The sequence below is a fragment of the Alistipes provencensis genome (genome assembly GCF_900083545.1).
GTDB lineage: Bacteria > Bacteroidota > Bacteroidia > Bacteroidales > Rikenellaceae > Alistipes > Alistipes provencensis.
Genome location: NZ_LT559262.1, coordinates 2,421,802 through 2,537,144 on the forward strand (window position 1 = coordinate 2,421,802; position 115,343 = coordinate 2,537,144).

General features: G+C 58.1%; 74 protein-coding genes and 1 tRNA gene (1 of these 75 running past the window's edge). 34 read left to right on the plus strand and 41 right to left on the minus strand.

Going from position 1 to position 115,343, the window contains the following annotated elements; translation table 11 throughout:
* Positions 1–1,288 carry the 5' portion of a glycoside hydrolase family 2 protein gene (locus BN5935_RS09440; protein WP_064975891.1) on the minus strand. It extends 1,121 nt beyond the left edge of the window, so 1,288 of the gene's 2,409 nt are visible here — the first part of the coding sequence; it begins with the start codon at positions 1,286–1,288; its stop codon lies off the left edge, out of view.
* A 900-nt stretch (positions 1,289–2,188) separates the two neighbouring features.
* Here BN5935_RS09440 and BN5935_RS15155 point away from each other — a divergent pair.
* The 8 genes from BN5935_RS15155 to BN5935_RS09475 all read left to right on the plus strand — a co-directional run bounded on the left by BN5935_RS15155 (position 2,189) and on the right by BN5935_RS09475 (position 16,434).
* Positions 2,189–2,506 carry a carboxypeptidase-like regulatory domain-containing protein gene (locus tag BN5935_RS15155; RefSeq protein WP_147625800.1) on the plus strand — a complete coding sequence of 106 codons (318 nt, stop codon included), beginning with the start codon at positions 2,189–2,191 and terminating at the stop codon, positions 2,504–2,506.
* Positions 2,457–5,465, plus strand: a complete 3,009-nt coding sequence (locus BN5935_RS09445; RefSeq protein WP_064975892.1) for a SusC/RagA family TonB-linked outer membrane protein — start codon at positions 2,457–2,459, stop codon at positions 5,463–5,465. Before BN5935_RS15155 ends, BN5935_RS09445 begins: the two co-directional genes overlap by 50 nt.
* Positions 5,466–5,487: 22 nt before the next feature.
* Positions 5,488–7,347, plus strand: a complete 1,860-nt coding sequence (locus BN5935_RS09450; protein WP_064975893.1) for a RagB/SusD family nutrient uptake outer membrane protein — start codon at positions 5,488–5,490, stop codon at positions 7,345–7,347.
* A 25-nt stretch (positions 7,348–7,372) separates the two neighbouring features.
* Positions 7,373–10,432: a SusC/RagA family TonB-linked outer membrane protein gene (locus tag BN5935_RS09455; protein WP_064975894.1), complete on the plus strand. Its 3,060-nt coding sequence runs from the start codon at positions 7,373–7,375 to the stop codon at positions 10,430–10,432.
* Positions 10,433–10,452: 20 nt separating this feature from the next.
* On the plus strand, positions 10,453–12,414 hold the full coding sequence (locus BN5935_RS09460; RefSeq protein ID WP_235821064.1) for a RagB/SusD family nutrient uptake outer membrane protein: 1,962 nt from the start codon (positions 10,453–10,455) through the stop codon (positions 12,412–12,414).
* Between the two features lie 43 nt (positions 12,415–12,457).
* Positions 12,458–13,696: a hypothetical protein gene (locus BN5935_RS09465; protein WP_235821065.1), complete on the plus strand. Its 1,239-nt coding sequence runs from the start codon at positions 12,458–12,460 to the stop codon at positions 13,694–13,696.
* A 39-nt stretch (positions 13,697–13,735) separates the two neighbouring features.
* On the plus strand, positions 13,736–15,067 hold the full coding sequence (locus BN5935_RS09470; protein ID WP_235821066.1) for a hypothetical protein: 1,332 nt from the start codon (positions 13,736–13,738) through the stop codon (positions 15,065–15,067).
* Between the two features lie 101 nt (positions 15,068–15,168).
* Positions 15,169–16,434: a hypothetical protein gene (locus tag BN5935_RS09475; protein ID WP_235821067.1), complete on the plus strand. Its 1,266-nt coding sequence runs from the start codon at positions 15,169–15,171 to the stop codon at positions 16,432–16,434.
* A 180-nt stretch (positions 16,435–16,614) separates the two neighbouring features.
* Here BN5935_RS09475 and BN5935_RS09480 read toward each other — a convergent pair whose 3' ends face one another.
* Positions 16,615–17,781 (minus strand): MFS transporter, encoded by a 1,167-nt coding sequence (locus BN5935_RS09480; RefSeq protein ID WP_064975897.1) that lies wholly within the window; start codon positions 17,779–17,781, stop codon positions 16,615–16,617.
* Between the two features lie 74 nt (positions 17,782–17,855).
* On the minus strand, positions 17,856–18,881 hold the full coding sequence (locus tag BN5935_RS09485) for a LacI family DNA-binding transcriptional regulator (protein WP_064975898.1): 1,026 nt from the start codon (positions 18,879–18,881) through the stop codon (positions 17,856–17,858).
* 411 nt (positions 18,882–19,292) lie between these two features.
* Between BN5935_RS09485 and BN5935_RS09490 the strand changes: the two genes are divergently transcribed.
* Genes BN5935_RS09490 through BN5935_RS09500 form a run of 3 tightly spaced genes read left to right on the plus strand, consistent with a single transcriptional unit; the run spans position 19,293 to position 25,466 of the window.
* Positions 19,293–21,068 carry an alpha-L-rhamnosidase-related protein gene (locus tag BN5935_RS09490; protein WP_064975899.1) on the plus strand — a complete coding sequence of 592 codons (1,776 nt, stop codon included), beginning with the start codon at positions 19,293–19,295 and terminating at the stop codon, positions 21,066–21,068.
* 21 nt (positions 21,069–21,089) lie between these two features.
* Positions 21,090–22,244 (plus strand): lactaldehyde reductase, encoded by a 1,155-nt coding sequence (gene fucO, locus BN5935_RS09495; RefSeq protein ID WP_064975900.1) that lies wholly within the window; start codon positions 21,090–21,092, stop codon positions 22,242–22,244.
* 12 nt (positions 22,245–22,256) lie between these two features.
* Positions 22,257–25,466 carry a glycosyl hydrolase gene (locus tag BN5935_RS09500; RefSeq protein WP_064975901.1) on the plus strand — a complete coding sequence of 1,070 codons (3,210 nt, stop codon included), beginning with the start codon at positions 22,257–22,259 and terminating at the stop codon, positions 25,464–25,466.
* A 68-nt stretch (positions 25,467–25,534) separates the two neighbouring features.
* Here BN5935_RS09500 and nagB read toward each other — a convergent pair whose 3' ends face one another.
* The 10 genes from nagB to ilvD form a co-directional block, all read right to left on the minus strand.
* Positions 25,535–26,335, minus strand: a complete 801-nt coding sequence (gene nagB, locus BN5935_RS09505; protein WP_064975902.1) for a glucosamine-6-phosphate deaminase — start codon at positions 26,333–26,335, stop codon at positions 25,535–25,537.
* A 19-nt stretch (positions 26,336–26,354) separates the two neighbouring features.
* Positions 26,355–28,304, minus strand: coding sequence for a 6-phosphogluconolactonase (locus BN5935_RS09510; protein ID WP_064975903.1), 1,950 nt, complete (start codon positions 28,302–28,304; stop codon positions 26,355–26,357).
* Positions 28,305–28,477: 173 nt separating this feature from the next.
* The gene (locus BN5935_RS09515) at positions 28,478–29,125 is read right to left on the minus strand and encodes a carbohydrate-binding family 9-like protein (protein WP_064975904.1); all 648 of its coding nucleotides are present in this window, start codon (positions 29,123–29,125) and stop codon (positions 28,478–28,480) included.
* Positions 29,126–29,127: 2 nt separating this feature from the next.
* A complete protein-coding gene (locus BN5935_RS09520; protein WP_064975905.1) occupies positions 29,128–30,225 on the minus strand; it encodes a phosphotransferase enzyme family protein in 1,098 nt (365 codons plus the stop codon).
* 145 nt (positions 30,226–30,370) lie between these two features.
* Complete coding sequence (locus BN5935_RS09525) at positions 30,371–31,336, minus strand: type I phosphomannose isomerase catalytic subunit (RefSeq protein ID WP_064975906.1); 966 nt, start codon at positions 31,334–31,336, stop codon at positions 30,371–30,373.
* A gap of 7 nt (positions 31,337–31,343) precedes the next feature.
* Complete coding sequence (locus BN5935_RS09530) at positions 31,344–32,450, minus strand: ROK family protein (RefSeq protein WP_064975907.1); 1,107 nt, start codon at positions 32,448–32,450, stop codon at positions 31,344–31,346.
* Positions 32,451–32,655: 205 nt separating this feature from the next.
* Entirely contained in the window at positions 32,656–33,702 is a 1,047-nt protein-coding gene (gene ilvC / locus BN5935_RS09535; RefSeq protein WP_064975908.1) for a ketol-acid reductoisomerase, read from the minus strand.
* Between the two features lie 37 nt (positions 33,703–33,739).
* A complete protein-coding gene (gene ilvN / locus BN5935_RS09540) occupies positions 33,740–34,264 on the minus strand; it encodes an acetolactate synthase small subunit (protein ID WP_064975909.1) in 525 nt (174 codons plus the stop codon).
* 13 nt (positions 34,265–34,277) lie between these two features.
* Positions 34,278–36,014 carry a biosynthetic-type acetolactate synthase large subunit gene (gene ilvB, locus BN5935_RS09545; protein ID WP_064975910.1) on the minus strand — a complete coding sequence of 579 codons (1,737 nt, stop codon included), beginning with the start codon at positions 36,012–36,014 and terminating at the stop codon, positions 34,278–34,280.
* Positions 36,015–36,028: 14 nt separating this feature from the next.
* Entirely contained in the window at positions 36,029–37,855 is a 1,827-nt protein-coding gene (gene ilvD, locus BN5935_RS09550; RefSeq protein ID WP_064975911.1) for a dihydroxy-acid dehydratase, read from the minus strand.
* Between the two features lie 788 nt (positions 37,856–38,643).
* On the opposite strand from ilvD, the gene BN5935_RS09555 reads away from it, so the two are divergent.
* The 3 genes from BN5935_RS09555 (at position 38,644) to BN5935_RS09565 (ending at position 42,153) form a co-directional block, all read left to right on the plus strand.
* A complete protein-coding gene (locus tag BN5935_RS09555) occupies positions 38,644–39,573 on the plus strand; it encodes a homoserine kinase (RefSeq protein WP_064975912.1) in 930 nt (309 codons plus the stop codon).
* A gap of 12 nt (positions 39,574–39,585) precedes the next feature.
* Positions 39,586–40,878, plus strand: a complete 1,293-nt coding sequence (gene thrC, locus BN5935_RS09560; protein WP_064975913.1) for a threonine synthase — start codon at positions 39,586–39,588, stop codon at positions 40,876–40,878.
* Between the two features lie 105 nt (positions 40,879–40,983).
* Positions 40,984–42,153, plus strand: a complete 1,170-nt coding sequence (locus BN5935_RS09565; RefSeq protein WP_064975914.1) for a hypothetical protein — start codon at positions 40,984–40,986, stop codon at positions 42,151–42,153.
* A gap of 77 nt (positions 42,154–42,230) precedes the next feature.
* Here BN5935_RS09565 and BN5935_RS09570 read toward each other — a convergent pair whose 3' ends face one another.
* The 17 genes from BN5935_RS09570 to BN5935_RS09650 all read right to left on the minus strand — a co-directional run bounded on the left by BN5935_RS09570 (position 42,231) and on the right by BN5935_RS09650 (position 74,348).
* A complete protein-coding gene (locus BN5935_RS09570) occupies positions 42,231–44,387 on the minus strand; it encodes a hypothetical protein (protein ID WP_064975915.1) in 2,157 nt (718 codons plus the stop codon).
* A gap of 25 nt (positions 44,388–44,412) precedes the next feature.
* Entirely contained in the window at positions 44,413–47,829 is a 3,417-nt protein-coding gene (locus BN5935_RS09575; RefSeq protein ID WP_064975916.1) for a tetratricopeptide repeat protein, read from the minus strand.
* Positions 47,826–48,119 carry a RyR domain-containing protein gene (locus BN5935_RS09580; RefSeq protein WP_064975917.1) on the minus strand — a complete coding sequence of 98 codons (294 nt, stop codon included), beginning with the start codon at positions 48,117–48,119 and terminating at the stop codon, positions 47,826–47,828. Before BN5935_RS09580 ends, BN5935_RS09575 begins: the two co-directional genes overlap by 4 nt.
* Before the next feature lie 189 nt (positions 48,120–48,308).
* On the minus strand, positions 48,309–50,690 hold the full coding sequence (locus BN5935_RS09585; RefSeq protein WP_064975918.1) for a beta-L-arabinofuranosidase domain-containing protein: 2,382 nt from the start codon (positions 50,688–50,690) through the stop codon (positions 48,309–48,311).
* 9 nt (positions 50,691–50,699) lie between these two features.
* Entirely contained in the window at positions 50,700–52,022 is a 1,323-nt protein-coding gene (locus tag BN5935_RS09590; protein WP_064975919.1) for a glycoside hydrolase family 99-like domain-containing protein, read from the minus strand.
* Between the two features lie 12 nt (positions 52,023–52,034).
* Positions 52,035–54,974 carry a glycosyl hydrolase 115 family protein gene (locus BN5935_RS09595; RefSeq protein WP_235821068.1) on the minus strand — a complete coding sequence of 980 codons (2,940 nt, stop codon included), beginning with the start codon at positions 54,972–54,974 and terminating at the stop codon, positions 52,035–52,037.
* Positions 54,975–55,004: 30 nt separating this feature from the next.
* Complete coding sequence (locus BN5935_RS09600) at positions 55,005–55,988, minus strand: family 43 glycosylhydrolase (protein WP_064975921.1); 984 nt, start codon at positions 55,986–55,988, stop codon at positions 55,005–55,007.
* 22 nt (positions 55,989–56,010) lie between these two features.
* Positions 56,011–58,962: a glycosyl hydrolase 115 family protein gene (locus BN5935_RS09605; protein ID WP_064975922.1), complete on the minus strand. Its 2,952-nt coding sequence runs from the start codon at positions 58,960–58,962 to the stop codon at positions 56,011–56,013.
* Between the two features lie 19 nt (positions 58,963–58,981).
* Entirely contained in the window at positions 58,982–59,785 is an 804-nt protein-coding gene (locus BN5935_RS09610) for an SDR family oxidoreductase (RefSeq protein WP_064975923.1), read from the minus strand.
* Between the two features lie 30 nt (positions 59,786–59,815).
* Positions 59,816–61,240, minus strand: a complete 1,425-nt coding sequence (locus BN5935_RS09615; protein ID WP_064975924.1) for a family 43 glycosylhydrolase — start codon at positions 61,238–61,240, stop codon at positions 59,816–59,818.
* Between the two features lie 10 nt (positions 61,241–61,250).
* On the minus strand, positions 61,251–63,089 hold the full coding sequence (locus tag BN5935_RS09620; RefSeq protein ID WP_064975925.1) for an SUMF1/EgtB/PvdO family nonheme iron enzyme: 1,839 nt from the start codon (positions 63,087–63,089) through the stop codon (positions 61,251–61,253).
* Positions 63,090–63,101: 12 nt separating this feature from the next.
* Entirely contained in the window at positions 63,102–64,928 is a 1,827-nt protein-coding gene (locus BN5935_RS09625) for a RagB/SusD family nutrient uptake outer membrane protein (RefSeq protein WP_064975926.1), read from the minus strand.
* Positions 64,929–64,948: 20 nt separating this feature from the next.
* A complete protein-coding gene (locus BN5935_RS09630; RefSeq protein WP_064975927.1) occupies positions 64,949–67,963 on the minus strand; it encodes a SusC/RagA family TonB-linked outer membrane protein in 3,015 nt (1,004 codons plus the stop codon).
* A gap of 35 nt (positions 67,964–67,998) precedes the next feature.
* Entirely contained in the window at positions 67,999–69,678 is a 1,680-nt protein-coding gene (locus tag BN5935_RS09635) for a RagB/SusD family nutrient uptake outer membrane protein (RefSeq protein WP_064975928.1), read from the minus strand.
* 4 nt (positions 69,679–69,682) lie between these two features.
* Positions 69,683–72,760, minus strand: a complete 3,078-nt coding sequence (locus tag BN5935_RS09640) for a SusC/RagA family TonB-linked outer membrane protein (protein WP_082944095.1) — start codon at positions 72,758–72,760, stop codon at positions 69,683–69,685.
* Positions 72,761–72,772: 12 nt separating this feature from the next.
* Positions 72,773–73,273 carry a DUF1735 domain-containing protein gene (locus tag BN5935_RS09645; RefSeq protein ID WP_235821069.1) on the minus strand — a complete coding sequence of 167 codons (501 nt, stop codon included), beginning with the start codon at positions 73,271–73,273 and terminating at the stop codon, positions 72,773–72,775.
* A 169-nt stretch (positions 73,274–73,442) separates the two neighbouring features.
* On the minus strand, positions 73,443–74,348 hold the full coding sequence (locus BN5935_RS09650; protein ID WP_147625801.1) for an AraC family transcriptional regulator: 906 nt from the start codon (positions 74,346–74,348) through the stop codon (positions 73,443–73,445).
* 113 nt (positions 74,349–74,461) lie between these two features.
* On the opposite strand from BN5935_RS09650, the gene uxuA reads away from it, so the two are divergent.
* The 3 genes from uxuA to BN5935_RS09665 are packed head-to-tail and all read left to right on the plus strand — an operon-like array spanning position 74,462 to position 78,802.
* Entirely contained in the window at positions 74,462–75,661 is a 1,200-nt protein-coding gene (gene uxuA, locus BN5935_RS09655; protein ID WP_204244904.1) for a mannonate dehydratase, read from the plus strand.
* Between the two features lie 19 nt (positions 75,662–75,680).
* On the plus strand, positions 75,681–76,880 hold the full coding sequence (locus BN5935_RS09660; RefSeq protein WP_064975930.1) for a glycosyltransferase WbsX family protein: 1,200 nt from the start codon (positions 75,681–75,683) through the stop codon (positions 76,878–76,880).
* A complete protein-coding gene (locus BN5935_RS09665; RefSeq protein WP_235821070.1) occupies positions 76,877–78,802 on the plus strand; it encodes a glycoside hydrolase family 127 protein in 1,926 nt (641 codons plus the stop codon). Before BN5935_RS09660 ends, BN5935_RS09665 begins: the two co-directional genes overlap by 4 nt.
* A gap of 65 nt (positions 78,803–78,867) precedes the next feature.
* Here BN5935_RS09665 and BN5935_RS09670 read toward each other — a convergent pair whose 3' ends face one another.
* On the minus strand, positions 78,868–80,895 hold the full coding sequence (locus BN5935_RS09670) for a hypothetical protein (RefSeq protein ID WP_147625802.1): 2,028 nt from the start codon (positions 80,893–80,895) through the stop codon (positions 78,868–78,870).
* Entirely contained in the window at positions 80,892–81,821 is a 930-nt protein-coding gene (locus BN5935_RS09675; RefSeq protein WP_064975932.1) for an AraC family transcriptional regulator, read from the minus strand. The genes BN5935_RS09670 and BN5935_RS09675 overlap by 4 nt, the downstream gene beginning before the upstream one ends.
* A 180-nt stretch (positions 81,822–82,001) precedes the next feature.
* Between BN5935_RS09675 and BN5935_RS09680 the strand changes: the two genes are divergently transcribed.
* From BN5935_RS09680 to BN5935_RS09725, 11 genes are all read left to right on the plus strand, one after another.
* The gene (locus BN5935_RS09680) at positions 82,002–83,429 is read left to right on the plus strand and encodes an L-fucose/L-arabinose isomerase family protein (protein WP_064975933.1); all 1,428 of its coding nucleotides are present in this window, start codon (positions 82,002–82,004) and stop codon (positions 83,427–83,429) included.
* 27 nt (positions 83,430–83,456) lie between these two features.
* Entirely contained in the window at positions 83,457–84,767 is a 1,311-nt protein-coding gene (locus BN5935_RS09685; protein WP_064975934.1) for a glycoside hydrolase family 99-like domain-containing protein, read from the plus strand.
* A 53-nt stretch (positions 84,768–84,820) separates the two neighbouring features.
* Positions 84,821–86,131: a glycoside hydrolase family 99-like domain-containing protein gene (locus BN5935_RS09690; protein ID WP_064975935.1), complete on the plus strand. Its 1,311-nt coding sequence runs from the start codon at positions 84,821–84,823 to the stop codon at positions 86,129–86,131.
* A gap of 33 nt (positions 86,132–86,164) precedes the next feature.
* A complete protein-coding gene (locus BN5935_RS15655) occupies positions 86,165–88,123 on the plus strand; it encodes a SusC/RagA family TonB-linked outer membrane protein (protein WP_262481025.1) in 1,959 nt (652 codons plus the stop codon).
* A complete protein-coding gene (locus tag BN5935_RS15660; protein WP_262481026.1) occupies positions 88,108–89,355 on the plus strand; it encodes a SusC/RagA family TonB-linked outer membrane protein in 1,248 nt (415 codons plus the stop codon). The genes BN5935_RS15655 and BN5935_RS15660 overlap by 16 nt, the downstream gene beginning before the upstream one ends.
* Before the next feature lie 12 nt (positions 89,356–89,367).
* A complete protein-coding gene (locus BN5935_RS09700; RefSeq protein ID WP_064975936.1) occupies positions 89,368–91,299 on the plus strand; it encodes a RagB/SusD family nutrient uptake outer membrane protein in 1,932 nt (643 codons plus the stop codon).
* Positions 91,300–91,302: 3 nt separating this feature from the next.
* Positions 91,303–92,517, plus strand: a complete 1,215-nt coding sequence (locus BN5935_RS09705; protein WP_064975937.1) for a DUF5000 domain-containing lipoprotein — start codon at positions 91,303–91,305, stop codon at positions 92,515–92,517.
* A 12-nt stretch (positions 92,518–92,529) separates the two neighbouring features.
* Positions 92,530–93,759, plus strand: coding sequence for a DUF4998 domain-containing protein (locus tag BN5935_RS09710; protein ID WP_064975938.1), 1,230 nt, complete (start codon positions 92,530–92,532; stop codon positions 93,757–93,759).
* A gap of 70 nt (positions 93,760–93,829) precedes the next feature.
* The gene (locus tag BN5935_RS09715) at positions 93,830–94,828 is read left to right on the plus strand and encodes a family 43 glycosylhydrolase (protein ID WP_082944097.1); all 999 of its coding nucleotides are present in this window, start codon (positions 93,830–93,832) and stop codon (positions 94,826–94,828) included.
* A gap of 95 nt (positions 94,829–94,923) precedes the next feature.
* The gene (locus tag BN5935_RS09720) at positions 94,924–95,955 is read left to right on the plus strand and encodes a glycoside hydrolase family protein (protein ID WP_147625803.1); all 1,032 of its coding nucleotides are present in this window, start codon (positions 94,924–94,926) and stop codon (positions 95,953–95,955) included.
* 5 nt (positions 95,956–95,960) lie between these two features.
* Positions 95,961–98,486 carry a GH116 family glycosyl hydrolase gene (locus BN5935_RS09725; protein WP_064975939.1) on the plus strand — a complete coding sequence of 842 codons (2,526 nt, stop codon included), beginning with the start codon at positions 95,961–95,963 and terminating at the stop codon, positions 98,484–98,486.
* 532 nt (positions 98,487–99,018) lie between these two features.
* Here BN5935_RS09725 and BN5935_RS09730 read toward each other — a convergent pair.
* The 3 genes from BN5935_RS09730 to BN5935_RS09740 all read right to left on the minus strand — a co-directional run bounded on the left by BN5935_RS09730 (position 99,019) and on the right by BN5935_RS09740 (position 101,411).
* Positions 99,019–99,765 (minus strand): phage integrase SAM-like domain and Arm DNA-binding domain-containing protein, encoded by a 747-nt coding sequence (locus tag BN5935_RS09730; RefSeq protein WP_235821071.1) that lies wholly within the window; start codon positions 99,763–99,765, stop codon positions 99,019–99,021.
* A gap of 168 nt (positions 99,766–99,933) precedes the next feature.
* Positions 99,934–100,006: transfer RNA gene (locus tag BN5935_RS09735), tRNA-Lys, on the minus strand.
* A 106-nt stretch (positions 100,007–100,112) separates the two neighbouring features.
* On the minus strand, positions 100,113–101,411 hold the full coding sequence (locus BN5935_RS09740; protein WP_064975940.1) for a glycoside hydrolase family 2 TIM barrel-domain containing protein: 1,299 nt from the start codon (positions 101,409–101,411) through the stop codon (positions 100,113–100,115).
* 51 nt (positions 101,412–101,462) lie between these two features.
* Between BN5935_RS09740 and BN5935_RS09745 the strand changes: the two genes are divergently transcribed.
* Positions 101,463–101,927 carry a type I restriction enzyme HsdR N-terminal domain-containing protein gene (locus BN5935_RS09745; protein ID WP_064975941.1) on the plus strand — a complete coding sequence of 155 codons (465 nt, stop codon included), beginning with the start codon at positions 101,463–101,465 and terminating at the stop codon, positions 101,925–101,927.
* 12 nt (positions 101,928–101,939) lie between these two features.
* Here BN5935_RS09745 and BN5935_RS09750 read toward each other — a convergent pair whose 3' ends face one another.
* From BN5935_RS09750 to plsY, 4 genes are all read right to left on the minus strand, one after another.
* Positions 101,940–102,680 (minus strand): LytR/AlgR family response regulator transcription factor, encoded by a 741-nt coding sequence (locus BN5935_RS09750; RefSeq protein WP_064975942.1) that lies wholly within the window; start codon positions 102,678–102,680, stop codon positions 101,940–101,942.
* On the minus strand, positions 102,673–103,740 hold the full coding sequence (locus BN5935_RS09755; RefSeq protein ID WP_064975943.1) for a sensor histidine kinase: 1,068 nt from the start codon (positions 103,738–103,740) through the stop codon (positions 102,673–102,675). The genes BN5935_RS09750 and BN5935_RS09755 overlap by 8 nt, the downstream gene beginning before the upstream one ends.
* 242 nt (positions 103,741–103,982) lie before the next feature.
* Entirely contained in the window at positions 103,983–105,683 is a 1,701-nt protein-coding gene (locus tag BN5935_RS09760) for an AMP-binding protein (RefSeq protein WP_064975944.1), read from the minus strand.
* 118 nt (positions 105,684–105,801) lie between these two features.
* Complete coding sequence (gene plsY, locus BN5935_RS09765; protein ID WP_064975945.1) at positions 105,802–106,500, minus strand: glycerol-3-phosphate 1-O-acyltransferase PlsY; 699 nt, start codon at positions 106,498–106,500, stop codon at positions 105,802–105,804.
* A 206-nt stretch (positions 106,501–106,706) separates the two neighbouring features.
* Here plsY and BN5935_RS09770 point away from each other — a divergent pair, with 206 nt between their 5' ends.
* From BN5935_RS09770 to BN5935_RS09780, 3 genes are read left to right on the plus strand one after another with little or no spacing between them, the layout of a single operon-like run.
* Positions 106,707–107,696: a YitT family protein gene (locus BN5935_RS09770; RefSeq protein WP_064975946.1), complete on the plus strand. Its 990-nt coding sequence runs from the start codon at positions 106,707–106,709 to the stop codon at positions 107,694–107,696.
* On the plus strand, positions 107,697–109,049 hold the full coding sequence (gene miaB, locus BN5935_RS09775) for a tRNA (N6-isopentenyl adenosine(37)-C2)-methylthiotransferase MiaB (protein WP_064975947.1): 1,353 nt from the start codon (positions 107,697–107,699) through the stop codon (positions 109,047–109,049).
* A 23-nt stretch (positions 109,050–109,072) separates the two neighbouring features.
* The gene (locus tag BN5935_RS09780; RefSeq protein WP_394330948.1) at positions 109,073–110,599 is read left to right on the plus strand and encodes a DEAD/DEAH box helicase; all 1,527 of its coding nucleotides are present in this window, start codon (positions 109,073–109,075) and stop codon (positions 110,597–110,599) included.
* On the opposite strand, the gene BN5935_RS09785 is transcribed toward BN5935_RS09780, so the two are convergent.
* On the minus strand, positions 110,482–111,984 hold the full coding sequence (locus BN5935_RS09785) for a catalase (protein WP_064975948.1): 1,503 nt from the start codon (positions 111,982–111,984) through the stop codon (positions 110,482–110,484). The two genes, BN5935_RS09780 and BN5935_RS09785, sit on opposite strands and share 118 nt — an antisense overlap.
* Before the next feature lie 194 nt (positions 111,985–112,178).
* Between BN5935_RS09785 and BN5935_RS09790 the strand changes: the two genes are divergently transcribed.
* Both BN5935_RS09790 and BN5935_RS09795 read left to right on the plus strand, forming a co-directional pair.
* Positions 112,179–113,012, plus strand: a complete 834-nt coding sequence (locus BN5935_RS09790; RefSeq protein ID WP_064975949.1) for a helix-turn-helix domain-containing protein — start codon at positions 112,179–112,181, stop codon at positions 113,010–113,012.
* 88 nt (positions 113,013–113,100) lie between these two features.
* On the plus strand, positions 113,101–113,694 hold the full coding sequence (locus tag BN5935_RS09795; protein ID WP_064975950.1) for a DUF417 family protein: 594 nt from the start codon (positions 113,101–113,103) through the stop codon (positions 113,692–113,694).
* Between the two features lie 341 nt (positions 113,695–114,035).
* Here BN5935_RS09795 and der read toward each other — a convergent pair whose 3' ends face one another.
* Positions 114,036–115,340, minus strand: coding sequence for a ribosome biogenesis GTPase Der (gene der / locus BN5935_RS09800; protein ID WP_064975951.1), 1,305 nt, complete (start codon positions 115,338–115,340; stop codon positions 114,036–114,038).
* Positions 115,341–115,343: the final 3 nt, after the last annotated feature.

Below are 115,343 nucleotides of genomic sequence, written 5' to 3' on the forward strand. Positions count from 1 at the left end.
TGCATCCCATGCCGAAATCCTGCCATACCATCACGCCGTTCTCGTCGCAGAGTTCGTAGAACCGGCTGTCCTCGTAGACGTTGCCGCCCCAGCAGCGGATCATGTTGCAGTTCAGGTCGGTAACCAAATCGAACGTGCGTTCCAGCCATTGCGTGTCGCGGCTGTGGAGGGCATCCATCGGAGTCCAGTTGCTGCCGCGGGCGAAAATCTTCTCGCCGTTGACGATGAAGCAGAAGCGACCCGGATTTTCGGGCGTGTGGGTAGGCGTGAGGTCGAGTTTCACGGTGCGGATACCGATGCGGCGGCGGTCGATGTCGAGCGTGTTGCCCGCCTCGTCCATCAGTTTCACCTCGGCATCGTAGAGCGCCGGTTCACCGTAACCGCGGGGCCACCAGAAATCGACGTCCTGCAGCCCGAGCAGGTGGCGTGCCGCATGCGACGTCACCTTGGCGCGGTACATGGCCACCTGCTTGCCGTTGCGGCTCAGCGAAAATTCCGTCGTGATCTTACCGTCCTGCAGGGCCGTGGGCAGTGTGATCGTATAGTCTAAAAAGACCATGGCCTGCTTGTTGGGAACGTCTACGGAGGTCGTAAACCAATGTACGTCACGCAGATGTACGGGTTTCAGCACCTCCAGTTCCACGCCGCGCCACAATCCGGCGCTCACCAGCCGCGGCATGATGTCCCAGCCGTAGGTGTGGGGTGCACGGCGCGAGTAGACCGACTCGACCTGTGCGAAATTGAAGCTGATCGTGGGTGGGATGTACTTGCGGCCTTCGATTACCGACGAACGGATGTAAACCTCCAGCGTGTTCTCTTCGCCGACGGGTTTCAGCGCCTTGGTAATGTCGAAACGATGCTCGATGAGCATGTTGTCGGCCGATCCGACCTGCCGGCCGTTGACCCAGACGTCGGCATAACAGTCGATGCCGTTGAAATTGAGTTGGATATGGTCGCCGTCGGCATGTTCGGGCGTGGTGAACGTGCGGCTGTAACGCCACTGGTAACCCTCCCACGGGCGCAGGTCGTAGACGTTGCTGCCGATCTCGGGCTGTTCGATCAGCCCCGCGGCCAGCAGGTCCAGCTCCACGTTTCCCGGAACGGTGGCGTCGATGGTTTTCATCTCGACCTGCCGGGCATCGGCAGGCGATACGATCGGGGTGTCTCCCTGAGGCCAGTAGTCGAGTCTCCATTTGCCGTCGAGCGAACTTTTCTCGCCGGCCGTCAGACTTCCTGCGGCGAAAAGCAGCGCAAGGGCGGCGGTCAGTTTGGTAAATGTCGTGTTCATATCGGATTGTCCTTTTCTTGGTTAGTATTTTCTTTACTCGATTAAGGTTTGTTATTGTGCGCTGAAAGCCGTTTTTCCGCTTTCAGGACGGCCCCGGACCACGAAAAGGTCCCTCCCGGGGTCTTTTCGTGGCCGTATAAATGCCGTTACAACAACCTAAACATCTACTTAACCGTTAAAATTCGAATGTAAAATTACCTCTTTTTTTTGAATATCAAAATTTATTACTCTGTTTTTATAGAAAATCCGCACATTTTTTTTCGCAGCTCTCCGGTTCATGGCCAATGGCCTATCTTACGGTGGTTGTGGCTCTTTAGTGTCGGGAATATTTGAAAATATTTTATTAATTAACCGGTTAGTTTATTAATGCTGATAATATATATAGGTATAATTAAAAGTCGATTTTTTTCTGTTTTTTTCTTGCAAAATCGGTAGGTGTTTCGAATTTTTACTTATATTTGTGTTGGAGAAACGGTTTTTTGACTGTCGATTGCTTGATCAATTAAGTTGAAAACCGTTGCCGCGTGAGGCGTGAGTGAGATGTGTCGGAGTGAAACGAACGCGGTATGGTGCAGACGGGGGTAACAGTTTCAGAGTTTGTAATTGGCTGTTATATTGTGTGTTGTTTTATTGAAGCACAAGAGCTGAACCAGTTTCGACGCAGTGTTTCGGATGTTCGGCTGGAGATGAATCCCCATGGCAGACCGTAAATTTGCCGGTTCATCTTTTTTAAGCCCTGTTTACTTAATCGTTTAAGTAAATTGAAGATTGCATAATGCTCCGGGACTGGAAAACGAGCGCAGGAAGCCCGATGCGGGCGTAAGATTCGGAAATACCCAAACGGAACCGCCTCCGGGCGGTCCTGAATAAACTGATACAAGAAACTACAAATTAACGCCTATGAATCATTTTAAACTACCGTGTCAGCAATTCTGTGCCGGAGTGGTCAGGTGGCTCGCGGTCGGCGCGTGGATGATCGCGCTGTGTGTGCCGGGCAGTCTGTTTGCCCAATCGCATGAGATTACCGGCAAGGTGCTCGACGAAAACGACATGCCTGTCGTGGGAGCCAACGTCATCGTCGACGGCACCACTATCGGAACCAACTCCGGGTTGGACGGCTCATTCAAGCTCACCGTTTCCCCCCCCCCTCCACAAAACGGTGTCCGTCATGTATTTGGGGTACAAAACCGTCAAGCTCGACTTAGGTTCCCGCACTAATTTCACCGTAAAACTCGAACCCGACCGCAAGGTGATCGACGAAGTGGTCGTGGTCGCCTACGGTACCCAGAAAAAGGTCTCCGTGACCGGTTCGGTCGCTTCGGTCGGCAATACCGATCTGAAACGCGCTCCCGTTTCCAACTTTTCCACGGCGCTGGCCGGCCGCCTGCCGGGTCTGACCGTGACGCAGACGTCGGGACAGCCCGGAGCCGAGAAGGTCAATATGAAACTGCGCGGCGTCAGCACCACCGGCGACTCTTCGCCGCTGATCCTGATCGACGGCGTGCCCCGTGACGACCTCAGTTCGCTCGATGCCAACGAGGTCGAGAACGTGACCATCCTCAAGGATGCGGCCGCTACGGGCGTGTTCGGTGTACGCGGCGCCAACGGTGTGATCTACGTCACTACGCGCCGGGGCAGCGTCGGTAAGGCCGCCGTAACCATTACGGCCGACTACGGTTTCCAGCAGATTCTCTGGCGCGGCGCCATGAAAATGGATTCGTGGGATTATGCCGCCCTGCTGAACGAGCGAGCCGCCAACGACGGCAAGTCTCCCGTGTACAACGAGTGGCAGATCCAGCAGTTCAAGAGCGGGGCTGATCCCACGTTCTTCCCCAACCGCGACCCCTATGACGAATATACGCAGATGGGTTCGCAGTGGAAGATCAACGCCAACGTTTCGGGCGGTACGGACCGTCTTCAGTACTTCATGAATGCCTCCTATATCGATCAGGGCAGTGTTTTCAAGTTCCTGCCCGAGTCGACGCGCGGTTATGACCCGAGTTTCTGGCTCAAGCGCGTGAGCGTGCGTGCGAACGTGGATTACAAGATCACGGACGACCTGAAATTCAGCCTCAATATCGCTTCTTATCTCAACAAGGTCAACCGAATCGTCTGGGGCGACGGTCTCGATACCTCGAACGATCTTAATTTCGATGCCGCCGGTACCACCTATATTCTGGGCGGTCTGAACCGTGTGCCGCCGACGGCTCCCGGTCCGTCGCTTCCCGCAGGCGCCGTCGACAAGAACGGCGATCCGCTGCCCGAGGGCGGCTGGGTGCAGGACGGCTCGGGCTATCAGCTCTATCCGCGTATGAACAAGGGCGGTTACATCCGACAGATGAAGACCACGGTCAATACCAGCGCCTCGCTCGACTGGGATATGAAGAAACTGGTGAAGGGTCTGAAGTTCCGCGCGATGTTCTCCTACGACCTCTATGCCTCGGGCTTTACCAAGGCGACGCAGGCGTATAACCGCTATGGCTTCTATCAGGGCAAGAGTGCCGACGATCCGTCCTATTGGACGTGGGACCATACCGACGTTGCGTTCGACGGCATTCATGCCGATACCGAGGGGTTGAATTTCTTGGATGGTGGCCGCGGACAGAGCTCCTACTACAAATTCAACACACAGCTTTCGCTCAATTACGATCAGTTGTTCAATGAAAAGCACGATGTGCATTTCATGCTGCTCGGTCAGTTGGACAACTCGGTCAGCAACTCGCCGGCTTCGCTTTACCTGCCCTATAACATGCTCTACATGTCGGCCCGTGCGACCTATACCTATGACAATCGCTATACGGCCGAGGTCAACGTAGGTATCAATGGTTCGGAACAGTTCGCCAAGGAGAACCGGTGGGGTGTTTTCCCCGCAGTCTCCGTGGGCTGGACGCTGAGCGAAGAGAAGTTCTTCAAGGACAATATCGACCGCAAGTGGATCGATTTCCTCAAGATTCGCGCGTCATACGGTATCGTGGGTAACGACCGTCTGGGTGAGAGCCGCTTCCTCTATCTGGACGACGTGCGTGTGGCTTACAATCAGAATTATGTGAACAACGGTACCGTTATTTCATCGCTGGGCCGCGGCAACTACGTCGCCACCTCGATGCTGGGTAATCTCAACCTGAAATGGGAGAAGGCGCGGCAGCAGAACTACGGTCTCGATATCAACTTCCTGAATGGGTTCTCGTTCAACTTCGACTATTTCAGGGAGATGCGTGACGACATTCTCGTCGCCCGGGAGACGGTGCCTCAGGTTCAGGGCCTTCCCTCCTCCGTGCTGCCCCGCGTGAACATGGGCAAGGTCGAGAATCACGGCTATGAGATGGTGCTCGGGTGGCAGAAGGCCCTCGGCAAGGATTGGTTCATTACCGTGTCGGGTAACTACAACTTCGCCCGCAATAAGGTCCTCGAAGCCGATGAGGTGCGTTTGCAGACGGGCCGCGGCGGTTATCTCTACCCTTATCGTCAGACCGGTTTCCCGATCGGGCAGACTTGGGTGCTGCAGGTCGACTACGAGGACGGGGCCGGCAACGGCTATATCAATACCGATGAGGACATGGCGAAATACGAGGCTATGTACAAGCAGGGCGGTTTTGTCAACGCTTTCCTCGGTCAGTGGAAATTCGTCGACCAGAACGGGGACGGACAGATCGACAACAAGGACCAGATCCCTTACGGATATCCCTCCGGAACTCCCGAAATTACCTATGGCGCATCGATGTCGCTGTCGTGGAAGAACCTCGATTTCAGCATGCAGTGGCAGGGTGTGGGGCATAAGCAGGGCGTATATGTTCTGGGTATGTTCGGCAACGGTCACCTGACCGGCGAGTGGGAAACCCACGCATGGACCAAGGAGCGTTTCGAGCGCGGCGAGAAAATTACCTATCAGGCGCTCCGGTCCGGCTATACGCTGGCCGGCAACGGTGTGAACGACCGCAACGACTATGTGGTCAGCGATATGTCCTACGTCCGCCTGAAGAATCTGGAGATCGGCTATTCGCTTCCGCAGAAGTGGATGAAGCGGATGGGCATCGGCGGAATCCGCCTTGCCATCTCGGGACAGAATCTTTGGAGCACCAACAACATGAAGGCGCAGAGCATAGACCCCGAGCAGGACAACGAGAACCAGTATCCGCTGACGCGCAATATCAGTTTCTCCGTACAGCTCAAACTCTAAAACCTCAAAAATTTCAGCAATTATGAAAATCATACGATATGTCGGTGCTGTACTGCTGGCGGCTTTTGCAGGTCAGAGTTGTTCGCTCCTCGACACTACGCCGGACGGCCGCGAAACGCTCGACCAGATTTTTGCCGACCACGACAAAACGGCCGCTTACCTGAACACCTGCTACATCTACCTTCCGACGAAGGGTACCTCTTATTATTGGGTTTGCAACGCCCCGACGGCGCTGTCGGACGAAGGGTATCTGGTTTCGGGAACGATCAACGACGCCATTCCCGCCAAGATGTACACGAGCGGCGGTACGGCCTCCTCGCACCCGATACGCGATTATAATGGCCCTACGGAGAATTATTATAGCATCTACATGATGCAGCTTCGGTATTGCACGACCTTTTTGCAGTATATCGATAAGGCGGGTGTCAATTCCGAAAGCGAGCGCGCCCGCTGGCGGGCCGAAGCGCATACGCTGCGCGCCTACTACATGCTGGAGATGCTCAAATGGTTCGGGGCTTTCGCATACGAGCCTAACGGTTATCCCGACGGTTACGACTATTCGACGCTGAAAAAGCGTTCCGTCTGGGAGCTGGCCGAACTGATCGACGCCGAGTGTACGGCCGCCATCAATACGAACGAACTGCCGTGGCGGATCGACAATCCGTCCGACGGCAAGCGTATGACCAAGGCGTTGGCTTGGTGCATCAAGTCGAAGGCTTATCTGTTCGCAGCCAGCCCGGTACACAGCGAGGATTATTCCGCCGACCAGAAGTTGTCGCACTGGAAGACCGCTTTCGAAGTGAACCAACAGGCCGTGACGGCGCTCGAGTCGAACGGATACGCCCTGAAAACTTCGGTTTCCAACCCTCGACTTTATACGGGGAAGGCTGCCGCCTACAAGGAGCTGTTCACTTCGATCTCGCTGACCTCGGCCGATGACCGGGAGACGATCTATCAGGGCGTCAGTCGGCAGAATTATGTCGACCACAACTATATCGGCGCCCTGAACTGGCCCAATAATACGACCCGTGCCGGTGTCGTGCCGACACAGGAGATGGTCGATGCCTATGAGGTGCTCAGCGCCGACGGAACCGTGGCCGAGCCGCTGCTCGATCTTTCCGATCCCTATACATCCGCCAAAGCGCCCAACTACAACCAGAAGGCGCTGGATTTGGGGTATAAGGCGGACGATCCCTATGCGGCTCCCCGTGATCCGCGTATGGAGGCCTGCATCATCCGCAACGGAGACCAGATTCTGTGGGGCGGGGTGCTCCGTACCGTGGAGACTTTCGTAGGCGGTGAAAACGGCATCAGCGACGATACCAGCGAAAACCGCTTCACGCGTACCGGGTACTATTACCGGAAATACATTGCTCCGGATGTCGATGCGACCGATAACAAGGCCGATGCGGCTCCTTGGAAATTCTTCCGGCTGGCGGAGATCAAGCTCAATCTGGCCGAAGCCGCTGCCGAGGCCGGGGAGTTGGATGTTGCCAAGGCGCAGGTGGATGCCATCCGCAACCGTGTGGGCATGCCGGCTCTGCCGGACAACCTGACGCAGGCGGAGATGATTCTGCGCGTAAGGCATGAGCGCATGGTGGAACTCTGTTACGAGGAGTGCCGCTATTTCGACGTCCGCCGCTGGGCCGAAGCTTTCAATGGTTCGCAACTGTATCAGAAATACTTCAAGATACCGTGCGAGAGCCTTACTGCCATGTGGATCACGAAAAATCCTGACGATACTTACACTTATGAGCGCCGGGTGGGTGACCTGAAAAACGCCAGTACGCAGGCGCGCGACGTTCTGCTTCCGATTCCCGAGAACGAGGCGAATAACCTCTATTCGCTGACGAATACACGCTGGCAGAATTCCGGGTGGTAATCTTTAACAGGAAACGATTATGAGAATGAAAATCAAATATACAGCTATATTGCTCGCACTCCTCGTCGCCTTTCCGTGCGGCTTCCTGAAGGCGCAGGATGCCGGGGCCTTGTCGCAGCAGGTTGTCAAGGGCATCGTCACGGATGCTGCCGGAGAGCCGGTCTATCAGGCCGTAATTACCGATGCCGCCGGGAAAATGCTCGGTACGACGGATTTGTACGGCCGTTTCGAACTGAAGACGGATGTTCCGAACCTTTGTTTCCGCACGGTGGGTTACGGCACCGTTTCGGCTCCCGCGTCGCCCGATATGAAGGTGACGATGCGCACGGACGAATCACACAAGGATGACCTGCTGGATTACGGCTACGGCGTGATCCGCCGCCGCGGAACGCTCAGCGAGGCAATTTCGGCCATTCAGGGCCGGCAGCTCGAGGACGTACCCAATGCGAGCCTCAGCCAGATGCTCGAAGGTCAGATACTGGGGTTGGGAACGCTCGAATACTCTTCCGACCCGGGAAATGCCGGCGTGTATAAATATGTCCGGGGCATCTCTTCGAATCAGGGGACGCAGCCGCTGTTCGTCGTGGACGGCATCGTTATGCAGGATTACAACTACGAATTCCTGACGGCTGCCGAGATCGAGAACATCGTGGTGCTGAAAGATGCTGCCGCCACGGCCATCTATGGACTGAAGGGCGCCAACGGCGTGGTCGTCATCAATACCAAGTCGGGACTTCCCGGAGCGTTCGACGTGCGGGTCACGGCCGATTTCTCCCTGCAGCAGATCGCCCGCAAGCCCGAGACGACCTCTTCCTACGAATATGCGACGCTGCGCAATCAGGCGTGGGCGAACGACGGCTCGCTGGGAGCAGCTCCCTTCTCCGACGATCAGGTCGCCCGGATCAGGTCGGGCAACGATCCGCTCTATCCCGACAATAACTATTACGACGACTTCGTGCGCAATTTCGGTACGATGGAACGGGTAGGTATCAGTCTCAGCGGCGGCAGCGAGCGGACGCGCGTCTGGTCGAACATCAACTTCATGAACCAGACTTCGCTCCTGAAACAGGAGACCGACGAATATGTGGCCGCACCCCGCCGCTTCTGGGTGAACTTCCGCGCGAAGATCGACGTGGACATCTCCAAACACGTCCGCGCTTTCGCCGGTGTGGCGGGTAACGTGCGCAACGACCGGCTTGCGGGGAACAATTATACCAACAGCGGAATTTACGAAACGATCTTCTCGCTGCCGCCGACGATGGTCGGACCCACGACCGAAGACGGCCGCGTGACGACGATGGAGACGGTCTCCACGCCGACCTACGGTATCCTGAACCGCTCGGGTTACACCAAATATACGGGCATGTACGCTTCGACGTACGCAGGCGTTACGGTCGATCTGGATTTCGTGACGCGCGGCCTGAGCGTGACGGGCAAATTGGCTTTCCAGTCGAGCAACGACCGTCACAACTACATGACGCAGGATTTCAGCCGCTATTACTACGACTATACGCAGGGCGATTTCGTGCAGTTGGGCTCCAATCTGGACACCAATCTGGCAGGCGGTGCGAGCGGCGTGTTCCAGTACGCCATCAGCTATATCGCCCAGTTGGACTACAAACGCTCTTTCGGCAGGCACAATGCGGAGGCTCATCTCTATACATATTATACCAATGAGCAGTTGGATGATGTGAATGCGGATTTTCCCGCCGTGGGGCTTCCGCACGATGACCACAATACGGGTCTGAACCTCTCGTACAACTACGACGACCGTTATGTGGTCGGTGCGACGTTCGGCCTGACGGCTTCCGATATATTCGCCCGCAGCAACCGCTACACGTTTGTTCCCGCTTTCTCGGCGGCGTGGGTCGCTTCGAACGAGTCGTTCCTGCGCGATGTGAAGTGGCTGAGCCTGCTGAAGGTTCGTGCTTCTTACGGAGAGGTCGCCCTCGATGACTTCGAGGTGGGCTACTACCGCTACATGTACATGGACTATATCAAGAAGAACGGCGATGTCCGCCTGCTGGGTAATCCTGACCTCAAGCCGGAGATCCATAAGACCCAGAACTACGGTCTTGATCTGGGACTCTGGAACAAACTGAACCTGACGTTCGACTATTTCAGCCGTCGTACCGACAACATGCTGATCGAGGAGGGCAGCCGGATTCCCGCTTATCAGGGCATCTATGTGAGCAACTACCGCAAGGTCAACGAGGGCAGGATGAAGAACAGCGGCATCGAGCTGGGCGTCTCCTATGCGACGGAGCTCGGCCGGGGATGGGGCATCCACGCCGGCGTGAATTACTCGCATGCGAAGAACGAGGTCATCTACACCGGGGAGATGCCTTATCCCGGCGATGGCAACGGCTACAAGGGCTATGCCTATTCCCACCGGGTGGACGGCTATCCGTTGGGCCAGCAGTTCGGCTATCTGGTCGACCGCAGCAACGGCAGCGGCTACATTTCGACCGACGAGGAGTTGGCGAAGTATACGGCGATGTATTCCGAGATCAGAACGCCGCGTAAGGGCGACCTCATCTTCCGGGATGTGAACGGTGACGGCCTTGTCAACGAGAAGGACCTGTCGCCCATCGGCAAAGGTAGCCTTCCGACCGATTTCACGACCATCCGTGCGGGTTTCAGTTGGAAAGGGCTCGAACTGGACCTGATGTTTCAGGGTGTGACGGGCTATTACGGCGGGGTCAGCTACCAGACGGAGCGCGATGCCAACGGTATTTTCAACGACCTGCACAAGGCGGCGTGGACGCCCGAGCGCTATGCTTCCGGTGCGGAGATCAAACATCCGGCCCTGAGCTACAACAGCGCGTCGATCAGTAATAACAACAGTGATTTCAATATTGTCAACCGTTCGTTCTGGCGGCTGAAGAACGCTTCGCTTTCCTACACGCTTCCGGCGCGTCTGATGCGCAACGCGGGCATCAAGCGGCTGAAGATCGTACTCAGCGGACAGAACCTGTTCACGTCGTCAGCTCTCGATTCGAAGGTGATCGACCCCGAAACGGGCAGCATGACCCAACTGCCGCCGATGCGCGTGATCAATCTGGGCGTGAAACTCGATTTTTAATCCGATAACAGCGAATCGTTATGAAAAGAATGAAATATATCCTTTTACTGACTCTCTCTGCGGCGGCCCTGCTCTTGGGTAACGCCGGCTGCCAGAAAGAAATGGACAGCGAGCTCGACGACCGTGCCGGAGATATGCGCAGCATTTACGAACTGCTGGCGCGTGCCTATGAGCACCTGAAGTCGTCGTTCTATGTGCCTGTCGAGACGGGTCCTGCGGCGGGATTCACCGCCAGCGGCTACATGATGGCCGCCTATTGCGACGAGGCGCAGGAGGTTACCCAGTCGTCGGCTGTTTATGACTGGTACCGGGGGAGTGTTTCCGCTGCGAGCATGCCGTTGTGGTGGAACAATGAAAATTCGGGCACGGAGCGTTGGTCGGGGCTGTTCAACTGCATTTTCAGTTGCAACGAGGCCCTGAAATACTTGGAAGACCCCACGCTCGAAACCGACTATGAGGACACCCAGCGGAATCAGATGATCGCGCAGGCCTATGCCCTGCGGGCCTACTGTTATCTTCAGCTTATCAAGCGCTGGGGCGGGGTTCCGATCATTCGCGAGGCGCTTGAGCGGGACCACGACTACTCGAAGGACAAGCGGGCCAGCTTCGCCCAGTGCGTCGATTTCATCATCGAATCGTGCGACAAGGCGCTTGCCGCTGATGACGCATTGCAGTGGTCGCAGCGATTGCTGAGCTACTCGAATCCCGAGTTGAGCCGTGCAGCCATCTGGGCTGTCAAGTCGCAGGCTGTGCTTTATGCGGCCAGTCCGCTGTGGGCCGATGACTATGCCGGGACCGAGAAATATACTTGGGCGCGTGCCGCCGAGATCACCAAGCAGGCGCTCGATCTCAGCACCGGCCACGGTTTGGCGCTTGTCGGCGACGCTACGGCATTCCCCGACGAGTCCAGCACGGGTCTGGCCGCCTATGACAAGTATTTTCTCGCCCCGTATCCCGGTTCCGGCGGCTGGGACACGGAAACGCTCTACCAGCCTACCAATTACGGCAGTCAGAAGCAGAGCCTCGTGTGGCAGTATGCGGGCATGCCGATCGACGACGGTCAGGTGTCGGCCGGAGCCTGCCCCACGCAGGAGATGGTGGACGCCTACGAGGTCCTGAACGCCGACGGCTCCGAATCGACTCCGCTGCTCGATCTGGCGAATCCCTACAATGCCGACGGTACGCCGAATATTTCGCAGAAAGCCCGGGATTTCGGGTATGTGGACTGCTCGGACAAGATGTACCTGAACCGCGATCCGCGCTTCTATTCGACCATCTATTACGACGGCGTGAAGGTGAAACTCGAAAACGGCGAATACGGGGTCGAAACCTATGTCGGCGGCAACTGCGGGCTGTCGCTGTCGCCTTCCAGCCGGCGTAACACCTGCACGGGTTACTACCTGCGCAAGTTCAGCAATGCGCAGTCGAGCACCAGCGGCGGCAACAAGGACGGTTATATCCGCATGTATCGTCTGGCGGAACTCTACCTCAATTTCGCCGAGGCGGCCTACCGGGCCTACGGCAATGCCGACCAGCAGGCTCCGGCTACCGACGTGGAGGAGACCGTGACGGACGACGAGGACAACGAAACGACCTCTACCGTGACCTACGGCGTGGCAATGAGCGCCCGTGATGCGGTCAATGCCGTGCGCGCCCGCGTCGGAATGCCGGGTGTGACAGACAACGGCGATGCTTTCTGGCTGCGCTTGTGTAACGAGCGCCGCGTGGAGCTGGCTTTCGAGGAGCACCGCTTTTTCGACGTGCGCCGCTGGACGAAGCCCGACGGCGATCTTTCGAAGACCGACAAACGGGTGACGGGCATGCGTATCGAGCTGTCGGACGGCCAAAAGGTCTACTCCCGCTTCTCGTTTGACCGTCAGAGTTATACCTCCAAGTACCTCAAGTATCCGATCAGTCTGGATGAGGTGCGCAAGATGCTCAGTCTGACCGGCGAGAACTGGCAGAACGACGGATGGAACTAAAGTGACAGGAACTGAAATAACCTCAACCAAAAAAGCAATGATTATGAAAAAAACACTGAAACTTCTTGCGATGGCACTGATGGCCGGCGCAATGTTCACCGCCTGCGGTGATGATGACAAGGGGGACGAACCGAAGCCGGGTCCCGGACCGACAATTGATGGTGTAACCGTCGACAACATGCTGAGCGGATCGGTGAAGGCCGGTTTCGCCGATGCGATCGAGATCATGGGCTCGGGCTTCGATCCGGCTCAGGACTGGGTTTACATCGGTTATGAGAAGGATGGCAAGACCGAATATGTGCGTATCACGGACGATGTGCTGACGATCAAGTCGAGCCGTATCTCGTTCGGCGTGAGCATCGATGCCGCATTCCTCGACAAGACTTTCAAGGTGTACCTCGACCGTGAGACGACGAAGATGGCGCTTACGAACGACCTGACTTTCACGATGCCTACCGTTGCCGAGGGGTACATTCCCGATCCTTATTTCCGGGCTACGCTGCGGTCGACGCACGATCAGCAGGGAAATAAGGAGATCGCTGCCATGTTCACCGCATACGGTCTGCTCGATGTCGCCAAGGCGGCCACAGTTAAGACGGTAAATATCTATGCCAGCTCGGCTACTTCGCTCGAAGGCATCGAACTGTTTACGGGGGCAACCCGATTGACCGGAAACGATGTTCCGTCCTTGAAAGTGGCCGATTTCTCGAAGTGGAAGAGTTCGGGTCCGATCTTTATCAATATGGAGCGTGCCACTGCTCTGGAAGAGGTGATCGGAGGTCCTTCGATCGGTCGTCTGGATTGCTATGACTGCGAGAAACTGACCAAAGTCGACATGCACCTCTCCCGTTGGCAGTACAATTTCCAGTTGTTCAGTTCCGCTAACGGCGAATCGAATGTGAACTATCTCGATATCCGTAAACTGCGTACCGGTACTGAAAAGGGCGGCCCCGAGGAGGGGGAAGGTAAAGAAGGCTGGAAAGGCTATTGCCATGCTGAGACCGAATGGTGCCCGCTGCTGGCCGGTGCATGGTTCCGGATCGCCAACAACAGCCATGTATTGGTAGACTATCAGTTCCTGCTCGACAAGTGGGGCGGAACGGGTGTTGACGGTTCGGGCTACAACTGCATCTACAGTGCTTGGACGCGCGGTGCGACGATCGATGTCTATTCGTCGAAGGATATCACCAAGAAGCTGGGTACCGTTCCGATGTATAAGGACGATAACGGTGCGCTGACGCTGACGGGAGCCAACGGATGGACTCCTTCAGAGACCGAATAGCATTTTAATTTAGGGGTGTCACTCCAATTTTTAGAAACGATGAAACGAATTTTTGATTATTTCGCAATGGCGCTGTTGGTCGGTACGATGTCCACAGCCTGCGGCGGTGACGACGAAGGGTCGACCATCGTCGAGCCACCCCCCCCCGGGATTGATGTAACCGTCGAGAACAAATTGAGCGGGTCCGTGAAAGCCGGCTTTGCCGATGCGATCGAGATCGTCGGCACGGGTTTCGATCCGGCTCAGGACTGGGTTTATATCGGTTATGAGAAGGACGGCAAGACCGAATATGTACGCATCACGGACGATGTGCTGACGATCAAGTCGGGGCGCATTTCGTTCGGAGTGCCCATCACCGCCGGGTATCTCGGCGAGACCTTCAAAGTTTATCTCGACCGGGCAGCGACAAAAATGGAGCTCACGAACGATCTGACCTTCACGATGCCGACCGTTGCCGAGGGATACATTCCCGATCCCGAGTTCCGTGCGACGCTTACCAATCCCGGGAAGGACGAGGGAAATCCCGAGATTGCGAAACTTTTCAATTCCTACGGCCTGCTCGATGTGGCTGCTGCCGCGCAGTTGAAAACGGGTTGCGTCGCAGGCGGCTACGCCCTGAACCTCTATAATTGCAAGGCCAAGTCGCTGGAGGGCATTGAGCTTTTCAAAAGCCTTCAGGGGACGATCGCCGCGTGGCTGATGCCGGAGATCGAGGTGATGGACCTTTCGAAATGGGAGGCTGCTCCGTCGGTCGGTTACTTTGCGTTCTTTGCGAACGATGCCGGAGGCGGTCTGCCGAAGTTGAAGAAGTTTATCGGAGGTCCCGGTCTCTATGCGCTGCACCTTACCGGAGCCCCCGAGCTGGAGTACTGCGATCTGTCCCGCTCGAAGTGGCTGTACAATGCTCAGGTGTATGCGAATAAGGAAGCGGATTATATCTACGATAACCTGACTTACCTCGATATCCGCAAGGACCGTTCGGCTAAGGAGATGGGCGGTCCCGTCGAGAATGCGCCGGATCTGGGCTGGAAAGGCTATCCCAACTCGAAGGACGACAATCCGTCCGCGGAAAGCGCTTGGGTTCCTTTTGTCGGAAAAAGCTGGTTCGGAGTGGCGGACAACGCCCGGATTCTGGTCGATTATCAGTTCCTGCTCGACAAGTATTCGTATAATTCGGACGGCGGCTACGACGGCAAGACCTATGGCTACATGACGATCTACGATGCATGGAAACGCGGTGCGACGATCGAGGTCTACTCGTCGAAGGACAACTCCAAAAAACTGGGTACGGTCCCGATGTATAAGGACGCCGCCGATGCCCTCGGAGCCTGCGGAGTGGACAATGCATGGACGCCTGACGTGACCGAGTGATTTCTCTTTTCAAACCGGTGCGGTGACTTCCTTTCGGGGAAGCACCGTACCGGCTTTGGATAAACAACCGGATAGTAAAACCTGTAAAACAATTACCTGAAATGAAATCTGCATTTAAATTTTTCGCCCTTTCCCTGCTGGCCGGGACGATGTTTGCCGCCTGCGGCGACGATAAAGAAGACACGGAAACTCCGCCACCCCCCCCCAACCCCATTGAAATTACCAACGAAGTAAAGGGTGTTATAAAAGCCGGTATCGCCGATGCGATCGTAATCACGGGCTCGGGATTCGATGATGTTCAGGATTATGTCTATATCGCTTACGACAAGGATGGCACAACCGTCTATGATCGGGTCCCGAAAGATGTGCTGACGATAAAAGCCACCCGTATTTCATTCGGCGTGAACGTCGGTGCCGCTTATCTCGACAAGACGGTGAAGGTCTATCTCGACCGCCCGGGTTATGACAAAATCGCGATTTCGGGCGATATCACCTTCACGCTTCCGAGCGTTGAAGAGGGGTACATTCCCGATGTCGCCCTGCGCAGCGTGCTGGCCAATGCCGACCGGAATCCGAAAGTGAAATTTTCATCGCTGGGGCTGCTCGATGTCAATGCTGCCGCTGCGATGACTAATGCAGGCGGCTCTTTTGCGCTCGATCTGGCCGATTGTGCCGCTGTTTCGCTGGAAGGTATCGAACTCTTCAAGAGTCTGACGGGCGGCGTAGCCTGCTGGGGGATGCCCAACATCAAGGAGGTCGATCTTTCGAAGTGGGAGGCCAAGGGAATCGAGCTCTATTTCGAGCGCGCCGCCAGTCTTGAGAAGTTTGTCGGTCCTCCTTATGCCTACCGTATTCGCTGCTACGACAGCCCCAAACTGACCCATGTGGACGTGCACAACTGCGACTGGCTCAGGTGGCTGGAGATCAGCAATTATGAGACCGGAGGCGGAATTGACGCACCTAATTCGGCTGTGACGTATCTCGATATCCGCCGCAACCAGTCCGGAATCTATGCAGGCACACCGACGAAGGTCGGAGAGATGGCGATGGTCTGGAACAATGCCAATCAGGGTTTCAATGTGGCCGACAACGCCACGATCCTGATCGACTCGCATTTCCTGATCGAGCATACGCTGGAGGGTGCTTGGACGCCGATCTACAACGCGTGGAAAGACCGCGGTGCGACGATCAAGGTCTATTCGACGATCGATCCCCACCGGGATGAGCTGCTGGGTACCGTTCCTTCCGTCAAGGAGATGCCCGATGCGCTGGCCAATGCAAACAAGAACGGGGATGGCTCTCCCGCGAACAAATGGCAGGTGGACGATCCTTATACGGAAAAGGACGAAGCTCCGGGTAATAAATAATTCTGACCTGCGGTCTGAATGTGCTCCCGTACCGAAAGGTGCGGGAGTTTTTATGGTCTATTGGCTTTCCGCCGCATTTCGCCGGGGGAGCAGGTTGGTGCCGCCGCTGCCGTCCCTCGCAAAAGAAGGGGCGCATCCGTCGGATGCGCCCCTTGGTAGTAACCGGGAGATTTCCGGCGGTCAGGCTCTCTTCGAATGGGCGTTGATCGCGCCGATGAGGAATACCATGTAAAACCATACGATGCTCAGGGCGATGATGGCGGCGCCCTGCGACCCGAACGAGTCGGTGATGACGCCCAGTATCGGCGGAATGACGGCGCCGCCCGCCACGCCGACGATCAGCAGGGCCGAGACCTCGTTCGCCCGTTCGGGAACGCGCTGCATCGAGATCGAGAAGATGATCGAGAACAGATTGGCGTAACCGACTCCGAATACGGCGACGCAGGCCAGCACGGCCCAGAGCCCGTGGAAGAAGATCATGCCTACGAGACCTGCCAGTGCGACGAATACGCTGGCCGTGAAGAATTTGCGTTCGGGGAGCTTCATCAGCAGGATGCCGCCGAGGAATGCGCCCACCGTGCGTGCGAAGAAGTAGACGCTGTTGCCCATGCCGGCGTCCGTAAGCGGCAGGTTGCAGCGCTCCATCAGCAGCTTGGGGAAGGTGATGCCCATGCCCACGTCGACACCCACCAGTACGAGGATGCCGATGAAAAAGGCCACGATGTATTTGTCCTTGAGCAGCGAGAAGGTGTGTCCGATCGAGACGGCGGCGCCTTCGACCTTCTGTTCGGCGATCGGGGTCATCCAGAGCCAGACGAGGGCCAGCAGCGAGATGGCGGCATAGATCGGGAAGATCATCTTCCAGCCGAGGAAACTGCCCGTCACGGCGGCTGCGATGATCGGGCCGAGGAACGAGCTGACGGCCTTCACGAACTGTCCGAGGGTCAGCGTTCCGGTGAGTTTGTCCCCGGCGATGACGTTGGTCACCAGCGGGTTGAGCGACACCTGCAGCAGCGTGTTGCCGATGCCGATCAGGGCGAAGGCGATCAGCACGGCGGTGAAGTCGTAGGCGACGAGCGGGACGATCATCGCGGCCACATGCAGGGCGAAGCTCAGCAGGACGGTCTTTTTGCGGCCGATGCGGTTCATCAGCATGCCCGTGGGGATCGAGAGCAGGAAGAACCAGAGGAAGCAGGAGAGCGAGATGAGGTTGACCATCGTGTCGTTCATGCCCGCAAAGTCGTTCTTGACGTAGCTCGTCGAGACCCCGACGATGTCCACGAATCCCATGATGAAGAATCCGAACATCACGGGGAGGATCTTGCGCAGTGAAATTTCCTTGTTCATTTGTCTGTTTTTTGGGTTACATGTATTTCGGTGATTTACTTAATCGTTTAAGTTGGACGGGCAAAAAAAGGGGCTCACTGGTCCCTGAACTCCATCCGGCAGGGGAGCACCTTCGATTCGGGCACATATTCCCCCGCTGCGGGGTCGTTGGACTGGCGGATCTGGTTCAGGAGTATCCGCACGGCGTTGCTGCCGATCTCCTCGATCGGGAAATGGGCGATGTTCATCTTGGGCGCCAGTACGCGGAAGAGCGAGTCCTCGTGCATGCTGGCCAGACCCCAGTTGCCGTCGTTGATGTCGATGCCGCGGTCGTAGAAATAGCGCAGGGCCTCGATGGCGAGGATGTGCGTGGTGAAGAAGAACGCATCCACGTCGGGCACGGCGCTGAAAATGCGGTCCAGCGTACTGTAAATGTTATCTTGGTAGTTGACGTAGGTCACCTCCCCGTAGAGGTCGGGATTGATGCGGATATGGGCGTCGGAGAGGGCGTTGGCATATCCCTCGCGGCGCATGTCCATCGTCAGCAGGTGGGGGTTGGTTGTGATGATGGCGATTTTGCGGAAACCCTTGTCGATCAGGTGCCGCACCAGTTTGTAGCTGCTCTCCTCGTTGTTGATGATGACGTAGTTGACGCGCATCTCGGGGAAATATCGGTCGAACAGCAGCACGGGGTAGTGGCTGTCCACCAGACGGCTGATCTCGCGTTTCGATATTTTGGTGGGGGCGATGATCATGCCGTCGACCTTTTTCGAACGGAACAGGCGGATCATGGCGTTCTCGCGCTCGATCTCGGAGTTCGAGCTGGCGATCATCAGCGAATATCCCTCCTTTTCGGCCTCCGACTCGATCTGGTGGGCGATGTGGGCGTAAAAACTGTCCGATATGGAGGGGAGGATCAGGCCGATGGTCTTCGAAATTCCGGTGTTGAGGCTCCGGGCCAGCAGGTTGGGCTCGTAGGAGAGTTCCCGGGCGCAGGCGAACACCCGGTTCTGGGTCTCCGCGCTGATTCCTTTTTTATTGCCTTGTCCGGACAGCACCCACGAAACGGTCGTTTTCGAGAGGTTCAGTTTCCCGGCTATGTCTTTGAGCGATACTCCCACGATATTACTTAAATAAGTGTAACCAGATGTGTTGACATTTCTTACAAAGATAAAATATATTCTGCATTTAACAAATAAAAAATAGTGAAAAAAATGCCTTTCTTTTTCCCTTTCGGATACATTGTCCCGGGTGTGTCCGATCAATTTTTGTGCCTTGCTGTTTCGGCTCTTTCCGACTTCGGCCCGCGGGGGAGGGCTGAGGGGCTTTCCGAGTGTCAAAAATAAAACTTTTAAGGTCATTAATCGAAAGCAGGGGGCCCGATAAATTGCTATTTTTGTATAAATACCCGAGGTCGGAAATATGTTTGCTTTTCCGTTTCAGAACAGCGAAATGCGGATAAGATCCGCGGTGTGTCCGACGGAACTCCGGCCGAGGGACCCTAAAACCGGCAAAAAACAATGACTGATCCGATGATCCGGCTGCAAAGGCTTGCTGTCCTGACCTTTTTCGTTGGCTTTTCCCTCTCCGTTTCGGCCGCCCGGCCCCAACTGCCCCCGGCGTGGGAGGGAGCGCCCGCCCGCTTCGACTCCCGTACCTATGCATATATGCCTCCCGTGCGCATCGTCGCGCAGGACGAGGCGGACCTGATCTCGGGCGGCGACCTGCTGCTCGAACCCGGCAACGGGCAGTCCGATTTGCAGAATGCCCGTATCTGTGTGCTTAGCAGCCGTGACGGCCGCCGTCCGGGGCTGCTGCTGGATTTCGGCCGCGAACTGCAGGGCGGACTGCGCATCGTGACCGGCATGCCCGCGGACAACAGGCCCGTGAGGGTCCGCATCCGCTTCGGCGAATCGGTCAGCGAGGCGATGTGTGACATCGACGGTGTGAACGGCGCTTCGAACGACCACGCCGTGCGCGATTTCACGCTCACGCTGCCGTGGCTCGGCACCGTGGAGTGCGGCGATTCGGGTTTCCGCTTTGCGCGCATCGACCTGCTGGACGACGACCGCGAACTCCACCTCAAGCAGGTCGAGGCCGTGTTCCAGTACCGCGATATACCTTATCTCGGATCGTTCCGTTCGAGCGACGAACGCCTCGACCGCATCTGGGCGACCGGCGCCTATACCGTCCACCTCTGCATGCAGGAGTTCCTGTGGGACGGCGTGAAGCGCGACCGGCTGGTCTGGGTCGGGGACCTGCATCCCGAGATCATGACCGTCAATTCGGTCTTCGGCTACAACGAGGTCGTGCCGCGCAGTCTCGATTTGGCCCGCGACACCACGCCGCTGCCGGGATGGATGAACGGCATCAGCTCCTATTCGCTGTGGTGGATCATCATCCACAGCGACTGGTATCGCTACCACGGCGACCGTGAATACCTCGCCGAACAGCGGCCCTACTTGGTGGCTCTCTTGAAACAGGTCTTCGAAAAAATAGGTCCCGACGGGCGCGAACGGCTGGACGGCACGCGCTTTCTGGACTGGCCTTCGAGCGACGATGCCGCAAGTACGGCGGCGGGTCTCCAGTCGCTGACGATCCTTGCGCTCGATGCCGGGGCCGGACTGTGCGAGGCGCTGGGCGACACGGCGCTGGCCGCCGAATGCCGGACCCGGGCCGCGCTGATGAGGTCGTGTCCGGTCGGGGACAGCGGCGAGGCCAAGCAGGGGCGTTCGCTGATGGTGCTGGCCGGGCTTGCCGATCCGGAGGCGACCGACCGCGACTACATTTCGAAAGGCGGGTCGAACGGTTTTTCGACCTTCTATGGTTACTATATGCTTCGCGCGATGGCTGCGGCGGGCAACTATGAAGGAGCGCTGGAGCGTATCCGGGAGTATTGGGGCGCGATGCTCGACCTCGGGGCCACGACATTCTGGGAGGATTTCGATATGACATGGCTGCCGGCGGGCCGCATCGACGAACCGGTTCCGGCCGGGATGCGCGACCTGCACCGCGAATGCGGGGCCTATTGTTACAAGGGATTCCGCCACAGCCTGTGCCACGGCTGGGCTTCGGGACCGACGGCGTGGCTCACGGAATATGTGCTGGGCGTCGGGGTCGTGGAACCCGGCTGCCGCCGCCTGCGCATCGATCCCCATCTGGGCGATCTGGAGTGGGTCGAGGGTACTTTCCCGACGCCTTACGGCGTGGTGAAAATCCGTCACGAGAAGGCCGCCGACGGCACCGTCAGAAGCCGCGTCGAAGCTCCCCGCGGTGTGAAAACAGAACTTGTAAAACACAACGAATAACCAACTTAATCAGTTACAACTATGCAACGTATCGTATTGAATGAAATCTCCTATTTCGGCGCCGGATGCCGCTCGATGATTGCCGACGAGGCACGCCGCCGCGGTTACAAGAAAGCCTTTTTCGTGACGGATGCCGACCTCGTCCGCTTCGGTGTGGCCTCCAAGATCGAGGAGGTGTTCCGCGGAGCCGGTATTCCCTATGAAATTTTCAGCGACGTGAAGGCCAATCCGACCATCGCCAACGTGCAGAACGGCGTGGCCGCTTTCAAGGCTTCGGGAGCCGACTTCATCGTGGCGCTGGGCGGCGGCTCGGTCATCGACACGGCTAAGGGAGTCGGCATCGTGACTAACAATCCCGAATTCGCCGATGTGAAGTCGCTCGAGGGACCTGCCGACACGCACCACCGCGCCGTGCCGACCTTCGCGCTGCCGACCACCGCCGGAACCGCTGCCGAGGTGACGATCAATTATGTCATCATCGACGAGGAGGCCCGCAAGAAGATGGTCTGCGTCGATCCCAACGACATCCCGTCGGTGGCGATCGTCGATCCCGAACTGATGTATTCGATGCCCAAGGGGCTGACCGCCGCGACGGGCATGGACGCCCTGACCCACGCCATCGAGGGCTATATTACCAAAGGTGCATGGACGATGTCCGACATGTTCGAGCTGAAAGCCATCGAGCTGATCGCCCGGCACCTCAAGGCCGCCGTCGACGACGGCAAGGACGCCGCGGCGCGCGAAGGCATGTCCGTGGCGCAGTATATCGCCGGCATGGGCTTCTCGAACGTGGGACTCGGCATCGTGCACTCGATGGCACACCCGCTGGGCGCTTTCTACGATACGCCCCACGGCGTTGCCAACGCCCTGCTGCTGCCCTATGTGATGGAGTACAACGCCGCGTCGGACGCCGCCCCGAAATACCGCGACATCGCCCGCGCCATGGGTGTCGATACCGACGGAATGAGCGTCGAGGAGGGTGTCGCCGCTGCCGTGAAGGCCGTGCGCGACCTCTCGCTGAGCATCGGCATTCCCCAGCAGTTGCACGAGATCGGCGTGAAGGAGGCCGACATTCCGGCGCTCTCCGTGGCGGCTTTCAACGATGTCTGCACGGGCGGCAATCCGCGCGACACGTCGGTGGCCGAGATCGAGGCGCTTTACCGCAAGGCCTTTTAACCGGGCGTGGTTATGAAGAACATACGCCTGTGCGCCCTTGCGGCGTGCTCGATGCTTCTGGCGGCTTGTGACAAGACGCAAGGTTTGGAGGAGGGATTTCGCGATCCCTCCTCGACCGATGTTCAGACGTCGGTCTACTGGTACTGGATTTCGGGCAATGTCTCGAAGGAGGGTGTTGCCGCCGACCTCGAGTCGATGAAGCGCATCGGCATCGACCGCGCCTTCATTGGCAACATCGGCCTTCCCGAGGCGGAGGGGACTCCCCGGGGCCCCGTGAACCTCTTGACCGAAGAGTGGTATGAGATCATGCACACGGCCCTGAAGAGGGCCACCGACCTCGGGATCGACATCGGTGTGTTCAACAGCCCGGGCTGGAGTCAGGCGGGAGGCCCGTGGATCGACCCCGAAGAGGCGATGCGCTATCTGGCGCCCGTCCCCGCCGAAGTCGAAGGCGGCAGGGTGGTCGAGGTCACGCTTCCGGCCCCGTCGCCCGATTTCACCGACGTGCGGACCATTGCCGTGCCGCTGCCCGAAGGCGTGCTGACACTCGACGCTTCGTCGGCCCGCGTGAGCGGTTCGGCGGGTGCCGTAAAGGTGCTCGACGGCAATCCGGCAACGGTGCTGGAGTGCGTGCCGGGACGTGATGCGGTGGTTGAGGTGAAGCCGTATAAAGGCTTCACGCTCCGGTCGGTACGAATCTATCCGGCGCATATGCCTTTTGCCGCTGCCGCGGAGCTGCAGGCCGTGAAGGACGGCCGGACGACCGTACTGCGCCGCTTCGACATCAACCGCACGAATCCCTCCCCGGAGGTGGGATTCGATCCCTACGCTCCCGTTACGATCGCCTGCGAGCCGACCGAGGCCGACGCTTTCCGGCTGGTGGTGAGCGGCGCTTCGGCGAACGGCGGTCTGGCTGAGGTGGAGTTCTCGGCCCTGCCGCTCGTGGAGCGTTATTCCGAAAAATCGCTGGCCAAGATGCACCAGACGCCGCTGCCGTATTGGGGCGACTATATGTGGGGCCGTCAGCCCGCCGAAACGGACACCGCAGCCGCCATTGCTCCCGAGTCGGTCGTCGACATCAGCGGCTGTCTCGAGGGCGACCGGGTGCGCTGGGAGGCTCCCGCCGGACGCTGGATGATTCTGCGCACGGGCATGGTGCCGACCGGAGTGATGAATGGCCCGTCGCTCGAGGACGGGATGGGGCTGGAGGTCGACAAATGGAGCCCCGCACATCTGGCGAAGCATTACGACGCCTTTGTCGGCGAGCTGTGCCGCCGCATTCCCGCCGCCGACCGCAAGTCGTGGAAAGTCATCGTGGCCGACAGTTACGAGAAGGGCGGCCAGAACTTCGGCGACGATTTCTTCGAGGCGTTCGAAGCCCGTTACGGCTACGACGCGCATCCCTACCTGCCGGTGTTCAGCGGCCTGACGGTCGGCGACCGCGACCGTTCGGACCGCTTCCTGTGGGACCTGCGGCGGATGATGGCCGACCGGCTGTCGTACGACCACATCGGCGCCCTGCGTGAACTGGCCCACCGCGACGGCTTCACCACATGGTTGGAGAATTACGGACACTGGGGCTTCCCGGGCGAATTCCTGCAGTACGGCGGCCAGTCGGACGAGGTGGCCGGGGAGTACTGGAGCGAGGGCGAACTGGGCGACATCGAGAACCGCGCCGCATCCTCCTGCGCCCATATCTACGGCAAGAACAAGGTCTCGGCCGAGTCGTTCACGGCGGCTTTTTCGCCCTATGCCCGCCATCCCTACCGGATGAAACAGCGCGGCGACCGCTTCTTCTCGGAGGGTATCAACAACACGCTGCTGCACGTCTACATCTCGCAGGCGGCCGACGGTCCGAAGCCGGGTATGAACGCTTTCTTCGGCAACGAGTTCAACCGCAACAATACATGGTTCGGCCAGTTGGACCTCTTCATCACCTACCTCAAACGTTGTAATTTCATGCTCCAGCAGGGGTTGAATGTGGCCGACGCGGCCTATTTCATTGGCGAGGACGTGCCGAAGATGACCGGCGTGTGCGACCCGGCGCTGCCGGCGGGCCACCAGTTCGACTACATCAATGCCGAGGTGCTGTGCCGCGACGCTACGGTGCGCGACGGCCTGCTGACGCTTCCCCACGGTACGCAATACCGCGTGCTGGTGCTGCCGCGGCAGGAGACGATGCGTCCCGAGGTGTTGGAACGGGTGATGCAGCTCGTGCGCGAAGGCGCCGTGGTGCTGGGACCCGCCCCGACGCGCTCCCCGAGCCTTGCGGGTTATCCGGAGGCCGACGGCCGCGTGCAGGCGATGGCCGCCGAGCTGTGGGGCCCCGAAAAGGGGAAGCATGTCAACCGGTACGGCAAGGGCATGATCTTCGACGGCTATTCGATGGAGGAGGTCTTCGACGCGATCGGTCTCGTGCCCGATTTTGGGTATGACGCATCGCTGCCGCTGCTGTTCGGACACCGGACGACGGACGGCGCCGAGATCTATTTCGTCTCGAACCAGTCGGAGGAGCCGGTCGAATTCACCGCCTCGTTCCGCGTTGCGGACCGCCGTCCCGAGTGGTGGCAGCCCGTGACGGGCTCGATGCGCGAACTCCCGGCCTACCGTGCCGAAGGGGCTGCGACGGAGATTCCGATGCGCCTCGAACCGTTGGAAAGCGGCTTCGTGGTCTTCCGCAAGTCGGCCGCGAAGTCGGCCGCGGAGTTCACGGCCGATGCGAATTTTCCGCGTCCGGAGACGGTCGCCGCGGTGGACGGCATCTGGCAGGTGAATTTCAAGGCGCCCGACGGAGTGGGGGATTTCACCCTCGAAACCGATACGCTCGGCGACTGGTCGCAGAGCACCGACGAGCGCCTGCGCGGATTCTCGGGTACGGCTACCTATTCGACGACGTTCGAAAAGCCCGCAGTTGACGGCGGCCGCATCCTGCTCGACTTGAACCGTGTCGGAGTGATGGCCAAGGTTCGCGTGAACGGCGCTTATGCCGGAGGCGTTTGGACGCCCCCGTACCGGGTGGACGTTACGGACCTGCTCCGCGAGGGTGAGAACGAACTCGGAATCGAGGTCGTCAATACATGGGTCAACCGTCTGATCGGCGACAGCCGCCTGCCCGCGGCGGAGCGTCGCACATGGACGCCCTACAATCCCTATACGCCGGAGTCTCCGCTGCAGGAGTCGGGGTTGATCGGTCCCGTGACGCTGCAACGGGTCGCGCTGTAAAACCCGTCAGCAAACAAAAATCCCGCACTCATCACAGAGTGCGGGATTTTTCGTATCCGGGACTTTCCCTATTTCGAGATCAGGTTGTCCCGCTCGATGTCCTTGAAATAACGGTAGGTGGCTACGCGCAGCTCCTCGGATGCCGGGTCGTCGCAGACCAAAATGCCGTTGGGATGCACCTGCAGGGCCGAGATGGTCCATTGGTGGTTGTAGGAACCCTCGACGCCGTGGCGCACCGCGCGGGCTTTCTTGTGCCCCGTGGCGAGGATCAGCACCTTCTTGGCCGAGAGCACCGTGCCCACGCCGACCGTCAGTGCGGTCTTCGGAACGAGGCTCACGTCGCCGCCGAAGAAGCGGGCGTTGACCTGAATCGTGTCCTGCGTCAGGGTCTTGATGCGCGTGCGCGAGTTGAGCGACGAGAAAGGCTCGTTGAAGGCGATGTGACCGTCCTCGCCGACGCCGCCCATGAAGAGGTCGATGCCGCCGGCCTCGACGATGCGGGCCTCGTAGTCGGCGCACTCCTTCGCCAGATCCTCGGCATTGCCGTCGAGGATGTTGACGTTCTCGGGCTTGATGTCGACGTGCTTGAAGAAGTTGTTCCACATGAACGAGTGGTAGCTCTCGGGGTGCTCCTCGGGAAGCCCTACATACTCATCCATATTGAACGTGATGACGTTTTTGAACGACACCTCGCCGGTCTTGTGGCGGCGGATCAGCTCCTTGTAGGTTTCCAGCGGGGTCGAACCCGTCGGGAGACCCAGCACGAACGGCGACTTGGTCACCTGCTCCTTGGCCTTGATCTGCTGGATGATGTAGTTGGCGGCCCACTGGGCGACCTGCTGCGGTGTATTTTCGATGATTAAACGCATGGTTGTAAACAGTTAGGGATTAGAACATTTTTACGAAGACCTCGATGGCCTGATATTCGGCCATGCCGAGGCGGTCGTAGAGCCGCGCGGTGTTCTGCGTGCGCTCCTCGGCCCGCTGCCAGAATTCGCGGGGGTCGCTGCCCGGGAAAGGCATGATATCCTTCTGCGAGAGGTGGCGGTAGATGGCGTGGCGCTTCATGATCAGCTCGTCGGGCGACAGGGGCACGGCCATGTCCACCATGCCGAGGTCCCACTCCATCCATGCGCCGCGGTAGAGCCACAGGTGGCACTCCTTGAGCCACTCGTCGTCCTTCACGACCTCGAGAGCTCCCAAGATGGCCTCCATGGCCGTGCGGTGCGTGCCGTGGGGGTCGGCCAAATCGCCGGCGGCGTAGATCTGGTGGGGCTTGATTTCGCGCAGCAGCTTGACGATGATTTCGATGTCTTTCTCCGTGAGCAGACCCTTCTTGATGCCTCCTGTTTCATAGAACGGCAGGTTGAGGAAGTGGGCGTTGGTGTCGGGGTTCAGCCCGAACGAACGCACGGCGGCGCGCGCCTCGGCGCGGCGGATGGCGCCTTTCAGGTCGAGCAGCGCACGCGGCTCGGGCTGGCCCTTCTTCTTGCCGGCAATGATCTTCTCGACCTCGGCGTAGTGGTTGCCGTAGCCCAGTTCGCGGGCCGTGTCGATGTTTTGCAGCACGACGTCGTCATGCACGGCCACGTTACCCGAGGTCTCGTAGGCGACGTGTACGTCGTGGCCCTGCTGGACGAGGCGGATGAACGTGCCACCCATCGAAATCACGTCGTCGTCGGGGTGGGGCGAGAAAATCACGATCCGCTTGGGGAACGGCGACGAGGGGACGGGGCGCGTCGTGTCGTCGGCATTGGGCTTGCCGCCCGGCCATCCCGAGATGGTGTGCTGGAGGTCGTTGAAGACGTCGATGTTGATCTGGTCGAAGGGACGGCCCTGCTCGAGCAGTTCGCCCAGCGAATTTTCGATGTAGTCCTTGTAGGTGAGTTTCAGGATCGGCTTCTGGACCACGCCGCAGAGCCATACCACGGCCTTGCGGACGAATTTCGGCGTCCAGTCGCAGGGACCCACCAGCCACGGCGTCTGCTCGCGGGTCAAAAGCTGCGCGGAGTTCTCGTCGATCACCACCTCGATGTTCGGGTGCGCCTGCAGGTACGAGGCGGGAACCTGTCCCGTGATCTCGCCCTCGACGACCTTCTGCACGATGTGGGCCTTCTCCTCGCCCCACGCCATCAGGATGATGCGGTCGGCGCGCATGATCGTGTCGATACCCATCGTGATCGCCATCTTGGGGGTGTTCTCCAGCCCGAAGAAAGCCCCCGACTGGATTTTGCGGGTGTTGTAGGTGAGCTGCACCAGCCGTGTGCGCGACCGCGAGTAGGAACCCGGTTCGTTGAAACCGATCTGGCCGTCCTCGCCCACGCCGATAATCATCAGGTCGATGCGGCGCACCGAGTGGTCATACGACGCGCAGTACTCCGAAACCTTGTCCTCGGGCATCGTGCCGTCGGGGATGTGCACGTTCTCGGGCAGAATGTCGATGTGGTTGAGGAACTCCTCGTGGATGCGGTAGTTGCGGCTCTGCTGCTCGGTCGATCGGATCGGGTAGAACTCGTCGAGGCTGTAGACGGCGACGTTGCGGAAGCTGATCAGCCCCTCCCGGTGGCGTTTCACCAGCTCGCGGTAGAGACCCAGCGGGGTGCGTCCCGTCGTGAGGCCCAGCACGAACGGCTGCGACTCTTCGTAGACCTCGTTCGAGCAGTGGAGTTCGTTGTAGGTGCGGATCGCCTTGACGATGTTGTCGGCGACGTACTGCACACCCTCGTATTCGTTTTCATAGACCCGCGTGAGGATTTTTTCGTAGCGGTGGATGATGTCGCGGGGAACCGATTCGGCAATCAGTCCGCCGTCTTTGGGCAGGGAATACTTGTTGTTCATACGTTTATGTAATTTGTTAGCCTTTCTATCTGTCGGCCTGCTGCCGATCGGTGTTGTCGCCGCCGTTGGCGTCGTTTACAAGTCTGACCCCACCCCAAACCCCTCCCTCGGGAGGGGCTTGTCGCGACGCGACCGAATTGTCTCTCAGTTTTCAGCGTTTCGCTTTTAGCTTTTTATTTTTCAAACGTCACTGCCTCGAAAAACTCGGGACGGTGGAAATCGGGATTTTCCGTCCGTATGGGTCTCCACGACAGGAAGTGGGGGTGCGAGAGCTTGTCGCCGCACTTGTAGAGGTTCATGCGGGCTTCGAAGCCGCTCCAGTTGGTCAGCGCATGGCGGAAAAGCGCCTGCGGGGGAATGGCCAGCGTCAGCGACCAGCGGTTGTCGCCCTCGCGCTCGGCGAACGGTTCGCCGAAGGGGTACGTCGTGAAGCGTTTCACGCCTGCCAGCACCTCCGCTGGGGCGTATTGCAGGTCTTCGTTCCGCGCCTTGCGTCCGGCGAGGAGCATCCGCCCGATGCAGGTGGTCTCGAAGTTGTAATACAACCCCTCGTCGGGGGCGATGAAGAACTCCACGCACGAGTCGGTCCACACCTGACCGTTGTCCTCAGTGACCAGTGCCGCCGTGTAGTTCTCCGCAACGTCGAAGCGCAGCAGCAGCCAGTCGCCCGTGTGGAACATGCGGAACGACACCTCCGGCGCATAGGGGAATTCCCCGGGCCAGTTGCAGCATGCGATGTGGCGGGGGATGATCTCCGCGAAAGCCTGCTCCACGGCCGCCCGGTCGTCGGGCGAGATGCCTGCGATTTTGCGAACTTCCATAGCTATTTGTATTTGGCCACCGTCTCCCGTACGATGTCACACATCGTGCCGTACTGCTCCTCCATGCTGCGGAGCAACTTATACTGGGCGTGCGTGCGCACGAGGTTGTGTTCGGGGTATTTGATTCTATAATAGGTATCTCCGTCGATGTAGTCCATCAAAAAGCGCAGGACCTGCTCGAAGGTGATGTAGCGCGCCGAGAAGGCCAGATTGTCGATCTCCGAGGCGGTCAACTGCTTCGCCCGCTGCGAGAGGTAGCCCTCGGTATAGGCCCGGAACATCTCGGGCGACAGGCCCACGAGCGAGAGGTCGCGCTCATCCTCCTCGCTCGTATTGGCGTAGGAACGGATGGCGTCGCCGAAGTCGTTCAGCGACGTGGAGTTCATCACCGTGTCGAGGTCGATGGCGCACAGCACCCCGCCCTTTTTGTCGAAGAGGATGTTGCTGATCTTCGTGTCGTTGTGCGTCACCCGCGTGGGGATGGTGCCGTCCTCGACCTTCGACCAGAACGCGAGCATCTCGCCGCGGCGCGACTCGATCCAGCCGATCTCCTCCTTCAAATCCTTCACGCGCCCCGCGGCGTCGCGCCCGAGGGCCTCGTCCCACTGCACGAAACGGTGGCGGATGTTGTGGAAGCCCTTGATCGTTTCGGCCAGCGGTTCGGTGAAGTCCGCCAGTTGAGCTTGGAACTTGCCGATGCCCTCGCCGCCCTTGCGGGCCAGCTCCGGGGAGTCTGCCTTGGTATAGGAAATCGTGTCGCCGATGAAGACCGATACGGCCCAGTAGTCGCCCTGCGAATCCACGAACCAGTATTTGCCGTCGTGGGTCGGGACGATCGTCATCACCTCGCGCCGGGGATCGCCTCCCTCGGCCACGACGCCGCGGCGGATGTGATCCGTGACCTTGCGGATGTTCTCCATCATGGCCGGAACGTCGGGGAAGATGTTCTTATTCTTCCGTTGGAGGATGTAGTCGGGGGCATCGCCTTCGGTGCGGACGATGAAGGTGTCGTTGATAAAACCCTCGCCCAGCGAGTCGATTGCCGTGATAGCGCTTTCCAGCGCGAACTGGGACGCGATTTTCTGTAATTCTGCCTGCATAAGGTAGTTTGGATGTTAGGTTCTGGTTGCAACCCCAAAGTTACTGAAAAGAACGCAGACTTGCAACCCGCAGCCACGAAAAAGCCTGCGCTTTCCGAAGAAAGGCAGGCTTGCGGGGTTGTGTTATTTGATCGTGCGGTCCGGATTATCCGATCCAGCTCGTCAGCAGCTTCATCGCACCGTCGGGCGTGAACGCGAGCGACCGGGCCGAAGCGGGGATCAGCACCGTTTCGCCCTGATGCACGGGAACCGTCTCACCGCTGTCGTCGGCGATCGTGCCGCGGCCCTCGATGCAGATCGCCACGACGAACGAATCGAGGTCGGCGAGGTCGAGCGTCTCGGGAACGGTCAGGTCCAGCAGCGATGTGGTGAAATAGGGGCACGAGACCAGCTCCACGCGGCTGTTCTGCACGGCTTCGTAGTGTGTTCGGTAGTCGGGCAGCACGGTGTAGTCGATGGCGTCCTTGGCCAGTTCGGTGTGCAGTTCGCGGGTGTTGCCGTTGGCGTCGCGGCGGTTGAAATCGTAGATGCGGTAGGTGAGGTCCGAGGTCTGCTGGATCTCGGCGATGAACGACCCGGCGCCGATCGAGTGCACGCGGCCCGCAGGCAGGAAAAAGACGTCGCCCGGGTGTATTTCGTAGTCGGCGAGGATGTCGGTGATGGTGTTGTCGGCCACGCTGGCGGCGTATTCGGCGGGCGTCACCTGCTTCGAGAATCCCGAACGGAGGTGCGCTCCTTTGTCGGCGGCCACGACGTACCACATTTCGGTCTTGCCTTTGGACTGGTGGCGCTCCCAAGCCAGTTCGTCGTTGGGATGGACTTGGATCGAGAGGTCCTGCCGGGCGTCGATGAACTTGATGAGCAGCGGGAACTCCTCGCCGAAGCGTTCGAAGTTCTTCGCGCCCAGCAGTTGCGCCCCGTGGCGGGCGATCAGTTCGGGCAGCGTGGTCCCGGCTTCGGGGCCCTCGGCGACGACGGATTCGTTGCCTTTCACGCCCGAGAGCTCCCAGCTCTCGCCGACCTGCTGCTGCGAGGTCTCGATCTGTTTGTAAGGGGCTATCTTGTCGCCGCCCCAGAGCATCGATTTGAGAATCGGTTGAAACTTGTACATAGCTGTTTTATGCGTTTTGTGCGTCCAACTGGCTCAGCGCGAAAGCATAGGCTCCGACCGAGATGGCCTGACTGGCGCCGAGTTTCGAAATCATAACGCCGATGCGTTTCTGCGGGTCGTAAGCCACATAGCGGTCCGTGCCGTAAACCTTCAGCGGCTGCATGCTGCCTTTGGCGAACTCTTGGAACTCTGCGTCGTCGTCCAGATCGTAGACCTTCATCTGCACGCGGTTCAGCTCCTCGCCCGAAAGGGTGTGCATCTTCGAGCGGAGCTCTTTCAGCAGGCTCGGCATGATCCATTTGCGGGCTGCCGTGATGCCGCCGCCGATGACGATCAGTCCGTCCACCAGCGTCACGGCCGTGGCCATGGCATCGCCGGCGATCTCGCCCATCTCGGCGAAAGCCCGACGGGCCGCTTCGACGTTGCCCGGGCGCTTGCCGTCGGCGATGTCGCAAATGTCCTTGGGCTCCAGCCCGTGGTCGGGATCGTTGGCCAGCTCGCCGTAGACGCGCTTCACGGCACGCACGGCCACGCCCTCCTCGACGATGATCTCCGGCATCTTCTTGTGCCGCAGGCAGAAGGTCTCGACGCACGAGTTGTCGCCGCGGTTGAGGCGGTTGTCGACCACGATGCCCACGCCGAAGCCCGTGCCGAAGGTGTAACCCACGAGGTTCTTATAGCGTTTGGGGCTGTTCAGCGCCTCGAGTCGGGCGTTGACCTGCGGCAGAGCCCCGCCCAGCGCTTCGCCGTAGGCGAACAGGTCGCCGTCGTTGTTGATGAAGACCGGGATGCCGAACGTCGCCTCGAGGAACGGACCCAGCGCCACGCCGTCGCGGAACGACGGGAAGTTGGGGAGGTAGCCCCCGATGATGCCGTTGGGGTAGTCGGCCGGGCCGGGGAATGCGAACGAGATGGCCACGGGTTTCTCCGAAAGGCGGCTGATGACGGCCCGGAACCCTTCGACCATCGCCGCGAGGCACTTGTCGAGGTCCTCGGCGTGCGACGGGAGCGTGATCGGCTCCACGATGAATCTATTGGCCTGCATGGCTCCGAACACGAGGTTCGTGCCGCCGGCGTCGAGGGTGATCACCACCCGGTTGTCATGGCTGTACATATAGCGTAGTTTGGTTTGGATTGTCGATATTCCGGTTGGCAAAGATACGAATAAGCGAGAGCAATGTCAAATTTATTTGAACATTGCCGAGCGGGAGTATCTAAGGCGAAGCCAAATATAGGAAAAGTTGAGCGCAATGCCAACTGTTTGTGCAACGAAAAGGCCGGCGGTTGATTCCGTCGGCCTTTTCGGTTGTTCTCCTGTATTAATTGTTCTCGGGGCGGAGCTTGCGCACGACGGCGCCGGTCTGCCACATCTCGCTTTCGCGCAGTTCGCGCAGTTCGTCGTTGAGCTTCTCGCGGTAGTCGGGCTTGCTGTTCAGATCGATCGAACGCTGGGCCTCGTTGCCGGCGGCCACCTCCTTGTAAAGCTCCTCGAAGACGGGTTTCGTGGCGTCGCGGAACTTCTTCCACCAGTCCAGCGCACCGCGCTGGGCCGTGGTCGAGCAGTTGGCGTACATCCAGTCCATGCCGTTCTCGGCCACGAGCGGCATGAGCGATTGCGTGAGCTCCTCGACGGTCTCGTTGAAGGCCTCCGAAGGGGTGTGGCCGTTGGCGCGCAGCGTGTCGTACTGGGCGGCGAAGATGCCCTGAATGGCGCCCATCAGCGTGCCGCGCTCACCCGTGAGGTCGGAGTAGACCTCGCGCTTGAAGTCGGTCTCGAAGAGGTAGCCCGAGCCGACGCCGATGCCCAGCGCCACGACGCGCTCGAAGGCACGGCCCGTAGCGTCTTGGAACACCGCATAGCTCGAGTTGAGGCCGCGGCCTTGGAGGAACATCCGGCGCAGCGACGTGCCCGAACCTTTCGGGGCGATCAGGATCACATCGACGTCGGCCGGGGGCACGATGCCCGTGCGCTCCTTGTAGGTGATGCCGAAGCCGTGGGAGAAATAGAGCGCCTTGCCGGGGGTGAGGTGCTTTTTGATGGTGGGCCATACGGCGATCTGTCCGGCGTCGGACAGCAGGTACTGGATGATCGTGGCGCGCTCGGCGGCCTCTTCGATGCCGAAGAGCGTCTTGCCCGGCACCCAGCCGTCGGCGACGGCCTTGTCCCAGCTCTTGGAGCCTTCGCGCTGGCCGACGATGACGTTGAAGCCGTTGTCGCGGAGGTTCAGCGACTGGCCGGGGCCCTGCACGCCGTAGCCGATGATGGCGATGGTCTCGTCTTTGAGTACTTCGAGGGCTTTTTTCAGGGGGAACTCCTCGCGGGTTACGACGCTCTCTTCGACGCCGCCGAAATTGATCTGTGCCATGTTTTTCGTGATTTAAAGTTGTTGTATGTTCTGAAAATTATTCTGCGTTTCTCATGCGGTCCAGCTCTTCGAGGTACTCGTTCAGCAGCTCGCGCCGCGACTTGATGATGGCCACCGTGCCGCTGCGCACGAACTGCTGGACGCCGTAGGGCTGCAACAGGCGGAACAACGCCTGCGTGTCGGCCTTGTGCCCGGTCTTCTCGACGACGATGTAGTCCTCGTCGATCTCCAGAATGCGGACGTTGTGTTTGCGCACGAGCTGTTCGACGCCCCGGCTGCGAGTGACTTTGTAGAGGGCGATCTCCTGCTGCACTACCTCCTCGGGGGTGTAGACGAAGGTCTTCAGCACGTCGATCTTCTTCTCGACCTGCCGCACGAGCTTGTCGATCTGGTTGGGGTCGGTGCGGACGACGATCGTGAACTTGTGGATGCCCGGAAGTGCCGACTCGGAGGTCGTGAGGCTCTCGATGTTGACGTCGCGGCAGGTGAAGACCGTGGTGATCTGGCTCAGCAGGCCCACCTTGTTCTCCGAAAATACGGTGATGATGTACTCTTGTTCCATACGCTGTTTCGTTTTACTCGAACCGGATCTCCGCCACGGGGGCGCCGGCCGGGACCATCGGGAAAATGTTCTCTTCGCCCTCGACCCGCACCTCCAGCAGGAAGGCGCCCTCGGAGGCTTTCATCGCGGCGACGGCCTCGGCGAGCTCCTCGCGGCGTTCGACGAGGCGGTAGCTGATGTCGTTGCCGCGGGCGATGAGCCCGAAATCGGGGTTCGTCATCTCGGTGAAGGAGTAGCGGCGGTCGTAGAAAAGCTCCTGCCACTGCCGCACCATGCCGAGGAACGAGTTGTTCAGCAGGACGATCTTCACCGCGATGCGCGACTGGAAGATGGTCCCCAGCTCCTGAATGGTCATCTGCAGGCCGCCGTCGCCGGCGAAGAGCACCACCTCGCGGTCGGGAGCGCCCAGCTTGGCGCCGATGGCCGCCGGAAGCCCGAAACCCATCGTCCCGAGGCCGCCCGAGGTGATCATGCTGCGGCCGCGGCGGAATCCGAAATAACGCGCGGCGTTCATCTGCTGCTGGCCCACGTCGGTCACCAGCACGGCGTCGTTGTCGTAGGCCCGGGCCACGGCGTCGACCGCCTCGCCCATGCGGATGCGTCCCTCGCCGGGATGCACCGCCTTGCGGACGACGGCCTCGTATTCGATCCTGTCGCACTCCCGGAACTCCCCGATCCATGCGCTGTGGTCGCCCCGGCGGATGCGTTCGGTGAGCATCGGCAGCGCCTGCTTCGCGTCGCCCACGACGGGTACGTCGGCCGGAATGATCTTGCCGATCTCGGCGGGGTCGATCTCCAGATGGATCACCTTGGCATTCTCGCCGAAGTGGGCCGGGCATCCCGTCACGCGGTCATCGAAGCGCATGCCGACAGCCACGATCAGATCGCACTCCCGGTTCTTGATATTGGGCCCGTAGTTGCCGTGCATGCCCAGCATGCCCACATACTGCGGATAGTCGGACGGCAGGGCCGAGAGCCCCAGCAGCGTCGAGGCCGCGGGCATGCCGCTCTTTTCGAGGAAGGCCCGCAGCTCGGCTTCGGCGTTGCCCAGCGTCACGCCGTGGCCCACCATCACCAGCGGGCGGCGGGCGGCGTCGATCAGCCGGGCCGCCTCGGCGATGCGCTCCGCATCGGGTGCGGGCGAGGGAACGTAACTGCGGATGGAGGTGATCTTTTCGTAACGGAAGGGGGCGGTGCCGCACTGGGCGTCCTTGGTGATGTCCACCACGACGGGGCCCGGACGGCCCGTGCGGGCGATGTAGAAGGCTTTGGCGATGGCCGCGGGGATGTCTTCGGTACGCTTGACCTGACAGTTCCACTTGGTCACGGCCTGCGTGATACCGACGAAATTGGTCTCCTGAAAGGCGTCGGTGCCCAGCAGCGAGGAGCCGACCTGCCCGGTGACGAGCACCAGCGGCGTGGAGTCCATCAGCGCGTCGGCCAATCCCGTGACGGTGTTCGTGGCGCCGGGGCCCGAGGTCACGAGGCAGACACCGACCTGTCCGCTGACGCGGGCATAGCCCTGTGCGGCGTGTACGGCGCCCTGCTCGTGGCGGACGAGGATGTGGCGCAGGCGGTCGCGGTAGTCGTAAAGGGCGTCGTAGACGGGGATGATGGCGCCTCCGGGGTAGCCGAAAAGGGTGGTGACGCCTTCGTGGAGGAAGGACTCGATCAGGGCCTTCGATCCCGTGATCACGGGGTCGGAGGCCGGTCGTCGGTCTTCGGGACGGGACGGTTGAGAGGTATTCATAGCGGGTCCGGTTTTTATTCTTCGTTATCGTCGATGATGCGCACGGCGCCTTTGTCTGCCGAACTTACGAGCCGCGCATAGGCCCGCAGCGACGTCGGAATCCGGCGGTTGCGGTTTGCCGGACGGAACTGTCCCTGCGCGGCCATGCGGGCGGCTATTTCGGTGTCGTCGACCACAAGGCGGATCGAGCGGCGGGGGGTGTCGATCTCGATCTCATCGCCCGTGCGGGTGACGGCGGTCTCCCCGCCCGAGGCGGCCTCCGGCGAGACATGGCCGATCGAGAGCCCCGAGGTGCCGCCCGAGAAGCGGCCGTCGGTGATCAGTGCGCAGGCTTTGTCGAGTTTCTTCGATTTGAGGTACGACGTGGGATAGAGCATCTCCTGCATGCCCGGGCCGCCCTTGGGGCCTTCGTAGCGGATGACGACCGCTTCGCCCGGCTGCACCTCGTCGGCGAGAATGCCGTTCATGGCCTGCTCCTGCGATTCGTAGACCCGGGCCGGGCCGCGGAAGACGAAGAGTTTTTCGTCGACTCCGGCGGTCTTGACGACACAGCCCGAGCGGGCGATGTTGCCCGTCAGTACAGCCAGTCCCCCGTCGCGGAAATAGGCGTGCTCCGCGTCGCGGATGCAGCCTGCCGTGCGGTCGGTGTCGAGTTCGTCGTAATAGGAGTGCTGGGCGCCGAGTTCGCGGCTGTAATGGCCTGCCGGGGCGCTCAGCGCACGGCGGCGGGCCGTGTCGTCGGCCGTGGGGCTGAGGATGTCGCAGGCGGCGACGGCTTCGCCCAGCGTGCGTCCGTCGACGCGGGGAACCGACGTGTCGAGCAGTCCCGCGCGGCCGAGTTCGCCGAGGATGGCGAAGATGCCGCCGGCGCGGTTGACATCCTCGATATGGTAGTGGGAGTTGGGTGCGACCTTGCAGAGTACGGGAACCTGCCGCGAAAGGCGGTCGATGTCCTGCATCGTGAAATCAACGCCCGCTTCGTGCGCCACGGCCAGCAGGTGCAGGACCGTGTTGGTCGAGCCGCCCATGGCGATGTCGAGCGACATGGCGTTTTCGAAGGCGGTCTTGGTGGCGATCGAGCGCGGCAGGACCGAATCGTCGCCCATGAAATAGTAGCGTTCGGCGTTGCGGACGATGAGCGCCGCGGCATCCTCGAACAGCCGGCGGCGGTTGGCGTGCGTGGCGACGATCGTGCCGTTGCCCGGGAGCGAGAGGCCCAGCGCCTCGGTGAGGCAGTTCATCGAGTTGGCCGTGAACATTCCCGAACACGATCCGCAGCCGGGACAGGCGCAGCGCTCGATCTGGGCGATCTCCTCGTCGCTGTACGTTTCGTCGGCGCCCATGACCATGGCGTCGATCAGGTCGACGCCGCGGCCCCGGAACTTCCCGGCCTCCATCGGGCCGCCCGAGACGAAAACCGTCGGGATGTTGAGCCGCATGGCGGCCATCAGCATTCCGGGGGTGATCTTGTCGCAGTTGGAGATGCAGACCAGCGCGTCGACCTTGTGGGCCGAGGCCATGTATTCGACGCTGTCGGCGATGATTTCGCGCGAGGGCAGCGAGTAGAGCATGCCGTCGTGGCCCATGGCGATGCCGTCGTCGACGGCGATGGTGTTGAACTCCGCGGCGAAGCACCCGAGGGCTTCGATCCGCTGTTTGACGTATTGCCCGATTTCGTGCAGGTGCACATGGCCCGGCACGAGCTGGGTGAACGAATTGGCGATGCCGATGATCGGGCGGCCGAACTGTTCTTCGCGCATGCCGTTCGCCCGCCAGAGGCTCCGGGCTCCCGCCATCCGGCGGCCCGTCGTGGTGACGGCGCTTCTGAGTGTGTGTTTCATCTTTCCGTTACGGTTTCAGTCTGCGTTCCGGCTTGTGCCGGAAACAAAAAGGCCTTTCCCCCGGCGGGAGAAAGGCTTTATCTTTTCATCGATCATGCACGCCACCTTTCTCCCGTTATCTTCTAAGGACGACGAGGTGCAGGGTAATGACGATAATGATCGAATGAAGCATGGTCTGTTTTTTCGTATTCGTTACAGGACAAATATATGGATATTAAATTTTTTGAACAAATAATTTTCTAAAAATATTTAATATTATAACAGTCCGAAAGCAGATTTTCGGATCAGGTTCGCATCTGTTCGTGTTACGGGTGGTTTGCTTACGATCTGATACCCGATTTTTGGCCCCGAAATGCAGATTCGGGCCGTTTTTTGCCGGACGGGGCTTCCGAAGGCCCGTCGGGACTTTCATTTTTGATCTGCGAGAACTGTTTTGCGCCTTTTTGTGCCACTCCTATATATATAAAAAGCCCTTTAGGATTTTTCGGGACGGTATTACGAATTGTTACCCGGATTTGGATTTTTAAAATATTTGTTTTATATTTGCCGATGATGGTTACCAAACGGCATATCACGATGACTGGACGAGGTTGCGGATTTATCGGCAATCCCGGCGGTTGTGCGTATACCTTCACGACCACGACGACTACCACCACGACGACTACGACCCCTGTGGGGGTTCGATAGTCAATAATCCGTCCGCATACTCCGTATGCACTTCCGGCCAAGGCTGCCGGAGCGGAAAAAGATCAAGTTCACGGTAGTTAAATTCAACAAAGAAAATAGTTATGAAATATATTCGGGTTTTCGCGCCGGGAACGGTGGCGAATCTGGGTTGCGGTTTCGACGTGATGGGTCTGACGCTCGACGGCGTCGGCGATTTGCTGGAGATCGGTGCCGAAGAGGGTGCCGAAGGATTGGATATCCGCAACCTGAGCGGGATGAACCTTCCCGAAAACGTCGAGGACAATGTGATTACCCCCGCCCTGCGGGCCATGCTGGCGGCATACGGCCGCCCGGTGCGGATCGAGATCACGATGCTCAAGAAGATCGCTCCCGGGAGCGGCATCGGGTCGAGTGCGGCTTCGTCGGCTGCCGCTGTCTACGGGCTCAACGAACTGCTGGACCGCCCCTTCTCGGGCAAGGAGCTCGTGGAGTTTGCCATGATGGGCGAGGCGCTGATCGGCGGTACGCCCCATGCCGACAACGTGGGGCCTGCGGTGCTGGGCGGCGTGGTGCTGGTACGCGGTTACGAGCCGTTCGACATCGTCCGGCTGCCCGTGCCCGACAACTTCTTTTACGCCGTGGCGCATCCCGCCATCGTGGTCAGCACGAAGGATGCCCGCGAGGTGCTGCCGCGCGAGATTCCCTTGTCGAAGGCCATCACGCAGTGGGGTAATGTCGGCGGACTGGTGGCCGGGTTCGCGCTGCGCGACGTGGCGCTGATTGGTCGTTCGATGCACGACGCCGTCGTGGAACCCTACCGCAAGGGGTTCATTCCCGGGTACGATGAACTGAAAGAGCAGGTGCTGGCCGAAGGTGCGCTGGCGATGAACATTGCCGGGTCGGGACCGTCGGTCTTTGCGCTGGCGTCGGATTACGAGGTGGCGCAGCGAATTGCGGCGCAGATGAAACGGCATTTTCAGGACCGGCAGATCGGCTGCCATACCTATGCGGGGCGCGTGTCGAACGCCGGAGCGCGTGTCGTGGGACAATAAAAACACGGAACGATGAAATTTTACAGTACGAGAGATACGAAACGGGCCTGCGGCTGTTCATTGCGCGAGGCCGCGATGATGGGGCTGGCGCCCGACGGCGGGCTGTTCGTTCCCGAACGCATTCCGCAGGCCGACATGGCCGAGGTCGAACGGCTGGCGGAGAAGTCCTACGCCGCGATGGCGGGCTATCTGGCCGGACTTTTCTTCGGCGACGATTTCGATCCGCAGCTCCTGTGGCGGGAGTTGGAGGAGTTGTATGACTTTCCCGTGCCCCTGCGGGCCGTGGGGCGCGGACGCTATACGCTGGAGCTGTTCCACGGCCCGACCTGCGCCTTCAAGGATTTCGGCGCCGGGTTCATGGGCCGCGCGATCGGGATGCTGGGAGCTGCCGACGAACGGCTGGTGATCCTCACGGCCACCTCGGGCGACACGGGCAGCGCTGTGGCGCACGGGTTTCACAACGTGCCGGGCGTCGATGTCGTGGTGCTCTATCCCGAGGGGAAGATCAGCCGCCTGCAGGAGTGTCAGATGACGGCCCTCGGGGGCAATATCCATCCGCTGCGGGTTGCCGGAACGTTCGACGACTGCCAGCGGTTGGTGAAGGAGCTCTTCGCCGATGCGGAGTTCCGCAAGCGGCGGCGCGTGACGTCGGCCAATTCGATCAACCTCCTGCGGTGGATTCCTCAGGCGTTCTACTACTTTTACGGCTATTGCCAGTGGCGGCAGGCCGCGGGCGGCGACCGTCCCGTCGTCGTCGTGCCGAGCGGCAACTACGGCAATCTGGCCGCGGGGATGCTGGCCCGGCGCATGGGGCTGCCCGTCGGGGGCTTCGTGGCGGCGTCGAACGTCAACGACGTGGTTCCCGAGTTCCTCCGCACGGGCGTCTACCGCACGCGGCCGTCGGTGCGGACCCCGGCCAATGCGATGGATGTCGGCGCCCCGAGCAATTTCGAACGCATGCTGTGGCTCTGCGGCGGCGATCCCGAGGCCCTGCGAGCCGAACTGACAGGATTCCGCTGTGACGATGGCTGTATCCGCCGCACCATCGACGAGTTGTACGAGCGGCACGGCTATTTCTCCGACCCGCACAGCGCCGTCGGCTATGCCGCCTCGATGGCGGTCGGCAAACCGGGCTTTTACCTTTCGACGGCCCATCCCGCCAAGTTCGGGGAGGTTATCGCCTCGGTGACGGGCGCCCGGGCGCCGCTTCCCGAACGGCTCGGGGCGCTGCCCGGCCGCCCGCAGCATTCGGCCCCGCTTGCAGTCGCCCTGGGGGCTCTCGGGGCGTATGTCGAAAAGGTCTAAATATAAAATTTTCCCCGCCGAAACCGGCGGGGAAATTTTTTTTTTTTTTTTCGTCTTTTTTTGCTTTTGCTTTTATTTTTTTCGCCAAAGTAAAATAAACTACCGATGAATCTCAAACGTCTGCTTTCCTTTCTGATCGCTCCGCTGCTGTTGACGGCCTGCCCCGCGGGCGGTAACCGTGCGGATGCTCCCGATTTGGGCAAACTGCCCCGCACGATCCTTTCGGGCGAACAGGGCCCGTTCCATGTGCAGGGCATTGCCGTCGACCTCGACCGCGGCTACGTCTACCTCTCCTTTACGACCAAGTTGCTGAAGATGGACCTCGCGGGGAATCTCATAGGCAGCGTCGACGGCCTGACGGGGCATCTGGGATGCCTGACGAGGAACCCCGCGGACGGGCGTGTCTACGGTTCGTTGGAATACAAGGACGATGTGATCGGCAAAGGCATTCGCAAGACCCTCGACGGGGAGTCGGAAGGGGTGGACCAGACGGGATTCTACATCGCCATATTCGATGCGGACCGCATCACGCGGCCCGACATGGATGCGGAGAGAGACAGCGTGATGACGGCCGTCTATATCAAGGAGGCCGTCGACGACTATTTTGCGGAGGCGGAGAACGGCGGGCAGACGGTCGCACACCGTTTCGGCTGTTCGGGCATCGACGGCGTGACCTTTGCGCCCCGCTTCGGCAGCGGGGAGAAGGGCGATTGTCTCTATGTGGCTTACGGTATTTACGGCGATACGCTGCGCACGGACAACGATTATCAGGTGCTGCTGGCTTACGACACGAAGGAGTGGAAACGCTACGAACAGCCCCTTTCGCAGGCGAACCTGCACAAGAGCGGTCCCGCGGCGCCCGATCATAAATATTTCGTCCGCACGGGCAACACCTCTTGGGGTATTCAGAATCTGGCTTACGATCCCGCTTCGGGCAACCTCTATGCGGCGGTTTACAAAGGTAAGAAATCCCGATACCCCAATTATTCGCTTTTTGTGATCGACGGCGGGAAGCCCGCCCGCAAGGAGGCGTTGCAGGGTTTCGACACGCTGACGGAGGGCGAGGTGCTCTCGCTGGTGCAGACGGGGGATTCCGTCGACAGCATTGGCGGCTGGGATTTCAAATGGGGTTCGACGGGGCTGTGTCCGCTGGGCGGAGGCTATTTCTACATCTCCGAGAACGCGCGTTCGAAGGAGACCCGCCAGCAGCGTACGACCGTCCGTCTGTACGAATGGACGGGCGATGCCGACACCCCGTTCCGGGCGGTCGAATAGCGATTCTTCCGGATACAAAAAATTCCCGGCGGCTCGTTCACAGAGCCGCCGGGTTCGTTTGAGGGGGCATTGCCCGGTCAGTCCAGCGTCGACGGACCGAGGTCGAGGATCTTTTTCATGTTTACGATCACATCCCGGTCTTTGTCCTTCTCTTTTTCCGGCAGGTCCTTGAACGGGACGATCGACCAGTGCAGTTTGAAGCAGTCGATGTCCTTCAGCCGCTCGGCGCAGGTGTTCCGGTAACCGATGATGCTGCGGTCGGCGCACCAGCGGCGGTGCTCCATCTCGTGGAGCGCGGAATGTCCCGCATAGCGCTGGTAGATGCCGTACATTTCGGTCTGGTAGCGGTTCGAGAAACGGAAATCCTCGCTGGTCAGGTACCATAACAGCCGGGCCGTGCGTTCGGCCTCGGCCCGGTGCGCGGGCATTGCCGCGAGGTCGAGGATGTCGGTCCCCGCCAGTCCGTGTGCCTTGAGATATTCCGCATGGGCGTCGTAAACGGGGCGTTTGGCGCTGCCTGCGCCGGGCGCGTATTTGAGGTCGTAGTAGGCGTTGACCCACATGGCGGCGGTCTCGTCCAGCAGGTGGCGGCCGATGCCGTCGGTGAGCATGCCGAAGACCTTTACATGCCTGAATTTGCGTTTATCGGCGTCGAGTATCTCGCCGATGCCTTGCTGCAACTCCTGACGGATCAGGATGCGGACGTTGTCGTTGTTCCCGGCGATACAGCCCTCCGGTTCCCAGCCGATGGTGTAGTAGGCCTCCTCGGGGAGGCTCAGACCCGTCGAGAGGCTCAGGTCGGGGTCTTGCAGGCATATGGCGATCGTCACCAGCTCCCGGCCGTCGGTCGCGGCCGCGGCGATCATCTCCCGCACGGCGGTGTCCTCGACACGGCCCTTGACGTATTCGATCCCGATGTCGCCGATCTGTTCCAGATAGGGATATTGGGAGCGGAACTGCGGCAGCAGGTCGTCCATCGCCTTGTCGATCACGGTGATGCGGGTCCGGTTGGCGCCTGTCCGCTCGTCGTAGTTGGGGTAGTGGCACAGGCGCAGCGCCTCGAGCAGCAGGGCGCGCCCCATGCGGTTGAATCCCACGATGATGAGGTGGACGTGGCGGCCGTCGCGGTCGAGCGGCCGGAAGTCGAGGTCCGCGTAATCGGCCTTTTTGTAATGGCCCCACAGCAGCCGCGCCCAGTTCTCGTAAAAATTGAAGGGGCGGAAATAAATGACGCTCTTGCCGTCGCCGCCGGCGATGAATTCCGCGGGCAGGGCGAGTTTCTGGATGATGGAGTAGGAGGCCGGGCGGTCGAACTGCACGTTGACCGTCAGCGGCGTTTTCGTCTCCCCGCGCAGTTCGCGGACGATTCGCACGCACTCGAGGTTCTTCGAATCGCGGCCGTACTCCTCCCGCTCGCCCAGAATGTAGACCTCGCGGGCGGTGTCGATGTTGAGTTTGGCGAGGTGCTCCCGGGATTCGATGTTGCCCGCGTAGAGGATCACCTTCCGCTCCAGTTCGGGAGGCAGCTGTGACTGGATGCGGGCCCGCACGCAGGGGATGTCCTGATTGGTCAGCATGACGATCTTGGGCAGCCTGTCGGCCGGGCGTTTTCCGGTTTTCGGGAGCCGCTCCGCCTCGTGGCGGAAGATGTTGAGTAGCAGGCAGACCGAGATTTCGCCGTAGCCGATGATTACATAGTGGTCGCGGATGCCGGGGTAATTCACCAGTCCCCGTTCGACGCCGTCCACACGGCGTTCGACGATGTTCGACAGCGTGGTGATGAGCAATCCTCCGAGCAAAACCATGCCCGCCAGCGAGATCAGCAGCATGAATCCCTGCACGGCGGGGGTTTCGTCGTCGTTCAGGTAGCCCGGGTCGAGAAAGTGGTAGATCACTCCCCGTGCCTTGCCCCACCCGTCCTCGTGGGTGAGGATCGAGCAGTCGGACCAGATCGCCAGCAGGATGCAGACTCCGACCACGACCACGATGACCGTGACGAAGCTGACCAGTTGGTAGCGGATGCCGCCCGAGATGATGTGGTCGAAATACTCCATCCAGTTGCGGCGGTAGGCGGGGCGCCGCTGCCAGAGCCATACGGCGGCGAAGGTCACGGCCGCAATGGCCGCCAGCGCCAGCCACCACGGGGCGTGCAGAAAGACGGCGGTCAGGATGAGGACCGCCAGACCGCAGACCGCTGCGAACCGGATGCGGGTTGTTCGTTGTGAGTGCTGCATAGAGGTTGTCGTTTGAGGTAGTTGTTTAAATCCGGAATCCCTCCGCGAGTTCGGGCCGCCCCGTCCGCGTATAGAGGACGATGAGGTTGTCGCAGACGGATTTGAGCTGGTCGTAATAGGCATCTTCGTCGGACTGATACAGGGCCATCGCCAGATCGAATGCCGCGAGGAACATGTTCTCGGCCTCGCCGTAATTCTCCGCATAGCTCAGAATGATTCCTAAGCGGTTCAGTGCGACGAGTTTCTGGTCTGCTTGGTCGTCGTATTCGTCGTATTCGTTTTCGAGCTCCTCGCAGAGTTCCAGTACTTCTATATAGCCGTTTGCGGCGGAGGTGTACTCTCTGGCTTCATAATAGGTGTCGGCCAGCGCCATGCGGTAGCCGATCGAGTGGTTCAGCGACATGACGAGCACCTCCCCGAGGTCGGGGATCGGGGCTTTGTCCCTGCGGAGGCCGCGGAGAATATCGACGGCCTGTGCGTCGGAGGCGACGGCGGCTTCGAAATCGCGTCGGTTGTAGTAGAGCGAGGCGCGGTTCTGCAGGGTTTTGGCGATCGTCGTCAGCAGGTCGATGTTGTCGCCGGGGTAGCTGCCGTCCTCCTGCCGGACGAGCGCCAACGCTTCGTCGTAGCACCGGAGCGCCTTGTCGAACTGCTGCCGCATGGTATGGGTCAGTCCCAGTTCGAACAGCGCGTCGACCATCGGCGCGGGGTCCGGGGCGATCTTCGCCAGCTCCCGCTCGATCGTCAGTATCTCCTCGTAACGCCGCTGCGAGAGGTCGTGACGCTCCATTTCGCGGTACATCAGTCCGCTGTTTTCGAGCGTTTCCAGCAGGCTGTACCGTGCGGCGGGATTGGCCGCCACCAGTTGACGCCACATGTTCAGTGCCTCATTGTACTCCTGCTCGGCCTCTTCGAAGCGGCCCATCTCCTCCCAATGGAGGTTTGCCAGATTGCTCAGGTATTGCGCGATAAACCCCTTATAGCGGGGACCCCGCTTGACGGTCGCCTCAAGTGTGACCAACGCTTCGCGGATCAACTGTTCGGCGAGGTCGATGCGCTCGGTCTTCATGCACAGCACGGCCAGATTCGACATCGTGGCGCTCGCGGCCTGAAGACCCTTGTCGCTGCCTGCCGTCATTTCGCGGGCTGTGCGGATAGCCTCCCGGTACATCGCCTCCGCCTGTTCGAACTCTTCGTTTTCCTCGAGTGTCCAGCCCATGCTGTCAAGCAACTTGTAAAGTTTGGGTGCGTGGGCCTGCGGGTCTTCGGCCGCAAGACGCCGTGCGATTCCGAGCGCCTCCCCGAGAGTCGCCTTTGACGATTCCGGTTCACCGGCGGCGCGATGAGCTTCTCCCAGCGCGGTCATTGCATCGACCAGCTCGGCTTCGAATTCCGGGTTGCGGGTTGCCGCCTTGCGGCCGATTTCGACTGCCCGGCGGATGAACTCCGGATAGTTGCCCCGGTATTCGGTCAGTTCGGAGCGGATGAGGTCGTCCACCGAGAAAAGGAATCGCGCCCGCAGTTCGTCCTCCTCCGGAAGCGCGGTGTTCAGGTAGGCTTCCGGCGAATAGCGTCCCGTTTCCAGCAGCGTCCGCCAGTAACGGCCCAGCATCTCCTGATCCTTTGCATTGTAATAGTTGAAGGCGTCGTAATCCGTCAGCAGGGCGTACATCTCGTCGGTCATCCCGGCTTCGTGGTATTGGTGGGCCAACTCGTCGTAGATGCGGCCTTGTTCGCTGTGCCCGAGCGGATTGTCGTCGGTCATATAGGCGATGATCCGCTCCCGGCAGGCGCGTATGTCCGCTTCGCGCGACAGGTATTTGCTCCGGACTGCATTGCGCAGGTAGCGGTGGGAGAACTGCACGAGGCCGTTCTTCACCGTGAAATGCCCCGCGAATGCGCAGTAGAACTGCGACCATTCGAGCTGCCGGATACCGCTGATCCCGAGCAGCTCGGGTTCGCTCAGACCGGCCCGGGAGAGGGCGATCAGCGCGAGCGTGTCACGCACGAGCTGTGCCCCGTAATCCTCCTCGGCGCGCAGCAGTACCCGCTGGAAAAACTCGTCGGGGTTCGCGGCGTCGAGGTAACGGTCGATTCGCCGGTCGAGCTGTTCGTGGATACCGAAGCTCACCAACTCGTCGAGCAGCGTGCGGAGTACCAGCGTATTGCGCATTACGGACGCCGTGACGATCCGGTCGGTCTGCCCGGGCGTCAGCGACTTGCCGTACTGCCGGAGATGGTCGTCGATGAGCTTCCGGCGCTGCGCCTCGTCGAGCGGACGGACGGAATGGTCGGGATATCCCCGGCGGCGGAGCACCGAGGCCGTGGCGTCGTCTTCCCGCGTCGAGAGGAGTATTTTGACTCCTTCGGGAGCCTCGGGCAGCCAGTTGAGCAGTTTGGCATTTCGCTCGTCGGCGAGCTGGTCGATGCCGTCGAGTACGAGCAACAGCGGTTTGCGGCTTCCGGCCTCCGCCAGCAGCTCCTGAAAGCTCTTTTCGGGGTTCCGGTCGCCGTGTCCGTCGTTTTCGATGGCATAGAGATCGCGGATTTCGGCGTTCAGCCGGCCGAGGATGCGCCGGTAGTCGCCTTCGGCTCCGGAGTTCCCGACGAAATGGTAGATGATGTTGCGGGCGGGGTTCTTGCCGATGCCGTCGATCCAGTTGGCGATCAACGCGCTTTTGCCCATGCCGCTCTGTCCCGTGACGAAAAGCTGGCGGCGGTCGTCGTGCAGAAATGTATCGAGGGCCTCGAAATCTTTTTCGTTGCGGACATAGGTTCCGCAGCGGCTTCTGAGGAAAGCCCGCTGCGCCAGACGTTCCGCTTCCAACGGTGAGAGCTCACCCTGCGGAAAGAGCCGGTCGAGCAACTCGTCGAAGGCCGCCTCGACCTGCCGGCCCAGTTGCTCCGGGTCCCCGTATTCCGCATGGGGATAGCGCGGGTGGTTCCGGATCGCGTCTTTGAGCCGGCGAAGCCGTTCGTCCGATTCGTCGCTGCCTTTTTTCAGGAAGAAATAGGCGTTGACGGGTTCCGGACTGCGCAGTACGCCGTACTGCATCTCGATTTCGGTGATGCTGACGCCCCGTTGCAGCTCCTCTCCGAGCCACGGATAACGCTCTTCGAGGAGCGTGTCTTTACCCAGTTCCCGCCGGTCGGGGCACCAGCCGTAGCGGTCGCCCAGCAGTCCGATGAAGAAGGGCCGCGAGTTGTCGATCTCGTTCAGGCATATCTGTACGACCCGCCCGCTCTTGGATTCCTCCTCGGTGATGCCCCAGCGCAGGTCGAGTTCGACCAGCGACACGTCGCGCCGGGCGGCTTTCCTGCGCAGCAGCGGGAAAACCCGGGTCATCAGGTAGTCCCGCTCGGCCTGCATGTCCCGGAAGGTCGAGGAGATGAAGACGCGGATCTGGCGGTTCTCGATCAGGTTGTTGGCGGCAGGGATCATTTGGGTTCGATTTTGAATCCGAGTTTGAGGATCAGCCGGATGGTCTCGACGGCCGTGTTTCGGTCGTATTCGCGCTCGGCCTCGGGCAATTCTTCGTAGGGAATCAGGCAGGGATGCTTCTTCGTGGCGTCGTCGCGTTCGGGCCCGTAGCTCCATCCCTGCGCGATGCGGGTCTGGGCCCAGACTTCGTGGACGTTGCGGGCCATCTGTTCGGTGAGTTCCTGCAGTGCTTTCGGGAGCACGATCTCCGACGTGTCCATCGGCGCAGGGCGGTATTCGTTCGTGTGCATAGTGTGTGCGTTATGGTTCTGTTCCGGATGACAGGATTGTCTGTCGGGATGTAAATTTAATAAAAAAATGGCAGATGTCCGGATTTCCTTTAAACTACGATCGTAAAATATCGGAAAGCACGCTTCCCGGCGCAATTTCGATGCGCAGAAAAGCGTGCTTTTGCAGGGCCGGTTCGCGGCCGGTTTTCTCTATTCGGTCTTTTTCAGGAATGGATAGCAGGTGAAATTTTCATCGGCGATCCGGTAGTAGGGCACATATTCGATGCCGGGGTCGGCGCACTCCACTTTGAACCGCAGCGGGTCGCCGCCCTCCGATTTCAGTTTTGACGGCAGTTCCGATGCGGAGACCGGAATATCGAGAAATCCCTTCTCTTCGGAGGGCCCCATAGCCGCCATCAGCAGCGGGCCGTATTCCAGCGCATAAGCCTCAGTACCCTTGAAACCTTCGGCCGTGCCGTTGTATTTGGTCAGGCGGAAGCCGACGGGCAGCGTGAAAGCGATCACGTCACCCTTTTTCCAGTTTCGTTTCAGCGCAAGGTAGCTGCCCGGCCGTCCGGTTCCCGCCGGCTTCCCGTTGACGGTCACCTGCATGGGCGCATTGGCCCACTGCGGGACGCGTATGCGTATGTTGCTGTACGCTTTTCCGTTTTGAGGCGATACGGTTAGCTTCACACTCGGATTTTCGGGGAATGCGGTCTGCATTCGAACTGCTATTTTGCCGCCATCGGTCTGCGCCCATTCGATCGAGGAATCGTTGAAGAGGTTGACGTATACGCCGTCATCGGCTATCGAGTAAATGAACTCAGGCAGAGCCCCGAACCAGCGCGTCCCCTGACCTTCGCAGCAGGTGTTGTGGTTCTCACCCCGGTTTTTGTGGCCCACGAGCATGGCGTGGTAGATGATGCTGCCGTCTTGGGTCTGATTGGCGATCCCGACATTGTAAATCGATTTCTCGATCTCGTTCGCGTATTTTTCCTCGTCGGGGAAAACGGCGTGAAGCTGCTGGTTGAGGAACGACCAGAACGAGTTGCCGCAGAGCTCTCCCGTTCCCAGTCGCAGCAGGTAGGATTTGGGCGGGTATTCGAGTTTTTCGCAGATGCTGATGCTGCCGCCCGTGTGCTGGAAATAGTCGTGGTAGATGTCCCAGCCGCCCAGTACGGCTTCCAGATAACGCTCCTCGCCGGTGGCCATGTACATGTCCATGTAGGCGTTCAGGGTGACGATCAGGTAACAGTGGGGACGGTCGTAGGGGATTTTCCAGATGGCATCCACATCCCTGTCGGCCAGTTGGTCCATCCAGAAATTCTCTTGGTAGTAACGTTGGGCGACCTGAATGTCGAGGGGCTTGCCTACCGGAGTGTGGTAGAGGCGGGTGCTGGGGATGATACCCTGACGACCGAATGCCCCGCGGCGCACCAGTTCGGGCAGGTAGGGGCAGGTGTTGAACCAGTCGTAGAATTTGCGCAGCATGGGATAAGCCTTGGTGTTCCCGGCGATGGCGGCTTCGAGCAGCCCCTGCGAGACCCATGAGCGGCAATAGCCGCCGTATTCGAAGACCAGAATTTCGTTTTCGGGATACCCGACCAGATAGCCGTTCGGTTCGGCACACTCCTCGATGCCGTCCACGAGTTGGTTCATCCGTTTGCGCAGTTCGGGATCGTCTTTCCAGCGAAGCTGGTTGCCGGAACCCATCAGGAAGCGCCCTGCGACAGACCCCGGCAGGTATTTGAGCCACTCGATGTCGATGTCGCGGTCTTTCTTTTCAGGGACGGGCTTGCCGGCGCGGAGGCGGAAGTCCCGCAGCATGTCGTTGACAGAGAACGAGGTGAGCAGATAATGGGCGTTGCGGTCCATGACCTCGCCGAACAGTCCGCCGACCCTGACCCCTTTGCGCGGGACGCGGAGTTCCGCCTTGACGGGGCGCCACGAATCGGGCGACGTGACATTTTCCGGGCAGTCCAGTACGGCGAATTCACCCATCGGACGCGGGGCCCGCAGTAATTGGTGTTTGCCCAGATAACCCCGGCCGGAGTCGCTGAGCGTGCGTCCCTCGGCAACATCCCTGCCGCCCGAGATCACTTCGAAGCGCCACAGATCGAACGAATATTTTTTCTGGAACTCGGGCAGTTTGGTGACCGTCAGCCGCACATAGCGGCCTGAAACCGGTTCGGACGGGGCATAGGAATCCACCTTGTCGACGATTGTGACTTCATAATCCTGTCCCGTCTGGTCGGAGATCAGGCGCGGGTTGGCGAAGGCTTCGTTGTCGGCCGCTTCGAGCTTGAAGCGTACCGGAAATCGGGGGCGCCATACGGCCAGCCACCAGTCCCAGATGACCGGATAGAGTTTTACCTGTTCGATGGGATAGGAACGTCCCAGATCGACCTGCATCCAGCAGGTGTCGGCCGGGGAGTCGGCAGGTACAGAACTGTAAACCGAATAGTTGGCCAGTTTGGCGATGCGTTCCACGCCCATAGGGCCCCCTTTCAGGTCGGGCGCCTCCTGTGCCGGAGCCGTACAGACGGCTCCGGCCAGCAGTGCGGCGCAGATAAACAGTGTTGTTTTCTTCATTGTTCCGGATTATTTGCCGTGGCTGTTATGCAGGTCTTTCTTGCCCACGGCTTCGCCCAATGCGTCGAGCATGCCGTATCCGAAGCGATTGTCGGGCAGCAGATAATGGCCTTCGCTCCACTCGTTGAAGCAGGCGATGGTGACGAAGCGCGGTACGTCGGGGTGGCGGTTCAGGTAGGCGAACGACGACTGTACGAAGGCTTTGAACGCTGCCGGGCTCTCGTTGACGAATATCGTGCATCCGGGCCATTTCGTGCGGTCGGGGGTTGCGGGGCGATTGGCAGGGGCGATGTAACGGGGCGTGGAGTCCCATCCGGCGCCGATAGCCGGCACATAGGGAACCTGATGGGTTTCATAACCCTCGTCCCAGACCTTGAACGCTACGTCGGCTGCGGCAACGCCGTAGTCGGGCAGTTCGATCTCTTTGGACTGGTAGCGGCCTGCGATCCAGTCCAGCGGATTGTAGGAGCCGGACGTATTGTATCCGGCCTCTTTGTTGTGCCCGGAGGTGAATCCCGTGATGTGAAAATGGATGCCGGGGTGTCCCAGTTTTCCGGCCAGCTCGCGCAGCTCGGTGAAGAGTTTCCGAACACCCTCCTGCCCGAGCTTCTGCTCCAGCCGGCGGGCATCCCAGATGCAGATGACCGGTTTGCCGTCGATCTTCCAGTAATTCGACTGGTTGAAATAGCGGGTTACGATATAGGAAAGACTGCGGAAAGCTTCTTCATAGGAGAAATCCGGGGCGTCGAAACTGGGCGGATAGGCATTCTGACCGTTGGTTTGCTTCGTCGGATAAAGGATATACCACGGGTGGTTGGTCCACATACAGGCGAATTTCACGTCGTTCGTATTTTTTGCCTCGAGGAATCCCTCCTCCAACGCTTCGTGCAGGCAGGGCTTGCCGTCATACCAATACCAGTCCCACAGCAGTACGTCGATACCGCTGCTCTTACAAAGCCTGTTGTAAACCTCCCACGTCGAGGGCAGGCTCTCGTCCAGTTCACCCAGCAGGGGTGTCCGGGGCTGCTGATGTCCTTCGAACCAAGGGCGTGCGCTTCGGATGAGGTTGTATTCGGTCCATCCGGGGGCGTAAATTTTGTTATGAAGCGCCGAGGCGTGGTAGTTGGGGAATACATAGGCCGCAATTTCCATTCCTTCAGGCTTTTGGAGCAGTGCCGGGTCCCCCACGAGGGTTTCAAGGTCGTCGGGAAGGCGGTAGACCGGAGCCTGCCGGTCTCTGCCGGCTTTTTTCTGGGCGGAGGCGGTGAAGGATGCGGCGGTCAGGCACATCAGGAAAAACAGGATTCTCGTCACGGTCAAAGACTTTTTCATGGGTGCTCGCGATTATTTTTCAGATTCGGTTTTCGGGTCGACTTTGGTCGGCCGGGGACCCATATAGGAGTATTTCATGCCGCCGAAATCGATCACGATCTTCTGGATCATCATGCCCGGATGGGCGGCGAAGATGCGGACGGTGTGCTTGCCCGGTTCGGAGATCATGTGCGAGGTCTTGTTGATGCGGCAGTTGCGCATGATGCTCTGTATCCAGAGCGTACTGTAATAGGGTGCTCCGGCTTCGGGCAGGTAAACGGGGCTCTTGTCTACCATGACGCCGTAGCGTGTGCCGTGCTCGTTGTCGAGCGGAAAGAGCGGGACCATGTAGGTGTAAACGTCGACGGGACCCGTGGTGAAGGAGTAGAAATCGTACTCGATCATCGGATAGCGGTTCAGCGGTGCCGGCGCCACATAATTCGAGGTCAGCTCGAGGCTGGGGTAGAAATCGGCCTTGGCGAAGGGATCGCCCAGTTGCACGACGGTATCCTCGAATCCGTAGCGGGCGATCTTGTCGAATCGGATACCGTGGCGTTCGAATTTGCGGTGGAAACCTGCGGCGTCGATCGATACCACGCCGTTATCCTCGACATAGAGGCCGGTCAGGCTGTCGCGGACGATCTCGGCGGGATTGAATGCCGAGACGTATACCGTTTTCTCCGCTCCGGCGCCTTTGAAGACGATCCGGGCGCTGAGGCTGCGCCCCTTGGGAGCCTTATCCCAGTCGACCGAAACGTTCACCCGCTGTTCGTAGGGGGTGCTGCCGGCTGTCTTGTCGAGTTTGATCCACGTTTCGGACGGTTGTGCGTTCCATTTCAGTTCACCGAGGCCCGTGTTGAACACATCGACGTAATAGGACTTGTCGGTGAAAGGGTTGAAGGCGGGCAGCGTGTGGAGATTGCTCATCCCGGTGTGGAGCGTTTCGCTCTCGGCGTGAATGCCCAGTCCCGGTGCGGCCGCAGGTTCGACTTTCTTCGTAGGCGGGACGTAGATGTCGCCCCAGCCGCCTTGGGCCAGCGTCATCATGTAACGCCATTTGCCGTCCTTGAGCTCGTTGTAATCCTTCGTGATCTTCCGCAGTTCACCGATGGCCGCGTTCACGCGCTCCCGGACCTGATTGGCCGAGACACGTCCCTGTGCCGCGTACCAACGGTTGCGCTGGGCTTCGAGGATGGCGATGTTGAGCAGCGCGGCACCTTTGACCGGATAGTATACCAGTTGGAAGAAACCCGGTTTGGAGGCTTCGTCCAACTGCGCATAGATCGCGTCGGCCTCGGCCGAGATGGCTGCGTAACGGGCCGTACGCCGTTCGGCTTCGTGGTAGTTGTCCTCGGCGAAATGCTGCTCGAGATGGTGCTGCATGTGTTCGGGTTTGCGGGCGAAGGCGAGGCTGAAATACTCGTCGAAGATATGCTGCAGGGCGTCACGATGTTGTGCGCCGAAGTATTTCGACAGCGTATTCGCGTAGTAGAACCCGACGTTCTCCACCGTGAAGGCGTCGATGTCCCATGCCATGTCGAGGAAGAGTGAAAGGGCGTTTTCGGCGGGTTTGATGTCGCCCACGTTGGCGAGCCAGATGCGGTCGGCCGTGGTGTCGTAGGCTCTTTTCAGTTCGGTGTACATCTGTACCGGGGGATTGGTGTTGATCCACAGGAAGTTCATCGGGGGACCCCAGTACGAGAGGTGGTAGTAGACGCCCGAACGCCCGCTGCGTTTCTGCTCTTCGGCATTGCTCAGTCGCTTCATATAGCCGAAATCGTCGTCGCCCCAGACGATGGTCACGTCGTCGGGGAGCTTCATGCCGTGTTCGTAGGTGTGCAGCACCTCCTTGTAGGGGGTGAAGGCCTGCGGGATCTGGTCGGCGGGTTTGCCGAGCACGTCGCTCAGCATCTGCCGCTGGTCGTCGAAGACCTTTTCGAGTACGCGGGCCTGCTCTTCGAGGGTCAGGTTGCCCGCCATCACGGCGTCATGGATGCCGCGCATCGCCAGCGTATAGACGTTCTCATAGACACCGTTCTCTTCGACCCGTTTGCGCAGCACCTTGTTGATGCCCTCCTTGTTGGTGACATAGTTCCATTCGCCCATCGTCTTGCGGTCCCATTCGCTGGCGTTGTTGAACAGCAGGGGCTCGCAGTGTACCGATCCCATGACGATCGCCAGACTGTCGGCGACCAGTTTGTTGTCGGGATAGTAGTTGAACGCCTTGGTACAGGAGTGCATGGCCGGGCAGAGGTAGTTGCCCTTCATGCGCAGGAGCAGTTCGCAGATCTTCGAGTAGGTCTTGGGGCCGATGTCTCCCAACTCGGGTTCGAAAGTTTTGGCGGCCCAAGGCTTGAGTCCGAAATCTTCGTCGTTGATGAACAGACCGCGGTATTTGACCGACGGTTCTTTCGAACGGTAGGACTTCACGTCCAGCGTGAGGCGGTCCTTTTGTGCCACGGGAACGTCGGCCCACCAGTACCACGGGCTTACGCCGATGGCCTCCGATACGGAGAATACACCGTAGGCGGTGCCCCGGCGGTCGGACCCGGCGATGACCAATGCTTTGCGGATGCCGGCGGCGGGGCGTTCCACGACCTCGACGGCATATTGCTCCCAGCCGCCCCTGATCTTGTCCACGTTCAGGCGGCCTTCGGACACCAGTCTGTCGATCAGACTGTTGTGTCCCAGCGTGCCGATCACTACGATCGCTGTCTCTTTGGCTGCGGGCAGCGCTTGGACGGTGGCGTTGCGGCCCGTCACCAGCCCGATGTCCTGTGAAAGAAACCCGGCGGCACGTTTCACTACCTCGAAGTCTCTGTCGTCGTAATAGAGGGTCGCCCCGGAGTTCTTGCCGGCCAGCAGGAACTGGCTGCCGGCGGTTTTCCCCGTTGCAAGGGAAATTTGCGCAATCGCTCCGGCAACCCCGCATACGGAGAGCAGCGCTGCCAGAAACATCGTTCTAACACACATTCTTGTCATGTCGTTTTCAGGTTTTATGGTTTAAAAAAGGGGAGTCGGTTGCGGAGTATCCGAAGGGTGTCCATTGCGGACCGTCGGCCATCCGTCGACCCACTCGATCTTGTCGAGCAGCAGTTTGCGGCCCCGCGGGTCGCGGGAATCCACGGCGTGATAGAGCAGCCAGTCGTCGCCCGCCTTGTCGGTGATGATGTCGGAGTTGTGTCCGGGGCCTGCGAACCGGTCGCTGCGCCGGATGACCACCTCGTAGCCGTTGTCGAGCATCCCTTTCCCAGACTTGTCGGTATAGGGGCCCATCAGGCTGCGGGAGCGGCCGACGACGGTGGTGTAGGTGCTGTTGAGCCCTTCGCAGCAGGAGCCGATCGAGGCGAAAAGATAGTAGTAGCCGTCCCGTTTGTGGATGTAGGTCGCTTCGAAAGCCCCTCCGGCAATCTGCTTCGGCTCGCTGCCCGCTTTCACGGCCAGTCCGTCTTTGGTGAGTTCCACGGCATAAATGCCCCAGAAACTGCCCCAGAAAAGGTAGTTGCGGCCCCTTTCGCGCACGAATTCCGGGTCGATGGAGTTGAACACGCCGATCGTGTTGCTGCGGAACAGGGGGCCGTGGTCCTTGAAAGGTCCCTGCGGGTTGTCCGCCGTCGCCACGCCGATGCCGCACGTTTTGCTTCCGCCCCAGTAGGACATCGAGTAGTAAAGCAGGTAGTTCTTCTTCAGCCGGTTGATGTCGGGTGCCCAGAGCCCGCCCTTGGGTTCGAACGTGGGACGGGTCTCCTTGCTGAAGGCCGCGCCGACGCGCTCCCAGTTCACCAAGTCGAAAGAACGGACGATGGGGATGCTGTAACCGTGGCCTTCCGTGGCGTAGAGATAAAAAGAACCGTCGTCGGCGCAGATCACCGTGGGATCGGGCATGTCGAAGTCCATGACCGGATTGGTGTAGGTGTTCTGGGCCCGGGCGCTGGGCGAAAGGAGAAAGAGGCCGCAGAGGGGCAGTATTTTGAGGAGTTTCTTCATCGGGTTTTATTTGTTCTGTCGTTTATTGAATGGCTTCGGTCGGGGGAGGTCCGGCGTAGGAGCGTTTCATGCCGCCGAAGTCGAGCACGATCTTCTGGACCACGACGCCCGGATCTCCGCAGATGATCTTGACGGTGTGCCTGCCGGGACGGTCGATGTGCAGCGTGGTTTTCTTCACGGCGCAGTTCTTCAGCACGTTTTCGTACCACGCCTGTGCGTATTCGAACGAGGAGGTCGTGGGATTCATCACCGGACCTTCGTCGATCGCCACGCCGTATTTGGTCTCCGTCGATGAGCTCTCGTGGGCGAACGGGCGGTCGGCGCTCAGCGGGAAGGTGGGCAGCATGTAGGTGTACACGTCGACCGATCCGCTGCTGAAACTGTAAAAATCGTATTCCAGACGGGGTGTATTGCGACCGCCGGTGCGTTGTGTGCCGCTCAGGGGGTGTCCCATCTGGACGGACTGCTTCTCGTAGCCGAGGTTGTCGATAAGCGTCATCTTCACTGCGTCGCTTTCGAATTTGCGGTGGAAGCCTGCGGCAGGGATCGAGACGCAGCCGTTGTCCTCCACATACAATCCTTTGACGGTTTCCGGCGCGGGCGTGGCGGGATTGAATACCGAAACGAGCACAGTCTCCTGTTCACTGCCGGCGCCGATGCGGACCGATCCCAGTATGCGCTCCCCGACGGGAACCTTCTCCCAGTCGATCTCCACGGTCAGTTCCTGCTGCGTGGCGGTCGTTCCCGACGTGCGGTTGAGGCGAATCCATTCCTCGGATGCCGCAGCGGTCCAGCCGAGCGGCTTGTCGCCCTTGTTGAACACGTCGATACGCCCCGTGCGGCGGGTGTAGACGTTGAAAGCCGGCAGAGCGTGGAAACTGCGCTGGCCCCTGAGCACGTCTTCCGACTCCACCCAGACGCCCAGCGAAGGGCCTGCCTGCAGTTGCACGCTGTCCAGCCGGGGCATTTCATAATAGGAACAGGCGAAGCCCTGACGCGTCGTCATGATCCGGTTCCACTTGCCGCCGAGCAGTTCGTTGTAACCCGTGGTAAGGTTTTGGAGTGAATCGTAATGCGCCCGGACCTCGTCGCGCAGCAGGTTGGTGGCGGCCCTGCCCTGCAGGGCGTACCAGCGGTTCCGCTGTCCGCCGAGAATCATCTTGTTGAGCTGCTCCGTAGCCCGGACAGGATAGTACAGCAATTGGTAGAAAGCAGGTTTCTCAACCTCCGGAAGACCGTTCATCACCTCCTCGGCCAGTTGGCCGATACGGTCGTATTCGGCCACGCGCCGGCCGGCCTCCCCATAGTTGGCGCAGGAGAAATCCGTGTCGGTGTTGCGTTCCCGGCCGTGTTTGTCCGTCGCCCACTGATAGCCCCAGCCCATCAGTTCGGGCTTGCGCTGGAAGGACAGGTCATAGAACGTCGTGGTGATGTCGCGGAAGGTATCGAAATAGCGGTCGCCGAAAATCCGGCTGAGCGTCCGGGCTTGGTAATCGGCCGTGTTGGCATAGTCGAACCGGTCAATGTCGTATGCCATGGCCAGAAAGAGGTCGACGGCCGGTTCGCAGGCCTTGATGTCGCCGGCGTTCAGCAGCCAGATGCGGTCGGCCGTGGCGTCGTAAGCCTTGCGGAGCTCTTCGTACATCAGCGCCGGCGGGGTCGAGGATATCCAGAGGTAGTCGTGGGGTTTGCCCAGATAGGAGACGTGGTAGTAGACGCCCGAGCGCCCCGAACGTTTCCGCTCGCGTTCGCCACTCAGTCGTTTCATGTAGCCGTAGTTGTCGTCCGGCCAGATGATCGTCACATCGTCCGGCAGTTCGAGGCCGCCCGAGTAGACCTCCAATACTTCTTTGTACGGGGTGAAGGCCTGCGGGATTTCTTCCCCGGGTTTGCCCAGTTCGTCGACAAGCAACTGCCGCTGGTCGTGCAGGGCGCCTTCCAACTGGCGGACGCGCTCCTTCATGTCGCTGCTGCCGGTCATGGCCCGGTCGTGAAGGCCGCGCAGGGCCAGCGTGTAGACGTTTTCATAGGAGGCATTCTCGCGGACGCGCTGGCGCAGTACGCGGTTGATGCCCTCCCTGTTTTTCACATAGTCCCATTCGCCCATCGTCTTGCGGTCCCATTCGCTGGCGTTGTTGAACAGCAGAGGTTCGCAGTGCACCGACCCCATGACGATGGCGAACGAGTCGGCGACCATCTTGTTTTCGGGAATCTTGTTGAACGCCGTGGAGGCTTCATGCATGGCCGGGCAGAGGTAGTTGGCTTTCAGGCGAAGGAGCAGTTCGCAGACCTTGGCGTAGGTCTTGGGGCCGATATTGCCCCGCTCGGGGTCGAACGTGTGCCGCGCCCAAGGGAGCAGTCCCCAATCCTCGTCGTTGATGAACAGACCGCGGTATTTGACCGACGGTGTTTTGGAAACTTCGGGATGAACGTTCAGGTAGAGCGACGTGCGCGGCCTGACGGGAACGTCGGCCCACCAGTACCAAGGGTTTACGCCGATGGCCTCCGAAAGGGAGAGAAGTCCGTAGGCGGTTCCCCGGCGGTCGCTGCCGGCGATGACCAGTGCTTTGGAAACGCCCGGGAACGGTTTGTCTACCGTTTGGATCAGATAGCGCTCCCAGCTCCCGGCGATCGTATCGGCAGCGATTTTGCGCTGTGCGATCAGTCGGTCGATCAGCGCGCTCCGGCCGATCGTGCCGGCAATGATCACGTCGGCGTTGCGGGGAAGCTCGTCGCCGGTCGTCGTCAGCCCCTGTCGTCCCGTGACGAGGGCGAGGTCGGCGGCCAAAAGCTCTGCCGTTTTGCCGACGACCGTCGCGTCGTTGGCATCGTATCGGATGATCGTCTGCCGGTTCGGTGCGGAGAGCCGGAAAACCTCCTTTCCGGAGGTCTTTTCGCTCAGCCGCACCTGAGCCTGCATGCTTGGACTATGTAGCCCGAGCATACAGGTGATCAGGATCAGCGTTTTTTTCATCTCGGTTCCGTTTTTCCGTTTATACTGCGCTGAACGAACTGAATCCGCCGTCGACCGGAATAACGGCGCCGGTGATGAAGCTCGCTTCGTCCGAACAGAGGAATTTCACGATACCGTTCAGTTCGGAGATGTCGCCGAAGCGTCCCATCGGCGTATGGGCCATTACTTTTTTACTGCGTTCGGTGTAGGAACCGTCCGGATTGATCAGTACTGCCCGGTTTTGGTCGCCGATGAAAAAGCCCGGAGCGATGGCGTTGACACGAATCTTGTCGCTGAATTTGAGCGCCATCTCCATAGCCATCCACTGGGTGAAGATGTTGATCGAGCTTTTGGCCATCGAGTAGCCCAGCACGCGCGTGATCGCCGAATAGGTCGCCATCGAGGAGACGTTGATCATCACGCCGTATTTCTGCTCGGCCATCGCTTTGCCAAACACCAGACAGGGATAGACCGAACCGTACATGTTCAGGTCGATCACCCGGTTGAGGTCTTCGACCTTCATGTCGAAAACCGTCTGGTCCTCACGAAGCGTCGCACCGGGAAGGTTGCCTCCGGCGGCGTTGACCAGAATGTCGATATGGTCCCAGCGTTCGAGTATCTTCTTTTTCACGCTTTCGAGGCTTTCGGTGTCGAGGACGTTACAGGTAAATCCTGCGATCTCCCCGTAAGGGGAGAGTTCCGCCACTCTCCTGTCGATGTTTTCCTGACGGATGTCGAGGATGACTACGTTCACTCCGGCCTTGACCAGACTGCCGGAGATATTTCCTCCCAGCACACCGCCTCCGCCTGTTACAATGGCAACTTTGCCTTTTAAATCACTCATTTCTTTGTTGTGTTTATTTGGATCGTGTATTTATTCTTCGCCCGAAGGAACGACCACGGGTTCTTCCCAGCCGACCGGCGTGCCGAAATTCGGCGTGTCGTCGGCGTTCCATCCGAAACGCTGTACGAACGTATAGCGGTAGGTCTCGTACCCGTCCTCGCGGAACCGTTTCGTGTGGTAGACGATCCAGTCTTCGGTTTCGTCGGGGGACTTGGTGAACGAGCAATGGCCGACGCCGTGGACTCCTCCCGGCTCGCCGTTGACGCCCTCTTGGTAGGTGTTGTCCTTGGCCTGAATGTCGTCGTTGCGGAAAAAGACGTAGGATGCTGACTTTTTCCAGTTTTCGGGCTTCATCGGGTCTTTCTGCATATCATCCAGTTCCAGATAGGCCAGCCGATACTGCTTGGTCCATGAGCCGTTGCAGGAGTAGACGATGAAGGCCTTGTTGCCATGCTTGATCATGGCAGGGCCCTCTTCAATGGTAGATGTCAGCAGTTCCCATGGCTGGTCGGGGTCGGAGAGCTTCACCCGGCTGGAACCGATGGTGCAGGGATCTTTCATCTTGGCGATGAAGAGACTCTGCGTGGTGGAACCGACCGGGTTGCCTGACCAGACGGCGTAGAGCGTTCCGTTGATCTCCATGACGTTCAGGTCGATGGCGAAATACTCCGTGTTCTCCAACGTGGGGGTGATGCCTTCGGTGTAGTGGTCGCCCGTGTAGAGCATGCCCATGTCCTCCCACTCCCCGAACGGGTCGGAACTCTTGGCGCGCAGAACGCCGCTGCGCTGCGAATAGTAATGTCCGCCAAATTCCGAGGTGGGTCGGCCTGCAGTGTAGTAGATGTACCAGCCTCCGTCGATGTAATGCAATTCGGGGGCCCAGTAGTTGGCGATATTCCATGGTTTGTTTCCTTCCGTATCTTTGGGAGCGGCGAAGATTTGTTGCGTGCTTGTCAACTCGGTGAGCTTTTTCGATCGGGATAAGTTGATGCCGTTTCCCTGAGCCTTGCACAAGTAGTACCAGCCGTCATGCTGGATGATCCACGGGTCGGGAACTCCGCCGAGCGGATTGGTGAAGGTTTTGTCGCCCTGCGTCACACGCAGTTTCACCGGCTCGACGCCCTCTGCGCTGAACATCACTTCGCCCGAACGGGAAGTCACCGTACTGGCCTCGTAGCGGATTTTTACGGAGTTGCTTTTCTCGCCCTCCCGCACGGGGACATCGATCCACCCGGCAAGCGGTTCGACGGTCCACGAGGTGTTGCTGCTGACCGAGACATTGAACTCCCCGGATGCGGTACCTACGGTTTTCGTCGTGGGAAGAATGCTTAGGAAAGGCTTGCTTCCGGGGTCCGGGCCCTTGTTGCCTCCATCGGATTCCGATGATCCTCCTTCGCATGCGCAAAGGAGAATCATCAGGATCCCTGTTCCGAATTTCAGGTAGCTGCTTTTCATCGTGACCGGTTTAATCGAGGGTTGCAGGGAGCTTCGTCATGACGATGCGCATGCCGGAGTGGTTGCCGCAGTCGGTATTGCCGTTGCCCGCCCGGCCTCGGCGTCCGAGAAGCTGGTAGTCTTTGGACTGGTTTGCGTTGAAGTGTCGGAAGCTGCCGCCCCGGATACATCTCGGCTGGCCCGTGAGGTCGTTGGTGTTCTTGTTGCACGGATCTACGGCGCCGTCCTTGTAGAAGAAATCGGCGTACACATCTTCGCAATATTCGAACGTGTTCCCGCTCATGTCGTAGATGCCCAGTTCGTTTGCCTTCAGCGAACCGACGTTCTGAGGACCGACGGTACTGTTGGTGCGGACTCCGACTTCTCCGGCCGTGTCGCTGCCGCTGAACAGGTAGCCCCGGCTCTTGTTACCGCCGCGGGCCGCATATTCCCACTCCGCCTCGGTCGGGAGACGCACCTCCACGCCGAGTTCGGCCGAAAGCCAGCGGCAGTACTCATAGGCGCACAGCCATGTGATGCTGGCCGCAGGGCGGAGGGCACAACCGGTATTGGGTTCGAATACCGAGGTCCCGCCGTCCATCGGCGCCTTGAACGAGAAGGGTCGCGTGTTTGTGGCGCCGAAGAGATAGGTGTTGTAAACAAGGCTCGTAGACCGGTTGATGGGATGGCTGTTCAGGAAGGTACAGATCTGTTCGCAGGTCACCTGATAGCGGCAGATGTAGAAATTCTTGGTCAGCGTTACCGAGTGTACGGTCTCCGTGTTCAGCGTGTTGCCGCTGTACAGGTTGGGAACGGTCGCCGATTCGGGATAGCCCATCTGGAAAGAACCTTTCTCCACGAGGACCATGTCGTCGAGCGTGATGCCCGGCAGGATGCTGCCCGTTTTGGTGGTGAAGGTCATCTGTTCGCCGTAATGCGTACCGCTGGAGTTCTTGGCATAGGCTCGTACATGGTAGGTTTTGCCCTTCTCGAAGCCCGTGGCCAGCAGGTTGAAAGTGCCCACGGTGCCGCTGATCATCTTGAACTGGTCAGTCTCGATGGTCGGGTTTTCATGCTCGCTCCAACAGAATCCGCGTTCGACCGAGGGATCCGACTCGTTCTTCATCGTTTCGCCGAAGAGATAGGCCGTTTTATATCCGGGATACGGGTCTTTGGTGACGATGAAATTGATGGTCCGGAATCCGACCTGCTCGCCGTAGGTGATCTGTCCGCCTGCCGTTTTGATATAGGGGCGGACGTAATACTGCATGTTTTGCTTCAGGTCGGTGAGTTCGGCCGAGAAATCGCGGCCCCCGACCGTGAACAGCACCTCGTCGTCGACCGTCGGCTCGACCGTCTGCGAGAAGCAGACGCCGATCTGGGCGATGTCGTTGCCGCCGTCGGATGCCATGGTCATCTTGACGGTGGCGGAGGACGGAGTGATCCCGGTGACGCTTTCGATCAGGCACCAACCCTCCTCGGGCCGGTCTTTGGTCGTGAAGGCAACCGGGTTGCCATAGTGCACCGTGCTGCCGTCCGAGACATAGGCCCGGGCGTAGTAGTAGGTGTTGGCCGTGAGGCCGGTGATCTGCACGGAGAAGCTGTGTTTCGCCGCATCGTCCGTCGAAACGGCCTTGCTGTCGGCGACGGTGGGGTCGGGGAGGGTGCTCCAGCAGATGCCCCGTTCGGTCAGCGCGGCTGCGTTGCCTTTGGTGAGGTAGCCGCTGCCGACGGCCGTGTTGGTCCCGACCGACGCGAAATCGAGGGTGGTTACCTGCACGCCGGGTTCGGTAATCTCTTCGTCCTTGCAGGAGAACAGGAGCGGTATGGTCACAAAAGTCAGTGCCAGTAATTTCACGATGAATTTCATAACGACTGTTTTTTAGTTGACTTGTTTCGGAGACCAGCCCCAATTCTGCACGAGATTGGAATTCTTGTTTATCTCCGACTGCGGAATGGGCATCAGGTTCATGTGATCTTCGTAAATGCGGTTTTCGAATTTGCGGGATTTGTAAACCTTGGTGAGGTCGTCGTCCTTGAGCGTGATGTCGAGCTCGTGTGCCTCCCGCTGGGTCTGCGTACCGATCATCCAGCGGCGGATGTCCCAGAAACGATGCTCTTCGAAGGCGAACTCCACACGGCGTTCGTTTTGGATGAACTTGCGCACGTTCTCCTGATTGAGCACCCAACCCCGGTTCCGGAACGTCTCGTCCAAGCCCGGCATACCGGCACGCGAGCGGACTTGGTCGATGGCCCAGCGGATGCCGTCCGCCGGAGCCGATGCGGGATCGGCATAGTACTCGTTCAGCGCCTCGGCGTACATCAGCAGAATGTCGGCGTAGCGGATCAGGTGGTAGGAGTTGGGCAAAGTCGGGGCCGTCGAGGCCGAGGGGTTCAGGTCGGGGTCCATGTACTTGCGCAGGAAATAACCCGTGCGTGAATACCCGGTGATATAATGCTTGCCGTCGCTCTTCTCCGAGGTGACCTCCCGGTGCCATGTGTCGAACCGAATGTCGCAGAAGACCGATTCATCGTGCCAGATCGTGGCGTTCAGACGCGGATCGCGGTCGGCGAAGGGGTTGAGCGGACGGTATCCGGAACCCTCCTGCTCGGGCAGCATGCCGTTTTTCATCTCATAGGCCATCACCAGATCGTGGGTGGGCAGTGTGTAGCATACCGGGGTTCCCTTGCCGCGTACAAGCATGAAGTCGAACGGCAGGTTGTTGAAATAGATGTCGATGCTGGGACCGCGCAGGTAGGGGAAGATAGCTTCCTCGATCGGGGCCCGGACACAGAACAGCGTTTCGTATTCCGTCTTGGTCCCGGTTTTGGCCCGGTAAAGATCGTAGAATCCCAGATCGATAACGTCTTTGAGCGCTTTGGCTGCGGTGTTCCAACGTTCCCTGTCATAGTCGGGATAGCGCCACAGCGAAACATTGGGATCGGCCGAGTCGTATTGGGAAAAGTCGGCCGGGCGGTTGAACAGCGGGCTGGCGGCCATCAGCAGGACCTTGGCCTTCAGCGCTAAGGCAATGCCTTCGTTGGCACGGCCGAAGTTGCCTCCGAACAGTCCGTAGCGGGTGGCGTCTTCGCCGCGCAGGGATTTGAGCAGTTCGGCTGCATTCTCGCACTCTCCGACGATGAAATCGAGGATGGTTTTGAACGAGTCGCGTTCCGATTTGATTTCAGGGTCGTCCATCGACAGCACCTTGGTGATGAGCGGTACGCCGCCGAAGGCTCTCAGCAGTTCGGAGTAGAAGTAGGCGCGCAGGAAGATGACTTGGGCGCGCAGGTATTCGATGTCCAGCCGGGTGGTGATGCCGGACTCCTCTTCGATCAGGTGGTAATTCTCCAGAAACTTATTGCAGGCGCGGATCTGGGCGTAACTGTTGGTCCAGATGAATCCCAGCGGGTTGTCTGCGGCGTTCCAGTTGCCGGTGTTGTAACGGTGGGCTGCGGAATTGAGCGGGCGGGCCTCGCCGTTGTCGGTGGCGCAGTCCATGTATGCGCCTCCCCAGCCCGATACGCCGTATCCGGTGCTGATGATGTTGTAGTAGATGTCGTTGACGAAATAGCGGGCGTAGGTGCCGCTTCGGAAGACGTCCTTCTCATACAGGTCGCCCACATCCTCTTTGTCCATCAGCGACGAGGCGTCCTGACACGAAAGCATCGGCAGGCATAACAACAGTATATAAACGATCTTTTTCATGTAGCTTCGTAATTTGAAGGTTAGAACTTGAGGCTGACACCGCCGCCGAAATATTTCATGACCGGATAGGCGCTGCCGTCGCCGTCGTTGGATTCAGGGTCGTATTCCTTGAATTCGGAGAGCGTGAACAGGTTGGTTGCCGTCACATAGAAGCGCAGGTTCGACATGCCGACCTTCTTGGAGATGCGCTGGGGCAGCGTGTACCCGATCTGGACATTCTTCAGACGCAGGTAGGAACCGTCTTTCAGCCAGAACGTCGAGAAGCGGTGGTTCTGCTCCGATGTGGAGGGAGAGAGACTCGGATAGGTGGCGTGCTCCTTGTTCTCGGGCGTCCAGCGGCCGAGGTGGTGGTGCATGGCGCCGCTGATGCCTTGGAATTCCCAGTAGCCGTAGCCGTTCACATAGATGTCCGAATTGGTCGCTCCTTGGAAGAAAAGCTCGAAGTCGAAATTGCGCCAGTTGCCGCCCACGCTGAATCCGTAGATGACCTCGGGAACTTGGGTACGCCCGACGGGCACGACGTCGTAATTGTCGGTCTTGCCGTCGCCGTTGATGTCGCGGTACTTGATGTCGCCCAATTTGGGTCTGTCGGTGAATCCCGACGGCAGGGCGTCGATCTCCTCCTCGGAGTTGTAGAAGCCGTCGGCGATCAGACCGAAGCGCTGTCCGATGGGGCGTCCCACCTTCGAGAGCCACGGGTAGGTGACGGGACTCTCGCCGCATTCGACGACCTTGTTGCGGGCGAAGGAGAGGTTGCCCCGAATATAATACCGGAATTTGTTGACGTGGCCGTTGTATCCCAGATCGATTTCGAAACCGCGGTTGACAACCTCGCCGATGTTTGCCGGAGGGAAGCCCTTGCTGCCGTCGTTCGGAGCCATCATGCCGTAGATGTACGAAATGGTACCGTCGTAGTCGAGAATACCGTGGCGGCGTTCGTGGAAGTAGTCGCCTGTGAACGAGAGCTTGTTGTCGAAGAATTTGAGGTCCACGCCGATGTTGAATTTGTTGGCGCGCTCCCAGCCTACCTCGGTATTGCCCTCCTTGCCTTCATAAATGCGGTTCTCGGGGTTGTTCGTTTCGCCGAACGATGGGCGGTTCGATCCCAGTTGGGGGTAGGTTTGCAGATAGTAGTACTTGTCGGACCCGATGCGGTCGTTGCCGACCTGTCCGAACGATGCGCGGAGTTTCATGTAACTGAAGGCCTTGGCCGATTCGCCCCAGAATCCCTCTTCGGAAACCACCCAGCCGGCGGATACTGCCGGGAAGAAACCGTAACGCTTGCTCTCGGAGAACTGCATCGAACCGTTGTATCCGGCATTGAACTCGGCCAGATACTTGTTTTTGTAGGCGTAGGTTACACGGCCGACGTAGTTGATATAACCGATCGGCAGCGTGGCATCGCTCTGGATCTCCTGACGGTTGAAGGCCAGCAGGGCCGTGACGGCGTGGTCGCCGAAAGTGCGGTTGTAGTTCAGTGCCGCCTCGACCACGAAATCGCGCCGGAAAGGACCGTTTCCGGAGCCCGTCCGGATCGAGATGGGCTCCTCTTCGCGCACCAGTTCGTAGGTGCCCTCCTTGGTGTAATAGTAGGTCGCAGGTCGTTCGTAGAGGTCCCGGCGGGAGCGCATCGACGAAATGTAGCTGAACATACCGCGTGCGGAGAGGCCTTTGGTGATGAAGTCCAACTGCTGGTTGAGGCGGATCACGCTCTCGAACTTGTTGGTCTTGGAGTGGTAGTAACCGCAGCGCGAAAGGGCCATGTAGGGATTGGTCAGGTTCAGGTGGCCTCCGATCGACCCGTCGGGGTTCACATAGTTGAAATAATCGGGCGGGGTGCGTACCAAATGTTGGAACAGCTCGTCTCCGGCGCCGTTGTTATGGCGTTCCTCGAGGCGTCCCGCGAGGTCGACGCCGATCGTGGTGGTCTTGGTCACGTTGAAATCGAGGTTGGCACGCAGGGCATAACGCTGGAAATAGACGTTCGTGTCGTATTTGCCGTTGTTGAAGTTCTTGTAGATACCGTCGTCGTTGGCGTATCCGGCCGACACATAGTAACGCATGAACGAAGAACCGCCGCGCACGACCAGCGAATACTGCTGCTTGAAGGCTGCGTTCTTGAGCATGTCGTTGATGTAATCGTTGTCGGGGTGCGTGTAGGGGCTGGCCTTCGTGCGGAACATTTCGAGGTCATAGGCGCTATACTCGGGGTCCAGACCGACGTTCATCAGCGCTTCGTTGCGCAGGCGTGCGTAGTCGTACGAACCGAGTTTGTCCGGCAGCCGCGTCGGGGTGCTGGCGGTGAACGATGCGCGGAATGAAACCTCGGGCTTCGATGTGAGACCGCGTTTGGTGGTGATCAGGATGACACCGTTGGCTCCGCGCACGCCGTATACGGCCGTAGCCGAGGCGTCTTTCAGAACGGAGAAATTCTCGATGTCCTCGGGATCGATCTGGGCGTATTCACGTTCCACGCCGTCGACCAGTACGAGCGGGCTGTTGGCTCCGCTGTTGTAGCTGGCCGTACCGCGGATGTAGACATTGGCGTTGTCCTCGCCCGGACGCCCGCCCGGGTTGCGGGTGAAGACACCCGAGACGCGGCCGCCGATGGCCTGCGTGAGGTTCGTCGTTCCCGTCTTCTGGATGGCCGAGGCGTCCGCCGTCGAAATGGACCCGACGACGGTGGCGCGCTTCTGGGTGCCGTATCCCACCACGACCACCTCGTTGATGTTAAGGGCTTCTTCTTCGAGTGTGATGTCGATGACGGTCCGGCTGCCTACCGTGATCTCTTGGGGAATATAACCCAGCATGCGGAACTCCAATCTGGCGTTTTTACCCGAAACGGTGAGTTTGTAGCTGCCGTCCGTGGCACTTACCGTCGCATGGTTGGTGCCGGTTTCTATGACCGCCACTCCAACCAGCTCCTGCCCGTCCTTGTCGCTGACCTTGCCGGAGACGACAGTTCCTTGGGCTTGTAATCCTGCGGTGAATCCGTGGATTAGTGCGAAGATGAATATCAATATATATTTTTTCATCGGTGCTGATTTACAGATTTGACAATGATTTCGGGTTACCATCCCGGATTGACCACCAGTGCGCTGTTCTTGTCCAGCTCGGACTGGGGAATGGGGTAGTAGTACATCCGCATGGGGAAGGAACGCTCTTCGACGGCGAACTCCTCACCGTAGACGATGGTTCCGCTCTCCTCGGTCACTTTGATCCCGTGAACCGGGCGGTTCAGCACGGTTTCCGCCTCGCGCCAGCGCTTCAGGTCGTAGAGGCGTACCTCCTCGAAGGCCAGCTCTACGGTGCGTTCCCGGTGGATCAGTTCCCGCATTTGGCCTTTGGTCAGACTGCTTACCGGCGGCAGTCCTGCGCGCTGGCGAACTTCATTGACGCAGTCGTAGATCATCTCGTCCGTACACAGGTCGTCGTCGCCTGTTCCCAGATATTCGTTCATGGCTTCGGCATAGATCAGCAGCACCTCGGCGTAACGCAGTATCTGGTGGTTGTGCAGGGTGTATTTGGTCGGCACGACGCTGGCCAAGGGATCGATGTGCTTGTAAAGGCTGTAACCGGTCTCGCAGCCGCGCTGTCCGATGGCTGCGGGGTAGTCCTTGCCTCCGGTGTAGAGTTCCACCTCGCGGCCCCAGAGCGGCACGCCCGAATAGAGTACGCTGGCGTAGAACCGGTCGTCGCGGTTTTCATAGGGCTTCTGGGGGTCGTAGTCCGGGTCCTCGGAGGGCAGCCGTCCGTTTTTGAGTTCATACATGTCGACCAGCTCTTTCGTGACGCTGGTGCAGGCCCGGCAGCTCTGGTAGCCCGAAGGACCGTTGGCGGCCTCCACGTCGTTGGTGAGGTTGCGGCATTTGACGATGATCGATTCGGTATTCCCGAAATTGGTGAAGAACAGCCGCTGGTACGACGGGAAGAGTTCGTGGGCCTTCGTGCCGTCGGGGTTTTTCAATTCGATGACTTGGCGTGCGGCGTCGGCGGCCCGTTTCCAGCGCTCTTGGTCGGGTGAGGCGTAGCGGTGTATCTCGTTCGACCCCTCGATCGGGCTTTCGTTGAAGAGCGGGCTGGCGGCCATGAGCAGTATTTTCGCTTTCAGACCGTAGGCGGCCCCGCGGGTGAGACGTCCGTAGTCGTTGTCCGGGTATTTCGTGGGCAGCAGCGGCGCGGCCTCGTCGCACAGGCGGACGATGTATTCCACACAGTCGCCGAACTTTGAACGGGGAATATTGATGTCGCCCGAAAGGTCGAGAATGTCGTCCATGATCGGGATGCCGCCGTAGCGCTTGACGAGCTCGTAATGCATCAGTGCCTTGCTGAGCAGCGTTTCGCCCAGATACTGGTTCTTTTTGTTTTGGGACAGGTTTACGGTGAGGTCGATGTTGCGCAGGATGACGTTGGCTTTGCGGATGCCGGTGTAGGTTTCCGCCCAGCGGGAGTCGGGGTTTCCGCCCGACGCGGCGTTCATCGTGGCGCGGGTGTAGGAGTTGATGCCCGAACTGGTCCCGAGCGGGCTGTATACGGCAAGGTCCGTGGCGCAGTCGAGCAGAGCGCCGCCGACGCGGTTGAACTGGACGCCGGTGTTGAGGTAGACGTACAGGTCGTTGACGAACATCTCCAGACGCAGGCTGTCCTTGAAAGCCTCTTCGGCCGACATCTGTTCCAGCGGAACGTAATTCAGATCGCAGGACCAGAGCGTCGTAAGCGATACTATGGCGGTTATGATGAGTTTTTTCATGGTCTTAGAAGTGAATGTTTATACCGATGCTCGACGATTTCTGGATGGGATAACCGTTTCCGGAGCCCGCATCCTCGGGGTCGATGGTCCGCATGTCGGACCAAGTGAAGAGGTTGTATCCACTGTAGTAGATGCGCAGTTTGGACATGCGCAGCTTCTTCGAAATGCGCAGGGGAAGGGTGTAGCCGATCACCAGATTTTTCAGGCGCAGGAACGAGGCGTCGTCGACCCAGAAGCTGGAAGTCTGCTTGTAGTTGTGGTCACGATCGGTCAGCGACAGACGGGGGTATTTCGCCTTGGTCCACGTTGCGGGGTCTTCGGGGACGTAGCGGTTGTCCCAGTGGTATCGGCGGACGTTGCCGGCCATTTCGCTGCCCGAGCCGGAGATGTTCGTGAAGGCCTGAATCGCTACGCCCGAGAGGTATGCGTCGCGGTTGCCCGCTCCCGAGAAAATGATCTGGAAGTCGAAACCCTTGTACTGCGCATTTGCAAAGAAAGCGTAGTTGATTTCGCCGAGGTTGCTGTATCCGATCCGATGCTGGTCCTGATTGTCCACCACACCGTCGCCGTTCAGGTCGCGGTACTTGATGTCGCCGGCATAGGATGTTCCGAAGGTTGTTTTGGGGCTGTTGTAGCGGTCCTGTTCGCTGGTGTAGAGTCCGTTGGCTTGGAATCCGTACTGGGAGTTGATGGGGTAGCCGACGGCGCTTCGGTAATCGTAGGCGAAAGGTTGCTCGTCGTTGTAGCGGATTTCATTGTGCGCATAGGAGGCGTATCCGCCCAGTGTCCAGTGGAAATCCTTGATCCGGCCCGAGTAGGCGGCCTCCACTTCGAATCCGCTGTTGTAGGTCTTGCCGACGTTACCCAGCGGCCCGCCCGAGGTTCCGTAACCGATCAGGGTCGAGACTGTGTTGCGGGGCGTCAGAATCTGGCTGGTGAATTCGCGGAAATAGTCGGCGCTGATGCTCAGGTGGTCTTTGAACAACCGCATGTCGACGCCGATGTTGGTTTTCTCGGATTTCTCCCATGTGACGTTGGGGAGATATTGGTGGTGAACATCCTCTACCCAACTGTTGACGTTCTGCGGCTCGGCACCTAACGTGTAACGGCCGTTGGCTTGGATGAATGCGGGCAGGTAGAAATAGTAGGGAATGCCGGCGTCGTTGCCGGTGATGCCCCACGAGCCGCGTACCTTGAAGTAGCTCAGTACGTTTCCGATGTAGTTCTTGATGAAAGACTCCTCCGAGAGCACCCATCCGGCCGAAACTGCGGGGAAGAACCCGTAACGCTTCTGGGGCGGCATTTGCTCGGTCCCCTGATAGCCGAACGAAAATTCGACGATATACCGCGAGTCATAAGCATAGGTGGCGCGACCGAGCAGGCCCTGATGCGTGTTGGGCAGGTTTTGCGTGTCGTCGGATCGTTGGCTGTAATTGAAGAACAGGGTAGCGGCAATGAGGTGTTTCCCGAAGGTGCGGTCGTAGTCCAGACCGGCCTCTACATCGAAAATACGGGTCTTGGCGGCCCCGTAGGAGTTGGAGTTCGCCTGTTTCTTCTCTTCGCCCCAAGTGTTGAAGAGCGGTTTGCCGTCTTCCCCGTCGCCTGTGTATTCGTAGACGACGTAGCTTTTGCTGCGGTTGATATTGTTCTCGAAGAAGAAGTCGAACGCCAGCGATCCCCGCGCGCGGAGGCCCTTGGTGATGAAGTCCAGCTTCTGGCCCAATTCGGCCTGCGCTTCCATCGTGCTGTGGGTATAGCGGGTATAACCGCTGTGGTTGAGAATGCCGTAGGGATTATTCCGCAGGTCGTTGGTACCGGCCACCTTGTTCCTGTCGTAATACATGGGGAAGGCGTTCGAAGGCAGGGAGTAGATTGCGCTGAACGGGCTGCCGGCTCCCGGGTTCGAGAGTTGGCGCTGCAATCCGAAGAGATTGATCGAAAGATCCATGCTCTTGGTCAGGGCGATGTCGACGTTCGAACGCAGAGAGTAGATCTTGGCGTTGGCGTTCGTTTTGTAAGTGTTGATGTCCTTGTCGGTCTTGTAGATGCCCTCCTCCGAGCGGTAGGAGAGGTTGACGAAATATTTGGCGACCGAACTGCCGCCTTCTATGCTGAGGTTGTACTTCTGGCCGACGGTCACGTTTTTGAGCGACTGGCCGACCCAATCGACATTGGGGTGTCCCCAAGGGTCCTGTCCCGAACGGTAGAGGGCAAGATCTTCCTCGTTGTAACGTTGTTCGCCTGCACGGCCGTCGTTGCGCATGGCTTCATTGTGCAGCAGGGCGAAATCGTGCGAGTCGAGGAATTTGGGCAGTTTGATGGGTTGCTGGAAGGTGATCTGCGTGTTGAATTTCAGCACGGGGCGGCCTTCCTTGCCGCGGCGGGTGGTCGCCATGATGGCGCCGTTCGAGCCCCGGAGTCCGAGCACAGCCAGCGCTCCGGCGTCTTTGTAAACGGAAATCTGATCGATCTCGTTGGGGTCGAGGATCGAGAAGTCGCGGACATGCCCGTCGAGCATGATGAGCGGCGTACTGTTGCGCCACGACCGGAGGCCGCGCACATAGAGCCACGAATAGTCGCTGCCGGGGGCTCCGCTGTTTTGTGAAGTGGCTATGCCGGGGATCATGCCCGACAATGCCGTATTGGCGTAGTTGGTCGGGAGGTCTGTCAGCTTCGAGCCTTCGATTGTCGAAACGGCCGAAGTCATCAACGATCGGTTCTGGCGGCCGTATAAAAGAGCTATTTCAGGGTCGGAATTTCCCCCCCCCTCCAACAAAGTAATTTTCAGTCGGTGCGTATCGCCTACATACACCTGATTGGCGGCGTATCCCTCCAGCGTGAAGATCAGCGAGGATTTGTCGTTGGGTATCCTTATCGTGAAGTTGCCGTTCCGGTCAGTCAGCGTGAACATGCGCGATTCCTTGTGCTCGACCAGTACGCCTTCGAGCGGCGTTCCGGCCGGGTCCGTAACCTGCCCCTGCACGGCGACATCCTTCTTGTTTTGTGCGGCGGAGTAGCCGGTGCCGAGGCACAGGCACAGTAAAAGCGTCCATAACGCTTTGGGCATTATAGCGTTGCTCATTCGTTTGTAGTTTTAGCGTTTTGTAATCCCGAAAAAGAGCGTATTGTACCGGGGTGCGATTCCATATTCCGATACCGATTGAATGCGCAGCGGCAAAATGTACTTTTTGTCCGCATCGAGTCGAGAGGTGTGGAACGTCACCAGCAGGTCGCCCCTTTCGGTTCCCCTGCGGATGGTGCACTCGAGGGTGGCAGGTTCTACGGTGTAAGCCGATTCCGGCAGCAGTTCGTAGGCCTGAATGGCCGCCGAAACCTGTTTGGCGGATGCCAGTGAGTCCGTGGCGAGTCCCATTGTCACACGGATGTCGTGTTCGGGCATGATACTGCCGGAGCAGTAGGCTCCGACGATGTAGGTGGTGTCCCTTGAGAAGTCGAATTTAGTCTGGAAGATTCCGTTCCCGTCGGCCCATGTGGCCAATGGGAAATAGACGGACGCATACTTCATCTCTTCGTCGTCCTGACAGGACACGAGGAGAAGGGACCCAACTAGGAATAAACGCAGAATTTTCTTCATACGGGTCGGTTTTAGGTGGTTGTTCCCGATAGGGAGTGAATTAAAAAAAATGTTGGGTGATCACTGTTGCAAATATGGAGGTAATGTGATCCGAATACAAATATGAAATTTGCGATCGTTTATATTTTATTTGCAAATATAAAAATTTGTGACACCAAGACCCGAAGAGTTATATGGGCAGTGCGGCCATCCCGGGGTTATGTTTGAACTCCTCGATGTATTCCGAGGGGGTAAACCGGGTGATCTTTTTGAACTGGCGGTTGAAGTTGGAGATGTTGTTGTATCCGCATTCGTAGCAGATCTGTGTGACGCTCAGTTCGCCCGTCAGCAGTAGCTTGCAGGCGTATCCGATGCGTAATTCGCTGATATATTGCAGTGTGGATTTTCCGGTCTTCTCTTTGAAATAGCGGCAGAAGGCGCTGGTGTTCATGCCGGCCGTCCGGGCGATGTCGTCCAGATTAATGTCGTGGATGTAGTCCCGGTTGAGCCGTCCCAATACCTTATATATACGGGATTCCCCGTAGGCGGGAAGGCGGAGATCGACGCTGTCGTCGTTGAGCTTTCGCTTGTGGGTCGTGCGGCTCATCATCGAGAGGATATGGATGCACGCCAGCAGGCGGTCGAGCCCCGTCTTGCCGGGCAGCATCTCGATATGGCGCCGTATCGGGGCGTTCGGGGTCGTGTCGAAGCTGATGCCGTAGCGTGCCATTTCGAGCAATTCCTTGATTTTCAGGAACTCGGGGTAGTTGAGGATTGCGTGGTTGAAAAAGTCCTTGGAAAACTGGATCGTGATGGCGTGGACCCGCAGGGAGGGATTGCCGTGGTAATAAGCGTCCTCGTTGCGGTACATGTGGGGGAGCAGACTGCCGAAAAATACCAAGTCCCCGTCGGAGAACGGTTCGATACTGTTTCCGGCGAACCGGGTTCCCGTGCTCTTGATGATGTAGACGATTTCGTACTCGTCGTGGAAGTGCCATGGGTATTTGAAGTAGTCGTAGTCGCACTTCTTGACTTTGAGCGGAGACCCGCTGGTAAGGCCCAACTGCTCGTACATAATTTTGATCTCGTCTTTCATGGCGGCGGAGTTGATGGGTTTATGCAAATATATCAACAGAAGATGCAAAAAAATCACTTGTTTCAGGGCCTTTTATTTTCAAACTTTGGGTATTTATTATAATATTTGATTTTATGGCATTGGAAAAGACTTGGAGATGGTTCGGGGAGGGCGATACGGTGACGCTGGCGGAGATCCGGCAGATCGGCGTCGAAGGTATCGTGACGGCCCTGCACCACATTCCTGCGGGCGAGGTCTGGCCTGTGGAGGAGATTGAAAAAGTACGGGATCGCATCGCAGCGGAGGGTATGCGCTGGAGCGTGGTGGAAAGCCTTCCGGTATCGGAGGCGATCAAGCTCCGCACGGAGGAGTGCGCCCGGCATATCGATAATTACCGGCAGTCGCTGCGCAATCTGGCGGCTTGCGGTATACATACCGTGTGTTATAATTTTATGCCGGTGCTGGACTGGGCGCGGACCGACCTGCACTATACGAACGAGCGCGGTGCCGAGTCGATGCATTTCGACTATGACCGTTTTGCCGCTTTCGACATCCACATCCTCGGGCGTCCCGGCGCGTCGGCGGACTATCCGCCCGAGGTGTGCGAACGGGCTGCGGCGCTGGCTGCGGAGATGAGCGCTGCGGAACAGGAGGAGCTGGCCCACAATATTATCGTGGTTACGCAGGGCTTCATCAACGGCACGGTCGGTGACAGCGAGGATTACAAACAGGTATTTCTGCGCTATCTGGCGCGGTACGACGGCATCGGTCCCGACCGTCTGCGAGAGCACCTCTCCGCATTCCTGAAAGAGGTGTGTCCGGTTGCGCAGGAGGCGGGGGTCAACCTCTGTATCCATCCCGACGATCCGCCCTTTCCGCTGCTCGGACTGCCGCGCATCGCCGGCACCATCGAGGATTTTCGCTGGATTCTCCGTCAATACGACGACCCTGTCAACGGTGTGACGTTCTGTGCCGGTTCGCTGTCTGCAAGGCCTGATAACGACTTGCCGGCCATGGCGCGGGAGCTGGGGCCGCGTATCCATTTCGTGCATCTGCGCAATACGCAGCAGTTGGGGCCGAAGAGTTTCTTCGAATCCGGGCACCTCACGGGTTCGGTGGATATGTACGCCGTGCTGAAGGCTTTGCTCGAAGAGCAGCGGCGGCGCATTGCCGAAGGACGGCAGGATGTGGCCATGCCGTTCCGTCCCGATCACGGACTGCGAATGCTCGACGATTTCGGCCGATCCTCCAATCCGGGCTATCCGCTGGTGGGTCGCATGAAGGGTTTTGCCGAGATCTGCGGCCTCGAAATGGGTATTGAACGAAGTTTGTGAATCTGATAATCCAAATCTTATGAAAAAGACCACTTTTGTAGTTTCATGCTGGGCGGCTTTGTCCTGTCTGGCGCTCCCGTCCTGCGGTGAGAGCGGGCCTCCTGCCGCCAGATACGATGTCGCCGCGTTCGTCTGGCCGGCCTACCACAACGATCCCCGGTTTGCGGAGATCGGGATTTTCCCGGACGGGGTCGGCGAATGGGAGGCCGTTTACAAGGCGCATCCCAAATTTGAAGGACACCGCCAGCCCAATGTCCCGCTGTGGGGCTATCTGGACGAGGCAGATCCGCGGGTGCAGGAGAAAAAGATCAACACGGCCCTTGAATACGGCGTCAATACCTTCATTTTCGACTGGTATTGGTACGACGACCGCCCGTTCTTGGAAGATGTATTGAATAAGGGTTTCCTGCGGGCGAAGAACAACCGGAAGATGAAGTTTTACCTGATGTGGGCCAACCATGTGATGACCTCCTACCTCGATGCGGCGAATCCCGACAAGAGCAAGGTTTATTGGCCGGAGCCGGTCACGCCCGAGATTTTCGACCGGATCACCGACCATCTAATCGAGGATTATTTCAAATTGCCGAACTATTACAAGATCGACGGCAAACCGGTCTTTTCCATCTATGAGACCTCGACCTTCATTCGTGAGATGGGCGGCGAGGAGCAGGCAGTTGCCGCTCTCGACCGATTTCGGCAGAAATGTGTCGAAGCCGGGCTGCCGGGAGTGCATATCCAGCCCGTCCTCTGGTTCCTGCTGCCTGCAACTTCGACGGGCATGGCGGGGGATACCTCCGTCTCCCAGCAGAACACGGTGCGCCGTTTCGGGTTCGAGAGCCTGACCAACTACCAATGGTGCCATTTGGCTCCCGCGGACCGGGACTATCAAGAGTGGGGAGATATGGCTTCCGCCTATTATGAAAAATTCGACCGGGAATTTGATGTTCCCTATTTCCCGCATGTGTCGATCGGCTGGGACCCGAATCCGCGCTATCCCGAAGGTGTGCAGCCCTGTGTGACAGGATCGACGCCGGAACGGTTTGAAGCGTTCCTGCGGCGCGCGAAAGCCTATGTCGATGCTCATCCCGACCAGCCGCCTCTGATCACGATCAATGCATGGAACGAGTGGGCCGAGGGCAGTTGCCTCGAACCCGACAGCCTGAATGGTTATGGGTATCTGGAAGCGGTTAAACGTGTATTTAAAACGGCAGAACGATGAAGACACATTATTGGTTGGGTCTTGCCGCCCTTTGTTTATCCGCACTCGCCGGATGCGATGCGTCTCATGGACCGAAGGTCACTCCCCGCGTTGCCGATCGTGTAACATGGTTTTCTCCGGACGAAGTGACCTTACTGCCGGGGCCGCTTCTGGATTTACAGAATCAGGGTCGTGACTACCTGCTCTGGTTGCAACCCGATTCGTTGCTCCACTTTTTCCGGGTTGAAGCCGGATTGGTCCCGAAGGCGCAGCCCTATGCCGGATGGGAATCCGAGGATGTCTGGGGCGTCGGGCCCTTGCGCGGCGGGTTTATGGGGTATTATCTGTCGGGGCTGTCGCTGATGTACCGGGCGACGGGGGACGAACGACTGCTCCGGCAGTTGGAATACACCCTTTCGGAGCTCGAAGCCTGCCGGAAGGCAGGCGGCGACGGATATATCATGGCCATTGCCGGCGGCAGGGAGTTGTTCCGGCGTGTGGCGGCCGGGGAGATCAGGACCGACAATCCGACTGTCAACGGTGCGTGGGCCCCGCTTTACCTGATCAACAAGATGCTCCACGGTCTCAGGGCCTCTTATGTGGAAGCCGGGCAGCGGCAGGCGCTGACGCTGATGACCTCGCTGGCGGACTGGTTCGGATACGGCGTGCTGGACAAACTCACGGACGAACAGGTGCAGCAGTTGCTGGTGTGCGAACACGGCTCGATCAACGAATCGTATCTCGACGTGTATGAACTGACCGGGGAGTCGCGCTATCTGGAGTGGGCCGGGCGGCTTAACGATCGGAGCATGTGGGTTCCCCTTTCCGAAGGACGGGATATCCTGAACGGCTGGCATGCCAATACGCAGATACCCAAATTCACTGGGTTCGAAAAGTTCTATGTCCATACCGGGGACGAGCGTTTCGACCGCGCCGCGCGTAATTTCTGGGAGATCGTCACGACGCGCCACAGTTGGGTGATCGGCGGCAACAGTACCGGTGAGCACTTCTTTCCGGAGTCCCGTTTCGAAGAGAAGGTGTTGAAACAGGGCGGACCCGAAACCTGCAACTCGGTGAATATGATGCGCCTGACCGAGGCGCTCTTCGCGCAGCGCCCGGATGTCCGGATGGCGGAGTATTACGAACGGGTGCTGTTGAATCACATCCTCTCGGCATACGACCCCTGCAAGGGAATGTGCGTCTATTTTACGCCGATGCGTCCGGCGCACTACCGGGTTTACGGTTCGGAAGACCATTCATTTTGGTGCTGCAACCAGTCCGGTCTGGAAACTCCTGCCAAACTCAATCGCATGGTCTTTACCAAGCAGGGGCGCGATCTGATGGTCAACCTGTTCGTTCCGGCGGCCGTGACGTGGAAAGAGCGGCATGTCTCCCTCATCCAGCAGGCTTCGATGCCCGAGTCGCCGGAGGTGACTCTGATCCTGAAAACCGGCCGGGACCGGGAACTGGGGTTGCTGGTGCGCAAACCTTCGTGGTCACCGGAGGCTGTGCTGACGCTGAACGGCCGGACAATCGCCCCGGAGACGGATTCGGCCGGTTACTGGGTCGTCCGGGAGCCGTGGAGCGGGACGGATACGCTGAAAATCGGCTTCAGCCCGCGCATCACGGCCGAAAAACTACCCGGCTCGGAGCGTTATTCGGCATTGCTTTACGGGCCCTATGTACTGGCCGGACGCATGGGTACGGACTCTCTGCCCGCCTCGTTCTGGCGGGGGATCGACAACGGGGCCAATAACGTGATTCCGATGCCGGAGCGGACCTTCGTGCCTTGGACGGCGGAAACCATCGCTTCGCATGTGGTGAAGACCGGCGACGATCCTCTTACGTTCGGATTCGAAGGGGAGGGGTTCCGGGGCATCGGGATCGAACCTTTCTACCGGATTCATTTCGAACGCTATACGATCTATTGGCCTGTGAAATAGGTCGCCTTGAAAAACAGATATCCCGGAACCGCAAGGTCCGGGATATCTGTTTTTCAGGGCGATTGCTATTTGCTGTTCAGGAACCGCTCCGCGCGGCCGGGGGTGAGCATCTCCCATAGTGAGGCCACTGTCCAGCCCGGTGCGAAGATGTCGTTGTAGAATCCCTTGCCGTTCTTGCCGTAATCCCAGTTGGTGTGCTGTACGACTTCGGGGTAATAACCCGGTTTGGCGACTCCGCACAGCCGTTCTTCGAGCGGAAGGAGCTGGCGCATCGAGTTTCCGATCACTTTGGCGAAATCGGTGAAGCGTTTTTCGCCGTATTCCCGTCCCAGCCAGTCGAGGACCGAACAGAATTCAAAGACAAAAACGTCGATGTGGTTGTTTTCGACCGAGACATTGCCCCAACCCCGGGTCTTCAGCCTAAGGTCTCCGAGCATTTGCCCCGGGGCGAAAGGCACGTCCCAGAGATAGTACCATGAGAGTGCGAAGTAGGCGGCTTTGCGGGCCATGGCGGTATAGTGTTCGCGGGACGCTTTGTCGCTGGCCAATGCCAGATAGTACATGGCTGTTGCGGCGTAGAGCGAAGCCTCCTTGTCTTCGCAGTTGGCATCGAGTGTCGAAGAGAAATAGTCGGCTTTGCCGATGATCTCCGATTCAAGGTAACGGGCTGTTTTTTCGGCGGCGGCGAGGTAACGCTTGTCGCCGAAATAGCGGTAGGCCATGACCAGCGGAAGCGTGGCCGAAGGCGTGCTGCCGCCGCTGGCGTCGACCGTCGTCCGATCGTCACGGAATTTCCGGGGAAAACTGCCGTCCGTGGCCTGCAGTTGCAGGAATGTGTTCAGGACGGCGGTTATTTTCCGTTCCAGACCGGGATGTTTGCGGCCGTGCTCCTTTTCGTAACGCAGGTAGTGGAGCAGGGCATAGATGCCTTCGCTCTGGCGGCGGATGCTGAAAATATCGGTTTCCGTACCATGCTTGAAGTCGACGAATTCGCGGATGAATCCTCCGGCGGAGAATCCGTCGCTTTCATAGCTGTCGAAGGTTGCTCTCGACAGGGTGACGAGGTCGGCACGATCGTGTTCGTATCCGTATTCGAGGGCGTTGAACGCGTTGAGCAGGACTCGTCCTACGAAACCGACCTCGGCGCGGCCGTTGGGCTCGCAATCGGCCGTGCGGAGCTGTTCCCCGGACATGTATTTCAGCGGATAGCTGTCCACATAGGCTGCCGTGAAATAGCCGGTCAGCGCCTCCTTCATCTGTTCGTCCGAATAGGCAGGTTCGGGGATCGCGGGTTGCAGGCGGTCGTAGCTGTATTCCCATGTGTCCTGTACGAAATCGGAGAAGTCTGCGGCCTCCCCGTGGCGGAGTTCCCAGCGGAGGATGACCGTGCCGCCTTCGGGCAGGTGTTGGTAGGCCCGGACCGGCGGGGCCAGCGTGAGCTTGCTGATATAGCAGTAGGGAGTTTCCTGATAGGGGAATCCGAAGCGGAGCGCTGCCCGGCCTTCGATGTTCTCGAAGCCGGTGAATCCGATCGATGTATTGCCCGAGAGGATTACTTCGCCGCTTTTGTGGGTGGTCAGTGCGTCGCAGCCGGGGCCGCATTCGCGCAGTACCGTGTGGAATTTTCCGCTGGCAGGGTCGAAAATACCCGTCAATGGTGCGCTGAGGCGGTCTTCGCGGACGGTCCAACTATCGGCCGAGTGGAACGACGGCGCCTCCTTCGGCGACCGGAGGTTCTGGCGGTACCAGAAACCCGGCATCAGGAACTGGCATCCGTCGTGGGTGAATCCGGTGTCGAACGTCTGGCTGTATTGGAACCAGATGTCGCCCAGAGCGGTAATGCAGATCTCGACCGTGCTGCCAGCGTCGTGCGGGGTTTCGGTGGCGACGATGGAAACGGGGAGTGTGCGGCCCGCTTCCAGCATGAAGCGGCCGTCGCCGGGGCGGGGCGTGAGGAGGTAGTCGACGGCCGGGTTTCCGGGTGTTTTCAGGGAGATCGTGTGGTTGCCCGTGGTCAGCACGTTGCCCGCGGCGCCATAGCCGTATCCCGAAAAGAGCAGGCAGGCAAAGGCGCAGGAAAGGTATTTTTTCATAACAGTTTGGATTGTATGGTCAGTTCGTTTTGAGGTTGCAGTTGGCTGCCCTGAGTGAATTCGCGGTATTTGGAGGGTGTCATGCCGGTTTTCTTTTTGAAGACGATGTTGAAATAGGAGGGGGTTTCAAACCCGACGGCATAGGCGATCTGCTGGCAGTTCATCTCGGAGTTGGTGAGCAGCTCCTTGGATTTTGATATTTTCAGTTCCTGCATGTATTGGTTGGGAGCAAATCCCGTGTACTCCTTGAAGATGCGCCGGAACCAAGAGTATCCCATCCCGATCTGGCGGGCGATGACCTCTCCCGGCAGGTTTTGCTCGATGTTCTCCTGCATCAGTATCTTCGCCTTGGCGATCTGTCCGTCGATGTTCTTGTCGCGGAAAGCCATTTGGCGGTCCTCGCTGTAAGCGAATCCGAGCAGCAGATTGACGATCCCCGCCAGAATCTGCTGATGGCCCGAACCCTGTTGCTGAGCCACGGTCGCAGCCCAACGATAAAGGTGATAGATCTCTTCGTGGATGCCGATGCTGAAGACGGCTTTTTCACGGATGAAAAACCGCGAAGCCACCCTTTTTTCAATGTCCGGTCCCGTGAATCCGACCCAAGATTCGTGCCACCCGGTCTGCGGGTCGGGACGGTAGTTGTGCCATTCGCCCGGAAAGAGCAGGAACATGTCTCCTTCCCGAATTTCACACTCTTTTTGCCGGGTGGATACGAACTGTCCCTTGCCCCGGGTGATGTAGACCAGTTGGTATTCGTTCAAAACGCGCCCTTTCTCAGTCGAAAAGAGGTAACGTGTAGGGTGGTTGCGCGACGGATATTCGGCCTGCGGCGGGATGTTCTGGTGCCCGGCTGTCGTTACGACCATTCCCCAGAGCATATCCTGATCGTTCGACATCAGGTATTTTACATGGCTTTCTTCCATTATGAAAAATTGATAACATCAAAATTTTAAATCGGATGTGCAATTATAGAAATAAATATTTATATAGGCCTTTATATTTTGATAATATTTTGTGTCAGAAAATAAAATCATCAAATCAATGAGAGAAATGAGACCTGCCGTGAATTCCATAGCTTTGCTGAAAATTTATTGCCTGTATTTATGGAAAAAACAACGACACGGGCCCGCGTCGGGCTATTTGCTACAGGGCTCGATACATATTGGGACCAGTTTGACGGCTTGCGCGATCATCTGAACGCTTACAGGGAGGAGATCGCGGCCGGAATCGGAAGGACGGGCGACGTCGAGGTCGTCGATGCCGGAATGGTGGATTCACCCGAGAAGGCGTTCGCGGCAGCGTCGCTGTTGGCGCAAAAAGAGGTGGACCTCGTGTTTCTCTATGTGGCCACCTATTGCCTCTCGTCGACGATCCTGCCGGTGGCCCAGCGTATCGGATGCCCGGTCATCGTGCTGAATCTGCAACCGACGGCTGCCATCGACTATCAGAAGATCAATGCGCTCGGCGATCGGGGGCGGATGACCGGAATGTGGCTGGAAAACTGTCAGGCCTGCTCGGTTCCCGAGATTGCCAACGTGTTCAACCGGGCCGGGTTGCGTTACGACATTGTCACCGGCTACCTGAAAGACATTTTGGCTTGGGAGCAGATCGGGGATTGGGTTGCAGCAGCGAAGGTTTTCCGGGGAATGCGGGAGAACCGGTTGGGTATTTTGGGCCACTATTACGGGGGCATGCTCGACGTCTACACCGACATCACCCGCCAGTCGGCCGTCTTCGGAACGCATATGGAGATGTTGGAAATGTGTGAGTTGAAACGTTACCGGGACCAAATGACCGAAGAGGATGTGGATGCCAAGCTCCGGGAGTTCCGTGCGAACTTCGATGTGAGTCCCGAATGCGAGGAGTCCGAGTTGCGGCGTGCGGCGGCTACGTCGGTCGCGCTGGACCGGATGGTCGAGAATCATCGGCTCGGAGCGATGGCCTACTATTACGAGGGCGAAGGGGTTTACGAGGATATCGCCACCTCGGTGATTGCCGGGAATACGCTGCTCACGGGGCGAGCTGTTCCCGTTGCCGGGGAGTGTGAGGTGAAGAATGCTCAGGCGATGAAGATACTGTCGTTGCTGGGCGCCGGAGGTTCCTTCTCGGAGTTCTATGCCATGGATTTCAACGACGACATCGTGATGCTGGGACACGATGGACCGGCTCATTTCGAGATTGCCGAAGGTCGTGTCGGACTTGTTCCGCTGCCTGTCTATCACGGCAAGCCCGGTAAGGGCCTTTCGATTCAGATGTCGGTGAAACGCGGCCCTGTGACGTTGCTTTCGGTCTGTGAGGATGGGGAAAGCATCTATCTGCTGGCAGCCGAAGGCGAAGCGGTCGAGGGGCCGACTTTGCAGATCGGCAATACCAACAGCCGCTACCGGTTTGCCTGCGGCGCCCGGAAATTTATGGATGCTTGGAGCAAAGCGGGGCCTTCGCACCATTGTGCCATCGGCGTCGGACATCAGCTTGAACGACTGAAGAAAGCGGCTTTCCTATTCAATATTCCGATCTTGGTCGTGGAATAATATGACTTTTACCTTAAAACTTAAAAAATGAATACACTGAAACAATTCTATGCGGGGTTGCTCTGTGCCGCCTGTTTGTCACTCCACGCCGTGCCGGTCTTGTCGGCTCAACCACAGAAGCGTCAGCAGTCGCTGCCCCGGGACCTCGAAGCCATTGCAGGTGATCCGGCGCTGCTTCAAAAGCCCGAAGGACTGACCGTTGCGTGTTACACCTTTCCCAATTACCACGCCTCGGCGCTTCATAACAGGATCTACGCTCCGGGATGGACTGAGTATGACCTCATTCGCAGCGCTCGTCCTTGGTATGAAGGACACCAGCAGCCGCGTACACCGCTGCTGGGCGAACTGGACGAGAGTAAACCCTCGACGTGGGAGGTCTACAACAAACTCTGCAAACAGAGCGGTGTCGATGTACTGATCTGGGACTGGTACTGGTATGACGGCAAGCCCTGTCTGCACGAAGCGCTTGAGGAGGGATTCCTCGAGGCGGAGAACACTGACGACGTGAAGTTTGCCTGTATGTGGACCAATCACCCGTGGTATATCCTTTATCCGACGAAACAGACCAACGGCCATAATGCCTATCCGCCCAGTTTCGACTCGCCCGATTTTTCTTATGACGAGGCTTTCCGCAGCCTGTCGTACATCATTTCACGCTATTGCCATCTGAAGAATTACTGGCGTATCGACGATAAGCCGGTTGTCTGCATCTGGGATCCCAACCGGCTCGAACAGCGGCTTGGGTTGGCCGAAACCAAGCGTCTTTTCCGTGAGCTTGAGGCTTATGCCCGCACGCTGGGGCACAAGGGATTGCATTACCATTCGTCGGGATTTTACACCCCCAATTCGAAGGAGGTGGGGTATAGTACGGCCGGGTCATACAACCCCTTTACATGGGTGGCCGATTACTACCAGCCGCAGGAGGTCGAATTGCCCGATTACGGAGATGTGGCCGCCGATGTGGCCGTGAAACTCTGGCCCGAGCACTACGACCGTTTCGAAATTCCCTATCTGCCGTCGCTTTCGCCCGGCTGGGATTCGACTCCGCGTTACATAGAACCTGTCGGAGGACGTCCGGCCAGCCCCGAGCGGCGTAAATGGCCCTCATGCGTCATTCTCGAGAACGAAAATCCGGCAGCCTTCAAAGCTCTCGTACAGGCTTCGTTCGCCTACTTGAACCAGCGTCCCGATGTTCCGCGCATCATTACTATCGCTTGCTTCAACGAGTGGAGCGAAGGCCATTACCTGCTGCCTGACAACCGTTTCGGATACGGTATGCTCGATGCGCTGGCCGAGGCTCTGGGTAAAGAGAGCAATCATAACCGCCACGGTCGTTAGACTGCCGGAGGGCATTTGACTCGATAATAACCAAATCTATTAATCCTATCGCTATGAAAAAAACACTTCTCAAACTTGGCTATCTCCTGCTTCTGACATTGTTCGTTGGCATTACAGGGGCTGAAGCCAAAAAGAATCAGAAACAGGCTCCGGTACACCGGCTTCCGGACGACCTTGAAACCCTCGTGGGGGACCCGGCACTGCTCCAAAAGCCTGAAGGAATGGAAATTGCGGCCTATGTATTCCCCAACTACCACGCCTCGGCGCTTCATAACAAAATTTACGCCCCCGGATGGACTGAATACAACCTCATCCGAAGCGCACGCCCTTGGTTCGAAGGACATCAGCAGCCCCGGACACCCCTGCTGGGTGAACTGGACGAGAGCCTGCCCTCGACGTGGGAGGTTTACAACAGGCTTTGTAAGAGCAGCGGTATCGACGTACTGCTGTGGGACTGGTATTGGTATGACGGCAAGCCCTGCCTGCACGAAGCGTTGGAGGAGGGATTCCTCGAGGCAAAAAATACGAACGACGTGAAATTCGCCTGTATGTGGACCAACCACCCGTGGTATATCCTTTATCCGACGAAGCAAACCAACGGTCAGAATGCCTATCCGCCCAGTTTCGACGCCCCGGATTTCTCCTATGAAGAAGCTTTCCGCAGTCTTTCCTATATCGTAACCCGCTATTTCAACCAGTCGAATTACTGGAAGATCGACGGCAAACCGGTCATCTGCATCTGGGATGCCCGCCGGCTGGAGCAGAAGCTCGGGCAGGAGGGTGTTCGGAAACTCTTCACCGAGCTGCGTGAGTTTGCCCGGAAGCAGGGCCATGCGGGTATCCACTTCCATATCACTGGTTTCAGCTCGGACAATATGAAGGCCACCGGCTACAATACGGTGGGGTCGTATAATCCGCTGGATTGGATCGCCGGGCGTTTCCAGCCGAATGAGATCGAACTGCCCGACTACGGCGTTGCCGCAGCCGACGTGGCTTATAAACTCTGGCCCGAACATCATCGTGATTTCGATATTCCCTATGTGCCGGCTATCGGTGCCGGATGGGACTCCACACCGCGTTATGTGAAACCTTCGGTACGTCCGTCGAAAGGTGACCGCAAGGCTTGGCCCGGATGCACGATTTTCGTGAATGAGAGCCCGGCGGCATTCAAAGCCTTCGTACAGTCGTCGTTCGCCTACCTGAACCGCCACCCCGACGTACCGCGCTTCGCCACCATCGCCTGCTTCAACGAGTGGAGCGAAGGCCATTATCTGCTGCCCGACAACCGCTTCGGATACGGTATGCTCAATGCGTTGGGCGAAGCCGTGGGTAAGCGGGAGCTGAATCAGATCCGCGGCAAATAGTGCATCTTTTGAACTGGCCTAAAACGAAAACTTATGTTTAAAAATCCCATTTCGGCAACAGGACTGCTGATTCTGTTGCTGGCCGTAACTGCCGGTGCGCCTCTTTCGGGGCGTGCCGCTGGCAACGGTGCTGCGCAGGCATCTGCGCAAGCGAAGGTCTCGACTATTAAGGGTCGGGTTGTTGACGGAGAGGGTACGCCCCTTGTTGGAGCCGTCATACAGGTGCAGGGTAAGGCTGGCGGCGTCATTGCAAGTTCCGACGGACTCTTTGAGATACAGGCGGCACCGAAGGATGTGCTGGTTGCCACGTTTCTCGGTATGGAGAATACTTCGGTAGTCGTCGGAGCACGACTTGAGCTTACTATCGTGATGCAGCAGAAGTCCTCGACGCTCGAGAATGTGACGATCGTCGCTTTTGCCCGGCAGAAGAAAGAGAGTGTTGTGGGTTCGATTACGACGGTGAAACCTTCCGAACTGAAGGTTCCGAGCAGTAATCTTACTGCAGCCTTCGTAGGGCGTGTGCCGGGTATGATGGCCTATCGGACCAGCGGTGAGCCCGGACGTGACAACTCCGAGTTCTTCATTCGCGGTGTAACAACGTTCGGCTATCGGAAGAGTCCATTGATGCTGGTTGACGGTATGGAGATCAGCTCGGACGATCTGGCTCGTCTCCAGACCGATGACATCGAGAGTTTTTCGATCATGAAGGACGCCATTGCTACGTCGCTTTACGGTGCGCGTGGAGCTAACGGAGTGATTCTGATTACTACGAAAGAGGGGCGTGAAGGTCCGGCGAGGGTCTCGGTGCGCATTGAGAATACATGGTCGATGCCTACTCGAATGATTGATATCGCTGATCCGATTACTTATATGCGGCTCAATAACGAGGCCGTTTCGACGCGTAATCCCCTCGGCATTCTGCCTTACTCTGAGGCCAAGATTGCCGCTACGATGGATCCTAACCGTAATCCGTATGTTTATCCGGCGGTGGACTGGATTGAAGAAATGTTCAAACCTGCGGCCATGGACCAGCGCGTGAATTTCAACATCAGCGGCGGCGGCAAGGTGGCGCGCTACTACCTTGCGGCGACTTTCAATCAGGACAACGGATTGATGCGCAATGAGGGGATGAACAATTTCAACACCAATATCAACCTTAAGAAGTACAATGTTCGCACCAATTTCAATGTCAACGTTACCAAAACTACCGAGGTAGCCTTCAAGTTTCAGGGCAATTTTGACGACTACCGCGGTCCGGTCGATGCGGGTAACATCCTCTTCGATTACGCCGTACACGCCTCGCCTGTCGATTATCCGAAGGTATTCGCTCCGGACGGGGGAAACCTTAGTACGAGTCATCCTCTCTACGGTAATATCGACGGTGCGAACCATATCAACCCCTATGCCCTTATGTCGCGCGGTTATCAGGATTACAGTCGCACACTGGTGTTGGCACAGGTGGACATCAATCAGGACCTGAAGTTTATTACCGAAGGATTACGCGTGCGTGGACTGCTCAGCACGACCCGTTATTCCTACTTCAATTCGTCGCGTAGTTACAAGCCTTTCTATTACAAGGTCGATTATTACAATCCCGAACTCGGCGTCTACAATCTTTCGGCGCTCAATGCCGAAACCGGCAGCGAGTATCTGGATTACAGCGGTGGTAAGGACATCAGTTCGAAAACCTATCTCGAGGCGGCTCTCGACTATGCCCGCACTTTCGGCCGGCATGAGGTCACCGGACTCCTCGTCTACCAGAATACGCAACAGGTGATCGGTAACCCCGGTTCGGTGCTGGAGTCGCTGCCTTACCGTAATCAGGGCCTTTCGGGGCGTTTTACTTATACGTTTGACAAGCGTTACGGCGTTGAACTTAACTTCGGTTACAACGGATCCGAACGTTTTGCTCGTCATGAGCGTTACGGCTTCTTTCCTGCCGCCGGTGTGACATGGAATGTCTCCAGTGAGCCATTTTGGCGGGGGGGGTAGAAACGGTAATAGACAAGCTCAGGCTTAAGGCCACCTACGGTCTGGTCGGCAACGACGCCATTTCGAGCGACCGTTTCTTCTATCTTTCAGATGTTAACATGAACGATACCAGCAAGAATGTCTGGTATGGTACCGATTTTAGTGTGACGCGTCCGGGCATTACGGTGCGCCGTTACCCCAATAGTGATATTACTTGGGAGATTGCCCGAAAACTCAATCTCGGGCTTGAATTGCGGCTCTTCGACAAGGTCGAACTGCAGGCGGACTATTTTTCCGAGACTCGTTCGAATATCTTGATGGAGCGCAGCAATCTGCCCAGTTCGATGGGGCTCGAAGCCTCTGTCGAAGCCAACGTGGGCCGTGCATCATCGCATGGTTTCGAAGGGGCACTGTCCTATCAGCATTCTTTTTCGGAGAATTTCTTTATCACGGCGAACGCCAATTTTACCTATGCTACGAGTGAATACCTTGTAGCCGACGAACCTGACTATGCGGCTTCGGGACTGCCTTGGCGGTCGCAGATAGGCTATAGCTTGACTCAGGAGTGGGGTTATGTCGCCGAGCGTCTGTTTATCGACGAAGCTGACATTGCCAACTCTCCGACACAGACTTTCGGGCCCTACATGCCCGGTGACATCAAATACAAGGATATCAACCGTGACGGCAAAATCGACGAATCAGACCAAGTGCCGATTGGGTTCCCGACCGAGGCCGAAATAAACTATGGTTTCGGAGCCACGATAGGATACAAAGGCTTCGACTTTTCGTTTTTCTTTAACGGACTGGGCCGAAAAACCTTCTTCATTGACGCACAGCAAATGGCTCCCTTCAACAATCCGCCCATTAAGTATGCTGGAGTAGGAGGATACACGCGCAAAACGGCCCTTTTCCGGGAGTTTGCTGACAGCCATTGGTCGGAGAGCAATCCTAATGCCTACGCGGTCTGGCCGCGTCTGGCGACCGAAGCCTACGACAACAGCAATAACTATCAGAAAAGTACTTGGTGGATGCGTAACGGATCGTTCCTGCGCCTGAAGTTGATTGAACTGGGCTATACCTTACCGCGCAGCCTTACACGCAAAATCCGCATCGAAGACCTGCGTATCTATATTAGTGGGAGTGACCTCTTTTCGCTCAGCAATTTCAAAATGTGGGACGTTGAGATGGGAGGCATGGGAATCGGCTATCCGATTCAGAAAAGGTTCAATATTGGTTTACAGGTCAAATTCTAATTACGAACGGACATGAAAAAGAGAATATATGCAATTTTGCTGGGCATGGGCGTTCTGTCGACCGTATCGTCATGCGACTATCTGGATGTGGTGCCCGACAATATAGCCACGATCGAGATCGCGTTCAACAATCGTTCTTCGGCGATCAACTACCTGAGCACGCTCTATTGGTATATCCCCGAAGCGGGTAAGATCGGGGCGGATCCCGGCATAGATGTCGGCGACGAAATTTGGTATTACAGCGACAGCTCGACCGATTTTTCGAACAAGACCACTTTCTGGATTTCGATGGGACGCCAGAATACGGGGAGTCCGCTGCTCGATTTTTGGAACGGGTGGAACTATGGCAAGCCGCTTTTCAGGGGACTGCGTAACTGCAACATCTTCCTCGAGAACATCTCGGCAGTCAAGGATATGACTGAACGGGAGAAGATCCAGTGGGCTGCTGAAGCGAAGGTTATCAAGGCCTATCTGCACTTCTACCTCATGCGGCTCTATGGTCCTATCCCGATGATGAAGGTGAATATTCCCGTGACGGCCGGTGAAGATGAGGTGCTTGCCACGCGGGACAAGATCGATGATATCTTTGACTATTGCGTTGAACTGATCGATGAATGCTACGAGGCATTGCCGTTGCGTATCGAGAGCCCGACATCCGATATGGGGCGTCTGACGCGTCCGGCAGCACTGGCTATCAAGGCGAAGATACTGGCCTATGCCGCCAGTCCGTTCTATAACGGCAATACGGCTTATGCGGCCTTCCTAAATGCGGATGGCGAACCTTATTTCTCCCAGACAAAAGATATTACTAAATGGGAGGTGGCTGCTGAAGCGTGTCTCGAGGCGATCGAATGCGCCAAAGAGGCCGGACACGATCTCTATGAGTATCACAATACCTCGTCGTACAATCTGAGCGATGAGACGCTGCTCGAACTGACCAACCGCTGCAAGATTACCGAACGCTGGACACAGGAACTTCTCTTTGCTGTGGGCGGAAACGGCATCGTTGACCTTCAGATCTTCAGTCAGCCGTGGCTCGAGGCCAACTATTCGGCCGATGACCGTTACGGCAATGCCAAAAACGGTACGCTGGCTCCTACGCTGGCTGTTGCCGAGACCTTCTACACGGAGAACGGCGTGCCCATCGACGAAGACAGGGACTGGGACTATTCGGCACGTTACGAGACGCGCCAAGCTACCGAGGCCGAGAAATACCACATTCAGCCCAACTATACTACGGCTAAACTTCATTTCGACCGAGAACCGCGTTTTTACGCGACGCTGGGTTTCGACGGTTCGAGTTGGTACGGCGTCGGCAAGTTGGACGATAACAATATGTGGTACCTCCAATCCAAGGCCAAACAAACCTCGGGTAAGAAAAGTAACCGCAACTATTCGGTGACGGGGTATTTTGCCAAGAAGCTGGTCAATTATCGTAATGCGATGGTTCCGGGGGCTGTCGTTATCCGGGCGTATCCCTTCCCGATCATTCGTTTGGCAGATCTCTATCTGCTTTATGCCGAATGCCTGAACGAGGCGGCTGCTGACAGTGGAACGCCACCGCCTGACTGCTATTACTATCTGGACAAGGTACGCGCGCGCGCCGGGTTCCCCGATGGTGTGAAAAACGATTGGCGCAACCACTCGACCAATCCCACCAAACCCGAGAGCTGTGAGGGATTCCGCGATATCGTGCGTCAGGAACGCATGATTGAACTGGCGCTCGAAGGACAGCGTTTCTGGGATCTGCGACGCTGGAATATCGCCGAGGAGTGTCTCAACAAGCCGATGCTCAGTTGGGACGTGGAGCAGGCCAAGACGGAGGACTACTACAAACTCCGTACTTACTATATCCGTAATTATTCCTACCGTGACAACCTCTGGCCGTTGAAAGACTACGATATGATCGTTAATCCGAAACTCGAACAAAATCCCGGCTGGTAAACCATGAAAACTACGAAATATATATTGATGGCCGTAATCGGCGTCATAGCGGCAGTCTCGACCGCTTGTGAGGAAGACAATACGCTCCATCCATGGGGTGAAGATACGCTCGTGGGAGATCTGGGCGCAGTGGACGTACTCAAGACCGAGGGGACTCCCGGCGGTGCGGTAATTTCCTACCGCCTGCCTGAAAGCAAGGACCTGCTCTATGTGAAGGCACTCTACACGGTGGGCGAAGGTATGCTGATGGAGGCCCGCGCCTCTCGTTATGACCATTCGGTGACACTGCAAGGCTTCGGCGATACACAGCCGCGTGAAGTTACACTCTACTGCGTAGACAAGATGGAGAACGAAGGTCCAGCCGTGACGACTTCCGTAACGCCGCTTACGCCTCCGATCATCTCGGTCTACAACAGTCTGAATGTCGGCACGGCTTTCGGAGGTATCTACATCGACTTTGTCAATGCCGACAAAGGTAATATCGCCATTCATGTACGGACACTTGATGAGGATAATAATCTTTACGAGCCCACTGTACACTATACCAGTTCGGAGGGCGGTCGTATTTTCGTCCGCGGTTTTGACGCCGAGCCCCGCATGTTCGACATCTATATCACCGACCGTTGGGGAAATCATTCGCAGATGCGTAGCGAGAAACACACTCCTCTTCCGGAAAGTCTGCTCGACAAGTCGAAGTTCGTTGAACTCAAATTAGATGATGATATCAAGTGTGATGCTTGGGGCGGAAGTTTGTCCTATGCTTGGAACGATGACTTCACACCGGCGCTCTTTGTGCACAGCCCGGGCGGTGATACTTTTCCGATGAGTTTTACTTTCGATATGGGGCAAACCTCCAAACTGAGCCGTTATAAGTTCTATCACCTCTTCAACGAGAGCTATGCTTATCAGCGTGGTAACCTCAAGCGCTGGGAGATATGGGGACGTACCGACACGCCGTCGAAAGACGGTTCGTGGGAGGGCTGGACCAAATTGCTGGATTGCCAGTCGTTTAAACCGTCGGGACTTCCCGTGGGTGAGACCACGGGTGATGACTGGGAATATCTGAAAAAGGGCGAAGATTTTGAATTTCCGCCCACGGCACCCGAAGTGCGATATCTTCGCTTCAAGGTGTTGGAGACTTGGGGCGGTGATGACTTCATTCATTTCCAAGAGTTTACCTTCTGGGGTAATCCCGTCGATGACGACAAAACACTTTAATTGAGTACGAGTATGAAACAGATCATAAAATTGGCTGCAGTAGTCTCTGTGGTTTTGTGTGGGGCATGTACCGATATGTTCCACACCGTACAGGGCTATCTCGACGAGGGTGAGTATCTCTACGCTTCGAAAATTGATTCGCTCAAGGCGCTTTCGGGCGATGAGCGGGCGCTCATCACGGGTCTTCTGATGTACGGCTATGATACCAAGGAGTGCGTTATTCGCTGGCAGCCGGGTGATGGTGAGGCCGTTGTTCCGATTCAGCGGCAGGAACCTGTGGAAAAGTTTGAATACAGCGTTACTGATCTTACTGACGGCTATTACATTTTTGAGGTCACTACCTTCGATAACGAAGGTACTCCCTCGTTAGTACAGACTCTCAACGCACGGGTCTACGGGGATGTCTATCGCAATTCGCTGCGAGCGCGCGGCGTCGATAATGCGAAGCAGGATGATGAGAGTGTCGTCGTGACGCTGACCGGTGTGCTGCAAGACTCCTACAAAAGTGTCATTATCTATCGAGACAAAGCAGGCGCTGAACAGAGGCGAGACATTGCCGTAACGGACATGAGTGTTACGATTGAGGACTGGGAGTCGGAGGGCGCCTATGTAATCGAGACCTATTATCTGCCAAACGAAACGGCGGTCGATCTGTTCAAGGTGGAGTCCGAGACGTTCTATTTCCCGAAGTACGAGCGCATCGCCATGGTACCCAAAGCGGGATTCAAGCCAGTTATTCTGGACAATGATCTGGCAATGACCGCGTGGGGAGGAGATCTCGCAAAAGCATTCAATGGTACCATTAACAATGACGATTATGCCCACAGTTGGGGTGGTTGGGAGAGCGGATCAGCATGGTTTACTTTTGATATGGGTAAATCTGCCGTACTTCAGGCTTTCCGATTGAACGGTAATACGTTGGATAACCGCGCTTTTTCGAGCGGATACATGAAGCAGTGGGAAGTTTGGGGCTGTAAAGATGCTCCGTCGCAAGATGGCTCATGGGAGGGCTGGACCAAGCTGATGGAATGTCAGTCTGTGAAGCCTTCAGGGTTACCCGTGGGACAGTTTTCGGAGGACGACCGCGTCCGGGTAGCCGAAGGGGAGACGTTTCTTTTCCCCGAAGATATTCCCGAGGTGCGTTACATCCGCTTCAAGGTAAACGATGTCTGGAGCGTTGCTGAGGGCCGCTTTCTGACTTTTACCGAGTTGACTTTCTGGGAATATCTGCCTCAGGAGTAATCTGTAGGGAGAATCCGCCGACTCCCGAAGCCGGCGGATCCTCCCTATATAATCCAAATCAAATAAGGACATGAACATCAAATATTTCCTGCTTGTTTCACTTGTCGCACTGACGGGAACACTCCGCGCACAACTGGTCGAAACACCGTCCGCAACGGGATTCACCAATCCCGTGAGCATGGTCAGTCTGCCCGATCCGAGCGTCATCCGGGGAGGCGACGGATTCTTCTACCTCTACGCTACGCAGGATATCGGGTTAGTACCGATCATGCGTTCACGCGACCTCACTACTTGGGAACATGTTGGCAATGCCTTCACTAAGGAGAGCCGCCCGTGTTTCATCGACGGCGGGGGCTATATGTGGGCGCCTGACATCAACCGTATCGGTAACCGCTGGGTACTTTACTATTCGCTTTCGAAGTGGGGTGAAATTCATAAGAACGGTATCGGAGTGGCGGTAGCCGATTCTCCGTCAGGTCCGTTCAAGGACCTTGGACCGCTTTTCACCAGCGATGAGATCGGTGTCGCTAATTCCATAGATCAGTTCTACATGGAGGACGAGGGGCGCAAATACCTTTTCTGGGGCAGTTTTCATGGCCTCTACGGGGTGGAACTCGCTCACGACGGGCTCTCGGTCAAACGTGGCGCCGGGAAGCTCCGGATAGCGGGTAATGCTTACGAGGCGGTCTACATCCACCGCAAAGGGGGTTATTATTATCTGTTCGCTTCGGTCGACGCCTGCTGCGAAGGGATCAAGAGCACCTATAAATTAGTGGTCGGACGTTCGACTTCGCTTTTCGGTCCCTATCTTGATAAGCAGGGACGGCGAATGCTTGAAAATCAGCATGAGGTCGTTTTGCAGGGTAACGGACGCTTCAAGGGGCCGGGGCACAACGCTGAGTTTCTCTCCGACAAGGAGGGCGCCGATTGGATTCTGTACCATGCCGTCGATGTTCGTGATCCGCGCGGACGCAAACTGATGCTTGACCGAGTGGAGTGGATTGATGGCTGGCCGGTGATAGGTAACGGTACACCATCGCTTGATATGTCGCAGAAACCTCAATTCTGAAACCGATGAAATTATACCTGTTCCTTTGGGTGATTGGCTTCCCTTTGGGTGCCGTTCACGTTTGAGGGTATTGAATAATTCTTAAAGTAACAGACATGAAAAAATACATGATTTTACTTGCCTGCTCGTTCCTTGCAATATTTACGGCATCAGCCGGCAATCCGAAGAGTAGATCCTCTGTTCCGGCTCCGATCTACATGGACAATAATTACCATGGTCCGGCCGATCCCGAGGTGGTGTGGAATCCCGTGACAAAAGAATATATGATCTTTTATACGGGACGCAGGCCTTTTCTCGACCAATCGTCGTATGTTGGGACGCCGGTTGGGGTGGCCGTGTCGAAAGACATGATCCGCTGGAAACATGCAGGTTACTGCTCGTTCGATGGAGTAGGTGGTGCTCCTGACAGTGAGATTACCTATTGGGCGCCCGGTGTCATTATCGAGGGTGATACGGCACATATGTATGTGACGGTGAAACTCGACTCGACGCCTGTTTGGGGCGGACCGAGCAATATCGTGCACTATGCGGCTCCGGCAACTGATATGATCTCGGGCTGGAAACGTCAGGGTGCCGTAGTGACTACTCCGATTTCGATCGATGCTACGGTCGTCCGTAATGGTGACGGCTACGAAATGTGGTATCGGGATCGTCCTACGGAAGAGACGGGCGGATTGTATCACGCCCGCAGCAGGAACCTTTACGACTGGGAGCTGCTCGGCTTAGCTAAGGGTGATATCAATCGGGTCGATGTGACGGGGCATACCTATCAGGAAGGAGCTTTCGCCTTCCGCTGGAAGGGCTGGTTCTGGATCGTTGCCGATCCGCACAAAGGCTTGGCCGTCTATCGTTCGAAAGATGCTGTGAACTGGGAATATCAGGGGATTATCATGTATGAACCGGGTAAGCGTTTCGCCGACAATACACGGGCTCGCCATCCGAGTGTTCTTATCAAGGATGATCGGGCATTCATCGTCTACCATGTGCAGCCGTTCCTTGGCTACAATCCGGGGACACACGAAGCCGGCGATGAAATTTATCAGAAAATCAGCTTCCTGCAAATGGCTGAACTTAATTACGAAAATGGTAAGTTAACGTGTGATCGAGATAAAACCGTTTATCCTTAAGCCCCATGTTCCCGAAAATAGTCATTCGATCCTTTATTCCACTCTTTGCCCTATTGTCGGCACCGGCATGCGGCGATGAATCCGACGGTCGGGCTTTCGATGCCCCCTATGAGGGTGAGTATCTCTCGCGTATCGCCTTTCCCATCGGCGGTATGGGTGCGGGTATGTTCTGTATTGAAGGGAACGGGACGATCTCCCACATGTCTATTCACCATGTTCCGGAACTTTTCAATGAACCGTTGATGTTCGCAGCTTTGCATGTTAAAGGCCAAGAAAACGGCTCGAAGGTAATAGAAGGCAATGTTCCTGAGTGGAAAAAGTACGGTCAACGGGGAGCTACACTCGGCATCAGCAATCCGGCATGGGGCTTTCCGCGCTTTGATCGCACTCGCTTTACTGCACGGTTCCCTTTTGCACACATCGAACTCTCGGATGATGATATGCCTTTGGATGCGGAGATCACAGCATGGAGCCCTTTCATTCCCACCAATGAAGATGATTCAGGGCTACCTGCCGGAACACTCGAATACCATTTTACCAACAATTCGGCAAAAGAGGTGGAGGCTGTATTTTCATACAACAGTAGTAATTTCGCCCATCGCAACCACCAAGCGCAGGGATCGATCGAACCGATCGAGAACGGATTCGTTCTAACACAGCGTCCCGGAAACCAACCGCGCTATGAACATCGTCAGTTTGCGATCTTTACCGACGATACGACAACTGTAGTGAACCATAGTTGGTTCCGTGGCCAATGGTGGGATCCAGCCACGATGGCATGGAATGATATTGAACAGGGAACGCTATGTAAGAATCCTCCCAAAGAGGGTGCTCCGGGGGCATCGCTTTATATTCCGTTCACACTTGGTCCCGGTGAATCACATACGATCCGTCTCCACATGGTGTGGTATGTTCCCTATTCCGGTATAAACTACGGCCCCGATGCCGAGACCGACGCCGATCGCGGAGTGAAGTACAATCCGGCCCAATATGAAAATTATCCAACTGTCTATGAACCGTGGTACGGGCATCGCTTCCCCGACATCCGGTCAGTGTGCGATTATTGGTTGAACAACTACGGCCGTCTGAAGAGCGAAACTGAAAGTTTCACCGAGGCATTTTACAGTTCGACCCTGCCTCCCGAAGTGATCGAAGCCGTAGCGGCGAATCTCACGATCCTGAAATCGCCCACCGTATGGCGGCAACACGACGGCCGGATGTGGAATTGGGAGGGGAGCGGCGATACATGGGGCAGTTGTCACGGTTCGTGCACCCATGTCTGGAACTATGCTCAGGCATTGCCGCACCTTTTTCCTGCGATGGAGCGTACGCTGCGCGAGACGGAATTTTTGGTCGGGCAAAATAGTGAGGGACATCAGGTTTTTCGGAATAACCTTCCCATACGTCCTACCCGCCACGACTTCCACGCTGCGGCCGACGGACAGCTCGGCGGGATTTTGAAAGCCTACCGCGACTGGCGGATCAGCGGCGACGAGAAATGGATTGCCGGGTTATATTCGCTTCTCGTACAAAGTATCGACTACTGTATCCGTACATGGGACCCGCGCGAAACGGGGGCACTCGAAGAACCGCACCACAATACCTATGACATCGAGTTCTGGGGGCCTGACGGTATGTGTACGAGCATCTATGCCGAGGCGCTCAATGCAATCTCAACGATCGGAAAAGCTCTCGGTCACGATACTTCACGCTACGATGCGTTGCTCGGGAAGAGCGTGCGTTACCTCGAAGATCGGCTTTACGATGGCGAATATTTTGCTCAGCGGGTGATGTGGCGGGAGCTCGACGCTCCCGATCCGACACAGGCGATGACTTTCCATAGCACCTATTCCGAAGAGGCCCGCGAGATTCTTGATGCCGAAGGACCCAAATACCAATACGGCCACGGCTGTCTGTCGGACGGAGTGATCGGAAGCTGGATGGCTTGGGCTGCGGGATTGGACGGAATACTCGATCCCGGGAAGGTGCGAAGCCATCTCTGTGCGGTTCACAAATACAATCTGCGTCGAGATCTCTATAACCACATAAATCCGCAGCGGACAACTTATGCACTGGGCAAAGATGGGGGATTGTTGTTATGTAGCTGGCCTAAAGGGGGTAAACCTCAGCTTCCGTTCGTCTATAGCAACGAAGTCTGGAGCGGCATTGAGTATCAGGTTGCGGCGCATCTGATTGCTGTGGGAGAGGTCGAAAAGGGGCTGGAGATTGTCCGCGTATGTCGTAATCGCTACGATGGGAGGGTCCGTAATCCGTTCAATGAATACGAATGTGGAAGTTGGTATGCCCGGGCATTGTCGAGTTATTCATTGTTGCAGGCATTGACGGGGGTCCGTTACGATGCGGTGGATCGGGTGCTTTATATTGTGCCGCGTGTCAAAGGCGATTTTACTACGTTCCTTTCGACGGCAACGGGATTCGGTACGGTTTCGCTTGTCAACGGCCGGCCTGAAGTCGAGGTCGTATACGGCCGGATCGACATCGGCGAGATACGGTTCGACATGGAGAAATAATTCGTTATGAGTCTTTTTTCATTCCCGAATGGCTCCGGAGCCGTTCGGGAATTTTTTCATGCTGTTTGATTGTGCCCCACCCCTCTATACAAGCTTTGCCATGCGGTTTTTTCTAGGTGCATAGGGGCGTAATGCAGAACTGCGTGTTGATCGTAGTAACATCTACTCTTAGCGAGCTCCTTTTCGAAGCAGAGGTCGATGCTTCAGGTGTCGTTGACAAGAACCCGCTGCAACACCTTTTAGATGTCTTCGAAGGAGGGGGCAAATCCAACGGTTTTTCGATGCGGCCGTCAGCAGGGGAGGGGACTCCGGGTGTCCGCCGCTATTCATTAAAGGGGCTTCGGAGGGCGTACTGCCGTTCGGTTTGAACCATTCCAATCTCACGTTTCTACCTCCAGTCACAATGTAAAAATATCTAAATTTATGTTCTAAACAAGCCAATATATAACGAAAAAGCCGGTCTGAAGTTGCTGGGCGGCTATTCGTTCGAGTGCTTGCTACTTCGGTCTGCGGGTGATCGTGTGCTTTACTTTCAGCACGACAAGGTTGCACTCGATTGTTTTGCCTTGCTGTATTTCTCGATAATCCGCATGGCGTTCGGTACGAGTTGAAAGGACAGCAATTTCTGTGTCTTGTGGCGGGAGTCGTAAATCCTGCCGTCCACAATATCGCAGTAACGCAGGGTAGCCATGTATTTGGTGAATGGGGTGGTTTTTGGCACGAATAATCCCTCGGCGAGTGCGGCCTTAAAGATTGCATATTTGGTGGCTATGCTGTTGTTTGTGTTGCCCTCTTTGCGCAGGAACAGTTCAAAGTCGTGAAGATATGCAAGGTCTATTTCGTCAAATCGGGTATTCAGCGACCGAAATTGCGAAAGGCGGGATAACAACGAGCGGTGTTTGGATGCCGAGCCGTATTTGCCGAGTATTTCCAACCGTTCGATAGTCTGTTTCAGATATTCGCCGACCGTGCAGTTTATTTTCCGCCCGTTGGTTTCCAAAAGATTGTCGAGCGTAACCTCTACCTCCAATGCTTCAAGGCGTTTGATTTTGCGTCGATACTCGTTTAGTTTGGTGTCGATTCGGTATTGTAATTCTTGCATTTCGGGGTTGTTTCCCTTAATGCGTTGATTTTCAAAGTCCCAATCGTCAATGTTTAGTGTTACGCCTGTACTGATGAATTTGTTTTTCCGAGTTTGTGTTAAACGCAGATGGACGGGCGCGGCGTTTTGGCTGTTCAGTCTGTCTTTGCGAAAGACGGTGTTAATGCTGATATTCATTTGTTTGCATTGTTGCGCAAACAAGTTTAACCAACCGATTTTGTGTATAACAAAGTGTATAACATTTCCCCTTAAATGTCCCTTTTCCACCCTCGAATTGCTAATAACGGAGGCAACGTACTAAAAACAAAAAGACCGATAATCATTGATTATCAGTCTTTTGCTTTGTACCCCCTCAGGGGCTCGAACCCTGGACCCCAACATTAAGAGTGTCGTGCTCTACCAACTGAGCTAAAGAGGCATCAATCGTTATCCGATTGCGAGTGCAAAGGTAGCTATATTTTTTTTATCTCCAAAGATTTTTTCGGAAAAATTTCATCAAAATTCCGTTTTTTCGGCGTCGGGGGTTATTCCAACGCCAGTTTGTCACTGTTCCACTCGCCGCCCGCATCGGGGTAGATGAAGGGGCGCGTATCGTCGAAACGCTTCATATTCAAATAGCTTTCGTAGAGGTTGATGCCGTTCGCCGACTTCACGGCCAGCGAGAAAGCTACCACCGAGGGGTGGCGTTTGGTCGTATGGTAACTGTTCTCCGTGCGTTCGAGATAGGCCCCGAGCCATTCCGGGGCATTGGACGGATTGCCGCCCCGACGGCGTGAATCCCCGCTGCGGCGGGTGTCGATCGGTGCCTGCGCGATTACATAGACTCCCTGCATATCGCAGAAATCCAACAGCGACTCGGGTACGGGCCCCGGCAGCAGTTTGAGCGTGTTATACCCTTGTTCACGGAGCGCGGCGATCTCGTTCTCGGTGATCGTGGCGGGCACTTCGCGCACGCGCAGCGTCACGGGCTGTCCGTTCACCGACATCCGGCCGTCGGTTATCTCCACCGAGCGGAACCCGGGGCGGAACTCCAGATATTCGACATAACGGCCTTCGTGCTGGGTCTTGAGCCGCAGTGTGTACTGCGTGGGCAGTTCGGCGCTCCACAGCATGTTCGTGGGGATGCGGGTCAGGAAACGCAGCGTATCTTCGCGCCGCATGTCGAGGGTGAAATCCTTGTGGCCGGCAGCGGCGCTTTCGCCCGTCGGGGTGAGCAGTTCGTAATGGATGCGCGACGTGCGCGGATTGAGAGCATTGCTTTTCAGCACGATGGCCACTTCGGCCGTGGCGCTGCCGTCCTCGGCAAGCCGGGTCCGGGTGACGACGTCGCGGATGTACAGCGTCGGCTGGCTCATCACCCAAGCCCCTCCGATGGCGGGCCGGGGAGCTTCCTTCCAACTCTCGAGCGGAGCCGTGGGGGAGGGCTGTGCAACGATAATCTCAAGCGTGTTCTGTCCCTCTTTCGTTAATTTTGTGAGGTTGAACTCCGCCGGAGTGTTGCCGTCGGCGTTGTAGGCCGCCGGATTGCCGTTCACGCGCACCTCATAGTCGCCCGAGGCCCATCCCAAGTGGAACAGGACCTGACGGTTGGCCCATGCGAAAGGCACGGTGAAATCGGTCGAAAAGACGTTGCCCTGCAGGTTCCACTCCGTCAGCCGCGTGAAATAACGGTTGTCGCCGCCGTCGGCCGCCGTGGCCGCTTCGGCCGAAGGGTAGGCGAGCAGTCCGCCGCGCGGCAGTTCGCGTCCGTGCGTAGGCACATACTCCTGAGCGAAGAGCCCGCAGAGGGAAAAAAGCGCTATGGTCGAAAGGATAGTCCGCATAAGTTCGTATATTTGTCCTCCGTAAAGGTACAGAAATTTTTCAAAACTGCGATGTCCGAACTGCCTAAACTCAATTTTCCGGCCATCCGGCTGCGTGCCCGCCGCCGGGGCGACGGTGTGGAGGTCTGGGACGCCCTGCGGGGCATCTACCTCGTGCTGACGCCCGAGGAGTGGGTGCGGCAGCACCTCATCGCCTACCTGACGGGACACTGCGGGGTTCAGCCCAAGCGTGTCGTTCAGGAGTATGCCGTGGCGCTCAACGGGCAGCCCCAGCGGGCCGATGTGGTGGTCGTGGGCGACCGTGCCGAGCCGCTGCTGCTGGCCGAATGCAAGGCCCCGGGCATTCCGATCAACAGCCGGACGCTCGCACAGGCCGTGCGTTACAATTCGGTGCTCAACGCCCGTTATCTCATCCTGACCAACGGCCTGAGGCATTACTGCTGCGAATGCCGCGACGGGGAGTACATCCAGCTCGACGGATTCCCGGACCTCTCCGCAGCGTCGTCCCGCCCGTAAGCCGGAACCTGCTTAGAGGTTCTTGAAATTCTTGTCGATATACGCCTGAAAAACCTCCTTGTAATTCTCGCCGATCGGTACATACTCCGTGTCGCTCAGGAAGATGCGCCCCTTGACGTAGGCTTTTATCATGCGCAGGTTGACGATGTACGACCGGTGCACGCGCATGAACAGCTCCGACGGAAGCGCCGTCTCCATGTTCTTGAGCCGGAACAGCGTGGTGATGGTCGTGCCGTCGGTGAGGTGCATGCGCACATATTCGCCCTCGCTTTCGAGGTAGACGATGTCGCAGATCTTCACCAGCGAAACCTTGTAGTCGGCCTTTACGGAGATATACTCCTTGTCCTTGGGCAGCGCCTCCGATTCGCCCTCCTGAGGCGTGCGCTGGTTGTGGCGCAGCTCGTAGAGCGAGTTGGCTTTGGCGGCCGAGCGGCTGAAATCGGCGAATCCGAAGGGTTTGAGCAGGTAGTCCACGGCATCGAGCTTGAATCCCTCGACGGCATATTCCGAATAGGCCGTCGTGAAGATGATCATCGGGCGTTCGATCAGCCCGCGGACGAAATCCACACCGCTCAGGTCGGGCATGTTGATGTCCACGAAGATCAGGTCCACACGCTGCCCGGTCAGCATCTGCTGCGCGTCGAGGGCGTTGTTGAACGTTGCCGCGAGTTCCAGATAGGGAATCTTCGAGATGTAGCTTGTCAGTTGACGCAGAGCCAGCGGCTCGTCATCGATGGCGATACATTTAAGCATTGAGCGTCGGTATTACAAGTTTTACGGTATAGGTTCGCTCCTCCTCGCGGATGTCGAGCGTGTAGTTCTTTTCGCCGTAGATCAGGGCAAGGCGTTTGCGGACGTTGTCCAGTCCGATGCCGGCCTCCTTGGAGGGGGCCGCCGGGTGGCGGCTGTTAACGAGCGTGGCGGAGACCGTCTTGTCGGCATAGTCGATCCGCAGGTGGATGAACGACGGACGGTTGTAGCTGATGCCGTGCTTGAAGGCGTTCTCGACGAATACGATCAGCAGCAGCGGGGGGATCGACACCTGCTCGGGCAGGTCGCGGGGATACTCCACGCGGATGTCCACGTCGTCGGTGTAGCGGATGCGCATCAGTTCGATGTAGTTCTTCAGGAACTGGATGTCGCGGTTGAGCGAGATGATCTCGCGGCCCGAGTCGTAGAGCACATAGCGCATCATCTTCGAGAGCTCGATCACGGCGTTCTTGGCCGATTCGGTGTCGATGTCGATCAGCGCGTGGATGTTGTTGAGCGTGTTCATGAAGAAGTGCGGGTTGATCTGGTACTTGAGGTAGTCCATCTCGGCCTGCAGGTTCTGGCGCTTGAGCACCTCCATCTGCTGTTCGTCGCGCATCGACTGGTAGATGAGTTTGATACCCGTGTTGGCGCCGGTCATGAAGAAACCCAGCACCACGCTCCAGTACATTTCCAGATTGGAGAACGATGCCTTGCGGTAGGCGTCGAGCGCTTCGGGATCGGCCTGCTTGAGGAGGTGGTCCGATAAGTGGTCCTCGTAGACCTGCACCAGCCAGAAGACGCTGATAATCAGTGCGAGGTTGCTCACGAGGTATTTTCCGTACTTGCGCCGGAGCATGTAGCGCGGCGCGATGATGGCGTTGTGGATGAGGAAGATGATCAGATAGGGGGCGATCTGCCGCCAAGCGATCAGCACGTTCTCCAGATTGACGTGCATCTCCGACATCATCTGGGAGTTGAGCACGGGCACCAGAATGATGGCCGCCCAGACCATCACATAGAGCAGGTTTTCGCCGATGGCTTGCTTTTTCTGGATTTTCATGCTTCAAAGATAATAAAAAAAGCCGAACGGTTCCAAAACCGAATTGCATACGGTCAGGCAAAGTTTTCCGGCAAATAAAAGTACCGCGTTGCGGCACAAAAAATCCCCGGCTCTTGCTGAACCGGGGAGTAAAAAAAGCAGGTAACCGAACTAATTAGTGACGCCTCATTTGTTAGAAATGGATTCAAGTGACTATGAAGAATTTGGGATAGAGAATCCAAGTGGTTACCTGCCTGGGTCGTTTATTTGTTCAATAGCGATGGTGCATATAAGTAGCGTTTGATACTCCGTTTGGGGGTCTTTTCGAATTCCGTGGGGTAGATCGTGATCTCCGCGACCCGTTCGTAGGCGGCCAGTTGCGCGTTGAGCTCCTGCAGGTTGTTCTGCATGATCTGCGGCAGTTCCAGTTTGTCCACGCCTTCGTTTTCGGCCTGCTCGTAATCGGGGACCACCAGCGCCTTGAGACGGCCGTTGTCGCCTTCGAGGATCAGCGATTCGAGTACGAGGTACATGTTGTTTAACTTGTCCTCGATCTCCTCGGGGTAGATATTCTGTCCGTTGCCCGAGAGGATCATGGTCTTCGAACGGCCGCGGATGTAAAGCGTGCCGTCGGGGTCCATCGTGGCCATGTCGCCCGTGTGGAGCCATCCCTCCTCGTCGAGAACTTTTTTGGTGTCCTTGTCGTTCTTGTAATACCCCTTCATCACATGTTCGCCGCGGACGAGGATCTCGCCGGCCTCGTGTTCGGGGTCCGCCGAGTCGATCTTCACTTCGAGCAGCCCTTTCAGATAACGGCCGCACGAACCCGCCTTGAATTCGTTGTCGGGGGTGAAGCTGATGAGCGGGGCGCACTCGGTCATGCCGTAGCCGATGGTGATCGGGAACTTGATCTTCATCAGGAACGATTCGGTCTCCTGATTCATGGGGGCGCCTCCGACGATGAAAATTCCGACGTTGCCGCCGAAAGCGTCCATCAGTTTCTTGCGGATCACCGAGTAGATGGCCGAGTTGAGCAGCGGAATCTTCATGGCGATCGACATCGGGCCCTTCTCCAGCATCGGGAGCACCTGCTTGCGGTAGACCTTCTCGAGGATCATCGGCACGCAGCAGATGATCGTGGGTTTCACGACGGCCATGGCTTCGAGCAGGATCTTCGCCGCCGGGATCTTGCCCAGCAGGGTGATGTGCCCGCCGACGGCCAGCGGCGCCAGAAAATCGAAGGCGCAGCCGTAGGCGTGTGCCAGCGGCAGGAACGACAGCGTGCGTCCGCCTTTCTGGAAATAGCGCTGCCCGGTCTGGGTGTTGACCATCGTCATGGCGAACACCACGTTGCCCGTGAGGTTGTTCACCGTGAGCATCACGCCCTTGGAGTATCCCGTCGTTCCGGAGGTGTAGTTGAGCAGGACGACCTGATCGTTGGGAATTTCGGGGTATTTGATGTCGTTGATGCTGAATCCGCGCGGGTATTTTGCGCGGTAGTTCTTCACGATGTCGCGCTGGAACTTGGAGAGCGACTTGCCGTCGCGCTCGTATATCACATGGAAATCCGTGAGCGAAAAGACGGCTTCGATTCGTTTGATCTGGTCCTCCTCGATCACGTCCCAGAAATTGTCGCCCAGAAACAGCAGGCGGCTTTCCGAGTGGTTGATGATGTGGATGATGTCGGCGGGGGTGAAATCCTGCAGGATCGGCACGATCACGGCGCCGTAGGTGATGGTTCCTATGTAGGTGATGCACCAGCGGGGATTGTTGCGGCCGATCAGCGCGATCTTGTCGCCCTGCTTGATGCCGGCTTTCTTGAAGAGCAGGTGCAGCTTGGCAATCTCCTTGGCCATTTCATAATACGAAAAGGTCTCGTCCTTGAAATAGTCGGTGAGGGCCGGCATTTCACGGTTTTCCCGAAAGCTCGTTTCGTATATTTTCAGCAGGTTCTCCTGTAACATATCACTTGCATTGAGTGCCAATCGCGGCGCAAATATAACGCAAAAAAACGTTCTTGCCGCATGTCGCTGTAAAAATTATCCTTTTTTACCGATAATTTCGCCCGAAAGGGCGGCGGAACTATTTCTGGTCGGGTTCCTTATTTTCCTCTTTCGGCTTTTCGCCGGACATCGTGCGCCGGGGTTTCCAGATGTATATTTTCGATTCGGTGCCGGCTTTCAGACGCTCGATGTTCTTGCGGTGGGTGTAGATCAGCAGGATGGCGATCACGAACGAGAAGACCACGAAAGCGACCGATCCGTTGACCTTGGGCGAGATGAGCGTGAAGGCCGGGAAGCAGCATCCGGCGACCATCGACGAGAGCGACACATAGTGCGAAATCATCAGCATCACGAACCAGACGCCGAAGCAGAGCAGCGCCACGGGCGGATAGATGCCCGTTACGGCTCCGACGAGCGTCGCCACGCCCTTGCCGCCGCGGAATCCGGCGAATATCGGGAAGATGTGGCCCAGTACGGCGGCGAAGACGGCTACGATCTTGAGGTTGATGAGGTCGTTCTGCCCGATCAGGTCGTCGTACTGCATCAGTTCGATGATGGTCACGGCCACGAACCCTTTGAGGAAGTCGAGTGCGAAGACCGGCAGGGCGGCCCGGCGGCCCAGCACGCGGAGCATGTTGGTCGTCCCGGCGTTCTTCGAACCGTGTTCGCGGATGTCGATCCCGTAGTATTTCTTGCCGATCCACACGGCGCTCGGAATCGAGCCCAGCAGATAGGCGATGATAATCATGGTGGTAGCCGTATAAATAGTCAGAATCATCGTCGTTCGCAAATTGATTGTTAATGCAAATATAATAAAAAAATTCAGATATGGCCCGGGGACCGGAAAATTCCTGCCCCGGCGTCTGCATTTCCGGAGAATTTAGTATCTTTGGCTTCGCCGAAGATACTTCCGCTCGGCAATGTTCAAATAAATTTGACATTGCTCTCGCTTATTCGTATCTTTGCACCTTAAATACATAGTATATGAACACAAAGGCTTTGCTCGAACCGATGGGCTCGTGGGCGTGGTGGCGCTCGTGGTTTCTGATTTTCCTCGGCTGCTCGATCATGGGCGCGGGGTTCGTGCTTTTCGTCAATCCCTACAAGTTCGTCCCGGGCGGGGTCTACGGCATGGGTATCGTGCTGCACAACATCTTCCCCTCGATTCAGGTCGGAACGTTCGGTTATATGTTCGACATCCCGCTGATGCTGACGGCCATGCTGGTCTTCGGCGGCGGATTCGGGACGCGTACGGTGCTGGCGGCGCTCTATACGCCGGGCTTCATGAACATCCTGACGCGGCTGGTCTACCCCGATTCCGAGGCGGTCGAGTCGCTGGACCCTTCGCTGCTGCTGGGCGGACGGCTCGACCTTTCGAACGACCTGCTGCTGACGTGCGTCATCGGCGCCGTGGTGATCGGTGTCGGGCAGGGCATTGTCGTGCGGCAGCAGGCCACCACGGGCGGCACCGACATCGTGGGTATGCTGTTGCAGAAGTTCGCCGGGATCAAGTTCTCGACGGGCATCCTGCTGGCCGACGGGTTCGTCGTGCTGTCGGGATTGGCGGTCATCGGCTTCGGACTGGGTACGGGCGAGGCGGCCGCCAACGGCTGGATGCTGACGCTCTATTCGCTCATCACGATCTACATCTCCTCGCGGGTGATCGCCTACCTGCTCGACGGAGCTTCGTATGATAAGCTGCTGTTCATCATCAGCGACCACCACGAAGAGTTGAAGCGTTTCATCATCGATGACCTCGACCGCAGCGCCACCTATATCAAGTCGAAGGGCATGTACACCGATTCGCTGCGCGACATGATCTTTCTGGTGGTAAGCCGCAAGGAGGTGCGTTTGGTGCAGCATAAGATCAAGGAGATCGATCCCAAGGCTTTCGTCGTGGTGACGGACGCCTATGAAACCTTCGGGGAGGGCTTCAAGCAGTTCCCCGAGAAGAACGAGATACACGCGGAATAAATGAATTTCAACATCAACACGCTGCGCCCGCTCGAGGGTGCCGGGCGCAGGCTTTTCGTTGAGACCTACGGCTGCCAGATGAACGTCGGCGACACGGAGATCGTCGTGTCGCTCATGCAGCGCGAGGGTTACGTCTATACGGAGACGATCGGCGAGGCCGATGTCATACTGATCAATACCTGCTCGATTCGGGACAATGCCGAGCAGCGCATCTGGGGCCGGCTGGCCGAGATGAAGCGCTACCGGCGCGAACGTCCGGGGCTCGTCGTGGGGGTCATCGGCTGTATGGCCGAACGGCTGCGCGAGAAGCTGGTCGAAGGACCCCACGGCGTCGATGTCGTGGCCGGGCCTGACGCTTACCGCGACCTCCCGCGTCTGGTCCGCGAGGCCGAGGCGGGCGGCAAGGGCGTCAACGTCCTGCTCTCGACCGAGGAGACCTATGCCGAGATCGCTCCCGTGCGCCTCGACCGCAACGGCGTGAGCGCTTTCGTGGCCATCATGCGCGGATGCAACAATTTCTGTTCCTACTGCGTGGTCCCCTATACGCGGGGCCGCGAGCGGAGCCGCGATGCGGAGACCATTCTGGCCGAGGTGCGGAGCCTCTTCGAAAACGGCTACCGCGAGGTGACGCTGCTGGGCCAGAACGTCAACTCCTACCGTGCCGGGGAGACCGGTTTCCCCGAACTGATCCGTCGTGTGGCGGAGGTTTCGCCGCTGCTGCGCGTGCGTTTCGCCACGTCGCATCCCAAGGACATGAGCGACCGCCTGCTGGAGGTCATGGCCGCAATGCCCAACATCTGCCGTTCGATCCATCTCCCGGCCCAGTCGGGCTCTACGGCGATGCTCGAACGCATGAATCGTAAATACAGCCGCGAATGGTATCTCGATCGCATCGCCGCCATCCGCCGCTACCTGCCCGACTGTGCGATCACCACCGACCTGATCGCGGGTTTTTCGGGCGAGACCGAGGAGGAGCATGCCGAAACCCTGTCGCTGATGCGTGAGGTGGGGTATGAATTCGCCTATATGTTCAAATATTCGGAGCGTCCCGGGACTTTCGCTGAGAAGCATCTTCCGGACGACGTGCCGGACGAGGTGAAGTCGCGCCGGCTGCAGGAGATCATCGCCCTGCAGAACGAATTGGGGCATGCGAGCAACCTGCGCGACGTGGGCCGTGAGTTCGAGGTGCTGGTCGAGGGCGAGTCGAAGCGCGACCGGAACCAGCTTTCGGGCCGTACCTCGCAGAACAAGGTGGTGGTGTTCGACCGCGGGGACCACAAGGTCGGCGACTATGTAAAGGTGCGCATCACGGGCTGTACGTCCGCGACATTATTCGGAGAAGAGATATTTTAGGTTAAAATTTAATAGGACAAGTTATGCGTTTTGACGAACTCGACTTGGAGGATGAAATCCTCGACGGTCTTGAGGATATGAATTTCCACGAAATGACTCCCGTGCAGGAGCATACGATCCCGGTGATTCTGGAGGGCCGCGACATCATCGGCTGCGCCCAGACCGGCACGGGAAAGACGGCGGCCTATACGCTGCCGCTGCTGAACAAACTGCTGCTGGACGGCAATCCCGACAACGTGGTGAAATCGCTCATCATCGTGCCGACGCGCGAGCTGGCGCAGCAGATCGACCAGCAGTTTCAGGGTTTCTCCTACTATGCCCCCATATCCACCACCGTTGTTTACGGCGGCGGCGACGGCAAGGGCTGGGACGTCCAGAAGAACGGCATGCTGAGCGGCTCCGACGTGGTGATCGCCACTCCGGGCCGCATGATCGCCCACCTGCAGAACAGCGGCGTAGACCTTTCGCATGTCGAATACCTGATCCTCGACGAGGCCGACCGCATGCTGGACATGGGTTTCTCGGAGGACATCATGAAGATCGTGTCGTATATGCCCAAGGAGCGGCAGACGATCATGTTCTCGGCCACGCTGCCCCCGAAGATCCGCGAGCTGGCCAAGACCATCCTGCGCAACCCCGCGGAGGTCAACATCGCCATTTCGAAGCCCAACGAGGCCATCGACCAGTCGGCCTATATCTGTTACGAAAATCAAAAACTGGGCATCATCCGCGAGCTGTTCGCCGAGCCGACCGATTCGAAGACGATCATCTTCTCGTCGTCGAAACTCAAGGTCAAGGAGCTGGCCCACACGCTCAAGCGGATGAAACTCGACGTGGCGGCCATGCACTCCGATCTGGAGCAGAGCGAGCGCGAGGAGGTGATGCTCAATTTCCGCAATAACAAGATTCGCATTCTTGTCGCCACGGACATCGTTGCCCGGGGTATCGACATCGAGGATATCGGCTTGGTGCTCAACTACGACGTGCCGCATGACCCCGAGGATTACATCCACCGCATCGGCCGTACTGCCCGCGCGGCGGCTACGGGCAGTGCCGTGACGTTCGTCAGCGAGGAGGAGCAGGGCAAGTTCCACCAGATCGAGAAGTTCATCGAGCGCGACATCCGCAAGGCCGAACTGCCCGAAAGCGTCGGTGCGGGACCGAAATACGCTCCCGACGAGAACCGCGGCCGTTTCGGACGCGGCGGCCGGGGCGGGGGACGTTCCGGGGCCGGAGGCCGCGGGCGAGGTGGCCGGAGCGACCGTTCGGGCCGCAACAGCCGGGATCGTCGGCGGTCCGCGCGACCGCCGCCGTCACCGCGGGGGCCGCAACCGTCGCCGCGGCGACAAGCCGCAGGGCGGAGAACCGACTCCGCAGGCATAAACCGAAAAATCCCCGGAACGGCTAAGTTCCGGGGATTTTTGTCTGTCTACTATTTCTTGTTGCGGGGGTCCCAAGAGGGATGCGCGGGGTCTTCGGCCGTGAGGGCCTCTTCGAGCGAGATTCCGAGCGCCTCGGCCACGCCTTTGCCGTATGCCGGATCTGCATAGTAGCAGTGGCGCACATGGCGCTGCTTGATGAACAGTTCGGCATCGCCCATGGCGCGCGCCGTGTTCTCGCAGGTCACCTGCCGGTCTTCGGGCGACATCACGCGCCACAGCAGTCCGGGCTGGGTGAAATAGTCGTCGTCCAACTCGCGCTCGTCGTAGTTGAACACGTCGCCGTTCACGGCCAGAGGCGGCTCCTTGAGGGCGGGGTTGTCCTGCCACTCGCCGTAGCTGTTGGGTTCGTAACCCTTGGCCGAGCCGTAGTTGCCGTCGGTGCGCATCTGCCCGTCGCGGTGGAAGGCGTGGAACGGACAGCGGGGCTTGTTCACGGGGATCTCCGTGTGATTCACGCCCAGACGGTAGCGCTGTGCGTCGCCGTAGGAGAACAGGCGGCCCTGCAGCATCTTGTCGGGCGAGAAACCGATGCCCTCGACGATGTTCATGGGGTTGAACGCCGACTGTTCGACATCCGCATAATAGTTTTCCGGATTGCGGTTCAGCTCCAGAACGCCCACCTCGTGCAGCGGGAAATCCTTGTGGTACCAAACTTTCGTCAGGTCGAACGGATTGAGCTTGTAGTTGCGGGCCTCCTCCTCGGTCATCAGTTGCACATACATCGTCCAGCGCGGGAAATCGCCGCGCTCGATGGCGTCGTACAAGTCCCTCTGGTGCGATTCGCGGTCCCTGCCCACGAGTGCCTCGGCCTCGGCGTCCGTCAGGTTCTTGATACCCTGCTGGGTCGTGAGGTGGAACTTCACCCAGATGCGCCGGTTGTCCTTGTTGTAGAAACTGTAGGTGTGGCTTCCGAATCCGTGCATGTGGCGGTAGGAGGCCGGAATTCCGCGCGGCGACATCGTGATGGTCACCTGATGCAGCGCCTCGGGCAGCAGGGTCCAGAAATCCCAGTTGTTGTTGGCCGAACGCAGGTTGGTGCGCGGGTCGCGCTTCACGGCGTGGTTCAAATCGGGGAACTTCAGCGGGTCGCGCAGGAAGAACACCGGGGTGTTGTTGCCCACGAGGTCCCAGTTGCCCGCGTCGGTGTAGAACTTCATGGCGAAGCCGCGGATGTCGCGCTCGGCATCGGCCGCGCCGCGCTCTCCGGCGACGGTCGAGAAACGCACGAAGCATTCGGTCTTCTTGCCGACTTGGGCGAAGATCGAGGCGCGCGTATATTGGGTGATGTCCTTCGTGACCGTGAAGGTGCCGAACGCGCCGGAGCCTTTGGCGTGCATGCGGCGTTCGGGAATGACCTCGCGGTCGAAGTGTGCGAGTTTTTCGAGGAACCACGGATCCTGCAGCGTCACGGGGCCGCGGACGCCTGCGGTCTGAATGTTCTGATTGTCGGCGATCGGCCGGCCGTTCTCGGCTGTCAGTTGTTTTTTGTCCATTGTCGTTTATTTTGGTGTGACGAATCTGTTATAAAAGTACGACGGAATTCTTTGATTTGCAAATCAATAATATTGATGACTCCATAATAGAAACTTATGTTTGCCAAAATCATGCCCGGACGGAACGGGCTTCCTGACGGAAATTTTCCGGCCGATCGTGCGGAATTTCGGGTCCGGGGTGTTATCTTTGGAATATGAACATTGCATTCAGCACTCCACTGCAAGGCAACCTCGTCCTGTGCCGCGACCTCCGCGAGGCGGAGTTGATGCGTTGGGGCGGTCTTTACAAATTCCTCTGGGTGCGGCAGGGCAGCCTGTCGCTGGAGGTCGACCATGTCCCGATGCAGCTCGCCGCCGGGGAGATCGTTTCGCTGACACCCCTGCACCGTATCGGCAACCTCCGCTGTGACGGCGACTGCCTTTCGCTGTTGTTCGACAGCAATTTCTACTGCATCTTCGGCCACGACGGCGAGGTTTCGTGCAACGGCCTGCTGTTCAACGGCTCCTCCGAGCCCTTGCGGCTGGCGCTCTCCGCCCGGCGGCAGGAGGCCCTCGGACGTATCGTCGAGGAATTGTGCGCCGAATACGAGGTGAACGACGGACTGCGCGAGGAGATGCTCCGCATGCAGCTCAAACGCTTCATCATCGTCTGCACGCGCGCCGCGCGTGAGCATTTCGGGGTCGACGGCCCGCAGGAACAGTTGTTCGACACCGTGCGGCGTTTCCATGTGCTTGTCGACGAGCATTTCCGCACCCGCAAACGGGTGCAGGATTATGCCGAGCTGCTGCACCGTTCGCCCAAGACCCTTTCCAACCTTTTCGCCGCCTGCGGGCATGCGTCGCCGCTGAGCGTCATCCACGACCGCGTCAACGCCGAAGCGCGCCGGCTGCTGCTCTATACCGGTAAGAGCGCCAAGGAGGTCGGCTATCTGCTGGGGTACGAGGATACGGCGGCATTCAGCCGTTTCTTCGCCAAGATGAACGGCGAGAGCATCACCTCGTTCCGTTCCCGCCTGCAAAGGGAATAATCGCCAAGTCATCCGGCACTCCTGCCATCGTGCGGACGGGCGGAAATGCGGAACTTTGCATCATCGAAACTTTTAAAACCGAATAACGATGATGCAAAAACTTTCCGGCCTGTTTTACGGCTTTCTGAAAATCGCCGCCGATGCGCAGCGGCTCGGCCTCGGTATGCTCCGGGTCGCCATTCTGGTGATCTTCGTCTGGATCGGGGGACTCAAATTCTGGAACTACGAGGCCGAGGGCATCGTGCCCTTCGTCGCCAACAGCCCCTTCATGAGCTTCTTTTACAACACGAAGGCGCCCGAATACAAACAGTACAAGATGCCCGAAGGCAGTTTCAACGCCGACAAGCACGCGTGGCATGTGGCGAACAACACCTACGGGTTTTCGCACGGACTGGGCCTGCTGATCATGTCGATCGGCATCCTGACCTTCTTCGGATTTTTCTCTGCGCGTGTGGGGCTGGTGGGTGAACTGCTGGCCATCGCGATGACGCTCGGAACCCTCTCGTTTCTGGTCACCACGCCCGAGGTGTGGGTCCCCGACTTGGGCAGCGGGGAGTACGGATTTCCGCTGCTGTCGGGCGCGGGACGGCTGGTCATCAAGGATACGGCCATTCTTGCCGGCGCAGTGGTGCTGCTCTCGGACACGGCCCGAAAGCTGCTTGCGCGGCGGAAAAATGCATAATAAAAATCCCCTCCGATTTTCCGGAGGGGATTCTGATTTGTGGCGGAAGAGGATCGACTTTATTTCTGTCTGAAATAGATTTGCATCGGGGGTCCCGGTATACAAAAGTCCCCCTTTTCAAAGGGGGATTTAGGGGGATTGTCGGTACTGGATTTTTCGGGGATTGTATGGCGTTTTAGGGGGCAATCCCGTCTGGATGCTTACTTCTGTCGGAAATAAATCTGCATGGGGTGTCCCGGTATACAAAAGTCCCCCTTTTCAAAGGGGGATTTAGGGGGATTGTCGGTACTGGATTTTTCGGGGATTGCATGGCGTTTTAGGGTGCAATTCCGTCTGGATGCTTATTTCTGTCGGAAATAAATCTGCATCGGGACTCCCGAAAAATCCCACTTGTCGCGCATGTTGTTCTCGAGGAAGCGGCGGTAGGGCTCCTTGATGTACTGCGGCAGGTTGACGAAGAACGCGAACTGCGGCGTCGGCGTCGGCAACTGGGTGACGTACTTGATCTTGATGTACTTGCCCTTTGTCGCAGGGGGCGGGTAGTTCTCGATCAGCGGCAGCATGTAGTCGTTGAGTTCCGAGGTCGAAATGCGCCGCTTGCGCGACTGGTAGACGCGGATCGAGGTCTGGAGCACGTCGAAGATGCGCTGTTTGTTCATCACCGAGGTGAAGATGATCGGAATGTCGTTGAACGGCGCGAGTTTCTTCTTGAGGAACTCGGTCCACTCCTTCATCGTGTTGCTGTCCTTTTCGATGAGGTCCCATTTGTTGACCACGATCACGCATCCCTTGCGGTTGCGGACGATCAGGTTGTGGATGTTCAGGTCCTGCGACTCGAGCCCCTGCTGGGCGTCGAGCATCAGGATGCAGACGTCCGAATTTTCGATGGCCCGGATCGAGCGCATCACCGAGTAGAATTCGAGGTCCTCCATCGTCTTGCCCTTCTTGCGCATGCCGGCCGTGTCGACGAGGTAGAAATCCATCCCGAACTTGTTGTAGCGCGTGTGGATCGAGTCGCGCGTGGTTCCGGCGATTGAGGTCACGATGTTGCGCTCCTCGCCCAGCAGGGCGTTGGTGAGCGACGATTTCCCGACGTTGGGACGGCCCACGATGGTGATGTGGGGCAGGTCGTCGTCCACCTCGGCGGCGGCTTCGGCCGGGAGCGCGGCAAGGATGGCATCCATCAGGTCGCCCGTGCCGGTGCCCGACATCGACGAGATGCAGTAGGGATCGCCCAGTCCGAGGGCGTAGAACTCGTGCGAGGAGTATATCTGGTCGTTGTTGTCGACCTTGTTGCAGACGAGGATCACCTTTTTCGAAGTGCGGCGCAGGATGTCGGCCATCAGCATGTCGAGGTCGGTGATGCCGGTCTTGACCTCCACGAGGAACAGAATGACATCGGCCTCGTCGATGGCCAGCAGCACCTGACGGCGGATTTCGTCCTCGAAGATGTCCTCCGAGTTGACGGTGTATCCGCCCGTGTCGATCACGGAGAATTCCTTGCCGTTCCAGTCCGTTTTACCGTAGTGGCGGTCACGGGTGGTTCCAGCCGTCGCATCGACGATCGCCTTCCGTTCGCCCACGAGACGGTTGAAGAGGGTGCTTTTGCCGACGTTCGGACGGCCCACAATTGCTACGAGGCTCATATT

What these genes read in the sequence shown, in the direction of transcription:
- BN5935_RS15155 (WP_147625800.1), top strand. Translation starts at nt 2,189, where the DNA reads ATGAATCATTTTAAACTACCGTGTCAGCAATTCTGTGCCGGAGTGGTC.
- BN5935_RS09445 (WP_064975892.1), top strand. Translation starts at nt 2,457, where the DNA reads ATGTATTTGGGGTACAAAACCGTCAAGCTCGACTTAGGTTCCCGCACT.
- BN5935_RS09450 (WP_064975893.1), top strand. Translation starts at nt 5,488, where the DNA reads ATGAAAATCATACGATATGTCGGTGCTGTACTGCTGGCGGCTTTTGCA.
- BN5935_RS09455 (WP_064975894.1), top strand. Translation starts at nt 7,373, where the DNA reads ATGAAAATCAAATATACAGCTATATTGCTCGCACTCCTCGTCGCCTTT.
- BN5935_RS09460 (WP_235821064.1), top strand. Translation starts at nt 10,453, where the DNA reads ATGAAAAGAATGAAATATATCCTTTTACTGACTCTCTCTGCGGCGGCC.
- BN5935_RS09465 (WP_235821065.1), top strand. Translation starts at nt 12,458, where the DNA reads ATGAAAAAAACACTGAAACTTCTTGCGATGGCACTGATGGCCGGCGCA.
- BN5935_RS09470 (WP_235821066.1), top strand. Translation starts at nt 13,736, where the DNA reads ATGAAACGAATTTTTGATTATTTCGCAATGGCGCTGTTGGTCGGTACG.
- BN5935_RS09475 (WP_235821067.1), top strand. Translation starts at nt 15,169, where the DNA reads ATGAAATCTGCATTTAAATTTTTCGCCCTTTCCCTGCTGGCCGGGACG.
- BN5935_RS09480 (WP_064975897.1), bottom strand. Translation starts at nt 17,781, where the DNA reads ATGAACAAGGAAATTTCACTGCGCAAGATCCTCCCCGTGATGTTCGGA.
- BN5935_RS09490 (WP_064975899.1), top strand. Translation starts at nt 19,293, where the DNA reads ATGATCCGGCTGCAAAGGCTTGCTGTCCTGACCTTTTTCGTTGGCTTT.
- fucO (WP_064975900.1), top strand. Translation starts at nt 21,090, where the DNA reads ATGCAACGTATCGTATTGAATGAAATCTCCTATTTCGGCGCCGGATGC.
- BN5935_RS09500 (WP_064975901.1), top strand. Translation starts at nt 22,257, where the DNA reads ATGAAGAACATACGCCTGTGCGCCCTTGCGGCGTGCTCGATGCTTCTG.
- nagB (WP_064975902.1), bottom strand. Translation starts at nt 26,335, where the DNA reads ATGCGTTTAATCATCGAAAATACACCGCAGCAGGTCGCCCAGTGGGCC.
- BN5935_RS09510 (WP_064975903.1), bottom strand. Translation starts at nt 28,304, where the DNA reads ATGAACAACAAGTATTCCCTGCCCAAAGACGGCGGACTGATTGCCGAA.
- BN5935_RS09515 (WP_064975904.1), bottom strand. Translation starts at nt 29,125, where the DNA reads ATGGAAGTTCGCAAAATCGCAGGCATCTCGCCCGACGACCGGGCGGCC.
- BN5935_RS09520 (WP_064975905.1), bottom strand. Translation starts at nt 30,225, where the DNA reads ATGCAGGCAGAATTACAGAAAATCGCGTCCCAGTTCGCGCTGGAAAGC.
- BN5935_RS09525 (WP_064975906.1), bottom strand. Translation starts at nt 31,336, where the DNA reads ATGTACAAGTTTCAACCGATTCTCAAATCGATGCTCTGGGGCGGCGAC.
- BN5935_RS09530 (WP_064975907.1), bottom strand. Translation starts at nt 32,450, where the DNA reads ATGTACAGCCATGACAACCGGGTGGTGATCACCCTCGACGCCGGCGGC.
- ilvC (WP_064975908.1), bottom strand. Translation starts at nt 33,702, where the DNA reads ATGGCACAGATCAATTTCGGCGGCGTCGAAGAGAGCGTCGTAACCCGC.
- ilvN (WP_064975909.1), bottom strand. Translation starts at nt 34,264, where the DNA reads ATGGAACAAGAGTACATCATCACCGTATTTTCGGAGAACAAGGTGGGC.
- ilvB (WP_064975910.1), bottom strand. Translation starts at nt 36,014, where the DNA reads ATGAATACCTCTCAACCGTCCCGTCCCGAAGACCGACGACCGGCCTCC.
- ilvD (WP_064975911.1), bottom strand. Translation starts at nt 37,855, where the DNA reads ATGAAACACACACTCAGAAGCGCCGTCACCACGACGGGCCGCCGGATG.
- BN5935_RS09555 (WP_064975912.1), top strand. Translation starts at nt 38,644, where the DNA reads ATGAAATATATTCGGGTTTTCGCGCCGGGAACGGTGGCGAATCTGGGT.
- thrC (WP_064975913.1), top strand. Translation starts at nt 39,586, where the DNA reads ATGAAATTTTACAGTACGAGAGATACGAAACGGGCCTGCGGCTGTTCA.
- BN5935_RS09565 (WP_064975914.1), top strand. Translation starts at nt 40,984, where the DNA reads ATGAATCTCAAACGTCTGCTTTCCTTTCTGATCGCTCCGCTGCTGTTG.
- BN5935_RS09570 (WP_064975915.1), bottom strand. Translation starts at nt 44,387, where the DNA reads ATGCAGCACTCACAACGAACAACCCGCATCCGGTTCGCAGCGGTCTGC.
- BN5935_RS09575 (WP_064975916.1), bottom strand. Translation starts at nt 47,829, where the DNA reads ATGATCCCTGCCGCCAACAACCTGATCGAGAACCGCCAGATCCGCGTC.
- BN5935_RS09580 (WP_064975917.1), bottom strand. Translation starts at nt 48,119, where the DNA reads ATGCACACGAACGAATACCGCCCTGCGCCGATGGACACGTCGGAGATC.
- BN5935_RS09585 (WP_064975918.1), bottom strand. Translation starts at nt 50,690, where the DNA reads ATGAAGAAAACAACACTGTTTATCTGCGCCGCACTGCTGGCCGGAGCC.
- BN5935_RS09590 (WP_064975919.1), bottom strand. Translation starts at nt 52,022, where the DNA reads ATGAAAAAGTCTTTGACCGTGACGAGAATCCTGTTTTTCCTGATGTGC.
- BN5935_RS09595 (WP_235821068.1), bottom strand. Translation starts at nt 54,974, where the DNA reads ATGTGTGTTAGAACGATGTTTCTGGCAGCGCTGCTCTCCGTATGCGGG.
- BN5935_RS09600 (WP_064975921.1), bottom strand. Translation starts at nt 55,988, where the DNA reads ATGAAGAAACTCCTCAAAATACTGCCCCTCTGCGGCCTCTTTCTCCTT.
- BN5935_RS09605 (WP_064975922.1), bottom strand. Translation starts at nt 58,962, where the DNA reads ATGAAAAAAACGCTGATCCTGATCACCTGTATGCTCGGGCTACATAGT.
- BN5935_RS09610 (WP_064975923.1), bottom strand. Translation starts at nt 59,785, where the DNA reads ATGAGTGATTTAAAAGGCAAAGTTGCCATTGTAACAGGCGGAGGCGGT.
- BN5935_RS09615 (WP_064975924.1), bottom strand. Translation starts at nt 61,240, where the DNA reads ATGAAAAGCAGCTACCTGAAATTCGGAACAGGGATCCTGATGATTCTC.
- BN5935_RS09620 (WP_064975925.1), bottom strand. Translation starts at nt 63,089, where the DNA reads ATGAAATTCATCGTGAAATTACTGGCACTGACTTTTGTGACCATACCG.
- BN5935_RS09625 (WP_064975926.1), bottom strand. Translation starts at nt 64,928, where the DNA reads ATGAAAAAGATCGTTTATATACTGTTGTTATGCCTGCCGATGCTTTCG.
- BN5935_RS09630 (WP_064975927.1), bottom strand. Translation starts at nt 67,963, where the DNA reads ATGAAAAAATATATATTGATATTCATCTTCGCACTAATCCACGGATTC.
- BN5935_RS09635 (WP_064975928.1), bottom strand. Translation starts at nt 69,678, where the DNA reads ATGAAAAAACTCATCATAACCGCCATAGTATCGCTTACGACGCTCTGG.
- BN5935_RS09640 (WP_082944095.1), bottom strand. Translation starts at nt 72,760, where the DNA reads ATGAGCAACGCTATAATGCCCAAAGCGTTATGGACGCTTTTACTGTGC.
- BN5935_RS09645 (WP_235821069.1), bottom strand. Translation starts at nt 73,273, where the DNA reads ATGAAGAAAATTCTGCGTTTATTCCTAGTTGGGTCCCTTCTCCTCGTG.
- BN5935_RS09650 (WP_147625801.1), bottom strand. Translation starts at nt 74,348, where the DNA reads ATGAAAGACGAGATCAAAATTATGTACGAGCAGTTGGGCCTTACCAGC.
- uxuA (WP_204244904.1), top strand. Translation starts at nt 74,462, where the DNA reads ATGGCATTGGAAAAGACTTGGAGATGGTTCGGGGAGGGCGATACGGTG.
- BN5935_RS09660 (WP_064975930.1), top strand. Translation starts at nt 75,681, where the DNA reads ATGAAAAAGACCACTTTTGTAGTTTCATGCTGGGCGGCTTTGTCCTGT.
- BN5935_RS09665 (WP_235821070.1), top strand. Translation starts at nt 76,877, where the DNA reads ATGAAGACACATTATTGGTTGGGTCTTGCCGCCCTTTGTTTATCCGCA.
- BN5935_RS09670 (WP_147625802.1), bottom strand. Translation starts at nt 80,895, where the DNA reads ATGAAAAAATACCTTTCCTGCGCCTTTGCCTGCCTGCTCTTTTCGGGA.
- BN5935_RS09675 (WP_064975932.1), bottom strand. Translation starts at nt 81,821, where the DNA reads ATGGAAGAAAGCCATGTAAAATACCTGATGTCGAACGATCAGGATATG.
- BN5935_RS09680 (WP_064975933.1), top strand. Translation starts at nt 82,002, where the DNA reads ATGGAAAAAACAACGACACGGGCCCGCGTCGGGCTATTTGCTACAGGG.
- BN5935_RS09685 (WP_064975934.1), top strand. Translation starts at nt 83,457, where the DNA reads ATGAATACACTGAAACAATTCTATGCGGGGTTGCTCTGTGCCGCCTGT.
- BN5935_RS09690 (WP_064975935.1), top strand. Translation starts at nt 84,821, where the DNA reads ATGAAAAAAACACTTCTCAAACTTGGCTATCTCCTGCTTCTGACATTG.
- BN5935_RS15655 (WP_262481025.1), top strand. Translation starts at nt 86,165, where the DNA reads ATGTTTAAAAATCCCATTTCGGCAACAGGACTGCTGATTCTGTTGCTG.
- BN5935_RS09700 (WP_064975936.1), top strand. Translation starts at nt 89,368, where the DNA reads ATGAAAAAGAGAATATATGCAATTTTGCTGGGCATGGGCGTTCTGTCG.
- BN5935_RS09705 (WP_064975937.1), top strand. Translation starts at nt 91,303, where the DNA reads ATGAAAACTACGAAATATATATTGATGGCCGTAATCGGCGTCATAGCG.
- BN5935_RS09710 (WP_064975938.1), top strand. Translation starts at nt 92,530, where the DNA reads ATGAAACAGATCATAAAATTGGCTGCAGTAGTCTCTGTGGTTTTGTGT.
- BN5935_RS09715 (WP_082944097.1), top strand. Translation starts at nt 93,830, where the DNA reads ATGAACATCAAATATTTCCTGCTTGTTTCACTTGTCGCACTGACGGGA.
- BN5935_RS09720 (WP_147625803.1), top strand. Translation starts at nt 94,924, where the DNA reads ATGAAAAAATACATGATTTTACTTGCCTGCTCGTTCCTTGCAATATTT.
- BN5935_RS09725 (WP_064975939.1), top strand. Translation starts at nt 95,961, where the DNA reads ATGTTCCCGAAAATAGTCATTCGATCCTTTATTCCACTCTTTGCCCTA.
- BN5935_RS09730 (WP_235821071.1), bottom strand. Translation starts at nt 99,765, where the DNA reads ATGAATATCAGCATTAACACCGTCTTTCGCAAAGACAGACTGAACAGC.
- BN5935_RS09740 (WP_064975940.1), bottom strand. Translation starts at nt 101,411, where the DNA reads ATGCGGACTATCCTTTCGACCATAGCGCTTTTTTCCCTCTGCGGGCTC.
- BN5935_RS09745 (WP_064975941.1), top strand. Translation starts at nt 101,463, where the DNA reads ATGTCCGAACTGCCTAAACTCAATTTTCCGGCCATCCGGCTGCGTGCC.
- BN5935_RS09750 (WP_064975942.1), bottom strand. Translation starts at nt 102,680, where the DNA reads ATGCTTAAATGTATCGCCATCGATGACGAGCCGCTGGCTCTGCGTCAA.
- BN5935_RS09755 (WP_064975943.1), bottom strand. Translation starts at nt 103,740, where the DNA reads ATGAAAATCCAGAAAAAGCAAGCCATCGGCGAAAACCTGCTCTATGTG.
- BN5935_RS09760 (WP_064975944.1), bottom strand. Translation starts at nt 105,683, where the DNA reads ATGTTACAGGAGAACCTGCTGAAAATATACGAAACGAGCTTTCGGGAA.
- plsY (WP_064975945.1), bottom strand. Translation starts at nt 106,500, where the DNA reads ATGATTCTGACTATTTATACGGCTACCACCATGATTATCATCGCCTAT.
- BN5935_RS09770 (WP_064975946.1), top strand. Translation starts at nt 106,707, where the DNA reads ATGAACACAAAGGCTTTGCTCGAACCGATGGGCTCGTGGGCGTGGTGG.
- miaB (WP_064975947.1), top strand. Translation starts at nt 107,697, where the DNA reads ATGAATTTCAACATCAACACGCTGCGCCCGCTCGAGGGTGCCGGGCGC.
- BN5935_RS09780 (WP_394330948.1), top strand. Translation starts at nt 109,073, where the DNA reads ATGCGTTTTGACGAACTCGACTTGGAGGATGAAATCCTCGACGGTCTT.
- BN5935_RS09785 (WP_064975948.1), bottom strand. Translation starts at nt 111,984, where the DNA reads ATGGACAAAAAACAACTGACAGCCGAGAACGGCCGGCCGATCGCCGAC.
- BN5935_RS09790 (WP_064975949.1), top strand. Translation starts at nt 112,179, where the DNA reads ATGAACATTGCATTCAGCACTCCACTGCAAGGCAACCTCGTCCTGTGC.
- BN5935_RS09795 (WP_064975950.1), top strand. Translation starts at nt 113,101, where the DNA reads ATGATGCAAAAACTTTCCGGCCTGTTTTACGGCTTTCTGAAAATCGCC.
- der (WP_064975951.1), bottom strand. Translation starts at nt 115,340, where the DNA reads ATGAGCCTCGTAGCAATTGTGGGCCGTCCGAACGTCGGCAAAAGCACC.